Origin of the sequence: Variovorax boronicumulans NBRC 103145, from assembly GCF_001591345.1 — a bacterium.
GTDB classification, from domain to species: Bacteria; Pseudomonadota; Gammaproteobacteria; order Burkholderiales; family Burkholderiaceae_C; genus Variovorax; species Variovorax boronicumulans.
This window is the reverse complement of record NZ_BCUS01000012.1, coordinates 1-84,321: the sequence shown is the minus strand read 5'-3', so window position 1 is coordinate 84,321 and position 84,321 is coordinate 1. Positions and strand designations below refer to the sequence as shown.

At 67.5% G+C, this 84,321-nt stretch carries 78 protein-coding genes and 1 pseudogene; 65 read left to right on the top strand and 14 right to left on the bottom strand.

Translation table 11 applies throughout. From position 1 onward, the window contains the following. The 3 genes and pseudogenes from VBO01S_RS05910 to xylB form a co-directional block, all read left to right on the top strand. Positions 1–208, top strand: a pseudogene (locus tag VBO01S_RS05910) (carbohydrate kinase family protein); the annotation flags it as partial. A 15-nt stretch (positions 209–223) separates the two neighbouring features. Continuing rightward, positions 224–1,165 (top strand): AraC family transcriptional regulator, encoded by a 942-nt coding sequence (locus tag VBO01S_RS05905; protein WP_062471853.1) that lies wholly within the window; start codon positions 224–226, stop codon positions 1,163–1,165. Positions 1,166–1,217: 52 nt separating this feature from the next. Then, positions 1,218–2,684: a xylulokinase gene (xylB, locus tag VBO01S_RS05900; protein WP_062471850.1), complete on the top strand. Its 1,467-nt coding sequence runs from the start codon at positions 1,218–1,220 to the stop codon at positions 2,682–2,684. Positions 2,685–2,849: 165 nt separating this feature from the next. Here the strand turns inward: xylB and groL are convergent, their stop codons facing one another. Further along, positions 2,850–4,505 (bottom strand): chaperonin GroEL, encoded by a 1,656-nt coding sequence (gene groL, locus VBO01S_RS05895; protein ID WP_042579049.1) that lies wholly within the window; start codon positions 4,503–4,505, stop codon positions 2,850–2,852. Positions 4,506–4,560: 55 nt separating this feature from the next. Then, positions 4,561–4,851, bottom strand: coding sequence for a co-chaperone GroES (locus VBO01S_RS05890; RefSeq protein ID WP_056572926.1), 291 nt, complete (start codon positions 4,849–4,851; stop codon positions 4,561–4,563). Positions 4,852–5,228: 377 nt separating this feature from the next. Here VBO01S_RS05890 and VBO01S_RS05885 point away from each other — a divergent pair, with 377 nt between their 5' ends. Next, on the top strand, positions 5,229–5,720 hold the full coding sequence (locus tag VBO01S_RS05885) for a cupredoxin domain-containing protein (RefSeq protein ID WP_062471848.1): 492 nt from the start codon (positions 5,229–5,231) through the stop codon (positions 5,718–5,720). A 155-nt stretch (positions 5,721–5,875) separates the two neighbouring features. Continuing rightward, positions 5,876–8,098, top strand: a complete 2,223-nt coding sequence (locus tag VBO01S_RS05880) for a copper-transporting P-type ATPase (RefSeq protein WP_062471845.1) — start codon at positions 5,876–5,878, stop codon at positions 8,096–8,098. On the opposite strand, the gene VBO01S_RS05875 is transcribed toward VBO01S_RS05880, so the two are convergent. Further along, positions 8,079–9,014 (bottom strand): LysR substrate-binding domain-containing protein, encoded by a 936-nt coding sequence (locus VBO01S_RS05875; protein ID WP_062471843.1) that lies wholly within the window; start codon positions 9,012–9,014, stop codon positions 8,079–8,081. The genes VBO01S_RS05880 and VBO01S_RS05875 overlap by 20 nt on opposite strands. A gap of 97 nt (positions 9,015–9,111) precedes the next feature. On the opposite strand from VBO01S_RS05875, the gene VBO01S_RS05870 reads away from it, so the two are divergent. The 5 genes from VBO01S_RS05870 to VBO01S_RS05850 are packed head-to-tail and all read left to right on the top strand — an operon-like array spanning position 9,112 to position 13,176. Further along, entirely contained in the window at positions 9,112–9,564 is a 453-nt protein-coding gene (locus tag VBO01S_RS05870; RefSeq protein ID WP_143599057.1) for a hypothetical protein, read from the top strand. Between the two features lie 8 nt (positions 9,565–9,572). Beyond that, positions 9,573–10,745, top strand: a complete 1,173-nt coding sequence (locus VBO01S_RS05865; protein WP_062471838.1) for a trans-sulfuration enzyme family protein — start codon at positions 9,573–9,575, stop codon at positions 10,743–10,745. A gap of 22 nt (positions 10,746–10,767) precedes the next feature. After that, positions 10,768–11,694 carry a transporter substrate-binding domain-containing protein gene (locus VBO01S_RS05860; protein ID WP_082817998.1) on the top strand — a complete coding sequence of 309 codons (927 nt, stop codon included), beginning with the start codon at positions 10,768–10,770 and terminating at the stop codon, positions 11,692–11,694. Positions 11,695–11,749: 55 nt separating this feature from the next. Then, the gene (locus VBO01S_RS05855) at positions 11,750–12,487 is read left to right on the top strand and encodes an amino acid ABC transporter permease (RefSeq protein WP_062471835.1); all 738 of its coding nucleotides are present in this window, start codon (positions 11,750–11,752) and stop codon (positions 12,485–12,487) included. Then, the gene (locus VBO01S_RS05850) at positions 12,487–13,176 is read left to right on the top strand and encodes an amino acid ABC transporter permease (protein WP_062471832.1); all 690 of its coding nucleotides are present in this window, start codon (positions 12,487–12,489) and stop codon (positions 13,174–13,176) included. Before VBO01S_RS05855 ends, VBO01S_RS05850 begins: the two co-directional genes overlap by 1 nt. A gap of 7 nt (positions 13,177–13,183) precedes the next feature. Here the strand turns inward: VBO01S_RS05850 and VBO01S_RS05845 are convergent, their stop codons facing one another. Then, positions 13,184–15,364, bottom strand: coding sequence for a TonB-dependent receptor (locus VBO01S_RS05845; RefSeq protein WP_255221051.1), 2,181 nt, complete (start codon positions 15,362–15,364; stop codon positions 13,184–13,186). 271 nt (positions 15,365–15,635) lie between these two features. Beyond that, the gene (locus VBO01S_RS05840) at positions 15,636–17,228 is read right to left on the bottom strand and encodes a phospholipase D family protein (RefSeq protein WP_062471829.1); all 1,593 of its coding nucleotides are present in this window, start codon (positions 17,226–17,228) and stop codon (positions 15,636–15,638) included. A gap of 174 nt (positions 17,229–17,402) precedes the next feature. Between VBO01S_RS05840 and VBO01S_RS05835 the strand changes: the two genes are divergently transcribed. Genes VBO01S_RS05835 through VBO01S_RS05820 form a run of 4 tightly spaced genes read left to right on the top strand, consistent with a single transcriptional unit; the run spans position 17,403 to position 23,105 of the window. Continuing rightward, positions 17,403–19,499, top strand: a complete 2,097-nt coding sequence (locus VBO01S_RS05835) for a TonB-dependent siderophore receptor (RefSeq protein ID WP_062471826.1) — start codon at positions 17,403–17,405, stop codon at positions 19,497–19,499. 30 nt (positions 19,500–19,529) lie between these two features. Next, positions 19,530–20,732, top strand: a complete 1,203-nt coding sequence (locus VBO01S_RS05830; protein WP_062471822.1) for a PepSY-associated TM helix domain-containing protein — start codon at positions 19,530–19,532, stop codon at positions 20,730–20,732. After that, positions 20,729–20,941 (top strand): hypothetical protein, encoded by a 213-nt coding sequence (locus VBO01S_RS05825; RefSeq protein ID WP_062471819.1) that lies wholly within the window; start codon positions 20,729–20,731, stop codon positions 20,939–20,941. Before VBO01S_RS05830 ends, VBO01S_RS05825 begins: the two co-directional genes overlap by 4 nt. A gap of 37 nt (positions 20,942–20,978) precedes the next feature. Continuing rightward, positions 20,979–23,105 carry a TonB-dependent receptor domain-containing protein gene (locus VBO01S_RS05820; RefSeq protein WP_062471816.1) on the top strand — a complete coding sequence of 709 codons (2,127 nt, stop codon included), beginning with the start codon at positions 20,979–20,981 and terminating at the stop codon, positions 23,103–23,105. 75 nt (positions 23,106–23,180) lie between these two features. On the opposite strand, the gene metK is transcribed toward VBO01S_RS05820, so the two are convergent. Continuing rightward, a complete protein-coding gene (metK, locus tag VBO01S_RS05815) occupies positions 23,181–24,365 on the bottom strand; it encodes a methionine adenosyltransferase (protein WP_062471813.1) in 1,185 nt (394 codons plus the stop codon). 232 nt (positions 24,366–24,597) lie between these two features. On the opposite strand from metK, the gene VBO01S_RS05810 reads away from it, so the two are divergent. Continuing rightward, positions 24,598–25,497, top strand: a complete 900-nt coding sequence (locus VBO01S_RS05810) for a lysophospholipid acyltransferase family protein (RefSeq protein WP_062471810.1) — start codon at positions 24,598–24,600, stop codon at positions 25,495–25,497. Continuing rightward, positions 25,494–26,378: an LpxL/LpxP family acyltransferase gene (locus VBO01S_RS05805; protein WP_062471808.1), complete on the top strand. Its 885-nt coding sequence runs from the start codon at positions 25,494–25,496 to the stop codon at positions 26,376–26,378. The genes VBO01S_RS05810 and VBO01S_RS05805 overlap by 4 nt, the downstream gene beginning before the upstream one ends. Positions 26,379–26,473: 95 nt before the next feature. On the opposite strand, the gene VBO01S_RS05800 is transcribed toward VBO01S_RS05805, so the two are convergent. Continuing rightward, positions 26,474–27,385 (bottom strand): alpha/beta fold hydrolase, encoded by a 912-nt coding sequence (locus VBO01S_RS05800; protein ID WP_062471805.1) that lies wholly within the window; start codon positions 27,383–27,385, stop codon positions 26,474–26,476. 90 nt (positions 27,386–27,475) lie between these two features. Beyond that, entirely contained in the window at positions 27,476–28,213 is a 738-nt protein-coding gene (gene yihA, locus VBO01S_RS05795) for a ribosome biogenesis GTP-binding protein YihA/YsxC (RefSeq protein ID WP_062471802.1), read from the bottom strand. Positions 28,214–28,284: 71 nt separating this feature from the next. Here yihA and VBO01S_RS05790 point away from each other — a divergent pair, with 71 nt between their 5' ends. From VBO01S_RS05790 to msrQ, 5 genes are all read left to right on the top strand, one after another. Continuing rightward, positions 28,285–28,956: a c-type cytochrome gene (locus tag VBO01S_RS05790; RefSeq protein ID WP_062471798.1), complete on the top strand. Its 672-nt coding sequence runs from the start codon at positions 28,285–28,287 to the stop codon at positions 28,954–28,956. A gap of 121 nt (positions 28,957–29,077) precedes the next feature. Next, positions 29,078–31,267 (top strand): cytochrome c biogenesis protein ResB, encoded by a 2,190-nt coding sequence (locus tag VBO01S_RS05785; protein WP_062471794.1) that lies wholly within the window; start codon positions 29,078–29,080, stop codon positions 31,265–31,267. Further along, positions 31,264–32,583, top strand: a complete 1,320-nt coding sequence (ccsB, locus tag VBO01S_RS05780; protein WP_062471791.1) for a c-type cytochrome biogenesis protein CcsB — start codon at positions 31,264–31,266, stop codon at positions 32,581–32,583. The genes VBO01S_RS05785 and ccsB overlap by 4 nt, the downstream gene beginning before the upstream one ends. A 116-nt stretch (positions 32,584–32,699) precedes the next feature. Beyond that, complete coding sequence (gene msrP, locus VBO01S_RS05775) at positions 32,700–33,713, top strand: protein-methionine-sulfoxide reductase catalytic subunit MsrP (protein WP_062471788.1); 1,014 nt, start codon at positions 32,700–32,702, stop codon at positions 33,711–33,713. 31 nt (positions 33,714–33,744) lie between these two features. Beyond that, on the top strand, positions 33,745–34,398 hold the full coding sequence (gene msrQ, locus VBO01S_RS05770; RefSeq protein WP_062471862.1) for a protein-methionine-sulfoxide reductase heme-binding subunit MsrQ: 654 nt from the start codon (positions 33,745–33,747) through the stop codon (positions 34,396–34,398). A 7-nt stretch (positions 34,399–34,405) separates the two neighbouring features. Here msrQ and lysA read toward each other — a convergent pair whose 3' ends face one another. Beyond that, complete coding sequence (gene lysA / locus VBO01S_RS05765) at positions 34,406–35,683, bottom strand: diaminopimelate decarboxylase (protein ID WP_062471785.1); 1,278 nt, start codon at positions 35,681–35,683, stop codon at positions 34,406–34,408. After that, complete coding sequence (gene lptM, locus VBO01S_RS05760; protein ID WP_062471782.1) at positions 35,680–35,931, bottom strand: LPS translocon maturation chaperone LptM; 252 nt, start codon at positions 35,929–35,931, stop codon at positions 35,680–35,682. Before lptM ends, lysA begins: the two co-directional genes overlap by 4 nt. Before the next feature lie 12 nt (positions 35,932–35,943). On the opposite strand from lptM, the gene cyaY reads away from it, so the two are divergent. Beyond that, positions 35,944–36,276: an iron donor protein CyaY gene (gene cyaY, locus VBO01S_RS05755; protein WP_062471779.1), complete on the top strand. Its 333-nt coding sequence runs from the start codon at positions 35,944–35,946 to the stop codon at positions 36,274–36,276. Between the two features lie 24 nt (positions 36,277–36,300). Here cyaY and VBO01S_RS05750 read toward each other — a convergent pair whose 3' ends face one another. Then, positions 36,301–38,712: a penicillin-binding protein 1A gene (locus tag VBO01S_RS05750; protein WP_169805026.1), complete on the bottom strand. Its 2,412-nt coding sequence runs from the start codon at positions 38,710–38,712 to the stop codon at positions 36,301–36,303. 251 nt (positions 38,713–38,963) lie between these two features. Between VBO01S_RS05750 and VBO01S_RS05745 the strand changes: the two genes are divergently transcribed. From VBO01S_RS05745 to VBO01S_RS05650, 20 genes are all read left to right on the top strand, one after another. Continuing rightward, positions 38,964–40,043 (top strand): pilus assembly protein PilM, encoded by a 1,080-nt coding sequence (locus VBO01S_RS05745; protein WP_062471776.1) that lies wholly within the window; start codon positions 38,964–38,966, stop codon positions 40,041–40,043. Next, complete coding sequence (locus VBO01S_RS05740; protein WP_062471773.1) at positions 40,040–40,660, top strand: PilN domain-containing protein; 621 nt, start codon at positions 40,040–40,042, stop codon at positions 40,658–40,660. The genes VBO01S_RS05745 and VBO01S_RS05740 overlap by 4 nt, the downstream gene beginning before the upstream one ends. 6 nt (positions 40,661–40,666) lie before the next feature. Next, a complete protein-coding gene (locus VBO01S_RS05735) occupies positions 40,667–41,347 on the top strand; it encodes a type IV pilus inner membrane component PilO (protein WP_062471770.1) in 681 nt (226 codons plus the stop codon). Next, a complete protein-coding gene (locus tag VBO01S_RS05730) occupies positions 41,344–41,886 on the top strand; it encodes a pilus assembly protein PilP (RefSeq protein WP_062471766.1) in 543 nt (180 codons plus the stop codon). Before VBO01S_RS05735 ends, VBO01S_RS05730 begins: the two co-directional genes overlap by 4 nt. After that, the gene (locus VBO01S_RS05725) at positions 41,883–44,033 is read left to right on the top strand and encodes a type IV pilus secretin PilQ (RefSeq protein ID WP_062471763.1); all 2,151 of its coding nucleotides are present in this window, start codon (positions 41,883–41,885) and stop codon (positions 44,031–44,033) included. The genes VBO01S_RS05730 and VBO01S_RS05725 overlap by 4 nt, the downstream gene beginning before the upstream one ends. Positions 44,034–44,056: 23 nt before the next feature. Next, on the top strand, positions 44,057–44,605 hold the full coding sequence (locus VBO01S_RS33165) for a shikimate kinase (RefSeq protein ID WP_062471759.1): 549 nt from the start codon (positions 44,057–44,059) through the stop codon (positions 44,603–44,605). 33 nt (positions 44,606–44,638) lie between these two features. After that, entirely contained in the window at positions 44,639–45,763 is a 1,125-nt protein-coding gene (aroB, locus tag VBO01S_RS05715; RefSeq protein WP_062471756.1) for a 3-dehydroquinate synthase, read from the top strand. A gap of 28 nt (positions 45,764–45,791) precedes the next feature. Continuing rightward, on the top strand, positions 45,792–46,928 hold the full coding sequence (locus tag VBO01S_RS05710) for a deoxyguanosinetriphosphate triphosphohydrolase (RefSeq protein WP_062471753.1): 1,137 nt from the start codon (positions 45,792–45,794) through the stop codon (positions 46,926–46,928). Beyond that, positions 46,925–48,211, top strand: a complete 1,287-nt coding sequence (locus tag VBO01S_RS05705; protein ID WP_062471750.1) for an MFS transporter — start codon at positions 46,925–46,927, stop codon at positions 48,209–48,211. Before VBO01S_RS05710 ends, VBO01S_RS05705 begins: the two co-directional genes overlap by 4 nt. Further along, complete coding sequence (locus VBO01S_RS05700) at positions 48,208–48,783, top strand: DUF1415 domain-containing protein (RefSeq protein WP_062471748.1); 576 nt, start codon at positions 48,208–48,210, stop codon at positions 48,781–48,783. Before VBO01S_RS05705 ends, VBO01S_RS05700 begins: the two co-directional genes overlap by 4 nt. 14 nt (positions 48,784–48,797) lie before the next feature. After that, positions 48,798–49,679, top strand: coding sequence for a class I SAM-dependent methyltransferase (locus tag VBO01S_RS05695; RefSeq protein ID WP_062471856.1), 882 nt, complete (start codon positions 48,798–48,800; stop codon positions 49,677–49,679). Positions 49,680–49,707: 28 nt separating this feature from the next. Then, positions 49,708–50,409 (top strand): transposase, encoded by a 702-nt coding sequence (locus VBO01S_RS05690; protein ID WP_062471745.1) that lies wholly within the window; start codon positions 49,708–49,710, stop codon positions 50,407–50,409. 178 nt (positions 50,410–50,587) lie between these two features. Then, complete coding sequence (locus tag VBO01S_RS05685; RefSeq protein WP_062471742.1) at positions 50,588–55,333, top strand: glutamate synthase-related protein; 4,746 nt, start codon at positions 50,588–50,590, stop codon at positions 55,331–55,333. A 35-nt stretch (positions 55,334–55,368) separates the two neighbouring features. Further along, a complete protein-coding gene (locus VBO01S_RS05680) occupies positions 55,369–56,847 on the top strand; it encodes a glutamate synthase subunit beta (RefSeq protein WP_062471739.1) in 1,479 nt (492 codons plus the stop codon). 66 nt (positions 56,848–56,913) lie between these two features. Then, a complete protein-coding gene (locus VBO01S_RS05675; protein WP_062471736.1) occupies positions 56,914–57,777 on the top strand; it encodes an ABC transporter ATP-binding protein in 864 nt (287 codons plus the stop codon). Further along, positions 57,774–58,556: a lipid asymmetry maintenance ABC transporter permease subunit MlaE gene (gene mlaE / locus VBO01S_RS05670; RefSeq protein WP_062471733.1), complete on the top strand. Its 783-nt coding sequence runs from the start codon at positions 57,774–57,776 to the stop codon at positions 58,554–58,556. The genes VBO01S_RS05675 and mlaE overlap by 4 nt, the downstream gene beginning before the upstream one ends. Before the next feature lie 41 nt (positions 58,557–58,597). After that, the gene (gene mlaD / locus VBO01S_RS05665) at positions 58,598–59,086 is read left to right on the top strand and encodes an outer membrane lipid asymmetry maintenance protein MlaD (RefSeq protein ID WP_062471729.1); all 489 of its coding nucleotides are present in this window, start codon (positions 58,598–58,600) and stop codon (positions 59,084–59,086) included. Continuing rightward, complete coding sequence (locus VBO01S_RS05660; protein ID WP_062471724.1) at positions 59,083–59,832, top strand: MlaA family lipoprotein; 750 nt, start codon at positions 59,083–59,085, stop codon at positions 59,830–59,832. The genes mlaD and VBO01S_RS05660 overlap by 4 nt, the downstream gene beginning before the upstream one ends. 166 nt (positions 59,833–59,998) lie before the next feature. Then, positions 59,999–60,661 carry an MlaC/ttg2D family ABC transporter substrate-binding protein gene (locus tag VBO01S_RS05655; RefSeq protein ID WP_062471721.1) on the top strand — a complete coding sequence of 221 codons (663 nt, stop codon included), beginning with the start codon at positions 59,999–60,001 and terminating at the stop codon, positions 60,659–60,661. A gap of 12 nt (positions 60,662–60,673) precedes the next feature. Further along, the gene (locus tag VBO01S_RS05650; protein ID WP_062471718.1) at positions 60,674–60,949 is read left to right on the top strand and encodes an STAS domain-containing protein; all 276 of its coding nucleotides are present in this window, start codon (positions 60,674–60,676) and stop codon (positions 60,947–60,949) included. Positions 60,950–60,953: 4 nt separating this feature from the next. Here the strand turns inward: VBO01S_RS05650 and VBO01S_RS05645 are convergent, their stop codons facing one another. Beyond that, complete coding sequence (locus VBO01S_RS05645; protein ID WP_062471715.1) at positions 60,954–62,567, bottom strand: serine hydrolase domain-containing protein; 1,614 nt, start codon at positions 62,565–62,567, stop codon at positions 60,954–60,956. A 152-nt stretch (positions 62,568–62,719) separates the two neighbouring features. On the opposite strand from VBO01S_RS05645, the gene VBO01S_RS05640 reads away from it, so the two are divergent. The 13 genes from VBO01S_RS05640 (at position 62,720) to VBO01S_RS05580 (ending at position 73,645) form a co-directional block, all read left to right on the top strand. Continuing rightward, positions 62,720–63,667: an ABC transporter ATP-binding protein gene (locus VBO01S_RS05640; RefSeq protein WP_062471713.1), complete on the top strand. Its 948-nt coding sequence runs from the start codon at positions 62,720–62,722 to the stop codon at positions 63,665–63,667. Continuing rightward, positions 63,664–64,428: an ABC transporter permease gene (locus VBO01S_RS05635; protein ID WP_062471710.1), complete on the top strand. Its 765-nt coding sequence runs from the start codon at positions 63,664–63,666 to the stop codon at positions 64,426–64,428. Before VBO01S_RS05640 ends, VBO01S_RS05635 begins: the two co-directional genes overlap by 4 nt. 19 nt (positions 64,429–64,447) lie before the next feature. Next, positions 64,448–64,690, top strand: a complete 243-nt coding sequence (locus VBO01S_RS05630; protein ID WP_062471708.1) for a BolA family protein — start codon at positions 64,448–64,450, stop codon at positions 64,688–64,690. 42 nt (positions 64,691–64,732) lie between these two features. Further along, positions 64,733–66,022: a UDP-N-acetylglucosamine 1-carboxyvinyltransferase gene (murA, locus tag VBO01S_RS05625; RefSeq protein ID WP_062471705.1), complete on the top strand. Its 1,290-nt coding sequence runs from the start codon at positions 64,733–64,735 to the stop codon at positions 66,020–66,022. Continuing rightward, on the top strand, positions 66,019–66,660 hold the full coding sequence (gene hisG / locus VBO01S_RS05620; protein WP_062471702.1) for an ATP phosphoribosyltransferase: 642 nt from the start codon (positions 66,019–66,021) through the stop codon (positions 66,658–66,660). Before murA ends, hisG begins: the two co-directional genes overlap by 4 nt. Positions 66,661–66,671: 11 nt before the next feature. After that, positions 66,672–67,994: a histidinol dehydrogenase gene (gene hisD, locus VBO01S_RS05615; protein ID WP_062471699.1), complete on the top strand. Its 1,323-nt coding sequence runs from the start codon at positions 66,672–66,674 to the stop codon at positions 67,992–67,994. Positions 67,995–68,031: 37 nt separating this feature from the next. Further along, entirely contained in the window at positions 68,032–68,859 is an 828-nt protein-coding gene (locus VBO01S_RS05610) for a hypothetical protein (RefSeq protein WP_062471696.1), read from the top strand. Between the two features lie 12 nt (positions 68,860–68,871). Then, positions 68,872–69,252, top strand: a complete 381-nt coding sequence (locus VBO01S_RS05605) for a hypothetical protein (RefSeq protein WP_062471694.1) — start codon at positions 68,872–68,874, stop codon at positions 69,250–69,252. Next, positions 69,249–70,352 carry a histidinol-phosphate transaminase gene (gene hisC, locus VBO01S_RS05600; RefSeq protein WP_062471691.1) on the top strand — a complete coding sequence of 368 codons (1,104 nt, stop codon included), beginning with the start codon at positions 69,249–69,251 and terminating at the stop codon, positions 70,350–70,352. The genes VBO01S_RS05605 and hisC overlap by 4 nt, the downstream gene beginning before the upstream one ends. Continuing rightward, positions 70,349–70,966 (top strand): imidazoleglycerol-phosphate dehydratase HisB, encoded by a 618-nt coding sequence (gene hisB, locus VBO01S_RS05595; RefSeq protein ID WP_062471688.1) that lies wholly within the window; start codon positions 70,349–70,351, stop codon positions 70,964–70,966. Before hisC ends, hisB begins: the two co-directional genes overlap by 4 nt. Positions 70,967–70,985: 19 nt before the next feature. Continuing rightward, positions 70,986–71,645 carry an imidazole glycerol phosphate synthase subunit HisH gene (hisH, locus tag VBO01S_RS05590; protein ID WP_062471685.1) on the top strand — a complete coding sequence of 220 codons (660 nt, stop codon included), beginning with the start codon at positions 70,986–70,988 and terminating at the stop codon, positions 71,643–71,645. A gap of 63 nt (positions 71,646–71,708) precedes the next feature. Next, positions 71,709–72,452 carry a 1-(5-phosphoribosyl)-5-[(5-phosphoribosylamino)methylideneamino]imidazole-4-carboxamide isomerase gene (gene hisA, locus VBO01S_RS05585; protein ID WP_062471681.1) on the top strand — a complete coding sequence of 248 codons (744 nt, stop codon included), beginning with the start codon at positions 71,709–71,711 and terminating at the stop codon, positions 72,450–72,452. A gap of 20 nt (positions 72,453–72,472) precedes the next feature. Next, positions 72,473–73,645 (top strand): AAA family ATPase, encoded by a 1,173-nt coding sequence (locus tag VBO01S_RS05580; RefSeq protein ID WP_062471678.1) that lies wholly within the window; start codon positions 72,473–72,475, stop codon positions 73,643–73,645. Between the two features lie 18 nt (positions 73,646–73,663). Here VBO01S_RS05580 and VBO01S_RS05575 read toward each other — a convergent pair whose 3' ends face one another. Beyond that, positions 73,664–74,578, bottom strand: coding sequence for an amino acid ABC transporter substrate-binding protein (locus VBO01S_RS05575; protein ID WP_062471675.1), 915 nt, complete (start codon positions 74,576–74,578; stop codon positions 73,664–73,666). A gap of 11 nt (positions 74,579–74,589) precedes the next feature. Beyond that, positions 74,590–75,897 carry a dicarboxylate/amino acid:cation symporter gene (locus tag VBO01S_RS05570; RefSeq protein WP_062471672.1) on the bottom strand — a complete coding sequence of 436 codons (1,308 nt, stop codon included), beginning with the start codon at positions 75,895–75,897 and terminating at the stop codon, positions 74,590–74,592. Between the two features lie 132 nt (positions 75,898–76,029). Here VBO01S_RS05570 and VBO01S_RS05565 point away from each other — a divergent pair, with 132 nt between their 5' ends. The 10 genes from VBO01S_RS05565 to VBO01S_RS05520 all read left to right on the top strand — a co-directional run. Continuing rightward, on the top strand, positions 76,030–76,863 hold the full coding sequence (locus VBO01S_RS05565; RefSeq protein WP_062471670.1) for a D-hexose-6-phosphate mutarotase: 834 nt from the start codon (positions 76,030–76,032) through the stop codon (positions 76,861–76,863). Positions 76,864–76,885: 22 nt separating this feature from the next. Continuing rightward, positions 76,886–77,671 (top strand): imidazole glycerol phosphate synthase subunit HisF, encoded by a 786-nt coding sequence (hisF, locus tag VBO01S_RS05560; RefSeq protein ID WP_062471667.1) that lies wholly within the window; start codon positions 76,886–76,888, stop codon positions 77,669–77,671. A 42-nt stretch (positions 77,672–77,713) separates the two neighbouring features. After that, positions 77,714–78,103 carry a phosphoribosyl-AMP cyclohydrolase gene (hisI, locus tag VBO01S_RS05555; protein WP_062471664.1) on the top strand — a complete coding sequence of 130 codons (390 nt, stop codon included), beginning with the start codon at positions 77,714–77,716 and terminating at the stop codon, positions 78,101–78,103. Then, positions 78,100–78,489, top strand: a complete 390-nt coding sequence (locus VBO01S_RS05550; RefSeq protein WP_062471661.1) for a phosphoribosyl-ATP diphosphatase — start codon at positions 78,100–78,102, stop codon at positions 78,487–78,489. Before hisI ends, VBO01S_RS05550 begins: the two co-directional genes overlap by 4 nt. A gap of 25 nt (positions 78,490–78,514) precedes the next feature. Then, positions 78,515–78,904, top strand: coding sequence for a DUF4870 family protein (locus VBO01S_RS05545; protein ID WP_056572726.1), 390 nt, complete (start codon positions 78,515–78,517; stop codon positions 78,902–78,904). Beyond that, positions 78,894–79,253: a histidine triad nucleotide-binding protein gene (locus VBO01S_RS05540; RefSeq protein WP_062471658.1), complete on the top strand. Its 360-nt coding sequence runs from the start codon at positions 78,894–78,896 to the stop codon at positions 79,251–79,253. The genes VBO01S_RS05545 and VBO01S_RS05540 overlap by 11 nt, the downstream gene beginning before the upstream one ends. A gap of 65 nt (positions 79,254–79,318) precedes the next feature. Next, the gene (gene tatA / locus VBO01S_RS05535) at positions 79,319–79,567 is read left to right on the top strand and encodes a Sec-independent protein translocase subunit TatA (protein WP_062471655.1); all 249 of its coding nucleotides are present in this window, start codon (positions 79,319–79,321) and stop codon (positions 79,565–79,567) included. Positions 79,568–79,586: 19 nt separating this feature from the next. Then, on the top strand, positions 79,587–80,048 hold the full coding sequence (gene tatB / locus VBO01S_RS05530) for a Sec-independent protein translocase protein TatB (protein WP_062471652.1): 462 nt from the start codon (positions 79,587–79,589) through the stop codon (positions 80,046–80,048). A gap of 73 nt (positions 80,049–80,121) precedes the next feature. Continuing rightward, positions 80,122–80,940 (top strand): twin-arginine translocase subunit TatC, encoded by an 819-nt coding sequence (gene tatC / locus VBO01S_RS05525; protein WP_062471649.1) that lies wholly within the window; start codon positions 80,122–80,124, stop codon positions 80,938–80,940. A 387-nt stretch (positions 80,941–81,327) separates the two neighbouring features. Continuing rightward, positions 81,328–84,321: VCBS domain-containing protein (locus VBO01S_RS05520; protein ID WP_303621472.1), on the top strand; the 2,994-nt coding region annotated here is incomplete at its 3' end.

Sequence of the window (84,321 nt, the reverse complement as noted above, 5' to 3'; positions counted from 1 at the left end):
GCTGTCGGTGGCGCTGCTGGCGCACGGCGTCGAGCATCCGGCGCAACTGGCTGAGCTCGGCGACGACGCCTGGCGCGCCGTGATGCGCTTCGCCGCCACCGCCGCGGCCCTGAACTGCACCCGCGAGGGCGCCGATCCACCGACGCTGGAAGCCGTTCGCACGGCGCTTTCGCAGGAAGACAACGAGGCCGTCGCTTCCCGGCCCTGATCGATCCGTGCCGCCATGACCACGACCACCCGCAAACGCGCGATCCCTCGTCAACGCCAACCCGAACTGGAGCGCGACTTCGCGCGCTCCCCGTCGCTGGGCTACGAAGCCCCGGAAGAAACCGGCCTGGTGCGCTGCCTCGCGCACGGCTTTCCGAGCCCGCTGGTGCGATGGCACTTCCATGAAGACTACGAGCTGCACCTGATCACCGAGACCTCGGGCAAGGCCTTCATCGGCGACTGGATCGGGCCGTTCCAGCCCGGCCACCTCGTGCTGTGCGGGCCGCGCCTGCCGCACAACTGGATCTCGCTGGACGTGCCCGAAGAAGGCGCGGCCGGGCGCGACCGCGTGATCCAGTTCCGCCACGAGCCCATCGAGCGCGCGGCCGCCGAGATTCCCGAACTGCGCGACGTGATGCCGCTGCTCGACCGCGCGCGCCACGGCATCGAGTTCTTCGGCATGTCGGCGCAGGCGCTGGCGCACTGGGACGCCATCAAGGCCGCGCGCGGCGTGCGCCGCCTGGGCCTGTTCTGCGAGTTCATGGCCGACCTGGCCCAGTGCACCGACTACCGGCTGCTGTCGAGCGTGCAGATGCAGGGCGTGCAGGGCAGCGACGGCGATGCGCAGGTCGACCAGATCAACGACATCGTGAACCGCATCACGAACAACATGACCGACTCGATCTCGATGTCGGACGTCGCCGCCGAGCTGGGCATGAGCGAGAGCCGCTTCAGCCGCTTCTTCCGCCGCTCGACCGGCAACAGCTTCACCGACTTCGTGAACCGCGTGCGCATCAACAGCGCCTGCCACCTGCTGATGCAGACCGACCACTACGTGACCGACATCTGCTACCAGGTGGGCTTCAACAACGTGGCCAACTTCAACCGGCGCTTTCTCGAAATCAAGGGCATGACGCCGAGCGAGTTCAGGCGCCAGGCCGACACGCGCTTCGGCTGACTTCTTTCAAGGCGAACGCGCCCGCTCCGAAGGCGCCATCAGGGAGACCATCTTGTATCTGGGACTCGACCTCGGCACGTCCGAGCTCAAGGCATTGCTGCTCGCGGACGATCACCGCATCGTCGGCGTGGCACGCGCGCCGCTCACGGTCGACCGGCCGCACCTGCTGTGGTCCGAGCAGGCGCCCGCCCAGTGGTGGCAGGCGCTCGAGGCGGTCATGGCCGAGCTGCGCACCACGCATGCGAAGGCGCTGGCGCAGGTGCGCGCCATCGGCTTGTCGGGCCAGATGCACGGCGCCACGCTGCTCGACGCGGCGGGCGAGGTGCTGCGCCCGGCCATCCTCTGGAACGACGGCCGCAGCGGTGCGCAGTGCGAGGCGCTCACGCGCGCCGTGCCGCGCCTGGGCGAGATCGCGGGCAACCTCGCGATGCCCGGCTTCACCGCGCCCAAGCTGCTGTGGGTGCGCGAGCACGAGCCCGAGGTCTTCGCCCGCGTGGCGCGCGTGCTGCTGCCCAAGGACTGGCTGCGCTTCATGCTCAGCGGCGAGGCGGTCAGCGAGATGTCCGACGCGGCCGGCACGCTGTGGCTCGACGTGGGCGCGCGCGACTGGTCCGACGAACTGCTCGCCGCCACGGGGCTCACGCGCGCTCACATGCCGCGGCTGGTCGAGGGCAGTGAAGTCTCCGCGCTGCTCAAGCCGGAACTGGCGGCGCGCTGGGGGCTGTGCGAGGGCGTGAAGATCGCCGGCGGCGCGGGCGACAACGCCGCCAGTGCGGTCGGCATGGGGCTCGTGGAGCCGGGGCAGGGCTTCGTCTCGCTCGGCACGTCGGGCGTGGTGTTCGTCTCGACCGACCGCTTCCTGCCGAACCCCGCGCAGGCAATGCACGCCTTCTGCCACGCGCTGCCCAGGCGCTGGCACCAGATGTCGGTGATGCTCTCGGCCGCCAGCGCGGTGAGCTGGGCAGCGAAGACCTTCAAGTTCGCGGACGAGGCGGCGTTGCTCGAAGCGGCGGCATCGGTCGCGCTGGCGGACCGGGCGCGCTGCCCGCTGTTCCTGCCGTACCTGTCGGGCGAGCGTTCGCCGCACAACAACCCGAATGCGCAAGGGGTGCTGTTCGGCCTCACGCATGCGCATGGCCCCGCGGAGATTGCCTACGCCGTGGTCGAGGGCGTGAGCTTCGGGCTGCGCGATGGCTTCGACACGCTGCGCCTGCCGGCCGACATGCCGCTGCGTGAAGTCGCGCTGGTGGGGGGCGGTGCGCGCAGTGTGTGGTGGGGGCAGTTGCTGGCCGACATCTTCCAGGTGTCGCTCACGCTGTACGCGGGCAGCGAAACGGGCGGTGCGCTTGGTGCGGCGCGGCTGGCGTGGCTGGCCGATGGAGGTGCTGTGGCCGAGGTGTGCACGCTGCCGCCGGTGAAGCAGACGCTGACGCCTTCATCCGAAGGCGCTGGCGCACACAAGACGCGGCACGCGCGTTTTCAGGTGCTGTACATGGCGCTGCGCGACCAGTTCCGCTAGCCGGCACAACAACAAACCGAACGCCCATAAAAAAACCCGTCGCAAGACGGGTTTTTTGTTTCGCGAAACACCGCGGAACCGGCTTTGCCGGGCCGCAGGTGTTGCCCCCGGTAGGGGGTTGGCGTAGCGGACACGAAGTGCCGCGCAGCCTGGGGGCGAGCGAAATTACATGCCCATGCCGCCCATGCCGCCCATTCCGCCCATGTCGGGCATGCCGCCGCCGCCAGCGCCGGACTCGTCCTTGGGTGCGTCAGCAACCATGGCTTCGGTCGTCAGCAGCAGCGAGGACACCGAAGCGGCGTTCTGCAGTGCGGTGCGGGTGACCTTCGTCGGGTCCAGGATGCCCAGCTCGAGCATGTCGCCGTACGTGTCGTTCGCAGCGTTGAAGCCGTAGTTGCCCTTGCCGGCCAACACAGCGTTCACCACCACCGAGGCTTCGCCGCCGGCGTTGTTCACGATTTCGCGCAGGGGGGCTTCGATGGCCTTCAGCACCAGCTTGATGCCGGCTTCCTGGTCAGCGTTGTCGCCCTTGACCGACTCGCCCACGGCTTGCTTGGCACGCAGCAGTGCCACGCCGCCGCCAGCCACAACGCCTTCTTCCACTGCAGCGCGGGTGGCGTGCAGGGCGTCTTCGACGCGAGCCTTCTTTTCCTTCATTTCGACTTCGGTGGCAGCGCCAACCTTGATCACTGCCACGCCGCCGGCCAGCTTGGCCACGCGCTCTTGCAGCTTTTCACGGTCGTAGTCGCTGGTCGCTTCTTCGATCTGAACGCGAACTTGCTTCACGCGGGCTTCGATGTCACCAGCAGCGCCAGCGCCGTCGATGATGATCGTGTTTTCCTTGCCCACTTCGATGCGCTTGGCTTGACCCAGGTCGGCCAGCGTCACCTTTTCGAGCGTCAGGCCCACTTCTTCAGCGATGACCTTGCCGCCCGTCAGGATGGCGATGTCTTCCAGCATGGCCTTGCGGCGGTCGCCGAAGCCAGGAGCCTTCACAGCCACGACCTTCAGGATGCCGCGGATCGTGTTCACGACCAGCGTCGCCAGGGCTTCGCCTTCGACTTCTTCGGCAATGATCAGCAGCGGACGGCCAGCCTTGGCGACTTGCTCCAGCACGGGCAGCAGGTCACGGATGTTGCTGATCTTCTTGTCGAACAGCAGCACGAAGGGGTTGTCGAGCAGCGCCGATTGCTTCTCGGGGTTGTTGATGAAGTAGGGCGACAGGTAGCCGCGGTCGAACTGCATGCCTTCGACGACGTCGAGTTCGCTGTCCAGCGACTTGCCGTCTTCCACGGTGATCACGCCTTCCTTGCCGACCTTGTCCATCGCGTCAGCGATGAGCTTGCCGATGGTTTCGTCGCTGTTGGCCGAGATGGAGCCGACTTGCGCGATTTCCTTGGAGGTGGTGGTGGGCTTGGAAGCCTTCTTCAGCTCGGCGACCAGGGCCGTGACAGCCTTGTCGATGCCGCGCTTCAGGTCCATCGGGTTCATGCCGGCAGCCACCAGCTTGAAACCTTCACGAACGATGGCTTGGGCCAGGACCGTGGCGGTCGTGGTGCCGTCACCAGCGTTGTCGCTGGTCTTGGAGGCCACTTCCTTCACGAGCTGGGCGCCCATGTTCTGCAGCTTGTCCTTGAGTTCGATTTCCTTGGCCACGGACACACCGTCCTTGGTCACGGTGGGGGCGCCGAACGAACGCTCGAGCACCACGTTGCGGCCCTTGGGGCCCAGGGTCACTTTGACTGCGTTGGCCAGGATGTTGACACCCTCGACCATGCGTGCGCGGGCTTCTCCGCCGAAGACTACGTCTTTTGCTGCCATGATGAATTAACTCCGAATGGATTGAATTTGGATGGGATCGAAAGGAAGAGAAGAATTACTTCTCGACGACTGCGAACAGGTCGTCTTCCTTCATCACGAGCAGTTCGTCGCCATCGACCTTGACGGTCTGGCCGCTGTACTTGCCGAACAGGACGCGGTCGCCGACCTTGACGGTCAGTGCGGCCAGTTCGCCCTTGTCGTTGCGCTTGCCCGGGCCCACGGCCAGGACTTCACCCTGATCGGGCTTTTCGGCGGCTGCGTCGGGGATGACGATGCCGGAGGCGGTCTTGGTTTCGCTGTCAACACGCTTGACGATCACGCGATCGGCCAAAGGACGAAGTTTCATTGCATCTCCTGGAAGGGTAAGAAACGGGTTTGTTTGTGGTCGGGCGCCGGAGAAACCGGCGACCTGTCGACTGGATGGGAGGGCTGTTAGCACTCGTCAGCAGCGAGTGCTAATCATAAGGGCATTCGATGACCTTTCAAGGGCGGCGCCCTTGCCGCCGTTTGGCACCGCCGTGCTTTTCCGGGGAAACACCGGATGTCCGGGTGCCACCGGGCGGGACGTCTTGGGATATTTTGCCCGGGCAAAATAAGGCGATTCCCATGTCGCCGACGCACAGAGGTCGAACGTGCAGATTGCTTTTTTGTAATCCGGGTGATCGGCGGTGGACGGGCTTGGCTTCCTAGAGTCGCGGCATTCCGGCAACCTCCAAGGACACCATGACACACACCTTCCGCAACACCGTTTTCGCTGTAGGGGCCGCACTGGCCGCTGCTGGCGCCTTTGCCTCGGGCACCCATGCCGGTGGCCACGGCCACGATGCCGAAGCCGCCGTCGGCAAGCCCGGCGTAGCCGCCAAGGTGACGCGCACGGTCCAGGTCGACATGACGGACTCGATGCGCTTCACGCCGGCGGACATCAAGGTCAGGCAGGGGGAGACGGTGCGCTTCGTCGTAAAGAACTCCGGCGTCCTGAAGCACGAGCTCGTGCTCGGGACCGAGAAGGCGCTGCTGGCGCACTACGAGGCCATGAAGAAGAACCCCGAGATGGAGCATGCCGATCCGAACATGGTCACGCTGGCCGCGGGCAAGACCGGCGAGATCGTCTGGCAGTTCACCCAGGCCGGCAAGGTCGACTTCGGCTGCCTGCAGCCGGGCCACTACGACGCCGGAATGAAGGGCGCGGTGCTGGTGGGCAAGGCCGGCAAGTGAGCGTGATGCGCACGCGTCTTTCACGCGCCGGCCGCCATGCCGGCGCTTTTTCTTCCAGGGTATCGCGCGACAGGGCTTGACCTTCACATCGTGTCAACCTGGACACTGATCGCTTCCCCCTCAAGGGCTTCCCCCTTTCCTGTCGGAGAACGCGAATGAACGACACGTCCACCAGGCACGCAGGACACCCCCACGGTCATCACGGCCACCACGATCACCACGCATCGCACGGGCATGCGCCCGCGGACCCTGCGCAGCCCGCTGCGGAGGGCACGGTCTACACCTGCCCCATGCACCCGGAGATCCGGCAGGACCACCCGGGCAACTGTCCCAAGTGCGGCATGACGCTGGAGTCCGAGATGCCGACCCTCGACGAGGGCGAAGATCCCGAGCTGAAAGACTTCAAGCGGCGCTTCTTCTGGACGCTGCCGCTGAGCGTTGTCGTCACCGTGCTCGCCATGGCCGGCCACCGCCTGCAGTGGTTCGAGATGGGCACGCAAAGCTGGATCGAGCTCGTGCTCAGCGTGCCGATCGTGCTGTGGGCCGGCTGGCCGTTCTTTGTGCGCGCGGTGCAGTCGGTGGCGAACCGCAGCCCGAACATGTGGACCCTGATCGGCCTGGGCACGGCCGCCGCCTTTGTCTACAGCGTCGTGGCCACGGTGGCGCCCGGCGTGTTCCCCGCGTCGTTCGTGTCGATGGGGCGCGTGTCGGTCTACTTCGAAGCGGCGGCGGTGATCATTTCGCTCACCCTGCTGGGCCAGATCCTCGAGCTCAAGGCGCGCTCGCAAACCTCCGCGGCCATCAAGTCGCTGCTGGGGCTCGCGCCCAAGACGGCACGCCGGATCGGCGCCGACGGCACCGAGGAAGACGTGCCCATCGCCCACGTGCATGTGGGCGACAAGCTGCGCGTGCGCCCCGGAGAGAAGGTGCCGGTGGACGGCGTGGTGATCGAAGGCGGCAGCGCGGTCGACGAGTCGATGCTCACCGGCGAGCCGCTGCCCGTGACCAAGCGCGTGGGCGACAAGCTCATCGGCGCGACGCTCAACACCAACGGCGCCCTCGTCATGCAGTCGGAAAAGGTCGGCTCGCAGACCGTGCTCGCGAGCATCGTGCAGATGGTCGCGCAAGCCCAGCGCTCGCGCGCGCCGATGCAGCGGATGGCCGACCAGGTCGCGGGCTACTTCGTGATGACGGTGATCGCCATCGCGGTGCTGACCTTCTTCGCCTGGGGCTTCTTCGGGCCGCAGCCCAGCTGGGTCTACGGCCTTATCAATGCCGTGGCGGTGCTCATCATTGCCTGCCCCTGTGCGCTCGGCCTTGCGACGCCGATGTCGATCATGGTGGCCACCGGCAAGGCGGCCACGCAGGGCGTGCTGTTCCGCGATGCCGCGGCGATCGAGAACTTCCGCAAGGTCGATGCGCTCATCGTCGACAAGACCGGCACCCTGACGGAAGGCCGGCCGCAGTTCGAGCGCGCGGTGCCTGCGCCGGGCTTCACAGCCGACGAGGTGCTGCGCCTCGCAGCCAGCCTGGACCAGGGCAGCGAACACCCGCTGGCCGACGCCATCGTGCGGGCGGCGCGCGAGCGCCAGCTCGCGCTGGACACGCCCGAGGGTTTCGAATCGAGCAGCGGCATCGGCGTGAGCGGCGGCGTTGGCGGCCGGAAGCTGGCGCTCGGTAACACGGCGCTCATGGCACAGCTGCGCGTGCGGGTCGACGCACTCAAGCCGCAGGCCGAGGCGCTGCGGGCCGAGGGCGCGAGTGTCATGTTCCTGGCGGTGGACGGCCAGGCCGCCGGCCTGCTCGCGGTGTCGGACCCGATCAAGCCCACCACGCTGGAGGCGCTGGCCGCGCTCAAGGCCTCGGGGCTGCGCGTCATCATGGCCACGGGCGACGGGCTGACCACGGCTCGGGCCGTCGCCGCGAAGCTGGGCATTGACGAAGTGCACGGCGAAGTGAAGCCGGCCGACAAGCTCGCGCTGGTCGACAGGCTGCAGCGCGAGGGTCGCATCGTCGCGATGGCCGGCGACGGCATCAACGACGCGCCCGCGCTCGCCAAGGCCGACGTCGGCGTGGCGATGGGCACCGGCACCGATGTCGCGATGAACAGCGCCCAGGTGACGCTGGTCAAGGGTGACCTGCGCGGCATTGCGCAGGCGCGCGTGATCTCCGAGCAGACCATCGCCAACATGAAACAGAACCTCGGCTTCGCCTTCCTCTACAACGCGCTGGGCGTGCCGCTGGCCGCGGGCGTGCTGTTCCCGTTCACCGGCTGGCTGCTGTCGCCGATGATCGCGGCGCTGGCGATGAGCCTGAGCTCGGCGTCGGTGATCACCAATGCCTTGCGCCTGCGTGGCGCTACCTGGCGCGAGGCCTGAGAAGGCCCGCCAGGGCCTTCTGGTCTTCGGCCAGCTGCATGCGCATGAGCTGGAGCACGCGCACCGCCAGGCCGGACAGCGGCTGTCCCGGCGGCAGCACCAGCATGCCCGCGAAGGACACCTCCAGCGACAGCGGGCGCACGGCCAGGCCGCGCTGCGCGTACTCCAGCGCGGTGACCGGATTGACGACGCCGATGCCCATGCCGCTCAGGGCCATCTCGCACACGCTGGCCGCGTAAGGGGTTTCGACCAGCACGCTCAACGCGACGTTGCAGTCCGCCAGCGCCCGCTCCAGGCGGCGCCGGGACGCATCTTCCGGGTTGAGCGCGAGGAAGGGCTCTTCGGCGAGTTGATGCGGCTGGATGGTCCTGGCGCGGGCCAGCCGGTGTTTGGCATGCATCACCACCACGCCCGGAAAGCGCGCGAATTCGGAGTGCTCCAGGCCGGTCGTCGGCATCTCGTCGGCCATCAGCCCGAAGTCGACCTGGCGCCCCAGCACGGCCTCGTGCACCTCCCGCGAACTGAGCACCTGCAGCGAAATCTGCGGACGGGCGTCGGCGTCGCCGCGCTCGGCCACCAGCCGCGACAGCACCCGCGGCACGAAGCTCAGGCCGAAGGCCGGGTACACCGCCATGCGCAGCGTGTTGACGCCGAAGCGCTTGAGGCTGCGCATGCGGTGCTCGATGCTGCTCAAGCCCACGAAGACGCGCTCGACCTCGGCCAGCAGCGCCTGCGCTTCGGGCGTGGGGTGCAGGCGGCCGCGCAGCCGGCGGAACAGGGGAAAGCCCGCGGCTTCCTCCAGCCTGCGCAGCGACTGGCTGATGGCCGGCTGCGTCACGCCCAGCAGCGCCGCCGCCTTGCTCGCGGAGCCCACGGACATCACGGAACGGAACACCTCGATCTCTCGGAGCAACATATAACAACCGCTTATGGAGAAAGAATTTCGGGCGCGATCCGGATTATCTCCAGCGTCCTAGAGTTGGTGTCTTCAGCCACTTCCCGAAAGACGCGAGATGAACCTTCGAACAGCGCTTGCAGTGACGGTCCTGGCGTGTGCGGCGCCCGCATGGGCGCACGACTTTTCCAGCGACGTCGCCAGGTTCCAGACCCTCGCGGCCACCCGCAAGCCCGACAGCCCGCAGGCGGTGGCCGCCAAGCTGGCGCTGGAGCGGGCGCAGGGCGAGATGGAGCAGTCGGACGTGAAGATGCTGCTGCGCATCCGTTCGATGACCAACGCCGGCCTGCGTGCCCTCGGCGAGCAGCCGGCTTTGCTCACCAGCGAGTACAAGCGCCTGGAGGCGGCACTGGCCAACCCGAAGACGCAGGACCCGGCCCGGATCGCCACCGCCCGCGAAACCTTCACCCGCCTGGGCGTGGAGATGAAGGTCTACACCGACCTCGAAACCATGGCCGTCGAGCAGATGAAGCACGCGCTGCAGCTCATCGAATCGGCCCCCGCGAACTGACTTCCATCGTGAACCCATCCATTTCCCATCCCGGCACGTCCCCTGCGGACGCCGCCTTCGCCAGCCTGGCGCCGCCGGTGTGGCGCGCCTCCACAGTCGTCTTCGATTCGCTCGACGATTTCGTGCATCGCCGCACCCGCCTGCCGGACGGCTTCAGCTACGGCACGACGGGCACGCCGACGCAGCGCGCCCTCGAGGCGCGCATCGCCGAGTTGGACGGCGCCGCGCACGGCATCGTCTTTCCTTCCGGACAGGCGGCCATCTGCGGCGTGCTGCTCGCGCTGCTCCAGAAGGGCGACCACCTCTTGATGACCGATGCCGCCTACGGCCTGGCCAAGTCCTTCGCCGTCGAACGGCTGCAGGCGCTGGGCGTCGAGGTCGAGTTCTATGCGCCGCGCATCGGCGCGGGCATCGAGCGCCTCGTGCGCCCGAACACGCGGCTCATCTGGCTGGAGTCGCCCGGCACGGTGACGATGGAAGTCGAGGACGTGCCGGCGATCACCGCCGTGGCGCGCGCCCGTGGCGTGCTGACCGCCATCGACAACACCTGGGCCAGTCCGCTGGGCTTTGCCGCGCTGGCGCACGGCGTCGACCTGTGCGTTCACGCATGCACCAAGTACATGGGCGGCCATTCGGACGTGCTGATGGGCAGCGTCACCACCCAGGACGAAGGCCTGTACCGGTCCTTGCGCGGCCTGCAGTCGCTGATGGGTCTGGCCGTGAGCCCGGAGGACTGCTTCCTGGTGGCCCGGGGCCTGGACACGATGCAGGTGCGCATGGAGCGCCAGGCCGCCAGCGCGCGCCTGATCGCCGGGCAACTCGCCGCGCACCGCCTCGTGCGCCGCATGCTCTTTCCGGCGCTGCCCGGCGCGCCGGACCATGCGCTGTGGGCACGCGATTTCGCTCAGCCCGGCTGCGTGATGTCGCTGCAGCTCGTGGACTGCCCCTACGACGCCTACCGGGCGCTGTTCGCCGGCCTGAAGCGCTTTGCCATCGGCGCCAGCTGGGGCGGCGTGCGCAGCATCGCGGCCTTCTACCCGGCGGAGGAACTCGCCAGGCGCAATTTCTGCGACGTCGAAGGGCCGGTCATCCGCCTGTCGATCGGCCTGGACGACCCGCAGGCCCTGCGCGACGAGCTGCTGGGCGCGCTGGACGCCTGCGCCACGCGTTTCGATCTCTGATCCCCGACACCTGGAGCCCGCGATGACTTTCAAGCCGACCCTTCACGCCGCGTTGACCCGTTTCTTCCTCGCCATGGCCGGCTTCGCGCTGTGCGCAAGCGTTGCCGCGCAGACCGCGCCGCCGCTGGACGGCACGCTCAAGAAGATCAAGGACACCGGGGCGATCACCGTGGCCACGCGCGGCGCCTCGATCCCGTTCAACTACCTGGACGACCACAACAAGCAGGCCGGCTTCGCCTGGGAAATTTCGCAGCGCGTGGTCGCCCAGGTGAAGAAGGACCTGCAGCTCGCCCGGCTGGAGGTCAAGACCCTGGAAGTCACGCCGCAGACGCGCATTCCGCTGGTGGCCAACCAGACGGTCGACCTGGAGTGCAGCTCGACCACCAACAACGCCGAGCGGCAGAACCAGGTGTCGTTCTCGACGACCTTTTTCGTCGTGGGCGCGCGGCTGCTGGTGCGCAAGAACTCCGGCATCAAGCACTGGGCCGACCTCGTGGGCAAGAACGTCGTGGTCAGCGCGGGCACCACGGCGGAGCGCATGCTGCGGCAGCTCAACGAGAAGAACAAGTGGGGCATCCAGATCATCCTGGCCAAGGACATCAACGAGAACTTCCTGACCGTGGAAACGGGGCGCGCGGTGGCCGCGACGCAGGACGACATCATTCTCTTCAGCAACATCGCCCGCGCCAGGAACCCGGCGGACTGGGAGGTGGTCGGCGTGCCGCAGCAGAAGGAAGCCTATGGCTGCATGCTGCGCAAGGGCGACGCGGCGTTCAAGAAGCTTGTCGACGGCGTGATCACCGGGATGATGCGATCGGGCGAGTTCACCGCGTTGTACGAGAAGTACTTCCTCAAGCCCATCGCGGTGAAGGGCAGCGTGACGGTCAACTTCCCGATGTCGCCCGACATGCAGGAGCTCGTGCGCCATCCGAGCGACCAGCCGCTGTAAGGCACGGACGCGGCCACCCCTTCACGAACCGAACCGCCTCCCGGCACCCTTCGCGATGCACTACACCTGGGATTGGTTGATCTTCTTCAAACCCTCGGTCACGGGGGAGGGCCTGTACGGCCTGATGCTGGTGCGCGGGTTGCTGTGGACGGTCGCGCTGTCGCTGCTGGCCTGGACGCTGGCATTGGGCCTGGGCCTCATCGCCGGCGTGGCACGGACGCTGCCCCACCGGACGGCGCGCACGCTGTCGGCGGTGTACATCCACTGCTTTCGCAACACGCCGCTGCTGGTGCAGCTGTTTCTCTGGTACTTCGTGGTGCCGGAGCTGTTGCCGACCGCCTGGGGCCATGCGATCAAGCAGATGAACCCGACCGCGAACCAGTTCCTCACCGTGCTGGTGGGCCTCACGCTCTACACGGCGGCGAAGGCGGCCGAGCAGGTGCGCGCGGGCATCGAGTCGGTGCCGCGCAGCCAGAAGCAGGCGGCCATGGCGATGGGCCTGGGAACCGTGGCGGCCTACCGCTACGTGATCCTGCCGCAGGCCCTGCGCATCGTCATCCCGCCGCTGACCTCGGACTTCCTGAACGTGTTCAAGAACTCGGCCGTCGCGCTGACGATCGGGCTCATGGAACTCACCGGGCAGACGCGCCAGCTCAGCGAGTTCAGCGCCCATCCCTTCGAGGCCTTCATCGTGGCGACGCTCATCTACATGGCGATCACCTACGGCGTGATCGTGCTGATGCGCCGCATCGAACATCGGGTGCGCGTGCCCGGGCTGCTGGGCGCCGCGTGATGGGCTACGACTTCGATTGGGTCGCCCTGCAGCGCGCCTGGCCCTACCTGCTGCAGGGCCTGCAGATGACCGCCTTGCTGGTGGCGGCCTCCATGGCCGCCGGCATCGGCCTGGGGACCCTGCTGGCGATCACGCGGATCTTCGCGCCGCGGCCGGTGGCGGCGCTCGTGGCGGGGTACGTGAACCTGTTCCGCTCGATCCCGCTGATCCTCACGATCCTGTGGATCTACTTCCTGATGCCGGTGGTGCTGCGCGCCGTGACCGGCGACCCGAACCTCGGCGTCGGGCCGATCTACGCCGCGCTCGTGGCGTTCGTGCTCGCGGAGTCCGCCTACTACTGCGAGATCATCCGCGCCGGCATCGGCAGCGTGCGCGCCGGCCAGATGCAGGCGGCGCAGTCGCTGGGGATGTCGCCGGGGCAGGCCCTGCGGCACGTGATCCTGCCGCAGGCGTTTCGCAACATGACGCCCTCGCTCATCAACCAGACCATCGCGCTGCTCAAGGACACCTCGCTGGTCTACGTGATCAGCCTGAACGACTTTCTCGGCGCCGCCAGCAAGGTGGGACAACGCGACGGGCGCGTGGTCGAGGTCTACATCCTGGTCGCCGTCGTCTACCTGGTGCTGTGCACGGCGGGTGCCTGGTGGGTCACGTGGCTGCAACGGCGCAAGGTGGCGGCGGCGACCTGAGGCCTTCTCAGAACTTGGCGCGCAGCGTCAGCTGCACCTCGCGCCCCGGTCCCGGCAGGATCAGGTTGTCCACGCTGCCGTGGGCCGAGACGTAGTACTTGCGGTTCGCGATGTTCTTCAGGTTCAGCGCGATCTCGTAGCGCTCGGTCTTGTAGTTGGCCGCGAGGTCGGCGGTCAGGTACGAGGGCAGCGTGACGAGGTTGCTCAGCGAGGCATAACGCGCGCTGACGTAGTTCAGGCCGCCGCCGGCGCTGAAGCCGTGGCCGAGATCCTTCATGGCCCACACGAAGGCCGAGTGGCGCGGCGTGAGCGCGGCGGTCTTGCCCTGCACCGGGATCGCGGCGCCCACGGGCAGCTGCAGCGAACTCACGGTGGCGAGCGACTTGGTCATCTTCGCGTCGAGGTAGGCATAGCCCGCGCTCACGTCCCAGCGGCCCGGCAGGCGGCCGTTGAGCGCAAGCTCCAGGCCGTTGGTGCGCTGCGTGCCGACGTTGATCTGGCGGCGCGGGTTGTTCGGGTCGGTGTTCTTGATGCCCGAGCGCTCCAGGTTGAACAGCGCGGTCGTGAGGTTCAGGCCGCCGTCGAGCAGGTCGAACTTGGCGCCGATTTCCTTGTTGACGGTGATCTCGGGCGCGTTGTCGATGTTGCCGGTGGACAGCGCGAAGTTCTCGCCCGAAGGCTGGAACGAGCGGCTGTACGACACGTAGTACGACTGCACCGTGTCGGGCTGCCACACCACGCCGGCGCGCGGGCTGAACTTGCGGTCGGTGCGCTCCAGCGGCGCGAGCTTGCGCTCGAAGCTGGTGTCCTGCTTGAACACGTCGTAGCGTCCGCCGATCAGCGCCTTCCAGTGCGGCGCCAGCGTGATCTGGTCCTGGACGTACACGGCCGCGGTCTTGAACTCGCTGTTGCTCGGGATCGCGCCGTCGGCGAGGTAGGTGGCCAGCGGGATCGGCAGCGGGTCCGCCACCGGGCTGAACAGGTTCACGCGCTGCGCTCCTGTGGCGGAAGACACGCTGAACAGCCGCTTGCGCTGCACGCCGAACTCGGCACCGACCAGCCACTCCTGCTTGAAGCCGCCGAGGTCGTTGCGCCAGGTCAGGTCGGTCTGGTTGAACCAGCCGCTCTCGTCGCGGTCGACGATGCCGCGCGTGCGGCCCACCGTCAGGCGCACCGGGTCGGTGGTGCCGCTGGGCAGCGTGTTGTTGCGGTCCAGGTGGTAGCTCGAATAGCGCGTGGTGTTGCGCAGGCTCAGCGCGTCGCTGAAGCGGTGGTTCAGCGTGGCGGTGAAGGTCTGCACCTTGCTGGTCACGGTGTCGTCGCGCTTGCCGTGCGCCGAGCCGTAGTAGGCGCCGATGGGCACGTCGACCGGGCGGCCGTTGAGCGCCGGGATGCCGAAGTCGGTGAGGCGCTGGTCGCGCAGGTTGGTGTACTGCAGCAGCAGGTCGGTCTGCGGGCTGAACTTGATCGCCAGCGAGGGCGCGATGTTGTGGCGGTCGGTGAACTGCTGGTCGCGGTAGCTGTCCGACTGCTCGCCCGCCACGTTCAGGCGGAAGGCCATGTTCTCGCCGATGGGCGTGTTCAGGTCGATCGTGCTGCGCGTGTAGTGGTGGCTGCCCAGGCCCAGCGAGACCTCGCCGAAGCGGCGCTCGAACACGGGCTTCTTGGTCACGCGGTTGATCAAGCCGCCCGAGGAACCGCGGCCGTAGAGCACGGCGGCCGGGCCCTTGAGCACCTCGATGCGCTCGGTGTCCGAGAGGTCGCGAAAGTACAGCGCGTCGTCGCGCACGCCATCGACGAACCAGTCGGAGATGCCGCTGAAGCCGCGGATCACGACCTGGTCGCGCTGGCCGTCGCCGTGGTTGAAGCTCACGCCCGGCACGTTGCGCAGGGCGTCCTGCATCGACACGGCGCCCTGGTCGCGCAGCAGCTGCTCGGGCAGCACGTTGACGGCCTGCGGCACGTCGCGCAGCGGCGCGCTGCCCTTGGTGGCGGTGCTGGCGGCGGCGGGGGCGTAGCCCTTGTCGTCCTCGGCGCTGACGGTGACTTCCTTCAGGGTCGAGGCGGCGGTTTGTGCCAGCGCAATGCCCGACAGCGACGCGAGGGCGGCGCCGGCCAGCAGCGAAAGGGGCCACAGCGGGCGCGAGGGGGTGGCGGTGCGGGTGGCTGTGCGAGAGGAGGGCTTCATGTTGTCCGGTTGTGCTTGTTCTTGGAGGGCGGCGCCGCGCAGGGGCAGCCGTACGCGACAACGCCCTTCGTCGCGAGAGACGAAGGGCGTTGTCGTGCCCTGCCTTGAACTGGAAATGTCTGGGTGAGGCAATGGCGCAGCGCGGACGGAAGAAGCTCCGTGGCTGCACGCCATGACGGCCGCTGGACGCGGCGGGCCGAATTCTAAAGAGCTAAATGCGAGGCGTTTGCATTTGTGGCGAGGATGCGACGCGGGGCCGCCCGCTCGCCGCTCACAGCTGGTCGGTCGGCACGAACCACGAGAACAGCAGCAGCTGCAGGCGCGTGAGCATGCTGGAGTCGGGTTCGCTGTCGAGCACCTCGTTGTGCACGTCGCCGGTGCCGATCCATTGCACGTTCTGGCCGTCGGGCTTGAGCACGACGCGGTACACGCCTTCCATGTCGTCCAGCTGGTAGGCGAAGAGCAGCGCCTGCGTGAGCTCGAAGCTGCGCACGCGCACGCCGAACTCGGTGTTCAGCAGGGCCGAGCGCGGGTCGAGGTTCATCGAGCCCAGCAGCACCCACTGGCGGTCGACCAGCGCCAGCTTGGCGTGCAGGCGACCGCGCGCCTTCTTGAGCAGGCTGCGGAACTGGCCGCTGCGCTTGAGCTGCTGCGTGCTCACCTCGTACAGGTTCACGCCCAGCTTGAGCATGTCGACGCGGTAGCGGTTGTAGTTGATGTTCACCAGCGGCTCGTCGCTGTCGGCCAGCGAGTTGGTGACCACCGTGATGCTCAGGCCGTGGTCGCGGCCCATGCGGATGCGCTCCATGCCCTCGTCGCCGGGGATGAAGTAGGGCGAGATCACCACCACGTTCGACTTCGCGGCGCCCAGCATCTCGTGGAAGCGCTGCGCCAGCGACTCCTGCGGGCGCGCCATCGTGCCCAGGGCCTTGTTCGGGCTGTCGGCGGTGGCGGCGGCCTCGGCGCGGATCCAGCGCGTCTCGCCGATGTTGTCCAGCTGCGCGCCCAGCGGCAGGTCGCCCAGCAGGTCGGTGGCGGCCAGCGGATCGGGCAGCGGCGCGAAGGCGGGCGAGGTCGCGGCCTCGAAGGCGGCCTTCAGCTCGTCGGGCGAGAGCGTGGTGCCGGCCATGCGCTGCAGCGGGTAGACCACGTCGCTGTTCCAGTAGGTGTCGAAGATCCCGGCCGACTGCGGCACCACCGGGCCGGCCAGCAACAGCTCGAAGTCGATGAAGTTGGCGCTCTCGCTGCGCAGGAAGTACTCGTCCGCGAGGTTGCGCCCGCCGGCGATGGCCATGGCCCCGTCGGCGATGAACAGCTTGTTGTGCATGCGGTGGTTGAGCCGCCGGAAATCGCCGAAGAACTCGAGCCAGCGCAGCGACGAATGGTCGCGCGCGTTCACGAAGGGGTTGAACAGCCGCACCTGCGCGTTCGGCTCGGCGGCCAGCCCGAGCAGCAGGCGGTCCATGCCGGCGGTGTAGAAGTCGTCGAGCAGCAGCCGCACGCGCACGCCGCGCCGGGCGGCGTCGCGCAGTTCGCGCAGCAGCAGGCGGCCGGTCTTGTCGTTGCCGAGCTGGTAGGTCTGCACATCGAGCGAGGCCCGCGCGCGGCGGATGAGCTCCAGCCGCGCATCGAGCGCGAACGAGGCCTCGATCAGCGGCCGCATGCTCGACAGCCCGTCGGGCGGTGAATCGAGGCTGGCGGCGGCGTGGCCGAGCGGGGTGGCGGCCGAAGCCGGAATGGCGATCGAGGGCGGCCCATCGGGCAGGCGCGGCGGCAGGCCGGCGCAGCCGGTGAGCACCAGCACGGCCAGCACCAGCGCCGGGCCGCGCAGCGCAGGAAACAACGAGGCGAGGAGCTTGAGCATGGGGCCTGTCAGCGCACGCAACGGCGTGCGGGCGGCATCGTAGCCCGGCTCGCGGCGGCGACCGCGGCGGTTTTGCAACGCTTCGCCCCTGTGTGCTGGAAAACCCGTGGACCGCGACTTTCTTGACAATAGAATGCGAATTGTTATCAATAGTGTTCAATGAACCATAAAAACATGGCAAGAATGAGGGCGCGGCGCAGGGCCGCTTCGGTGCTGGCGGGCTGTCTGGCGATCTACGCGCAGCAGCACGTCCTGGCGCAAACGGGCGGCACGGGGTCGCTGCCTGAAGTGCGCGTCGACGCGAACGCCGAAGCCGAGACCGCCACCTCGCCCGTGATCGGCTACCGCGCGAAGAACGCCGTCACCGCCACCAAGACCGACACGCCGCTGTCGGAAACGCCGCAGTCCGTCACCGTGATCACGCGCGACCAGATGGTCGACCAGGGCGCCAACAACCTGCAGGATGCCCTCAACTACGCGGCAGGCGTGCGCTCCGACGCCTACGGTGTCGATTCGCGCACCGACTCGATCCGCGTGCGCGGCGCCTACCCCGACATCTACCTGGATGGCCTGCGCCAGGCCTACGGCTACTACACCAGCACCACGCGCACCGAGCCCTACACGCTGGAGCGCCTCGAAGTGCTGCGCGGCCCCTCGGGCATGCTGTTCGGCGCGGGCACCGCGGCGGGCGTGGTCAACATGGTCAGCAAGCGGCCGCTGCAGGAGGCCCAGCGCGAGGTGGGCGTGCAGTTCGGCAGCTTCGGCCGCAAGCAGGTGCAGGCCGACCTGACCGGTCCGCTGAACGCCGACGGCTCGCTGTCGTACCGGTTGATCGCGCTGCAGCGCAAGTCCGATTCGCAGGTGGACCACGTGCCCGACGACCGCAGCGTGATCGCGCCCTCGCTCACCTGGCGGCCCAACGCGGCGACCTCGCTCACGTTGCAGGGGCTGTGGCAAAAAGACAAGAGCGGCAGCAGCTCGCAGTTCCTGCCGTGGGAAGGCACCTTGCTGCCGAACCCGAACGGCCGCGTGCCCGCCAGCCGCTTCATCGGCGAGGCCGGCGACTACTACAACAGCGAGCGCCAGACCTTCGGCTGGCAGTTCGAGCACAAATTCAACGACAGCTGGACCGTGCGCCAGAACTTCCGCTATGCGAAGAACGAAAACGACAACCGCTACCACTACGGCGGTGCGTTCAGCGGCTTCGACAGCTGGTCGACCGACCCGATCTTCAAGCGCGTGTTCCCCCGCTACTTCGACAGCCAGCTGACGCGCAACCGCACGCAGACGCTGGACAACCACGTCGAAGGCCACTTCCAGACCGGCGCGCTCCAGCACACGCTGCTCGTGGGCGCGGACTTCGCGCGCCAGCGCGAGAACGTCTGGGGCGGCACCACCGCGGACACCATCGACCTCTATGCGCCGGTGTACGGCCACGTGGACGAACCCGAGCGCGTGGCGCGTCCGCGCACCCGCCAGCGCCAGACCGGCCTGTACCTGCAGGACCAGATCAAGCTCGACAACTGGATCTTCGTGGCCGGCCTGCGCCATGACCGCGCCGTGTCCAGCGCCGCCGGCAGCGACGAGCAAAAGAGCAGCGCCACCACCAAGCGCCTGGGCGTGATGTACGCCCATCCCTCGGGCTGGTCGCCGTACCTGAGCTACAGCGAGTCGTTCACGCCGCAGTCGCCGCGCGAAGGCCGCATCTTCTCGCCGCTGCGCGGCGAGCAGTGGGAAGCGGGCGTCAAGTACGAGCCGAAGAACCGCGCCATGGCCTTCAGCGCCGCCGTGTACGACCTGCGCGAGAAGAACCAGATCGTCGAAGAGCAGCCGAAGGTGTTCTCGCAGCGCGGCCTGACCAAGACCCGGGGCGTGGAGCTGGAAGCCAAGGGCTCGGTGGGCGCCAACCTCGACCTGATCGCCCACTACAACTACACCGACGCCGACGCGCAGATCGAAGGCCTGCCCAAGCATCAGGCCAGCTTCTGGGCCAAGTACAGGTTCTCGGTGGCCGGCATGAGCGGCTTCTCGGCCGGCGCGGGCGTGCGCGTGATGAGCTCGTTCCGCGACACCCAGTTCGGCACCGGCCCGCGCATCCCCGGCGTGGCGCTGGCCGACCTGGTGTTTGCTTACGATACGGCCCAGTGGCGCTATGCGCTCAACATCAACAACGTGACGGACAAGGTGTACTTCAGCACCTGCCTGTCGCGCGGCGACTGCTGGTACGGTGCGCGACGCAACATCGTGGCGAGCGCCACCTACCGCTTCTAGCCTTTTCCCCACCCAACGACGCACGACGACATGGACAGCCGAAAGATCAAGACCTGGGCCTGGGTGCACAAGTGGAGCAGCCTTGTCTGCACGGTGTTCATGCTGTTGCTGTGCATCACCGGCCTGCCGCTGATCTTCCACCACGAGATCGGCCACCTGCTGGGCACCGAGGTCGAGGCGCCGAAGATGCCGGCCAACACGCCGCGCATCAGCCTGGACAAGGTGGTCGAGATCGGCCGCGCCAAGCACCCCGACCGCGTGGTGCAGTTCGTCTCGCAGCCCGAGGACGACGACGGCCTGTGGTTCGTCACGCTCACGCCCACGCCCGAGCCCACCGAAGACTTCAAGTCGGTGGCGGTCGATGCGCGCACCGGCGTCGTGCTGGCGCAGCCGGAGTTCAGCCAGGGCTTCATGTACATCATGTTCAAGCTGCACGTTGACCTGTTCGCCGGGCTGCCGGGCAAGCTGTTCCTGGGCTTCATGGGGCTGCTGCTGCTGGTGGCCATCGTCTCGGGCGTGGTGCTGTATTCGCCGTTCATGCGCAAGCTCGACTTCGGGACCGTCCGGCGCGAGAAGCGCCCGCGCCTGAAGTGGCTCGACCTGCACAACCTGCTGGGCATCGTCACGCTGGTGTGGCTGTTCGTGGTGGGCTCCACCGGCATGATCAACACCTGGGCCGACCTGATCATCAAGTACTGGCAGTACGACCAGCTCAGCACGCTGCTCGCGCCCTACAAGAACGAGCCGGTGGTGCCGGTGGCCGAGCGCGGCTCGCTGCAGCGCTCGATGGAAGGTGCGATGCAGAAGGCGCCGGGCATGAAGCTGTCGTTCATCGCGTTCCCGGGCACCTCGTTCTCGAGCCCGCACCACACGACCTTCTTCCTGCGCGGCAACGAGCCCTTCACCTCGAAGCTGCTGCAGCCGGTGCTGGTCGATGCCAAGACCGCAGAGGTGACGGCGGCGCCGAAGATGCCGTGGTACCTCACGGGCCTGCTGGTGTCGCAGCCGCTGCACTTCGGCGACTACGGCGGCATGCCGATGCAGATCCTGTGGGCGCTGCTGGACATCGCGACCATCATCGTGCTGGGCAGCGGGCTGTACCTGTGGCTCAAGCGCGGCAACACCGTGCCGGCCCGGGCGACCCCGACCGCGGCGCCCGCCACGGAGCGTGCGCCGCCCCCGGCTTCGGGCCCGCAGCCCGACCCGGCACCGGCCATGAAGGTGCAGGCATGACGACGCACCACAAGGCACCGCACCAGTCCTTCTGGCGCATGTGGGGCTGGCCGATCGCGCTCGGCGTGATGACCATCGTCGGCCTCATCACCGCGCTGTTCAGCGACGGCGGCCTCGGCGACATGGTGGCCTGGGTGGGCCTGGGCATTCCGGTGCTCGTGTGCGCCTGGTACGGCTGGCGCCGCTCGCCGCGCACGGGTTCCCGCTAGGCGGAAGGGTCAGGGCACCGACGCAGAATCGGTGCCGATGAATGCCGCACTCTCCTACCCGCTTCGCCTGCTGATCCTGAGCGTTCCGCTGGCCGTGCACGGCCAGCAGCCCGCCACGTCGCCGGCTGGCACGCTGCGCGATGCCACCGTTTCCACGCCGCGCGGCACGCTGTCTCCGTTTCTCGTGCCCGGCTCGGTCGACCGCGTCGAAGGCGACGAGATGCGCGACAGCCGGATGCAGGTCAACCTGTCCGAAAGCCTGGGCGCCGTGCCCGGCCTGCAGGTGCAGAACCGCATGAACTACGCGCAGGACCTGCAGCTGTCGGTGCGCGGCTTCGGCGCGCGCTCGACCTTCGGCGTGCGCGGCGTGCGCCTGTATGTCGACGGCATTCCGGCCACCTTGCCCGACGGCCAGGGGCAGACCTCGAACATCGACATCGGCTCGGTCGACCGCGTCGAGGTGCTGCGCGGGCCGTTCTCGGCGCTGTACGGCAATTCGTCGGGCGGCGTGGTGCAGGCGTTCACGGCTTCGGGGGAGGGCGCGCCGCGCCTGTCGTATGCGCTGGCGGGCGGCAGCTTCGGCAGCTGGCGCCAGTCGCTGCAGCTCAGCGGCTCGCAGGGCGCGGTCGACTACCTGCTCGGCGCGAGCCACTTTCGCACCGACGGCTGGCGCGAGCAGAGTGCCGCGCGGCGCAACATCGCGAACGGCAAGCTGGGCGTCGCACTCGACAACGGAGACAAGCTCACGCTGGTGTTCAACAGCGTGCGCATCGAGGCGCAAGACCCGCTGGGCCTGACGGCAGAGCAGGTCGCGCAGGCACCGCGCAAGGCGCCGCTGGCGCTGCAGTACGACACGCGCAAGACGGTCGAACAGACGCAGGTCGGCCTGCGCTACGAGCGGCGTATCAACACAGAGCAGGCGCTGCAGTTCATGGTCTATGGCGGCGAGCGCAAGACCGTGCAGTTCCAGTCGATCCCGCCGTCGGCGCAGCAGAGTCCGCTGCATGCGGGCGGCGTGATCGACCTCACGCGCCAGTACGGCGGCGTCGACCTGCGCTGGACCGCCGCGCTGCAGCTGGCCGACCGGCCCTTCGACCTCGTGGCGGGCCTGGGCTACGACAGCCTGCGCGAGCGCCGCCGCGGCTACGAGAACTACCTGGGCCCGGTGGCCGCGCCCCTGCTGGGCGTGCAGGGGCGGTTGCGCCGCAACGAGCGCAACGAGGTCTGGAACCTCGATCCGTATGCGCAGGCGGCGTGGCGTTTTTCCGAGCGCTGGACGCTCGAGGCCGGCGTGCGCCGCAGCCGTGTGCACTTCGATTCGCACGACCTGTACATAGCCGGCGCCAACCGCGACGACAGCGGCAGCGCGAGCTACAGCAAGACCTTGCCTGTGGCCTCGCTGCGCTACCAGGCCACGCCCGATCTCGCGGTGTACGGCTCGGTGGGCCGGGGCTTCGAGACGCCGACGCTCAACGAGCTGTCGTACCGACCGGGCGGCGCGAGCGGGCTCAACTTCGGGCTGCGGCCTTCGGTGAACGACAGCCTCGAAGTGGGCGCGAAGGCGCGGCTGGCCGGCGGCCTGCTGACGGCGGCGCTGTTCCACACCCGCACGCGCGACGAGATCGTCACCGCCACCAACAGCGGCGGCCGCGCCACCTTCCAGAACGCGGGGCGCACGCGGCGCAACGGTTTCGAGCTGGGCTGGCAGCACGAGACGGCCGACCACTGGCGCACGCAGGTCGCCTACACGTGGCTGGACGCGACGTACCGCGATGCGTTCTGCTCGCCGTCGCCTTGCGCGGGTAGCAATGCGGTGAACGCGGGCAACCGCATCCCGGGCATCGCGCGCCAGTCACTGTTCGCCTCGCTCGGCTGGGTGCCGCCCGAGGGCTGGCGCGCGGGTGTCGAGATGCGCGCGCTGAGCCGCATCCAGGCCAACGACCTGAACACCGCGAGCGCGCACGGCTACGCCGTGGCGGCGCTGTACGCCGGCTACCTGAAGAAGTGGGAGCGCTGGGACTTCAACGCCTTCGCGCGCGTCGACAACCTGTTCGACCGGCGCTACATGGGCTCGGTCATCGTCAACGAAGGCAATGCGCGCTTCTACGAGCCCGCGCCCGGTCGCAACTGGACGGTGGGCCTGAGCGGCGCGTATCGCTTCTGACTGAAGGCGCCATGAAAGGAAAAGGCCCGCCGCCCCGAGGGGACGGCGGGCCTTGAGACCCGGTAGTCGCAGTGCTTACTTGAGGCCGGCTGCGGCGCGCAGTGCGGCCGCTTGCGTCGTGGCTTCCCAGGTGAACTCGGGCTCTTCGCGGCCGAAGTGGCCGTAGGCGGCGGTCTTCTGGTAGATCGGGCGCAGCAGGTCGAGCATCTGGATGATGCCCTTCGGGCGCAGGTCGAAATGCTCGCGCACGAGTTCGGCGATCTTCTCGTCGGGGATCACGCCGGTGCCTTCGGTGTAGACCGTGATGTTCATCGGCTGGGCCACGCCGATGGCGTACGCCACCTGGATCTGGCACTGGCGCGCCAGGCCGGCGGCCACGATGTTCTTGGCCACGTAGCGCGCGGCGTAGGCGGCCGAGCGGTCGACCTTGGACGGGTCCTTGCCGGAGAACGCGCCGCCGCCGTGCGGGCAGGCGCCGCCGTAGGTGTCGACGATGATCTTGCGGCCGGTGAGGCCGCAGTCGCCCTGCGGGCCGCCGATGACGAAGCGGCCGGTCGGGTTGATCAGGTAGCGCGTGTTCTGCAGCCATTCCTTGGGCAGCACGGGCTTGATGATCTCTTCGATGATGGCTTCGTTGAACGAGGCCTTCATCTTGGTCGGCGTCTCGCTCTGGTCGGGGCTGTGCTGCGTGGAGAGCACCACGGTGTCGATGCTGTGGGGCTTGCCGTCCACGTAGCGCATCGTGACCTGGCTCTTGGCGTCGGGGCGCAGGAAGGGCAGGCGGCCGTCCTTGCGCAGCTGGGCCTGGCGCTCCACGAGGCGGTGCGCGTAGTAGATCGGCGCGGGCATCAGCTCGGGCGTTTCGTCGCAGGCGTAGCCGAACATCAGGCCCTGGTCGCCGGCGCCGGTGTTCAGGTGGTCGTCGGAGGCGTGGTCCACGCCCTGGGCGATGTCGTTGGACTGCTTGTCGTAGCAGACCATCACCGCGCAACCCTTGTAGTCGATGCCGTACTCGGTGTTGTCGTAGCCGATGCGCTTGATGGTGTCGCGCGCGACCTGGATGTAGTCGACGTGCGCGTTGGTCGTGATCTCGCCGGCAAGCACCACGAGGCCGGTGTTGGTCAGCGTTTCGGCGGCGACGCGGCTGCGGGGGTCTTGTTCGAAGATCGCGTCGAGGATCGCGTCCGAGATCTGGTCCGCGACCTTGTCGGGATGGCCTTCGGAAACCGATTCGGAAGTAAAGAGAAAGTCGTTCGCCACTGTGGTCACTCCTTGAAGTTCAATTGGCGCGTTGCCAACTCTGCGGAGCCCTGGCGAACGCTTTAGCAGATGTCGATGAATCGACGGGACACAATCGCATTCGCGCTTGTGGGTGTCGCCCTGCAAGTTGTTCCGTAACTCGGCGACAATTTGCATTCTATTCGAGCCGCGCAATACCATGCGCGCGCGTCCGCCTTTTGACGCTCCCTGACTCTCTCCCCCTCCCCGTTCAATGATCACCCTGTTCCGCCTGCTTGCCCGCGTGCCGATGCCGTTGATGCATCGGCTCGGCGCCTTGCTGGGATGGCTGGTCTGGTGGTGCGCGCCGGACTACCGCCGCCGCTTCAAGGCCAACGCCGAGAGCGCCGGCTTCTCGCCCGCGCAGTACCGTCCCGCCATCGCCGCCGCCGGTCACATGGCCTCCGAGCTGCCCTGGCTGTGGCTGCGCCCGCAGGGCGAGAGCGTGCTGACGCGCGTGGTGCGCTGGGAAGGCGTGGAGGCCTTCGAGGCCGCGATGCGCGCGAAAAAGGGCGTGATCCTCGTGGCGCCGCACCTGGGCAGCTGGGAGATGTGCGGGCAGGCCATCGGCGAGCGCTTTCTCGCGGACTTCGGGCCGATCACCGCGCTGTTCCGTCCGGCGCGCAAGAAATGGATGGCCGACCTGATCGCCGCGGGCTCGCGCGACCGACCCGGCCTGCAGACCCTGCCGACCAACAACACCGGCGTGCGCGGCCTGATCCGCACGCTGCGCAGCGGCGGCTACACCGGCATCCTGCCCGACCAGGTGCCGCCGCTGGGGCAGGGCGTGTGGGCGCCTTTCCTCGGCCGCCCCGCCTACACCATGACCCTGCTTCCCCGTTTGGCCCAACAGACCGGCGCCGCCTGCTTCCTCAGCGTGTGCGAGCGCCTGCCGCGCGGCGCGGGCTACGTGATCCGCTTCGAGCCGATCGTCGGCACCGCGCTCACCGACCCCGACGCCTCCATCGAGGACGCCGCCGCCGCCATGAACGACGGCATCGGCCGCCTGATCCACAGCCTGCCCGGCCAGTACGTCTGGGACTACGCGCGCTACAAGGAGCCGCGCGGCGAACCCGCCGTGGTGGCCAACGCCGCCGGAGGGGCCGCGCCATGAGCCTGAGCTCCCGACTCGGTATCGGCTTCATGCGGGTGCTGGCACCGCTGCCCCTGCCGCTGGTGCGCGGCTTCAGCAGGGTCCTCGGCCGCCTGCTGCACACCATCGCCGTGCCGCGGCGGCGCGTGGTCGACCGGAACCTGGCCCTGTGCTTCCCCGAAAAATCGGAGGCCGAGCGCCGGGCCATCGCACGCGAGACCTTCGTCTTCGTCGCGCAGTCGTGGCTGGACCGCAGCTGGCTGTGGCATGCGCCCGAGAAGGTGGTGAAGAGCCGGCTCACGATCGTGGGCGCGGCGCCGGAAATCCGTGAGATCGCCGAAGGCGAGGCGCCGATGATCCTGTTCGCGCCGCACTTCTACGGGCTCGATGCCGCGGCCACCGCGCTCACCATGCACACGGCGCGCCCCTCGGCCACGATCTACACGACCCAGCGCGACCCGATGGTCGACGCCTGGATCCGCGAAGGCCGCACCCGCTTCGGCGACGTGGCGGCGCTCAACCGGGTGGACGGCATCAAGCCCATCCTCGCGGGGCTGCGCAAGGGCGGTTTGCTGTACCTGCTGCCCGACATGGACTTCGGGCGCGACCAGACCATCTTCGTGCCCTTCTACGGCGTGCAGGCGGCCACCGTGCCGTCGCTCTCGCGCTTCGCGCGGCTGGGCAAGGCCAAGGTGGTGCCGGTGGTGGCCAAGCTCACGCCGGGCGGCTACGAGATCCAGGTGCTGCCGGCGTGGCAGAACTTCCCCACCGACGACGTCGAGGCCGACACGGCGCTCATGAACGAGCGCCTGCAGGGCTACATCGACACGATGCCGTCCCAGTACTACTGGGTGCATCGCCGGTTCAAAACCCGCCCCGAGGGCGAGCCGCCGATCTATTGAAAGCCCCCCGGCTTTTCACTTCGCTTCGCTGCGTGTAACTCCACCCCCCGAGGGGGAGGCGCGGCCCGCCTTGGGGCGGCCCGGCGGCGGCCGCCTCAATTGCGGGCCAGGAAGCCCTCGATCTCGCGCGCGACCAGCTGCGGCTGCTCGTGCACGATCCAGTGGGTGGCGTTCGGCACCTTCTTGACCTCGAGCTTCGGCACATAGTCTTCCAGCCCTTCGAGCAGGCCCGGCAGCAGCGCCGCGTCGTCGAGCGCCCAGAACACGAAGGTCGGCATGGTCACCGTGAGGCGTTCGCGCGGCAGCACCGGAATGCTGTCGACGGACTGGCCCGGCAGCGGCGGCTTCATCGGCGTCACGCGGTACAGGTTGCAGGCGCCCGTGAGGCCCGCGCTCCAGACCTCGCGGTACTGTTGCTTCACCTCTTCGGTGAGCCAGCCGAAGCCGTCCGGGCCGGCCTTCATCAGCAGGAAGAAGGGCCACATGCGCTTGAAGTCGTCGGCCGCGAGCAGGGCTTCGGCGTCGGGGCGCGCCAGGAAGTGCATGTAGGCGCTGGCCTGCTGCTGCGCTGGGTTGTTGCGCAGCTCGCGCGTGAAGGTGCCCGGGTGCGGCGAATTGATGATGACCAGCTTGCCGACCTGCTGCGGGAAGGCATTGGCGTAGCCCCAGGCGAAGGCGCCGCCCCAGTCGTGGGCCACGAGCGCGGCCATGGTGCCGTCGGCGCTCTCGGTGGCCACGAGCTGCTGGATGTCCTGGATCAGCAGGTGGGCCTTGTAGTCGGCCACTTCCGTGGGCGCGCTGGACTTCTCGAAGCCGCGCAGGTTGGGCGCCACGCAGCGGTAGCCGCCGTGGGCCGGGTCCGAGAAGTAGGCGAGCAGTTCGTCCCAGATGAACGCGGCCTCGGGAAAGCCGTGCAGGAACACCATCAGCGGCTGGCCCGGCTTGCCGGCGGCACGGCAACTCAGGGTGGTGCCGTTGGGCAGGCTGCGTTGGAAGGTCTCGATCATGCTTCGTGTCTCCTTGGGTTGACTGTTGCTATTGTTTTGATAGTGAACTTCGCAGGCGAGGCGCTCGATGCAGCCGGTTCCTCTAGCGCATCAGGCGTCGTCGGCCGGTGGCGGCGCGGGCGTTGGCGCGGCGTCGTCGGGGTGTACCCAGCGCCACAGCAGCTCGGCCGCTTCGCCGACCCCTTGCTTCTTCAGGGCCGAGAACAGTTTGACCTCGCCGCCGCCGGCGTTCAGTCGCGTAATCGACAGCACCTTGGCGGCTTCGGTGCGCGTGAGCTTGTCGGACTTGGTCAGCAGCACGAGGAATTTGAGGCCTTGCTCGACGCGCGGGCGGATCACGTCGAGCAGGATCTCGTCGAGCTCGGTCATGCCGTGGCGCGGATCGCACATCAGGACAACCCCGCGCAGACTTTCGCGCGTCATGAGGTAATTGCCCATCACGCGCTGCCAGCGCAGCTTGGCTTCCTTCGGCACGGCGGCGTAGCCGTAGCCGGGCAGGTCGGCCAGCACGGCGTCGTCGACCTTCTGCTTGCCGATGCCGAACAGGTTGATGTGCTGCGTGCGGCCCGGCGTCTTCGAGGCGAAGGCCAGGCGCGTCTGCTGCGTCAGGGTGTTGATGGCGGTCGATTTGCCGGCGTTGGAACGGCCGACAAAAGCGATCTCGGGCAGGTCGACCGGGGGCAGGTGCTCGAGCTGCGGAGCGCTGGTCAGGAAGTGGGCGGTGTGCAGCCAACCGAGGGCCACGCGCTCGCGTTCAGCGACCTGCGGGTCCACGGCAGGGGCCGCGCGGGGAGGATAAGCGGCGGACTTGGCGCGCGGGGAGGTCATCAATGGGCTTTCGGAACGGGGCGCCATTGTAGAATCGCGGGGTTTTGCGCCATAAATTCGAAGCCCCCGATATGAAGTTGTTTGCCAATATTCTGCTTGCAGCCCTCATGGGCGTCGCAGCCAGCGCGAGTTTTGCAGCCGATGAGCATGCAGCTGCCCCCGCAGCGGCAGCCGCCAAGCCGGCCAAGCCCGATCCCGCCAAGGGCGACACGCTGTTCAATGCGACGCCGGCCAACAGCCAAAGCTGTGCTTCGTGCCACAACGCGGACGGCAACTCGGCCATCGCAGCCAACCCCAAGCTGGCGCAACAACACCCCGAATACATCCTCAAGCAGCTGCAGGACTTCAAGTCCGGCAAGCGCAAGAGCGCGATCATGAAGCCGCTGGCCTCGGCGCTGTCCGAAGAAGACATGCGCAACATCGCCTGGTTCGTCGGCTCCAAGAAGATCAAGCCGGGCTTCTCGAAGGAGAAGGACACGGTCGCCCTCGGCGAGAAGATCTACCGCGGCGGCATCGGCGATCGCCAGATTCCCGCCTGCGCCGGCTGCCACAGCCCGAACGGCGCCGGCCTCCCGGCCCAGTACCCGCGCCTGGGTGGCCAGCACGCCGACTACACCGTGACCCAGCTCGTGGCCTTCCGCGACAACGTCCGCCTGAACAGCTCGCCCATGAACGGCGTGGCCGCCAAGCTCAACGACCGCGAAATCAAGGCTGTCGCCGACTACATCGCCGGCCTGCGCTGATTTCCGCCGTCGCGCTGTCCAGCGTGAACTAACCGCCGATAAAAATCCCAAACAAAGGGCGGGCCGATCCAGGAGGATGGCCCGCCCTTTTGTTTTTTTCCTCTTTCCTGGTTCCCTCCCGATGACCGTTTCCACCCATGGCCTTCGCGTGCATCGCGGCCCGCAGCTGCTTCGCGCCGCGGTGGAACTGCTGTCGTCGATGCGCTTCGCGATCGCGCTGCTCACGGTCATCTGCATCGCCTCGATCATCGGCACCGTGCTCAAGCAGCACGAGCCGATCAACAACTACATCAACCAGTTCGGGCCTTTCTGGGCCGAGCTGTTCCGCACGGCCCGGCTCGACTCGGTCTACAGCGCCTGGTGGTTCCTGCTGATCCTGCTGTTCCTGGTGATCAGCACGTTGCTGTGCGTCGCGCGCAACACGCCGCGCATCCTGATCGACCTGCGCACCTTCAAGGAAGACATCCGCGCGCAGAGCCTCAAGGCCTTCGGCCAGCGCGCCGAGAACCGGCTGGCGGAAACGCCCGACATGGCGGCCAACCGCATCGGCCAGCTGCTCGTGAGCGGCGGCTGGAAGGTCAAGCTGCAGCAGCGCAACGCCAGCGCCGACGGCAAGGCCGCGGCGGGCTGGATGGTGGCTGCGCGCGCCGGCGGCGCGCACAAGCTGGGCTACATCGCCGCCCACAGCGCCATCGTGCTGGTGTGCATCGGCGGCCTGCTCGACGGCGACCTGGTGGTGCGCGCCCAGACCTGGTTCAACGGCAAGAGCGTGTTCACGGGCGGCGGCATGATTGCCGACGTGGCGCCCGAGCACCGTCTGTCGACCGCCAACCCGACCTTCCGCGGCAACATCCTCGTGCCCGAGGGCGGGCGGGGCAACGTGGCCATCCTGAACCAGGCCGACGGCGTGCTGCTGCAGGAGCTGCCGTTCACCATCGAGCTGAAGAAGTTCATCGTCGACTACTACTCGACCGGCATGCCCAAGCTGTTCGCCAGCGAGGTGGTGCTGCACGACCGCGAGAGCGGCGAGCAGGTGCCCGCGCGCATCGAGGTGAACCACCCGGCCAGCTACAAGGGCGTGGAGATCTACCAGTCGAGCTTCGACGACGGCGGCTCCACGGTGAAGCTCAAGGCGGTGCCGATGGCGGCCGCGGCCAAGCCCTTCGAGGTCGAGGGCATCATCGGCGGCCCGAGCACCGAGATCACCAACGGCAAGGACAAGCTCACGCTCGAGTACGCCGCGCTGCGCGTCATCAACGTCGAGAACTTCGCCGACGGTGGCGCGATGGGCAGCGGCGCCGACGTGCGCAAGGTCGACCTGCGCCACGGCCTCGAGTCGCGTCTGGGCGCCGCCAACAAGACCAACAAGCCCAAGGTGCTGCGCAACATCGGCCCCAGCATCGGCTACAAGCTGCGTGACGCGGCCGGCCAGGCGCGGGAGTACCAGAACTACATGGTGCCGGTCGACGCCGGCGACGGCCAGCCGGTGTTCCTGCTGGGCATGCGCGAGAAGCCCGAGGAGCCGTTCCGCTACCTGCGCGTGCCGGCCGACGAGCAGGGCTCGATGGACGGCTTCGTGCGCATGCGCACCGCGCTGGGCGACGCCGCCACGCGCGAGCGCGCCATCCAGCGCTACATCGCCAAGGCGACCGACCCCAAGCGCCCCGAAATGGCCGAGCAGCTGCGCGTGTCGGCCGCCCGCGCGCTGGCGCTGTTCTCGGGCGCCGAGCGCGCCAAGGCCGACGCCGCGTCGCAGGGCGGCTGGCAGGCGATTGCCGAATTCATGGAAGCCAACGTGCCCGAGGCCGAGCGCGAGCGCGCCGGCACGGTGCTGGTGCGCATCCTCAACGACGTGCTGTTCGAAGTGCTCAACCTGAGCCGCGAAGGCGCCGGCCTGGCCGCGCTGCCGAACGACGAGAAGTCGCAGGGCTACCTGACGCAGGCCGTGCTGGCCCTGAGCGACGCGCACTTCTATCCGGCGCCCGTCGCGATGATGATGACCGACTTCACCCAGGTGCAGGCCAGCGTGTTCCAGGTGGCGCGCGCCCCTGGCAAGAACATCGTCTATCTGGGGTGTCTGTTGCTGATCGTCGGTATTTTTGCCATGCTGTACGTGCGCGAGCGCCGCCTGTGGGTGTGGCTGACACCCGGCGGCGGCGCCTCTGGAGACAACGACGGCCGCGACACCAGCGCAACCGTCGCCACGATGGCGTTCTCGGTCAACCGCAAGACCCTGGACAGCGATCGCGAATTCGAGCACCTGAAGCACAGGTTGCTCGCCCTGAAGAAAGAAGAACCGGCGTCACCATGAACACCACGACCCTCACGCTCCACGAAAGCTGGCTCTCCCGCCGCAACCTGTTCGACTGGGTGTTCGCGGCGCTGGTGCTGGCCGGCGGCGCGTTCGCCTTCATGCGCCACGCCGGCTCGATGGACAGCTACGAAAAGCCGATCCTCGTGGCGGCGCTGGTCTCGGTCATCGGCATCTGCTGGTTCTGGCGCCCGCTGCGGGTGCTGACGCTGGTGGTGGCCGCGGCCTCGCTGCTGGCCATCAGCTCCTACCAGGGCGATCTGGCGCGCGCCGACTCGGTGTTCTGGCTCAAGTACTTCCTGTCGAGCCAGTCGGCCATCCTCTGGATGAGCGTGCTGTTCTTCATGAGCACGCTGTTCTACTGGATCGGCTTCGCCGCCGGCAAGCAGCAGGCCGACACCTTCGACCTGATCGGCTCCCGGCTGGCCTGGGCGGCCGTGACGATGGCGCTGATCGGCACCATGGTGCGCTGGTACGAAAGCCACCAGCTCGGCCCGGACATCGGCCACATCCCGGTGAGCAACCTGTACGAAGTGTTCGTGCTGTTCTGCTGGCTGACGGCGGCGTTCTACCTGTACTTCGAAGAGCGCTACAACACGCGCGCGCTGGGTGCCTTCGTGATGCTGGTGGTGAGCGCGGCGGTGGGCTTTTTGCTCTGGTACACGATCGTGCGCGAGGCGCATGAAATCCAGCCGCTGGTGCCTGCGCTGCAGAGCTGGTGGATGAAGCTGCACGTGCCCGCCAACTTCATCGGCTACGGCACCTTCGCGCTCGCGGCCATGGTGGCCTTCGCCTACCTCATCAAGGAGCAGGCGAGCGAGACCCGCTGGTACAAGCTCACGCCGATCTGGCTCTTGGGCGTGGCGCTGTGCTTCGTGCCCGTGGCCTTCCGCCAGCGCGTGCAGGAAGCCGGCGGCAGCTACTGGGTGATCTACGCGGGCATCTCGGCGCTGATCGCGGCGGGCATCCTGCTGGGCCGCAAGCGCATCGCGGCGCGCCTGCCGGCCAACGAGGTGCTCGACGACGTCATGTACAAGTCGATCACCGTCGGTTTTGCCTTCTTCACCATCGCGACCGTGCTCGGCGCCCTGTGGGCGGCCGATGCCTGGGGCGGCTACTGGAGCTGGGACCCGAAGGAAACCTGGGCGCTGATCGTCTGGCTCAACTACGCGGCTTGGCTGCACATGCGCCTCGTGAAGGGTCTGCGCGGCACCGTGGCGGCCTGGTGGGCGCTGGCCGGCCTGGCCGTGACCACCTTCGCCTTCCTTGGCGTGAACATGTTCCTGAGCGGGCTGCACAGCTACGGCACGCTGTAAGCGCAGGCTTTGCGCCTTTTGCGAAGAATTGAAACCACGCGCCGCCATGGCGCGTAACCAAACCGGGGCATGTCACGAACTACCCTGAGCACAACGATTCACGCGAAAGGCCTGCCATGTCGTTCCCTTCCCGTTCGCACCGTCGCGACACCCACGGTTTCAACCATCCGCTGTCGAGCGAGATCACGCCGCGCGCCGCCTACGAAGGCCGGCGCGACCTGCTCAAGCTGATGGCCGGCGGTGCCGCGGGTGCGGCGCTCGCCACCTTCGCCGGGCGCGAGGCCTTCGCCCAGGCGACCGGCCCGCACAAGCTGGCCCTGCTGCCGGGCGCCAAGTCGGCCGTGCCGGGCGCGCAGACGATGGAAAAGCTCACCGACTACAAGGACGCGAGCAGCTACAACAACTACTACGAGTTCGGCGTCGACAAGGGCGATCCGGTGAAGAACGCCGGCACGCTCAAGACGCGGCCGTGGACCGTGGAGGTCGAGGGGCTGGTCAAGAAGCCGGGCAAGTACGGCATCGAGGACCTGCTCAAGCTCAGCGCGCAGGAAGAGCGCATCTACCGCCTGCGCTGCGTCGAGGGCTGGTCGATGGTGATCCCGTGGGTGGGCTATTCGCTGGCCGAGCTCATCAAGAAGGTCGAGCCGCAGGGCAACGCCAAGTTCGTCGAGTTCGTGACGCTGGCTGACCCGAAGACCATGCCCTTCGTCGGCTCGCGCGTGCTCGACTGGCCCTACACCGAGGGCCTGCGCATGGACGAGGCGATGCACCCGCTCACGCTGCTGGCCTTCGGCATGTACGGCGAGGTGCTGCCCAACCAGAACGGCGCGCCGGTGCGGCTCGTGGTGCCATGGAAGTACGGTTTCAAGTCGGCCAAGTCGATCGTCAAGATCCGCTTCGTCGAGAAGGAGCCGAGCACGGCCTGGAACAAGGCGGCGGCGCAGGAGTACGGCTTCTATTCGAACGTGAACCCGAACGTCGACCACCCGCGCTGGAGCCAGGCGACCGAGCGCCGCATCGGCGACGGCGGCGGCCTGTTCGCGAAGCGGCGCAAGACCGAGATGTTCAACGGCTACGAGGCACAGGTCGGCCAGCTCTACGCCGGCATGGACCTGAAGAAGAACTACTGAGCGGGCGCGCCCGACCGGTCGTTGCGCCATGCTGAACAAGCTGCTCATGCACCCGGCGACCAAGCCGGTCGTCTTCCTGCTGTGCCTGCTGCCGTTCGCGCGGCTGGCCTTCGGTGCCTTCACCGACGGGCTGGGCGCGAACCCGGCCGAGTTCCTGATACGCGCGACGGGCGATTGGACCTTGCGCTTCATCTGCATCGTGCTGGCGGTGACGCCGCTGCGCGTGATTGCCAAGCTCAACGCGCTGGCGCGGCTGCGCCGCATGCTGGGCCTGTTCGCGTACTTCTACGTGGTGCTGCACCTGCTGTGCTACAGCTGGTTCGACATGGGCTTCGAGTGGGGCGAGATCGCCAAGGACATCGCCAAGCGGCCGTTCATCCTGGTGGGCTTCTCGGCCTTCGTGCTGCTGACGCCGCTGGCGGCCACGTCGTTCAATCGCGCGATCAAGGCGATGGGCGCCAAGCGCTGGCAGCTGCTGCACAAGCTGGTCTACGTGATCGCGGGGCTCGGGCTGCTGCACTTCTTCTGGATGCGCGCGGGCAAGAACAACTTCGCCGAAGTGTTCGTCTACGCCGCGATCGTCGGGGTGCTGCTGGCGTGGCGCGTCTGGAATTTCGCGCGCAAGCGCCAGGCCAGGCCCGCAGTGGCCGTGCGCGGCAGCGAGAAGCCGCTGCGCACCGGCTGAGACCGGATCAGCCGTCGATCTCGGCGCGCAGCTGGTCTTCCATCGTCTCGCGGCGGCGGATCAGCTTGGCGCTGGCGCCGCTCACCAGGACCTCGGCCGCACGGCCGCGCGTGTTGTAGTTGCTGGCCATGCTCATGCAGTACGCACCGGCCGACAGCACGGCCAGCAGGTCGCCGGCCACCACGTTGAGCGCACGGTCGCGGCCGATCCAGTCGCCGCTTTCGCAGACCGGGCCCACCACGTCGTAGGTCGGCGCGTCGCCGGCGCGCTCGCGCAGCGGCACGATCTTCTGGAAGGCCTGGTACATCGCGGGGCGCGGCAGGTCGTTCATGGCCGCGTCGACGATGCAGAAGTTCTTGTCCTCGCCGGGCTTCGTGTAAAGCACCTCGGTCACGCACACGCCGGCATTGCCGACCAGCGAGCGGCCGGGTTCGATCACCAGCTTGCGCTGGCCGAAGCCGCGCGCGTCGAGCTTGGCGAGCAGCTGCTGCCACAGCGCATCGGCCTTGGGCGGCACTTCGCCGTTGTAGTCGATGCCCAGGCCGCCGCCGAAGTCCAGGTGATGGATCGGCACGCCGGCCGTCTCGATGGCCTCCACCAGGTCGAGCACGCGGTCGCAGGCGTCCAGGTAGGGCGAGGCTTCGGTGATCTGCGAGCCGATGTGGCAGTCGATGCCGACCACCTCGAGGCCCGGCAGCCGGGCGGCGTGCTGGTAGGCCTGCACCGCGCGGTCGTGCGCGATGCCGAACTTGTTGCCCTTGAGGCCCGTGGAAATGTAGGGGTGTGTCTTCGGGTCGACGTTCGGATTGATGCGGATGCTGATCGGTGCGCGCACCTTCTCGGCCAGCGCTACCTCGTTGAGCACGTCGAGCTCGGCCTCGCTCTCGACGTTGAAGCAGGCGATGCCGGCCGCCAGGGCCTGGCGCATCTCGGCGCGCGTCTTGCCGACGCCCGAGAAGATGATCTTCTTCGGATCGGCGCCCACGGCCAGCACGCGCGACAGCTCACCGCCCGAGACGATGTCGAAACCGCAGCCGGCCTCGGCGAACACGCGCAGCACGCCGAGCGACGAATTGGCCTTCATTGCATAGCAGATCAGTGCCTCGCGGCCCTCGAAGCCGCGCTGGTAGGCGGCCAGGGCGTCGAGCATCCACTGCTTCGAATAGACGAACAGCGGCGTGCCGTGCGTGCGCGCCAGCGCGTCGAGCGCGACGCCCTCGACGTGCAGCGCGCCGTCGCGGTGGGCGATGTGGGGGTGGCCGGGCAGGGGGGTGTTCGTCGTCATTTCTGGGGGGAGGCGGGGGCGCTGCTGGCTGCGGCGGGCTTGGGGGCCGCTTCGTTGTCGGAGGCTTTGGAGCCGCCGGGGGTGAGCAATTGGGGCAAGGTGGCGCGCTGGGCGGCCGCCGGATCGGTCGGCAGATAGAGCGCGCCGCGCTGTCCGCACGCCGCAAGGCCGGCCGCGCTGGCGGCAAGGCAGACCATGAGCGCGGTGCGGGCGCGAGCGCTCACTAGAATTTGGCGAACATTCAACATGCTGAAATTGTAATGACCGACACCGAGTACATGGACCGCGCCGAGGCGGCGCTTGCTGCCATCGAGCAGGGCTGCGACCGCATCAACGACGCGACCGACGCCGACATCGACAACCAGCGGGTCGGCGGGATGATCACGATGTCGTTTCGCAACGGCAGCCAGCTGATCGTGAACCTGCAGAAGCCGCTGCAGGAAATCTGGCTGGCGGCACGCTCCGGCGGCTACCACTACCGGCACGACGGCCGGGTGTGGGTGGACACCAAGACCGGGGAAGAGTTCTTCGGCAACCTGTCGCGCGAGGCGACCCTGCAGGCGGGGCAGCCGCTGGTGTTCGCGGCAGCCTGAGCCGCCGCGCTCTGTCTTTCTCGATCAGTTCCTGAACAGGTCGAGGATGCGGTTGCGCTCCTCGGGCGGCGCAGGCGCGCTGATCGCCGGGCCGCTCAGGGCTTCGGCGGGGGCCACCGGCGCGGAGGATTCCACGCCCAGGCTCGACACGCCGCGGCCCGGCGCGTAGTCGTCGTAGTACCACTCGCCGCCGACGCTCACGATGCCCGAAGGCGGCGTGGTCGACAGGTCGGTCACGGGCACGCCCTTGAGGGCGGTTTCCATGTAGTTGATCCAGATCGGCAGGCTCAGGCCACCGCCGGTTTCGCGGTCGCCCAGGTTGCGCGGCGTGTCGTAGCCGATCCACGAGATCGCCGTCATGGTGGGCTGGAAGCCCGCGAACCAGGCGTCGAGCGAGTCGTTGGTGGTACCGGTCTTGCCGTAGAGGTCGGGGCGCTTGAGCATCGCCTGCGCTTTCGCAGCCGTGCCGGCGCGCGTGATGGACTGCAGCAGCGTGTCCATGATGAAGGCGTTGCGCTGCGGGATGGCGCGCGAGGCTTCATTAAGCAATGGCGGCTGGACGTCGACCAGCACGCGGTCCTTGTGGTCGGTGACGCGGGTCACGAGGTACGGATTCACGCGGTAGCCGCCGTTGGCGAACACCGAATAGCCCACCGCCATCTGCATCGGCGTGACGGCACCGGCACCGAGCGCCATCGGCAGGTAGGCGGGGTGCTTGTCCTTGTCGAAGCCGAAATTGGTGATCCAGTCTTGCGCGTAGCGCGTGCCGATGGATTGCAGGATGCGGATCGACACGAGGTTGCGCGACTTCATCAGCGCGGTGCGCATTGACATCGGGCCGTCGAAGCCGCCGCCGTAGTTCTTGGGCTCCCACGGCTGGCCGCCGGTGGTGCCGGCATCGAAGAACAGCGGGCCGTCGTTGATGACCGTGGCGGGGGTGAAGCCCTTTTCGAGCGCCGCCGAGTAGATGAAGGGCTTGAAGCTCGAGCCCGGCTGGCGCCACGCCTGCGTGACGTGGTTGAACTTGTTCTTGCCGAAGTCGAACCCGCCGACCAGCGCCTTGATGGCGCCGTCGCGCGGGTCCATGGCCACGAACGCGCCTTCCACCTCGGGCAGCTGGGTGATTTCCCAGGTGTTCTTGGGCGTCTTGGCGACGCGGATCACGGCGCCACGGCGGATCTTGATGTTGGGCGGTGCCTTGTCCGACAGGCCGGACTGCGCGGGCTTGAGGCCGTCGCCTGTGATCTGCACGGCGTCGCCGTTGGCGCGGATGGCCTGGATCTCCTTGGGCGTGGCCTTGAGCACCACGGCCGCCATGACATCGCCGTTGTCGGGGTGGTCGTTCAGCACGTCGTCCACCGCCTCGTCGAGCTCCTTGGGGTCGTTCGGCAGGTCGATGAACTTCTCGGGGCCGCGGTACACCTGACGGCGCTCGTAATCCATGATGCCCTTGCGCAGGGCCTTGTAGGCCGCGGCCTGGTCGGCGGCGACCAGCGAGGTGTAGACCTTGAGGCCGCGCGTGTAGGTGCTGTCGCCGTACTGGGCGTACATCAGCTGGCGCACGGTTTCGGCCACGTACTCGGCGTGCAGGCGGTTCGGGTCGGCGGCGTCGCGCAGGTGCAGCTCTTCCTTCTTGGCCTCGGCTGCCTGCTCGGCGGTGATGAAGCCGGCTTCCTGCATGCGATCGATCACATAGAACTGGCGTCCGCGTGCGCGCTGCGGGTTGTTGACCGGGTTGTTGGCGCCGGGCGCCTTCGGCAGGCCGGCCAGCATGGCGGCCTGGGCAATCGTCATCTCGGACAGCGGCTTGCCGAAGTACGCCTCGGAAGCGGCGGCGAAGCCGTAGGCGCGGTTGCCCAGGTAGATCTGGTTCAGGTAGATCTCGAAGATCTGGTCCTTCGTGAGCAGGTGCTCCAGCTTGAAGGTCAGCAACACCTCGTAGATCTTGCGGGTCAGCGTCTTCTCGGAGCTCAGGTAGACGTTGCGGGCCACCTGCATCGTGATGGTGGAGGCGCCCTGGCTCTTCACGCGGTTCAGGTTGGCGAGGCCGGCGCGCACCAGCCCCTTGTAGTCGACGCCGCCGTGGTCATAGAAGCGGGCGTCTTCGGCGGCCAGGACGGCGTCCTTCACGACCTTGGGGATCGCGGCGATGGGGGTGAGGTTGCGTCGCTCCTCCCCGAACTCGCCGATCTGCGTGCCTTCGGCGGAGAACACGCGCAGCGGCAGCTTGGGTCGGTAGTCGGAGAGTTCCGAGATGTCCGGCAGGTTGGGATAGGCCACTGCCAGGGCCACGGCCACCACGCACAGGATGGAAAGCAGGCCCGCCGCAGCGATGCCCGCCCCCCAGAACACGAAACGCAACAGCCATTTCAGCCAGAAGGGGCGTTCGGGTGGAGGAGTCTTGGCGCGCCCTTTCGGGCTGGAAGTTTCTTGCATGGGGGCCCGGAGAGTCACCGGACATTATAAAAAGCCGCCCCCTCGGCGCCTCCGGATCTTTGTTACCTCGCGCATTCCCTCTCCAGGGGCTAAGCAGAAAGTTACAGAATGCGGCTTTGACGTCACGTTTTGACAACGGTTGTCGGTTCCGGGCTTTCTGCACGCTTGGTGGGCGCTGTGCCTGCTGCTAGCATGCAACCGAACGCATATTTTTCCATTGGTTACAAATAACAGGGGGAGAGGGACCTAACTTGGCTGCTCTTGGATCATTGTTTCGTCGTCAGAACGCCCCCCTGCTGGGACTGGACGTCAGTTCGTCCAGCGTGAAGCTGGTGGAGCTCGGCCGTGAGGCCAGCGGCAAGCTGGTTCTGGAGCGCTGCGCCATCGAACCGCTCGAACGCGGCTGGATCACCGACGGCAACGTCGAAAAATTCGACGAAGTCGCCGAAGCCGTGCGCCGCGTCGTGCGCAAGAGCGGCACCAAGACCCGCAACGTGGCACTGGCGCTGCCGCCCTCGGCGGTCATCACCAAGAAGATCATTCTCCCGGGCGGCATGAGCGAGCAGGAGCTCGAGATCCAGGTCGAATCCGAAGCCAACCAGTACATCCCGTTCTCGCTCGATGAAGTGAGCCTCGACTTCTGCGTGACAGGACCGAGCACGACCTCCGTCGGCGACGTGGAAGTGCTGATCGCCGCCTCCCGCAAGGAGAAGGTGCAGGACCGCGAAGGCCTAGCGGAAGCCGCGGGCCTGAAGGCCATGATTCTCGACGTCGAGTCGTATGCCTCGCGCCTCGCAACCGCACGCCTGATCGAGCAACTGCCGGGCAAGGGCGTGGACGCCATCGTGGCGCTGTTCGAAGTCGGTGCCTTCACGACCAGCATGCAGGTGCTGCGCAACCAGGAAGTGCTGTACGACCGCGACCAGGCCTTCGGCGGCGCTCAATTGAGCCAGCTGATCGTGCGCCAGTACGGTTTTTCCGCTGAGGAAGCCGAAGCCAAGAAGCGCAGCGGCGACTTGCCCGACGACTACGGTTCGGGCGTGCTCAAGCCCTTCGTCGAAAGCATCGCGCAGGAAATCGCGCGGGCGCTGCAGTTCTTCTTCACCAGCACGCCGCACAACCGCGTCGATTACGTGCTGCTGGCCGGCGGCTCGTCGTCGCTGCCGGGGCTGACCAATGCCGTGACCCGCCAGACCTCTTTTGCCTGCTCGCTCGTGAATCCGTTCGACGGCATGGACTTCGGCCCCAGCATTCGCGAGAAGAAGGTCCGCCGTGAAGCGCCTTCCTATCTGACCTCCTGCGGTCTGGCCATGCGGAGGTTCCTGCAGTGATCCTGATCAATCTGCTTCCGCACCGCGAAGTCGCGCGCAAGCGCCGCCGCGAGGCTTTCTACGGTACCCTGGGTGGTGCCGCGCTGCTGGGCGCCCTGATCGCCGGCCTCGGTTACCTGTGGTTCGAGGCCCAGATTTCGGCTCAGCAATCGAAGAACGGTTTCCTTCAGGCCGAGATCAAGAAGCTCGAAGTCGAGATCAAGGAAATCTCGACACTGCAGGAGGAAATCGCAGCCTTGCGCGCGCGCCAGCTGGCCGTGGAAGACCTGCAAGGCGACCGCAATCTGCCCGTGCACCTGCTCAACGAACTCGTCCGGCAACTGCCCGACGGCGTCTACCTCACCAGCATGAAGCAGGAGAACCAGACCGTGACCCTGCAAGGCATGGCGCAGTCGAACGAGCGCGTGTCGGAACTGCTGCGCAACCTCGGCAACAACAGCCCCTGGCTGGTGAAGCCCGAGCTGGTCGAAATCACCTCGGCCAACGTGAACCTGAGCCAGCGCGACCAGCGCCGCGTGGCGAACTTCACGATGCGCATCGGCCTCAAGCGGCCCACCGACGCCCAGAAGGCGGAGGCCGAGAAGGCCCTGGCCGCCAAGGCGCAGGCGAAGGGGTAATCGATCATGGCCATCAGCAACCGATCCCTCCCCAAAGTCGACGTCGCCACCGCACTGCGCAACTTCGGCGACCAGTTCCGCGGACTGAATCCGAACGATCCTTCCATGTGGCCGGCGGTGCCGCGCTACGCCCTGTGCCTGGCCCTGGCTGCCCTGGTGCTGGTCGGCCTGTGGTTCGTCTGGCTGACCAATTCCAACGACGAACTCGAAGCCGAGCGCGCCAAGGAAGTCACGCTCCGGACCGACTACCAGAAGAAAGTGGCGCAAGCCGCCAACCTTGACCTGCTGAAGAAGCAGCGCGAGCAGGTGCAGCAGTACGTGATCCTTCTCGAGAAGCAACTGCCCAGCAAGGCGGAAATGGACGCGCTGCTCTCGGACATCAACCAGGCCGGCCTCGGCCGCAGCCTGCAGTTCGAACTGTTCCGTCCGGGCCAGGTGTCGGTCAAGGACTACTACGCAGAGCTGCCGATCGCCGTGCGCGTCACGGGCCGCTACCACGACATGGGCGCTTTCGCGGCCGACGTGGCCAGCCTGTCGCGCATCGTGACGCTCAACAACGTGACCGTCACACCGCAGAAGGACAAGGACGTGCTGACGATGGACGCCACCGCGCGCACCTACCGCTACCTCGACGAAGACGAGCGGGCCGCCCAGAAACGCGCTACGGCGCCGAAGGCGAAGAAATGAAGCCGGTCGCCAAAGTCCTGTGGCTGGCACTGGCCACGTTGGGCCTGAGCGCCTGCGGCGATTCCGACCAGGAAGACCTGCAGCGCTGGATGGTCGAGCAGCGCGCGCAGGTGAAGCCCTCGGTGCCGCCGATCTCCGAACCCAAGAAGTTCACGCCGCAGGCCTACACCGAGGCGTCGTCGTTCGAGCCCTTCAACATGCTGAAGCTGACCCAGGCGCTGCGCCGGGAGTCGAACCAGCCGAGCACCTCCGAGCTGATCGCGCCGGAGCTGGCGCGCCGCAAGGAAGCGCTCGAGGCGTTCCCGCTCGACACGATGGCGATGGTCGGCAGCATGAACCGCAACGGCCAGCCGGTGGCGCTCGTGCGTGTGGACAAGCTGCTCTACAAGGTGCGCGTCGGCGAATACCTGGGGCTCAACTACGGGCGCATCACCCGTATCAACGAAACCGAAGTCGCCCTGCGCGAGATCGTGCAGGACGCCGCGGGCGAATGGATCGAACGCGTAGCCACGCTGCAGTTGCAAGAGAGTGCGAAATGAACCAAAAAAAATCAACGATGGCACAGTGGCTGCGCGCCGCCGGCCTGGGTCTGCTGGCTTTCGGTGCCCTGGCCGTCGCCCATGCGCAAAACGCGATCGAGTCGGTGACGAGCTCGACCCAGTCGGGTGCGGAAGTGATCCGCATCGACCTGGCCCAGCCGCTCACCGCGGTGCCCGCCGGGTTCTCCGTGCAGACGCCGGCGCGCATCGCGCTGGACTTCCCGGGCGTGACCAACGCCATCGGGCGTTCGGCCATCGAGGTGAACCAGGGCAACCTGCGCTCGGTCAACGTGGTGCAGGCTGGTGATCGCAGCCGCGTGGTGCTGAACCTGAAGCAGGCCACGGCGTACAAGGCCGAGATCCAGGGCAAGTCGCTGCTGGTGGTGCTCGAGCCGGTGGCTGGCACGGCGCTCGCCGCTTCCGCGGCGACCACTTTCGCCGAGAACCGCAACCGCGACACGCTGCCGCTGCGCGATGTCGATTTCCGCCTGGGCGCTGATAACACCGGTCGCGTGCTGGTCGACCTGCCGAACAACCAGGTCGGCGTCGATGTGAAGCAGCAAGGCAAGAGCCTGGTGGTGGAGTTCACCAAGTCGACGCTGCCCGAAGGCCTGCGCCGCCGCCTCGACGTGGCCGATTTCGGCACGCCCGTGCAGTTGATCACCTCGCAGCAATCGGGTGACCGCGTGCGCATGACGATCGATGCCAAGGGCGATTGGGAACACAGCGCCTACCAGAGCGAAAACCAGTTCGTGGTGGAAGTCCGCGCCCGCAAGGTCGATCCGAGCAAACTCACGCAGGGTGTCGGCTACAACGGTGAGAAGCTGTCGCTCAACTTCCAGAACATCGAGATCCGCTCGCTGCTGCAGGTGATCGCCGACTTCACGAACTTCAACATCGTGACCTCGGATTCGGTCAGCGGCGCATTGACGCTGCGTCTGAAGGACGTGCCCTGGGACCAGGCGCTCGACATCATCATGCAGGCGAAGAACCTGGGCATGCGCAAGAACGGCAGCGTCCTGTGGATCGCGCCCAAGGACGAGATCAACGCCAAGGAGAAGCTCGAGTTCGAAGCCAAGGCGGCGATCGAGAACCTGGAGCCGCTGCGCACGCAGTCGTTCCAGCTGAACTACACGAAGGCCATTGCGATTGCACAGGGCCTGACGGGGACCGGTGCATCGGCGGGTGGCGGCGGTGGTGGTGGCGGCGGCGCGACCTCGCGCATCCTGAGCCCCCGCGGCAGCGTGATCGCCGAATCGCGGACCAACCAGCTGTTCGTGTCCGACATTCCCTCGCGCCTGGCGCAGGTCACCGACCTGATCCAGAAGTTGGACATTCCCGTCCGCCAGGTGCTGATCGAAGCGCGGATCGTGGAAGCCTCGGACACCTTCGGCAAGTCGCTCGGCGTGCGGATGGGCGGTGGCATCTCCCGCGAACGCGTCGCGTCGGCCAATGGCAATCCGGCCTACGGCACCTTCGGCGTCATGCCTGCCACCACCAACGCCGGCGGCGTCGGCGGCGCAGCAGCCACCTGGACCAACTCCAACTTCATCAACCTGCCCGCCGGCGACGCTGGCGGCACCGGCAACGCCGCAGGCACCTTCGCGATCTCGCTGTTCAACTCGAGCTTGTCGCGCATGCTGAACCTCGAAATCTCGGCCCTCGAAGCCGATGGCAAGGGCAAGCTGGTCTCCAGCCCCCGCGTCATCACGGCCGACCAGACCAAGGCGCTGATCGAGCAGGGCGAGGAAATCCCCTACCAGCAGGCCACCTCCAGCGGCGCGACCTCGATCTCGTTCCGCAAGGCGGTGCTCAAGCTTGAAGTCACGCCGCAGATCACGCCCGAGGGCAACATCATCCTCACGCTGGACGTGAGCAAGGACGCCCGCGGCGTCAACACCTCGGCAGGCCCGGCCATCAACACCAAGCACGTGCAGACCGAGGTGCTGGTCGAGAACGGCGGCACGGTCGTCATCGGTGGTATCTTCGAGCTCACCGAAACCAATGACGAATCGCGCGTGCCGGTGCTGGGTGAAATCCCCTACATGGGGGCATTGTTCCGCAAGCGCGAACGCGTTGCTAACAAGACCGAAATGCTCGTCTTTATCACCCCGAAGATGATTACCGACCGCAACGCCGCGCGCTGACGCGCGGGCGTAGCAGCCACCGCGTGGCGGTCGCACTTGTCGGGTTGCCCGGCGCCGGAAAGTCCGCAGTGGGCCGGCGGCTGGGCGCTCGGCTGAACACTCCCTTCATCGACACCGATCACGTGATCGAGCAGCGCATCGGCTGCACGATCCGTGATTTCTTCGATCGCGAGGGCGAAGCCGCCTTCCGCGACATCGAGCAGGCGGTCATCGCCGACCTGGCCGCCCATCCCCACGGCGTGCTGGCGACCGGCGGTGGCGCCGTGCTGCGCGAGGCCAACCGCCAGCAGCTGCGCGACCATTTCCACGTCATCTACCTGCGCTCCTCGCCCGAAGACCTGTTCCGGCGCCTGCGCCACGACGTCAAGCGCCCGCTGTTGCAGGTGGCCGATCCGCTGGGCCGGCTGCGCGAACTGCACGATGCGCGCGACCCGTTCTACCGGGAAACCGCCCACGACGTGGTCGACACCGGCCGGCCGTCGATCGCGGTGCTGGTCAACCTCATCGTGATGCAGCTCGAACTGGCGGGCGTGGTCGAACCCGGCGCCCATCCGGAAGAGCCCTCGGACTGACCCCGGCAGGCCCGAGCGCCTAAACTCGCGGCCATGTCCCTGTCTGTTTCGCCTGCACTTTCCGCCCTGCCAAAGCCCGAACGCGTCGAGATCCAGCTCGGCGAGCGCAGCTACCCGATCCTGATCGGCGGTGGCCTGCTGGAAGACCCCGCCAGCTTCGGTGTCGTTCCCGCGGCCGCCAGCGCGCTGATCGTCAGCAACACCACCGTGGCGCCGCTCTACGCTCGGGCCCTGCAAACCGTGCTGGCCGGCCGCTTCCGCACGGTCCATCTGCTTGAACTGCCCGACGGCGAGGCGTACAAGAACCTCGAAACCCTCAACCTCATCTTCGACGCCCTGCTGGGCCACGGCAGCGACCGCAAGACGGTGCTGTTCGCGCTCGGTGGCGGGGTGGTGGGCGACATGACCGGCTTCGCGGCCGCCAGCTACATGCGCGGCGTGCCCTTCGTGCAGGTGCCGACCACGCTGCTGGCGCAGGTCGATTCCTCGGTGGGCGGCAAGACGGCCATCAACCATCCGTTGGGCAAGAACATGATCGGCGCGTTCTACCAGCCGCAGCTCGTGCTGTGCGACCTGGACACGCTGCAGACGCTGCCGCCGCGCGAACTGAGCGCCGGCCTGGCCGAAGTCATCAAGTACGGCCCGATCTACGACATGGCTTTCTTCGACTGGATCGAGTCGAACATCGAGGCGCTGGTGGCGCGCGACCCGGCCGCGCTGGCCCATGCCGTGAAGCGCAGCTGCGAGATCAAGGCGCTGGTGGTCGGCCAGGACGAGCGCGAGACCGGCCTGCGCGCCATCCTCAACTTCGGCCACACCTTCGGCCATGCCATCGAGTCGGGCCTGGGCTACGGCGAGTGGCTGCACGGCGAGGCCGTCGGCTGCGGCATGGTCATGGCGGCGCAGCTGTCGCAGCGGCTCGGCGGTGTCGACGCGGCCTTCGTCGCGCGGCTCACCCGCCTGATCGAGCGCGCCGGCCTGCCCACCGTGGGACCGGCGCTGGGCGCCGAGCGCTACCTGGAGCTGATGCGCGTCGACAAGAAATCGGAGGCCGGCGAGATCCGCTTCGTGGTGATCGACCGGCCCGGCTCCGCCGTCGTGCGCAGCGCGCCCGACGCGATGGTGCGCGACGTGCTCGCGCAGTGCTGCGTGGCATGAGCGCGGCGCGACACGCGGAGATCCGGCCGTGAGCCTCGCGGCGTACGCCTGCCACCCCGCGCGCTCGCGCGGACGGCGCCACGCGGAGCCGCCCGCGCCCACGCGCGACGCCTTCCAGCGCGATCGTGACCGCATCGTCCATTCCACCGCCTTCCGCCGGCTGGTCTACAAGACCCAGGTGTTCCTGAACCACGAAGGCGACCTGTTCCGTACGCGGCTCACGCATTCGCTCGAAGTCGCGCAGTTGGGCCGCTCCATCGCGCGCGCGCTGCGGCTCAACGAAGACCTGGTCGAGGCGATCGCGCTGGCCCATGACCTGGGCCACACGCCCTTCGGCCACGCGGGCCAGGACGCGCTCAACGCCTGCATGGCCGAGCACGGCGGCTTCGAACACAACCTGCAGAGCCTGCGCGTGGTCGATGCGCTGGAGCACCGCTACCCGCAGTACGACGGCCTGAACCTCAGCTTCGAGACCCGCGAAGGCATCCTCAAGCATTGCTCGCGCGCCAACGCCGAACGCATCGAGGCCGCCGAGCCGCTGGGCGTGGCCCGCCGCTTTCTCGACCGCACGCAGCCGGGGCTGGAGGCGCAGCTGTGCAACCTGGCCGACGCCATCGCCTACAACGCGCACGACATCGACGACGGCGTGCGCTCGGGCCTCATCAGCGTCGAGCAGCTGGCCGACGTCGAACTGTTCGAACGCTACCGCCGCGAGGCGCTGGCCGAGCATCCGCACCTGCAGGGCCAAGGCCGGCGCGTGCTCTATGAAACCATCCGCCGCATGCTCAGCGCGCAGGTCTACGACGTGATCGACACGACGCGCGCGGCCATCGAGGCGCTGGCGCCCGCCGATGCCGACGCCGTGCGCCAGGCGCCGCCGCTGGTGGCCTTCAGCGGCGTCATGCAGGCGCAGTCGGAGGCGCTCAAGCAGTTCCTGTTCCGCAATCTCTATCGCCATCCGCAGGTCACGCAGACCACCGACCAGGCGAGCGAGGTCGTGCGCGGGCTGTTCGACGCCTACCTGGCGCGCGGCACCGAGATGCCTGCGTCGTACGCCGAGCGCCGCGATCGGCACCGCGCCGTGGCCGACTACATCGCCGGCATGACCGACCGCTTCGCCATGCGCGAGCACGAACGGCTGACCGGTCGCCGGGGCATCGCATGACGGCGGCCGTGCGCTCGAACAGCGCGTCGGCCCGCGTGCCGGCCGCGGCCTTCGCCGTCGTGCTGGGCGGCGTCAGCGCCGCGCTGCACCTGGGCAAGCTGCCGCCCGCCGTGCCGGCGCTGCAGGCGTCGCTGGGCATTGACCTGGTCGAGGCCGGCTTCCTCCTCTCGCTGGTCCAGGTCGCGAGCATGACGCTCGGCCTGCTGGCCGGGCTCGCGGCCGATTCCATCGGTCTGCGGCGCAGCATGCTCGTCGGGCTGGCGGTGCTGACGGCGGCCAGCCTGCTCGGAGGCGCCGTCGGTGCCGGTCTGCTGGGCGGGTCGCATGCGGTGCTGTGGTTGTTCGTGCTCCGTGCGGCCGAAGGCATCGGCTTCCTGATGGCGGTGATGCCCGGCCCGGGTCTCATCCGCGCACTGACGCCGGCGGGCGCCGACAAGGCCGCGCTGGGCCTGTGGGGCGCCTACATGCCGCTGGGCGTGGCGCTGGCGCTGCTCATCGGTCCGGCCTTGATCGGCTGGGGCGGATGGGCTGATTGGTGGTGGATGCTGTCGCTGGTGTCGGCGGGTGCGGCACTCTGGGTGTGGCTGGCGGTGCCGCGCGACCGGCCCCGCGTGGCCGGCGCAAGCCCGCAGCCCGCATCGTCCGGCTGGGCGTCGCGGCTGCGCGAGACGGTCGGCGCGCGTGCGCCGTGGCTGGTCGCGTTGACCTTCGCCGTGTACTCGTCGCAGTGGATGGCCGTGATCGGTTTCCTGCCCGCCATCTATGCCGACGCCAAGGTGCCGGCCGCCTGGAGCGCGGTGCTGACCGCGCTGGCCGCGGCGATGAACATCGTCGGCAACCTCATGGGCGGTCGTTGGCTGCAGCGCGGTGTGGCGCCCGAGCGCTTGCTGCAATGGGGTTTTCTGACCATGGCGCTGGGCGGCGTCGCCGCCTTCGCGCAGGTGGGGCAGGGCGCCGGCGCCGAAGCGCTGGGCCTGCCGCCCGCGCTGCGCTATGCCGCGATCTGCGCTTTTTCGCTCGGCGGCGGCATGGTGCCGGCCACGCTGTTCCTGCTGGGCGTGCGGCTGGCGCCGGGGCCGAGCACCGTCTCGACCACCGTCGGCCTGATGCAGCAGGCGTCGTCGCTCGGCCAGTTCCTGGCGCCGCCGGCGGTGGCCTGGCTCGCGCACCGCGTCGGTGGCTGGCACTGGACCTGGACGGCGACGCTGGTCTGCTCGCTCGCCGGCATGGCGGTCGCTGCGCGCCTCGGGCGCATCCGCCGACTGACGGAGGCCACGGCATGAGCGACCCGACGGTCATCGACGCCGCGCAGGCCGAAGCCGACACCCGCCGCTGGCTCGAACGCGCCGTGATCGGCCTCAACCTGTGCCCCTTCGCCAAGGCGGTGCATGTGAAGGGCCAGATCCACTACCTCACCTACCTCGACACCCACGAAGGCCGCCTCATCGACATGCTGCTGGCCGAAGCCCGCGCGCTCGTGGCGCTCGATGCCGAGGTGCGCGACACCACCTTGTTGATCGTCCCCCACGCGTTGGCGGACTTTCTCGACTTCAACGATTTCACCGAGCGCGCCGAGCGCAAGCTCGCCCGCGCGGGCTTCGACGGCGTGCTGCAGCTCGCCAGCTTCCATCCGCATTTCCAGTTCGCCGGCACCGAGGCCGACGACATCACCAACGCCACCAACCGCGCGCCGTACCCCACGCTGCACCTGCTGCGCGAAGACAGCGTGGACCGCGCGGTCGAGGCCTTTCCCGAGGCCGAGACGATCTTCGAGCGCAACATCGAGACGCTCGAAGCCCTGGGCCCCGACGGCTGGACCGCGCTCGATGTCGGCCCGGGAAGCGCCACGCCATGAACAACAAGAACACCATGCCCCGTCCCGCGAAAGCCCACCCCACCAACAAGGCTGCGAAGGCCGAAGCCGAGCTGGCCGAAGTCCTGCGGCCGGGCCAGTCCGTCGAGCTGCTCAAGGAGCTGCACATCCTCACGCGCGAAGGCCGGCTCAACCAGGATTCGCGGCGCAAGCTCAAGCAGGTCTACCACCTGTTCCAGTTCATCGAGCAGCTGCTGCGCGAGCTGCCGGGCGAGGGCGCCGAGGCCACGCTGGCCGACCACGGGGCGGGCAAGTCGTACCTCGGCTTCATCATCTACGACCTGTTCTTTCGCGCGCGGCAGGGCGGGCATGTCTACGGCATCGAGACGCGCAGCGAGCTGGTCGAGCGCTCTCGCGCGCTGGCGCGGCAACTGGGCTTCGGGCGCATGTCGTTCCTGAACCTCACCGTGGCCGAGTCGGCGCAGGCGAGCGAGCTGCCGGCGCAGATCGACGTGGTCACCGCGCTGCACGCCTGCGACACCGCCACCGACGACGCCATCGCCTTCGGCCTCGCCAAGAAGGCGCGCTGCATGGTGCTCGTGCCCTGCTGCCAGGCCGAAGTGGCGGCCTGCCTGCGCGAGACCAAGGCGCTGGCCCTGTCGCGCACGCCGCTGGCTGAGCTGTGGCGTCATCCGCTGCACACGCGCGAGATCGGCAGCCAGCTCACCAACGTGCTGCGCTGCCTGTACCTGGAAGCCAACGGCTACAGCGTGACGGTCACCGAGCTGGTCGGCTGGGAGCACAGCATGAAGAACGAGCTGATCCTGGCGCGCTACACCGGCCAGCGCAAGGCGAGTGCGGCGACGCGGCTGCGCGAGCTGCTGGCGCAGTTCGGGCTCGACACGCTGGGCGATACGCGCTTCCGCCTCGCGGACTGAGTATTCGGACGGCGTCGTCCACGTCCCCATGGCCCGTCTCCCCCGTCTCACGCTGGCCGGCATGCCGCACCACGTGATCCAGCGCGGCAACAACCGCCAGCCGATCTTCGTGGACCGTGCCGACCACGAGAAGCTGCTCGGCCTGCTGGCCGAGAACGCCGTGCGCTTCGGCATCGCGCTGCACGCCTACGTGCTGATGGACAACCACTTCCACCTGCTGGCCACGCCTGACAGTGCCACGGGCCTGCCGCAGTTCATGCAGTCGGTCGGGCGCAGCTACGTGCGCTACTTCAACGACCGCCACGGCCGTAGCGGCACCTTGTGGGAAGGACGCTACAGATCGACCCTGATCCAGACCGAGCGCTACCTGCTGACCTGCATGGCCTACATCGACCTGAATCCGGTGCGCGCCGGCATGGTCGCCGAGGCGCGCGACTTCCCCTGGTCCAGTCACGGCCACTACGCAGGCCTGCGGCAAGACAGGCTGTTGACCCCGCATCCGCTGTACTGGGAGCTCGGCAACACGCCCTTTGCGCGGGAGGCGGCGTATGCCGAACTGGTGCGTGGCGGGGTCCGCGCGGCCGATCAGCAGGCCCTGACCGAGGCCACCTTGCGCGGCTGGGCGGCCGGCGACGACGGTTTTCTGGACAGCCTGCAGAAGGCCACCGAGCGCCGCGTGATCAAGGCCAAGGCCGGTCGGCCGCCCGCGCCCGCCAAAGATCCGGACTGAAAGCGGCCGAAAGCCGTGCCATTGTTGGGAGTCATGCTTCTGTTTTTAATATGTCCCTAATTTAATTCTGACAAGAAAACTCAAGATTTAATAGGAATCTGACCCCCATTAAAGTGTTTGGCATTCTTTGTGCATCGCAATATGCTCCCTTTCCCTGCGAAAACTGAAGGAGCGCGCCATGACGACGGCTGCCGAGATTCAACACCTCCAAGAACACGGTCTGTATTCCGGTGCCGATGAGCACGACGCCTGCGGCGTCGGCTTCGTCGCCCACATCAAGGGCGAGAAGAGCCACGCCATCGTGCTGCAGGGCCTGAAGATCCTCGAGAACCTCGACCACCGCGGCGCCGTCGGCGCCGACAAGCTGATGGGCGACGGCGCGGGCATCCTGATCCAGCTGCCCGACCTGCTGTACCGCGAAGAAATGGCCAAGCAGGGCGTCACGCTGCCCCCGCCGGGCGAATACGGCGTCGGCATGATCTTCCTGCCGAAGGAACACGCCTCCCGCGAAGCCTGCGAACAAGAGATGGAACGCGCCATCAAGGCCGAAGGCCAGGTGCTGCTGGGCTGGCGCGACGTGCCGGTCAACCGCGACATGCCCATGTCGCCCACCGTGCGCGAAAAGGAACCGCTGCTGCGCCAGATCTTCATCGGCCGCGGCAACGACGTGATCGTGCAGGACGCGCTGGAGCGCAAGCTGTACGTGATCCGCAAGACCGCCAGCGCCAACATCCAGCGCCTGAAGCTCAAGCACAGCAAGGAATACTACGTTCCGAGCATGTCCAGCCGCACCGTGGTCTACAAGGGCCTGCTGCTGGCCGACCAGGTCGGTACCTACTACCTCGACCTGCAGGACAAGCGTTGCGTCTCGGCCCTCGGCCTCGTGCACCAGCGCTTCTCGACCAACACCTTCCCCGAGTGGCCGCTGGCCCACCCGTACCGTTATGTCGCCCACAACGGCGAAATCAACACGGTCAAGGGCAACTACAACTGGATGAAGGCACGCGAAGGCGTGATGTCGTCGCCCGTGCTCGGCGCCGACCTGCAAAAGCTCTACCCGATCAGCTTCGCCGGCCAGTCCGACACCGCCACCTTCGACAACTGCCTCGAGCTCTTGACGATGGCCGGCTACCCCATCAGCCAGGCCGTGATGATGATGATTCCCGAACCCTGGGAACAGCACGCCACCATGGACACGCGCCGCCGCGCGTTCTACGAATACCACGCCGCCATGCTCGAGCCGTGGGACGGCCCGGCCTCCATCGTGTTCACCGACGGTCGCCAGATCGGCGCCACGCTCGACCGCAACGGCCTGCGCCCCTCGCGCTACTGCGTGACCGACGACGACCTGGTCATCATGGCCTCCGAGTCGGGCGTGCTGCCCGTGCCCGAGCAGAAGATCGTGCGCAAGTGGCGCCTGCAGCCCGGCAAGATGTTCCTCATCGACCTGGAGCAGGGCCGCATGATCGACGACGAGGAGGTCAAGGCCACCCTCGCCAACAGCAAGCCCTACAAGCAGTGGATCGAGAACCTGCGCATCAAGCTCGACAGCGTCAAGGCCGAACCGGCCGCGATCCCGGTGAGCCAGGTGGCGCTGCTCGACCGCCAGCAGGCCTTCGGCTACACCCAGGAAGACATCAAGTTCCTGATGAGCCCGATGGCGCAGGCCGGCGAAGAAGGCATCGGCTCCATGGGCAACGACAGCCCGCTGGCCGTGCTCTCCAGCAAGAACAAGCCGCTGTACAACTACTTCAAGCAGCTGTTCGCGCAGGTCACGAACCCGCCGATCGACCCGATCCGCGAAGCGATCGTGATGTCGCTGGTGTCCTTCATCGGCCCCAAGCCGAACCTGCTGGACATCAACCAAGTCAATCCGCCAATGCGGCTCGAAGTGAGCCAGCCCATTCTCGACTTCGCCGACATGGCGAAGCTGCGCGACATCGGCACCTACACGCAGGGCAAGTTCAAGAGCTACGTGCTCGACATCACCTACCCGCTGGGCTGGGGTGATGAAGGCGTCGAAGCCAAGCTGGCTTCGCTGTGTGCCGAAGCGGTCGACGCCATCAAGGGCGGCCACAACATCCTGATCGTGAGCGACCGCGGCGTGGGCCCGACGCAAGTCGCGATCCCTGCGGTGCTGGCCCTCTCGGCCGTGCACCAGTACCTCGTGCGCGAAGGTTTGCGCACCACCGCCGGCCTCGTGGTCGAGACCGGTTCGGCGCGCGAAGTGCATCACTTCGGCGTGCTCGCCGGCTACGGCGCCGAAGCCGTGCACCCGTACCTCGCGATGGAAACGCTGGCGGCCATGCACGCCGACCTGCCGGGCGACCTGAGCGCCGACAAGGCGGTCTACAACTACGTCAAGGCCATCGGCAAGGGCCTGTCGAAGATCATGTCGAAGATGGGTGTCAGCACCTACATGAGCTACTGCGGCGCCCAGCTGTTCGAAGCCATCGGCCTGAACACCGAGACGGTGAACAAGTACTTCACCGGCACCGCCAGCCGCGTGGAAGGCATCGGCGTCTTCGAGATCGCCGAAGAAGCCATCCGCATGCACAAGGCCGCCTTCGGCGACGACCCCGTGCTCGCCCACATGCTGGACGCCGGCGGCGAATACGCCTGGCGCACCCGCGGCGAAGAGCACATGTGGACGCCCGACGCCATCGCCAAGCTGCAGCACAGCACGCGCTCCAACAACTGGAACACGTACAAGGAATACGCGCAGCTCATCAACGACCAGAACCGCCGCCACCTCACGCTGCGCGGCCTGTTCGAGTTCAAGATCGATCCGGCCAAGGCCATTCCGGTCGACGAAGTCGAGGCGGCTGCCGAAATCGTCAAGCGTTTCGCCACCGGCGCGATGTCGCTCGGCTCGATCAGCACCGAGGCGCACGCCACGCTCGCCATTGCCATGAACCGCATCGGCGGCAAGAGCAACACGGGCGAAGGCGGCGAAGACCCGGCGCGCTACCGCAATGAGCTGAAGGGCATCCCGATCAAGCAGGGCGACACGCTCAAGAGCGTGATCGGCGCGGCCAACGTCGAGGTCGACCTGCCGCTGAACGATGGCGACTCGCTGCGTTCGCGCATCAAGCAGGTCGCGTCGGGCCGCTTCGGTGTCACCGCCGAGTACCTGCACTCGGCCGACCAGATCCAGATCAAGATGGCGCAAGGTGCCAAGCCGGGCGAGGGCGGTCAGCTGCCCGGCGGCAAGGTCACCGAGTACATCGGCAAGCAGCGCTATGCCGTGCCGGGTGTGGGCCTCATCTCGCCGCCGCCGCACCACGACATCTACTCGATCGAAGACCTCGCACAGCTCATCCACGACCTGAAGAACACCGCGCCGCACGCGAGCATCAGCGTGAAGCTGGTGAGCGAAATCGGCGTCGGCACCATCGCCGCGGGCGTGGCCAAGTGCAAGAGCGACCACGTCGTGATCGCCGGCCATGACGGCGGCACGGGCGCCTCGCCCTGGTCGTCGATCAAGCATGCGGGCAGCCCGTGGGAAATCGGCCTGGCCGAGACGCAGCAGACGCTGGTGCTCAACCGCCTGCGCAGCCGCATCCGCGTGCAGGCCGACGGCCAGATGAAGACCGGCCGCGACGTCGCCATCGGCGCGCTGCTGGGCGCGGACGAGTTCGGCTTCGCCACCGCGCCGCTGGTGGTCGAGGGCTGCATCATGATGCGCAAGTGCCACCTGAACACCTGCCCGGTGGGCGTGGCCACGCAAGACCCGGTGCTGCGCAAGAAGTTCTCGGGCAAGCCTGAGCACGTCGTCAACTACTTCTTCTTCGTCGCGGAAGAAGTGCGCCAGATCATGGCCCAGCTGGGCATCCGCAAGTTCGACGACCTGATCGGCCGCGCCGACCTGCTCGACATGCGCAAGGGCATCGAACACTGGAAGGCTTCGGGCCTGGATTTCAGCCGCCTGTTCGCGCTGCCGATCGTGCCGGCCGACGTGCCGCGCTTCCATGTCGAGAACCAGGACCACGGCCTCGAGCGCGCGCTGGACGTGAAGCTCATCGAGAAGTCGCGTCCCGCCATCGACAAGGGCGAGAAGGTGCAGTTCATCGAGGTGGCGCGCAACGTCAACCGTTCGGTGGGCGCGATGCTCTCGGGCGCGCTGACCAAGGTGCACCCGCAGGGCCTGCCTGACGACTCGATCCGCATCCAGCTCGAAGGCACGGGCGGCCAGTCGTTCGGCGCCTTCCTGGCACGCGGCATCACGCTGTACCTGATCGGCGACGCCAACGACTACACCGGCAAGGGCCTCTCGGGCGGCCGCGTGGTGGTGCGCCCCAGCCTGGACTTCCGCGGTGAAGCCGCGCGCAACACCATCGTCGGCAACACCGCGCTGTACGGCGCGACCACCGGCGAGGCCTACCTGTGCGGCGTGGCCGGCGAGCGCTTCGCGGTGCGCCTGTCGGGCGCCACGGCGGTCATCGAAGGCACCGGCGACCACGGTTGCGAATACATGACCGGCGGCACGGTGGCCGTGCTCGGCAAGACGGGCCGCAACTTCGCGGCCGGCATGAGCGGCGGCGTCGCGTTCGTCTACGACGAAGACGGCCAGTTCGCCTCGCGCTGCAACCTCTCGATGGTGTCGCTCGACAAGGTGCTCACCTCGGCCGAGCAGACCGCCAGCGTGCATCGCAAGATCTGGCATGGCGGCGAGACCGACGAAGCGCAGCTCAAGAAGCTGCTCGAAGAGCACCACCGCTGGACGGGCAGCAAGCGCGCGCGCGAGCTGCTCGACAACTGGGCCGAGTCGCGCACCAAGTTCGTCAAGGTGTTCCCGAACGAGTACAAGCGCGCCCTGGCCGAATTGCATGACCGCCAGGTCGAGCTGGCCAGCAGCGGCAACAACGCCCATGTGGGGCTCGAGCCGCACGCACTGGCCGCGCCTGCCACGGCCGCCGTCTGAGCGCGCCATAGATACGAAGAACAGAGGAAAGCACGATGGGAAAGATCACCGGCTTCATGGAGCATGAGCGCATCGAAGAGGGCTACAAGCCTGTCGAAGAGCGCGTCAAGCACTACAAGGAATTCGTCGTCGGCCTGAACACCGACCAGGCCAAGGTGCAGGGCGCACGTTGCATGGACTGCGGCACGCCGTTCTGCAACAGCGGCTGCCCGGTCAACAACATCATTCCGGACTTCAACGACCTCGTGTACCGCGACGATTGGCAGAACGCCTTCGCGGTGCTCGACTCGACCAACAACTTCCCCGAGTTCACCGGCCGCATCTGCCCGGCGCCCTGCGAGGCGGCCTGCGTGCTCAACGTGAACGACGACGCGGTCGGCATCAAGTCGCTGGAACACGCGATCATCGACCGCGCCTGGGACGAAGGCTGGGTGGCGCCGCGCGTCGCCAAGCACAAGACCGGCAAGAAGGTCGCCGTGGTGGGCTCCGGCCCGGCCGGCATGGCCGCCGCGCAGCAACTGGCGCGCGCCGGCCACGACGTCACGCTGTTCGAGAAGAACGACCGTGTCGGCGGCCTGCTGCGCTACGGCATTCCCGACTTCAAGATGGAGAAGTCGCACATCGACCGCCGCGTCGAGCAGATGAAGGCCGAGGGCGTGACCTTCCGCACCGGCGTGATGGTCGGCGCCGCGAAAGACCCGCTGGGCAAGGGCTCCAAGGTCACCAACCTGGCCAAGGAAACCGTCACGCCCGAGCAGCTGCAGAAAGACTTCGACGCCGTGGTGCTCACCGGTGGTGCCGAGCAGTCGCGCGACCTGCCTGTGCCGGGCCGTGACCTCGACGGCATCCACTTCGCGATGGAGTTCCTGCCGCAGCAGAACCGCGTCAACGCCGGCGACAAGGTCAAGGGCCAGCTGCGCGCCGACGGCAAGCACGTCATCGTGATCGGCGGCGGCGACACCGGCTCCGACTGCGTGGGCACCAGCAACCGCCACGGCGCCGTGAGCGTCACGCAGTTCGAACTGATGCCGCAGCCGCCGGAAGAAGAGAACCGTCCGCTGACCTGGCCCTACTGGCCGATCAAGCTGCGCACCAGCTCCAGCCACGAGGAAGGCTGCGAGCGCGAGTTCGCCATCTCGACCAAGGAATTCATCGGCGAGAAGGGCAAGGTCACCGGCCTGAAGACCGTTCGCGTCGAGTGGAAAGACGGCAAGATGCAGGAAGTGCCCGGCAGCGAGCAGATCCTCAAGGCCGACCTGGTGCTGCTGGCGATGGGCTTCATCAGCCCCGTGGCCACCGTGCTCGACGCCTTCGGTGTCGAGAAGGACGCCCGCGGCAACGCGCGCGCCACGGTCGACTTCATCGGCGGCTATGCCACCAATGTGCCCAAGGTGTTCGCCGCAGGTGACATTCGCCGCGGCCAATCGCTGGTGGTGTGGGCAATTCGCGAGGGCCGTCAAGCGGCGCGTTCGGTCGACGAATTTTTGATGGGATTCAGCGACTTACCGCGCTGATTTTTGTTTCATTTGAAGCGGCGCCGTTCGCGGCCCCGTTATCATCCGCGGAAACCGCATGCCGGGATGCCTGAGAAGGCGCCCGGCTTTTTTATTGAGATGGACCCAGCCACACCCACGTCTTCCTCCTTCGTCGAATTCCGCGATGTCACGTTCGGCTACGGCGCGCGCGCGATCCTCGACGGCGTGTCGTTTTCCGTGCCGCGCGGCAAGGTGACGGCGTTGATGGGGGCATCGGGTGGCGGCAAGACCACCGTGCTGCGCCTGATCGGCGGCCAGCAACGCGCCCAACGCGGCGAAGTGCTGTTCGACGGGAAGGATGTCGGCCACTTCGATGTCGCGACGCTGTATGCGGCGCGGCGCCGCATGGGCATGCTGTTCCAGTTCGGTGCGCTGTTCACCGACATCAGTGTGTTCGACAACGTGGCCTTTCCGTTGCGCGAGCACACGCAGCTGTCGGAAGCGCTGGTGCGCGACATCGTGCTCATGAAGCTGGATGCCGTCGGCCTGCGCGGCGCGCGCGACCTGATGCCCAGCGAGGTGTCGGGCGGCATGGCGCGGCGCGTGGCGCTGGCGCGCGCGATCGCACTCGACCCCGACCTCGTGATGTACGACGAACCCTTCGCGGGGCTCGACCCGATCTCGCTGGGCACGGCCGCGCGGCTGATCCGCCAGCTCAACGATGCGCTCGGCCTCACCAGCATCATCGTGTCGCACGACCTCGAGGAAACCTTCCGCATCGCGGACCACGTGATCATCCTGGCCAATGGCGGCATCGCCGCGCAGGGGCGGCCCGACGAGGTGCGCGAAAGCGCCGATCCGCTGGTGCATCAGTTCGTCAATGCACTGCCTGACGGGCCGGTGCACTTCCACTATCCGGGCGTCAGTATCGAAGACGATTTCGGGAACCGGGAAGGGGGGCGCTCATGACCTGGTGGAAGCCCGCCGACGTCGGCTTTGCCGTGCGCAGCCAACTGGCCGACATGGGCCATGCGGCCAAGCTGTTCCTGCGCCTGCTCGGCCCGGGCGCGCAGATCATGCGCCGCTTCGGGCTGGTGCGCGACCAGATCCATTTCCTGGGCAACTACTCGCTCGCCATCATTGGCGTGTCGGGCCTGTTCGTGGGCTTCGTGCTCGGGCTGCAGATGTATTACGCGCTGCAGCGCTACGGCTCGTCCGAAGCGCTCGGCCTGCTGGTGGCGCTGAGCCTCGTGCGCGAACTCGGTCCCGTGGTGGCGGCCCTGCTGTTCACCGGCCGGGCCGGCACCTCGCTGACGGCCGAGATCGGCCTCATGAAAGCCAACGAGCAGTTGAGCGCCATGGAAATGATGGCGGTCGACCCGGTGCAGCGCATCCTCGCGCCGCGCTTCTGGGCCGGCGTCATCACCATGCCGCTGCTGGCGGCCGTGTTCAGCGCGGTCGGCATCATGGGCGGCTATGTCGTGGGCGTGCTCATGCTGGGCGTCGACCCGGGCGCGTTCTGGGGCCAGATGCAAGGCGGCGTCGATGTCTGGCGCGACGTCGGCAACGGCGTCATCAAGAGCATCGTGTTCGGTTTCACCGTGACCTTCGTCGCGTTGCTGCAGGGCTTCGAGGCCCAGCCGACGCCCGAGGGCGTGTCGCGCGCCACCACGCGCACCGTTGTGATGGCGTCGCTGGCGGTCTTGGGGCTCGATTTCTTGCTCACCGCCATGATGTTCAGTATCTAAAGGGGCCTCGGCTCCATCGTTCTAGACAGAGAGTGCAAACCATGCAACGTTCCACCAACGACATCTGGGTCGGCCTGTTCGTGCTGATCGGCGGCGCCGCATTGCTGTTCCTGGCGCTGCAGTCGGCCAACCTGCTGAGCCTGAACTTCCAGAAGACCTACACGGTCACCGCGCGTTTCGACAACATCGGCGGGCTCAAGCCCCAGACCGCGGTCAAGAGCGCTGGTGTGGTGGTCGGTCGTGTGGAATCCATCGCGTTCAACGACAAGGCCTTTCAGGCCGATGTGACGCTGGCGCTGCAAAACCGTTACAGTTTTCCCAAGGACAGCTCGCTCAAGATCCTGACCAGTGGCCTGCTCGGCGAGCAGTACATCGGCATCGAGGCGGGCGCCGAGGAAAAGAACCTGCAAGCCGGCGACACCATCACCGCGACCCAATCGGCCGTGGTGCTGGAGAACCTGATCAGCCAGTTCCTGTACAGCAAGGCAGCCGAGGGGAATACGGCGCCGGGAACAGCCAACAAGAAATGACCACACGACTTTTTTCGTCGACTGCTATTAAAAGTGTAGCTAGCTCCGCCCGTTGGGCCATCGCCACCGTCGGTTTCGCCCTCGTGGCCGGATGCGCCACCGGATCCGGCGCAAGCCCGACCGACCCCTTCGAGCCGTACAACCGCGGCATGACGCGCTTCAACGACACCGTCGATGAGGCCGTGCTGGAGCCCGTGGCCACTGCCTACCAGAACGTGGTGCCCTCGCTGGTGCGCCAGGGCGTGACCAACTTCTTCAGCAACCTCGGTGACATCTGGAGCCTGGCCAACAACGTGGCCCAGCTCAAGCTGCAGAACAGCGCCGAGACCTTCATGCGGCTGAACGTCAACACCTTCTTCGGCCTGGGCGGCCTGCTCGACGTTGCCTCCGAGGCGCGCCTGCCGCGCCACGAGGAAGACTTCGGCCAGACGCTGGGCTACTGGGGCGTGGGCGCCGGTCCGTACGTCGTGCTGCCGTTGCTCGGCCCCTCGACGCTGCGCGACACGATCGCCCGGCCGCTCGACATGTACGGCGACGCGCAGGGCCATATCCACGACATCGCCTGGCGCAATTCGCTGGCAGGCCTGCGTGTCGTGGACACCCGCTCGCGCTACCTGGGTGCCACCCGCCTGCTCGACGAAGCCGCGCTCGACAAGTATTCGTTCACGCGCGATGCGTTCCTGCAGCGCCGCCGCAACCAGGTCTACGACGGCAACCCGCCGGACGACGACAACGCCGGCAAGTGACGGCAAAAGAGGGCGGACGGGGTGGTCCTGCTTGCATCCGGTTGCAAGGCTTCACCTCCGCTTCAGGAACCCGGTCGGCCTGATGCCTGTCGAAACCGTTCCTGTCTCAGCACGGGGCCATTGGCTGCACCGTGCAGGGAAGACAATTCAACCTGAGGGACTCACCATGAACAACAAGATCTTGCTGCAACGACGCGACCTGGGCCGCCTGGCATTGGCCGGCGCGCTGCTGTTCGGCGCCGCCACCGCTTTCGTGCATCAGAGCGCATTCGCGGCCGATGAAGCCCCCGACGCGCTCGTCAAGCGCCTGTCGACCGACGTGCTCGAGACCATCAAGGCCGATTCGTCGATCAAGGCCGGTGACATCAACAAGATCATGCTGCTGGTCGACAGCAAGATCATGCCCAACGTCAACTTCCAGCGCATGACCGCCTCGGCCGTCGGCCCGGCTTGGCGCCAGGCCACGCCCGAGCAGCAAAAGCGCCTGCAGGACGAGTTCAAGACCCTGCTCGTGCGCACCTACGCCGGCGCGCTCGACCAGGTGAGCGACCAGACCGTCACCATCCGCCCGTTCCGCGGCGCCCCCACCGACACCGACGTGCTCGTGCGCACCGAGGTCAAGGGCCGCGGCGACCCGGTGCAGCTGGACTACCGCCTCGAAAAGACCCCGGGACAGGGCGCCGGCTGGAAGGTCTACAACCTGAATGTGCTTGGCGTGTGGCTGGTCGATACCTACCGCACCCAGTTCGCGCAGGAAATCAACAAGAGCGGCATCGATGGCCTGATTGCCGCGCTGGCCGCGCGCAACAAGGGCAACGGCAAGGGCTGACGGGCACACGCCATGCTGGTCCTCCCCTCCCGACTCACCCACGACGAGGCTCCTGCCTGCATGCGCATGCTGCAGCAAGGGCTCAAGGGCCAGACCGATTCGTCGTCCACCGTGGTCGACGCCACGGCGCTGGCCCAGTTCGATTCCTCCGCGCTGGCGGTGCTGCTCGAGTGCCGGCGCGAATCCAGCGCGCTGGGCCGGGGGTTCTCGGTCAAGGGCCTGTCGCCGCGCCTGCGCGAGCTGGCCGCGCTGTACGGCATCGCGGGCCTTCTGCCCGCCGCGCCCTGACGCCCTAGCGCGTGCGTGGCACCGCTGCGGTCAGCAGCGAGAGCGCCTTGTTCAGGGTCGAGGTCGCGAATCGCTCTCCCTTGGAGTGGCCGATGCGCACGACCACAAGATCGTGCGACGGAATCACGAGCACGAACTGGCCCCCTGCGCCGAGCATGTAATAGGCCGTCGTCGGCGCCGCCAGTGCCCCCGTTCCATTGATCCAGAAGAATCCCCCGTAGATGGGGCGCTGGTCTGCGGCCCAGGCTGGTGCGGCCGTGCTCACGAAATTGACGAATCCCTCGGGAAGAATGCGCTCCCCGTTCCACACCCCGTCCTGCAGGTAGAGATTGGCCAGCCGGGCCCAATCGCGGGCCGACATGAAGTCGTAGCCTTGCGTGAGGAAGTTGCCGTAGGGATCGGTCTCGATCACCATGGAGCGGATGCCGATCTTGTCGAAGATGGCGCGTTGCGGGAACGAGAGGTACTCCTCGCCGCGCTTCTCGACTCCAAGGCGGACCAGGTAGTTGGCAAGCACCGGATCGGTGTTGCGGTAGCGGCCGACCGTGTTGGGCGGCCATTGCTGCGGGCGGGTCGCGGCGTAGTTGAATGCGTTGATCCGGCCCGTGTAGTAGTAGATGTGATCGGGGTAGGTGCCGTTGGGGTCGAAGTCCGGATCGTCCGGGGCCTTGATGCGCAGCCCGCTGGACATGCGCAGGATGTCGGCAATGCGGATCTGCTGGCGGCCGTCGCCGGCACCTTGCCATTCGGGAATCGGCGCGGGCTGGTCGAGCTTGTACACGCCCTGCTTGATCAGCACGCCCATCATCGTGGCCACGACGCTTTTGCCCATCGACCATGATTCGAGCGGCGTTGTCGCGCTGATGCCGCTCATGTAGCGCTCGCCGATGAGTCGCCCCTTGTGCGTGACCACGAAGGCGGCGGTGTAGGCCTCCGTGGTTTCGAAGGCGGCGCCGAGGGCCTGGTTCACCTTGGCCATGTCGACGTCGGCGGGCGGCGGGTCGTTCGGCAGCACATCCCCCATGGGCCAGGGCACGGTCGTGGGGTCGGCCAGCGCGCTCTTGACATTGACGGGTGTGAAGAGAACGTCGTCCTTGCCGGGCGGCAGCGTGATGCAGCCCTGCGAACCGAAGTGACGGGCCACCAGCGTCGGGCCGCCGTTGGGCATCGTGATCCGGACCTCCTTCTTGGTGCGGTCGACCACCGGCGCGCCCACTTTCTTGCGCTGTTCGTACGGCCCCGTGAAGTACCCGATGGTTTCGGCGGCGACCGCAGGATCGAGTCCGGTGATGAAGACCGCCGAGCACATGGCCTTGGCATAGCCGGACGTGTTGTGCTCCAGCACATCGCCGGGTGGTGGCACGTAGGGCGTGTCCAGCTCCAGGCACTTGGCGCGTGCAATGAGTGCATCGCGGGCTGGCAGCTGGGCCGAACCGGCAGATGAAGTGCAAGGTTGGGCGGTGCCGCCCCCTGCGCCAGCGCCTGCGCCGCCGCCGACAAGGGCGATGCCGCCACCTCCGCCGCCACCACCTCCACCTCCTCCCCCACAAGCGGTCAGCACCATCGCCAGGAGCAGGGCGGCAACGGTTGGGAAGGGGCTGCGGGTCAAACACTTCATTGGCGTTCCTCGCGATGGGCGGTTGTGGTGCGCAGAATCGGCACCGGCGGGATTGTGGGTGAACTCCGGGCCGATGCCTAGCGCGGCCGGCTCCCCGCGTTCACCCCTGAGCAGCGCCGAAAAACCCATCGCCCGTAAAATCGCGGGCTCCCATGCCCGCGATCTCATTCCAGTCGGTCTCCAAGACCTACCCTCCCTCCCGTCAGCAACGCGCCCAAGGCAAGCAGGGGCTGCGTGCGGTCGACGAGGTTTCCTTCCAGATCGAGCCGGGCGAGTTCTTCGGCCTGCTCGGCCCCAACGGCGCGGGCAAGACCACCCTCATCAGCATGCTGGCGGGCCTGTCGCGGCCCACGGCGGGGGCGATCAGCGTGCACGGCTTCGACGTGCAGCGCGACTACGCCGAGGCCCGGCGCCAGCTCGGCATCGTGCCGCAGGAGCTGGTGTTCGACCCCTTCTTCAACGTGCGCGAGTCGCTGCGCATCCAGTCGGGCTACTTCGGCATCAAGAACAACGAAGCCTGGATCGACGAGCTGCTGCAGAGCCTAGGCCTGGCCGACAAGGCCACGTCCAACATGCGCCAGCTCTCGGGCGGCATGAAGCGCCGCGTGCTGGTGGCACAGGCGCTGGTGCACAAGCCACCGGTCATCGTGCTCGACGAGCCTACGGCCGGTGTCGACGTCGAATTGCGCCAGACGCTCTGGCAGTTCGTCGCCAAGCTCAACAAGCAGGGCAGCACCGTGCTGCTGACCACCCATTACCTCGAGGAGGCCGAGGCACTGTGCAGCCGCATCGCGATGCTCAAGCTCGGCAAGGTGATCGCCCTGGACCGCACCAGCGAGCTGCTGAAGTCGGCCGCAAGCAACGTGCTGCGCTTCAAGACCGATGCCATGCTGCCCTGGGCCATCGCCCAGCACGCGCGCATCACCGGGCGCATCGTGCAGCTGCCGGCGCAGAACGCGCATGAAGTCGAACAACTGCTGGCCGCGATCCGCGAAGCCGGCGTCGCGGTGGAAGACGTGGAAATGCGCAAGGCCGACCTGGAAGACGTGTTCATCGACCTGATGGCGGGCGAGCAGACGCCGCTGGAGGTGTCGCGATGATGGCCGTCACGGGCTGGCGCGCGCTTCTGTACAAGGAAACGCTGCGCTTCTGGAAGGTCGGCTTCCAGACCGTCGGCGCGCCGGTGCTCACCGCGCTGCTGTACCTCATGGTGTTCGGCCACGTGCTCGAAGGCCGCGTGACGGTCTACGGCTCCGTGGGCTACACCGCCTTCCTGATCCCCGGCCTCGTGATGATGAGCGTGCTGCAGAACGCGTTCGCGAACAGCTCGTCCTCGATCATCCAGAGCAAGATCATGGGCAACCTCGTGTTCGTGCTGCTCACGCCGCTGTCGCACTGGGGCTGGTTCTTCGCCTACGTGGGCTCCTCGGTGATCCGCGGGCTGGCGGTGGGCGTGGGCGTGTTCGCCGTGACCCTCTTCTTCGCCGTGCCGAGCTTCGTGGCGCCGGTGTGGATCCTGGTGTTCGCGCTGCTGGGCTCGGCCATGCTGGGCACGCTGGGCCTCATCGCCGGGCTCTGGGCCGAGAAGTTCGACCAGATGGCCGTGTTCCAGAACTTCCTGATCATGCCCATGACCTTCCTGTCGGGCGTGTTCTATTCGATCGGCTCGCTGCCGCCGTTCTGGCAGAGCGTGAGCCACCTGAACCCCTTCTTCTACATGATCGACGGCTTCCGCTACGGCTTCTTCGGGGTGAGCGACGCTTCGCCCTGGCTGAGCTTCGGCATCGTCGGTTCCGCCTGGCTGGTGGTGAGCGCGATTGCCGTTCACCTCCTGCGCATCGGCTACAAAATCCGCGGCTGAACCCGCCTTGCAAGACCCCATGACCGCTGACGAACTCCAAGCCATCATCGCTGCCCATCTGCCGTGCGAGCACATCACGCTCGAGGGCGACGGCCGACATTGGTACGCGACCATCGTCTCGGCCGAATTCGAGGGCAAGCGCGCCATCCAGCGCCACCAGCGGGTCTACGCCACCCTCGGTGCGAAAATGCACACCGACGAGGTGCATGCGCTCTCGATGAAGACCTACACGCCGGCCGAATGGGCCGCCGTGGACAAATGACTTTCCGGCCCCTGCGGGCCTCCTGATTTCGCTGGATCCTTCATGGACAAACTTCTGATTCGCGGCGGGCGTGAGCTTCGCGGCGAAGTGCTCATTTCCGGCGCCAAGAACGCCGCGCTGCCCGAGCTGTGCGCAGCGCTGCTGACCGACCAGCCCGTGGTGCTGCACAACGTGCCGCGCCTGCAGGACGTGTCGACCATGCTCAAGCTGGTGCGCAACATGGGCGTGACGGCCGAGGCCGACGACAACGGCACCGTTCGCCTGAACGCCGGCGAGCTCGGCAACCCCGAGGCCCCCTACGAACTGGTGAAGACCATGCGCGCCTCGGTGCTGGCACTGGGCCCGCTGCTGGCGCGCTTCGGCCACGCCAAGGTGTCGCTGCCGGGCGGCTGCGCCATCGGCTCGCGGCCGGTCGACCAGCACATCAAGGGCCTGCAGGCGATGGGCGCCGAGATCGTGGTCGAGCACGGCTACATGGTCGCGCGCCTGCCCGAAGGGCGCACGCGGCTGAAGGGCGCGCGCATCCTGACCGACATGGTCACCGTCACCGGCACCGAGAACTTCCTCATGGCCGCCGCGCTGGCCGAGGGCGAGACGCTGCTCGAGAACGCCGCGCAGGAGCCCGAGATCGTCGACTTGGCCGAGATGCTGATCCGCATGGGCGCGAAGATCGAAGGCCACGGCACCAGCCACATCCGCATCCAGGGCGTCGAGAAGCTGCACGGCTGCGAGCACGCCGTGGTGGCCGACCGCATCGAGGCCGGCACCTTCCTGTGCGCCGTGGCGGCCACGGGCGGCGAGGCCTTCCTGCGCCATGCGCGCGGCGACCACCTCGACGCCGTGATCGACAAGCTGCGCGACGCCGGCTGCACCGTCGTGACCGAGCCCGACGGCATCCGCATCGGCTCGCAGGGCCCCGCGTACGACCACCTGAAGGCGCAGAGCTTCAGCACCACCGAATATCCCGGCTTCCCCACCGACATGCAGGCCCAGTTCATGGCCCTGAACGTGATCGCGCGCGGCGCCTCCATGGTCACCGAGACCATCTTCGAGAACCGCTTCATGCACGTGAACGAGATGGTGCGCCTGGGCGCGCGCATCCACGTCGAAGGCAAGGTCGCGATGGTCGAGGGCGTGCAACAGCTCTCGGGTGCCACCGTGATGGCCACCGACCTGCGCGCCTCCGCCAGCCTCGTCATCGCCGGCCTCGTGGCCGAGGGCGAGACGCTGGTCGACCGCATTTACCACCTCGACCGGGGCTATGACCGCATGGAATCGAAACTGCGCGGCCTGGGCGCCGACATTGAACGCGTGACCGGAGCCGCCGCATGATCACCCTGGCTCTTTCCAAAGGCCGCATCTTCGAAGAGACGATGCCCCTGCTGGCCGCCGCCGGCATCGAGGTCACCGAAGACCCCGAGAAATCGCGCAAGCTCATCCTCGACACCACCCGCCCCGACGTGCGCGTGGTGCTGGTGCGTGCTTCCGACGTGCCCACTTACGTGCAGTACGGCGGCGCCGACCTGGGCGTGACCGGCCTGGACGTGCTGCTCGAGCACGGCAACCAGGGCCTGTACCAGCCGCTGGACCTGCGCATTGCCGCCTGCCGCCTCAGCGTGGCCGTGCGCGCCGACTACGACTACGCCTCGGCCGTGAAGCAGGGCTCGCGCCTGCGCGTGGCCACCAAGTACGTGGGCCTGGCGCGCGACTTCTTCGCCAGCAAGGGCGTGCACGTCGACCTGATCAAGCTCTACGGCAGCATGGAGCTGGCGCCGCTCACGGGCCTGGCCGACGCCATCGTCGACCTGGTCTCGACCGGCAACACACTCAAGGCCAACCACCTCGTCGAGGTGGAGCGCATCATGGACATCAGCGCCCGGCTGGTCGTCAACCAGGCCGCGCTCAAGCTCAAGCGCGAACCCATCCGCCGCATCATCGACGCCTTCGCGTCCGCCATTCCCTCCGCCTGAACCTCAAACCCATGACTCTGCAAGCAGCCCCCGCCCGACTGTCCACGAACTCAGCCAGCTTCGACGCTGAATTCAAGGCGCGGCTGCATTGGTCCGCGGACGCGGACGCGGCGATCGAGAAGGTGGTGGCCGACATCCTGGCCGACGTGCAAAAGCGCGGCGACGAGGCGGTGCTGGAATACACGAACCGCTTCGACAAGCTCGATGCGAAGACGCTGCCCGAGCTGGAGCTGACGCAGGCTGAACTGAAGGCCGCCTTCGAGGCGCTGCCCGCCGCGCAGCGCGACGCGCTCGAAGCCGCCGCGCGCCGCGTGCGCTGCTACCACGAGGCGCAGAAGAAGGCCTCGGGCGAAAGCTGGAGCTACCGCGACGCCGACGGCACGCTGCTCGGACAGAAGGTCACGCCGCTGGACCGCGTCGGCATCTACGTGCCGGGCGGCAAGGCTGCGTACCCGTCGAGCGTGCTGATGAACGCCATTCCCGCGCACGTCGCGGGCGTGGGCGAGATCATCATGGTCGTGCCCACGCCGAAGGGCGAGAAGAACCAGCTCGTGCTCGCCGCCGCCTACGTGGCCGGCGTGACGCGCGGCTTCACCGTCGGCGGTGCGCAGGCCGTGGCCGCGCTGGCCTACGGCACGGCCACCATCCCGGCCTGCGACAAGATCACCGGCCCCGGCAACGCCTACGTGGCCGCCGCCAAGCGCCGCGTGTTCGGCACCGTGGGCATCGACATGATCGCGGGCCCGAGCGAGATCCTGGTGCTGGCCGACGGCTCCACGCCGCCCGACTGGGTGGCCATGGACCTGTTCAGCCAGGCCGAGCACGACGAGTTGGCCCAGAGCATCCTGCTGTGCCCCGACGCCGCCTACATCGATCGCGTGCAGGCCGAGATCGACCGCCTGCTGCCGACCATGCCGCGCGCCGAGATCATCGCCGCCTCGCTCAACGGCCGCGGCGCGCTGATCCACACGAAGAGCATGGAAGAGGCTTGCGAGATCAGCAACCGCATCGCCCCCGAACACCTCGAGGTGAGCAGCAGCGAACCGCACCGCTGGGAGCCGCTGCTGCGCCACGCCGGTGCGATCTTCCTGGGCAACTTCACCAGCGAGAGCCTGGGCGACTACTGCGCCGGCCCGAACCACGTGCTGCCGACCAGCGGCACCGCGCGCTTCTCGAGCCCGCTGGGCGTGTACGACTTCCAGAAGCGCTCCAGCCTCATCGAGGTGAGCGAGGCCGGCGCGCAGGTGCTGGGCCCGATCGCGGTCACGCTGGCCGAAGGCGAGGGCCTGCAGGCGCACGCCGAAGCCGCGCGCATGCGCCTGCGTAAGATCTGAGGCTCCAACAACCCCGCTTCAGGGAGGAGCACGCCAGATGATTCAACGCCTCTATCGCTCGCGATTTTTCCGCTTCGCCACCGGCCTCGTTGCCGGTGCCGCCTTGCTGGCCGCCTGCACCCAGATGCCGCAAAACCGCGCCGAGACGACGGCGATGGCGGCCACGTCCAGTGCTGCAAAGCCTGCACCCGCGCCGGCCCAGCTCGGCACGCAATGGGGCGAGGGCATCGAGTCGAAGACCCGCACGGTGGCCGCCAAGCGCCTGTCCGACCAGCCCGACGACGTGGCCTCGATCGGCTACAACGACGCGGCCAGCGTGCGCCGCGATGCGGGCAGCAACCCCGAGCGCCGGCTGAACCTGCAGCTGGCCCAGGGCGACATCGAATGGTCGGTGCTCGACGAGAACGACCGCCCGCTGCCGCTGCAGCGCGCGCGTCGAAGCGGCAATGACATGTTCCGCCTCGCCGGCGTCGAAGGTGCGCGCTACACGCTGCGCTTTCGCAACCTCAGCGATCGCAGCTACGAGGTGATCGCCACCGTCGACGGCCTGGACGTGCTCAACGGCAAGCCCGGCAGCCTGCGCAACGGCGGCTACGTGCTGCGCCCGCAGCAGACGCTCAACATCGAGGGCTTCCGCAAGAGCCAGAGCGAAGTGGCCGCCTTCCGTTTTGCCACGCCGGGCCGCGCCTACGCTGCGAACACCGAGGCCGGCGACGTGCGCAACATCGGCGTGATCGGCGCCGCGCTGTTCGAGCTCGAAGAGCCGAGCGCCCCGCGCCGCACCCGCCGCGACGCCTCGCCGTCGCAGCCCAGCGCCTTCCCGGCCGACGGCGCGTACGCGCCGCCGCCGCGCTACCGCAAGTAAGCCAGCGAGGCCATGCAACGCGCCGCCGTCCTGCTGTTGCCGCGCCTGCCGGCGCTGCTGCTCGCCCTGGCGGCCGGTGCGATCGGCGCCGGCGCGCAGGCCATGAGCATCCGCGAGCTGCGTACGCTCGAAGCCAGCGAGAAGGACGGCAAGGCCTACGCCAGCTACTACCTCGTCGGCGTGCTCGAAGGCCTGCGCGAGGGCGTCGAGTCGTCGCAGCGCAACGGCCAGGTGCCGCCGTTCTGCATCGAGGGCCGCCGCCTCGAACCCTCGATGGCCCGTTCGCTCTACCAGACCGAGCTGAGCCGCAACGCCGACAGCTACGAAGCCGACATGCCCGTGCAACTGGTCATGGCCGGCGCCCTCCGCAACAGCTACCGCTGCACCCGATGACCGTTTCCGATTCTTCCGCCTCCGACAACCGCCTGCCGCTCGACCGCATCCGCGCCGATGTGCGCGCCATGCACGCCTACGCGGTGCAGGACGCGCGCGGCTTCCTCAAGCTCGACGCGATGGAGAACCCCTACGGCCTGCCGCCCGCGCTGCAGGCCGAACTGGGCGCGCGCCTGGGCGCGCTGGCGCTCAACCGCTACCCCGGCGACCGCGGCGCCGACCTGCAGCGCGCGCTGGCCGTCCATGCGGGCCTGCCCGAAGGCTTCGGGCTGATGCTGGGCAACGGCTCGGACGAACTGATCTCACTGCTGGGCATCGCCTGCGACCAGCCCGGCGCCGCCGTGCTCGCGCCCGTGCCCGGTTTCGTCATGTACGCGATGAGCGCCCAGCTGCAGGGCCTGCGCTTCGTCGGCGTGCCGCTCACGGCCGATTTCGAGCTCGACGAGGCCGCCATGCTGGCCGCCATCGCGCGCGAGAAGCCCGCCATCGTCTACCTCGCTTACCCGAACAACCCGACCGCCAACCTCTGGGACGACGCCGTCATCGAGAAGATCGTGCAGGCCCAGGGCGCGCAGGGCGGCCTGGTGGTGATCGACGAGGCCTACCAGCCCTTCGCCGCGCGCAGCTACATCGACCGGCTCGCGAACCACCGCCACGTGCTGCTGATGCGCACCCTGAGCAAGTTCGGCCTGGCCGGCATCCGCCTGGGCTACCTCATGGGCCCCGCCGCGCTGGTCGCCGAGATCGACAAGGTGCGCCCGCCCTACAACATCAGCGTGCTCAACTGCGAGGCCGCGCTGTTCGCGCTGGAGCACGCCGCCGTGTTCGAGGCCCAGGCGCGCCAGATCCGCGAAGGGCGCGACCAGCTCATGGCCGCGCTGGCCCGGCTGCCGGGTGTGAAGACCTGGCCCAGCGACGCCAACATGATCCTGCTGCGCGTGCCCGATGCCACCCGTACCTTCGAGGGCATGAAGGCCCGCGGGGTGCTGGTGAAGAACGTTTCTAAAATGCATGAACTGCTCGCCAACTGCCTGCGCCTCACCGTCGGAACGGCCGACGAGAACACGCAGATGCTGGCGGCGCTCGAAGCCTCACTATGACCACCCCCACGACCCCGGGCAGCACCGATCGCATCGCGACGGTCACCCGCCACACCGCCGAAACGAAGATCACGGTCAGCGTCAACCTCGACGGCACCGGCAAGGCCAAGCTCTCCACGGGCATCGGCTTTTTCGATCACATGCTCGACCAGATCGCCCGCCACGGGCTGATCGACCTGGACATCGACTGCGAGGGCGACCTGCACATCGACGGCCACCACACCGTGGAAGACGTGGGCATCACGCTCGGCCAGGCCGTGGCCAAGGCCATCGGCGACAAGAAGGGCATCCGTCGCTACGGCCATGCCTATGTGCCGCTGGACGAGGCGCTGAGCCGCGTCGTCATCGACTTCTCGGGCCGCCCGGGCCTCGTGATGCATGTGCCCTTCACCAGCGGCATGATCGGCACCTTCGACAGCCAGCTCACCTACGAGTTCTTCCAGGGCTTCGTGAACCACGCCTTCGTCACGCTGCACATCGACAACCTGAAGGGCGTGAACGCGCACCACCAGTGCGAAACGGTGTTCAAGGCCTTCGCGCGCGCCATGCGCGGCGCGCTGGAGCTCGATCCGCGCTCCGTCGGCGTCATTCCCTCGACCAAAGGTTCGCTCTGAAACTCCCCGGCGAACAGCTATGAAATCTGTAGCAAAAAATTCCGTCGCGGTCGTCGACTACGGCATGGGCAACCTGCACTCCGTGTCGCAGGCCGTGCGCCATGCGGCCGACCAGGTGGGCGTGGAGGTGTTCGTCACCTCCGACCCGGACGTGGTGCGCCAGGCCACCCGCGTGGTGCTGCCGGGGCAGGGCGCCATGCCCGACTGCATGCGCGAGCTGCGCGACTCGGGCCTGCTCGAGTCGGTGCTCGAAGCCGCGGCCAGCAAGCCGCTCTTCGGCGTGTGCGTGGGCATGCAGATGCTGCTGTCGCGCAGCGACGAAGGCCCGACCGACGGCCTGGGGCTCATTCCCGGCGAGGTCGTCAAGTTCGACCTGGCCGGCCGCCTGCAGCCCGACGGCAGCCGTTTCAAGGTGCCGCAGATGGGCTGGAACCAGGTGCGCCAGGCCCAGCCGCACGCGGTGTGGGCGGGCATTCCCGACCAGAGCTACTTCTATTTCGTGCACAGCTTCTACGCGTGTCCGGCGGATGCCCGACACAGCGTGGGCGAGGCCGATTACGGGGCATGCTTTACCGCGGCCATCGCACGCGATAACATTTTTGCCACCCAGTTCCACCCGGAGAAGAGTGCGGACCATGGGCTGCAGCTGTATCGCAACTTCCTCCACTGGAATCCCTGACCTTATATTCCCGCCCGGGCCGCACCGTTGGCAGCCCGGCTTTCGCACACTCGCGTCACTTCCATGCTCCTCATTCCCGCCATTGATCTCAAAGACGGCCACTGCGTTCGCCTCAAGCAGGGCGACATGGACCAGTCCACCATCTTCAGCGAAGACCCCGCCGCCATGGCCCGCAAATGGGTCGAGGCCGGCGCCCGTCGGCTGCACCTGGTCGATCTGAATGGCGCCTTCGCCGGCAAGCCGCAGAACCACGCGGCGATCAAGGCGATCCTGAAGGAGGTCGGCGACGACATCCCGGTGCAGCTGGGCGGCGGCATCCGCGACCTGGACACCATCGAGCGCTACATCGACGACGGCCTGCGCTACGTGATCATCGGCACCGCCGCGGTCAAGAACCCCGGCTTCCTGAAGGACGCCTGCAGCGCCTTCGGCGGCCACATCATCGTGGGCCTGGACGCCAAGGACGGCAAGGTCGCCACCGACGGCTGGAGCAAGCTCACGGGCCACGAGGTGGCCGACCTGGGCAAGAAGTTCGAGGACTACGGCGTCGAATCGATCATCTACACCGACATCGGCCGCGACGGCATGCTCTCGGGCATCAACATCGACGCCACCGTCAAGCTCGCGCAGGCGCTGACCATCCCCGTGATCGCCTCGGGCGGCCTGTCGAACATGGCCGACATCGACCAGCTCTGCGCGGTCGAGTCCGAAGGCGTCGAGGGCGTGATCTGCGGCCGCGCCATCTACTCGGGCGACCTCGACTTCGCCGCCGCCCAGGCGCGCGCGGACGAGCTGGCCGGCGCCTGACGCCTTTGCCGTAGCGGCGCGTGCTCTCCGCGCTCGCCATCGCCAATTACCGCTCGCTGCGCCAGCTGACGGTGCCGCTGGGCCGCCTCACGGTGGTGACGGGCGCCAACGGCAGCGGCAAGTCGAGCGTGTACCGCGCGATGCGCCTGCTGGCCGACATCGCCAACGGCGGGGTGATCCGCTCGCTGGTGCGCGAGGGCGGGCTGTCTTCCACGCTGTGGGCCGGGCCCGAGCGCTTTTCGGCGGCCATGCTGCGCGGCGAACAGCCGGTGCAGGGCACCACGCGCAGCGAGCCGGTGGCGCTGAAGCTGGGCTTCGCCGGCGCCGAGGCCGACGATTTCGGCTACGCCATCGACATCGGCCTGCCGCCGCCGATCCCGTCCTCGGCCTTCTCGCACGACCCGCAGATCAAGCACGAAGCGATCTGGAGCGGCCCGCTGCTGCGCCCTTCCACGCACCTGGTCGATCGCAAGGGCGCCGCGCTGCGCCTGCGCGACGGCAAGGGCTGGCAGGCCGTCGGCCGGCCGATCCCGGCCTTCGCCAGCATGATGACCGAGCACGCCGACCCGCGCGACGCGCCCGAGATGCTCACGCTGCGCGAGCAGATGCGCTCCTGGCGCTTCTACGACCACTTCCGCTCGGACGCCGACGCCCCGGCGCGTCAGCCGCAACTGGGCACCTACACGCCTGTGCTGGCGAACGATGGGGCCGATCTGGCCGCGGCCCTGCAGACCGTCCGCGAGATCGGCGACGGCGAGGCGCTCGACGGCGCCGTGGACGATGCCTTCCCGGGCGCCCGCATCGAGGTGCAGGCGAACGGCGACCGTTTCGAGACGCTGATGCACCAGCACGGCCTGCTGCGGCCCCTGACGGCCGCCGAACTGTCGGATGGCACCCTGCGCTACCTGCTGTGGATCGCGGCGCTGCTGACGCCCCGTCCGCCCGCGCTGCTGGTGCTCAACGAGCCCGAGACCAGCCTGCACCCCGACCTGCTGCCCGCGCTGGGCCGCCTCATCGCGCAGGCCGCGCGGTCGTCGCAGGTGATCGTGGTGTCGCATGCGGCGCGCCTGATCGCCGCCCTGGACGACAGCGACGGCCTGCAGCCGGTGGTGCTCGAAAAGCGCTTCGGCGAGACCCGCATCGCGAACCTCGACATGAGCGAGATGCCGCGCTGGGAGTGGCCCGCGCGGTAAAGAAGGGCAGGCGCCGGCCTACTCGGCCTTCACCGCCATCGTCTGGATGATCGTTTCCAGCTGCGCGCTCATCGGCAAATTGAGGCTTTCCCCCGAGGGCAGCTTGCGCATGAACCAGCGCTTGTACTGCCGGTGGATCTCGCCGTCTTCCGCCAGCACCTGGAAGGTGTCGATCACCACCTTGTTCAGCTGCGGGTCGCCCTTGCGGTACATGACCGCGTAGGGGTCGTAGGAGAGGAAGTCGCCCACCACCTCGTACTGCGCCTTGGCGGCGTCGCGGGCGATCAGGCCGTAGAGCAGCACGTCGTCGGTGGCGAAGGCGTCGGCCTGGCCGTCCTTCACGAGCGCGAACGACTCGGCATGGTCGCGCGCCACCTTCAGCTCGATGTTGAGCTTGAACTTCTGCGACAGGTCGCGCAGCGTCTTCTCGTTGGTGGTGCCCGCCGTCACCGCCACCTTCTTGCCGGCCAGGTCGCGGAACGACTGGATCGGCGCGCCCTTCTTCACCAGCACCTTGGTGCCCGAGACGAACATCGTCGGCGAGAAGGCCACGCGCTTTTGGCGCTCCAGGTTGCTGGTGGTGGAGCCGCACTCGAGGTCGACCTGGCCGCTGACGACCGCGTCGATGCGCGAGTCGGAGGTGACGGGCACCCACTTGATCGTGAGGCTCTTGTTGACCGTGTCCTCGATGGCCGTGACGAGTGCGCGGCACAGCTCGATGGAGTAGCCGATCGGCTCCTTGCGCGCATTGAGGTACGAAAAGGGCACCGAGGCCTCGCGGTGGCCGATGGCGATGGTGCCGCTCTCGCGCACCTTGGCCAGCGTGCCGGTGAGGAGCTCCTGCGCCTGTGCCGGGCCGGCCGGCAAGGCGAGGACCACGCCCGCCAGCAGCCATGCGGCGACGGCGGAGGGCAGCGTGGCGATGCGCGTCATGGCGTGGCGCCTCACGCGTGCGCCGGGTGGGCGAGGGTGGCGGCAGCTTCCTCGTCGAGCACCTTGGCATTGGCCTCGGCATCGCTCTCGGACAGCAGCTCGCCCTCCCACTTGGCGACCACGGCCGTGGCGATGGAATTGCCCACCGCGTTGGTGGCCGAGCGGCCCATGTCCAGGAAGGTGTCCACGCCCAGGATCAGCAGCAGGCCGGCCTCGGGAATGTCGAAGTGGTTCAGCGTGGCGGCGATCACCACCAGCGAGGCGCGCGGCACGCCGGCCATGCCCTTGGAGGTGAGCATCAGGATCAGCAGCATGGTGATCTGCGTGCTGATCGGCATGTGGATGTCGTAGGCCTGCGCGATGAACAGCACGGCGAAGGTGCAGTACATCATCGAGCCGTCGAGGTTGAACGAGTAGCCCATCGGCATCACGAAGCTGGAGATCTTGCGCTTCACGCCGAAACGGTCGAGCGCCTGCAGGATCTTCGGGTACGCGGCTTCGGAGCTCGCGGTGGCGAACGACAACAGGAACGCCTCCTTGATGAGCACCAGCAGCTTGAACACGCGCGGCCCCAGGAACAGCAGGCCGGCCATGATGAGCACGCCCCACAGCACGAACAGGCCCAGGTAGAAGTCGCGCATGAACACGGCGAACTTGATCAGGATGCCGAGGCCATTCACGGCCACGGTGGCGGCCATGGCGGCCAGCACCGCCAGCGGCGCGAGCTTCATGACGTAGCCCGTGATCTTGAGCATGGCGTGCGACAGCTCCTCGATGGCGGCCACCAGCGTCTTGGCCTTGTCGCCGAGCGAGGCCAGGGCCACGCCGAAGAACATCGAGAACACCACGATCTGCAGGATCTCGTTGTTGGCCATCGCCTCCACGAACGACTTGGGCACCGTGTGGCTCACGAAGTCCTTGAAGGTGAACTTGTTGGTCGCCAGGTTGGCCGAGGCGCCGATGTCGGGCAGCGGCAGGCCCAGGTTCTCGCCGGGCTTGAGCAGGTTGGCCATGACCAGGCCGATCACCAGCGAGATCAGCGAGGCCGTGAGGAACCAGCCGATGGCCTTGCCGAACACGCGGCCCACCGACTTGGCGTCGCCCATGTGCGCGATGCCCACCACCAGCGTGGAGAACACCAGCGGGCCGATCAGCATCTTGATCAGGCGCAAGAAGACGTCGGAGACGATGGAGACGTAGTCCGCGATCTCCTTGGCGGCCTTCTTGTCGGGAAAGCTGGTGAAGATCATGTAACCGACGATGATGCCGAGCACCATGGCGATCAGGATCCAGGCGGCCATGGGCAGCTTTTTCTTCATGCGTATCCCCTTTGTCGTGTGAGAGTGGTTCTTTTCGAGTGCACGGGACCGACCCGGCACAGGGTATCCAAGAAAGGCGGCTGCACGCAATGGCCTGCTGCCAGGATGCGGCGGCTGCCTACAATTCCTCACATGGATATCCGCTCGATCGAGTTTCGAGGCCAGCCGGCGTTGCACGCCGTGGCGGCCGATGGCAGCACGCTGACGGTGGCGCTGCATGGCGCCCAGGTGCTTTCCTGGGCCCCGGCCCGCGGTGGGGAGCGACTGTATCTGAGTCCGAAGGCCGTTTTTGACGGCCAAACCGCCATCCGCGGCGGCATTCCCCTGTGCTGCCCCCAGTTCAACCAGCGCGGCATGCTCCCCAAGCATGGCTTCATGCGCAATCTGCCTTGGATTCGCGAGGATTCGGGCGCGCCCGACACGCTGCGGCTGGTGCTGCGCGACAACGACGCCACCCGCCGGCTCTGGCCGCATGCCTTCGAGGCCCGGATGGACGCCACGCTCGCCGCCGGCCGGCTGCGCACCGCGCTCACCCTGGCCAACACCGGCGACGCGCCCTGGCCGTTCTCGGCCGCGCTGCACACCTACCTGCGCGTGGACGACATCGCCGCGGTGCGCCTCGAAGGCCTGCAGGGCGCCGCCCGCTGGGACGCGGTGCGCGACATGCGCCAGACCGAAACCGCCGCCGCGCTGCAGTTCGACGCCGAGTTCGACAGCGTCTACACCGCCCCGGCGCAGCCGCTGCGGCTGGTGCAGCCCGGCGGCACGCTCGAAATCACCCAGAGCGAAACCTGCACCGAAACCGTGGTCTGGAACCCCGGCGCCGCGCTCGGTGCGACACTCGCGGACATGCCCCCAGAGGGCTTCCGCCACATGCTGTGCGTCGAGGCGGCCCGCATCGACGAACCCGTCGTGCTGGCGCCCGGCGCCCAATGGCAGGGCTGGCAACAGCTTTGCGTTCTCTGATTTCTCCCTGGTTCACCACCCCATGCTTGCCAAACGCATCATTCCCTGCCTCGACGTCACCGGCGGCCGCGTCGTCAAGGGCGTCAACTTCCTCGAGCTGCGCGATGCCGGTGACCCGGTCGAGATCGCGGCGCGCTACAACGCGCAGGGCGCCGACGAACTCACCTTCCTGGACATCACCGCCACCAGCGACGGCCGCGACCTGATCCTGCCGATCATCGAGGCGGTGGCCTCGCAGGTCTTCATTCCGCTGACCGTGGGCGGCGGCGTGCGCACCGTGGCCGACGTGCGCCGGCTGCTCAACGCGGGCGCCGACAAGACCAGCTTCAACTCGGCCGCCATCGCCGACCCGCAGGTGATCAGCGACGCGGCCAAGAAATACGGCTCGCAGTGCATCGTGGTCGCCATCGACGCCAAGCGCCGCAGCCCCGAAGACGCCGCCACGCGCGGCGCGGGCTGGGACGTCTACAGCCACGGCGGGCGCAAGAACACCGGCCTGGACGTGGTGCAGTGGGCGACCGAGATGGCGCGCCGCGGCGCGGGCGAGATCCTGCTCACCAGCATGGACCGCGACGGCACCAAGAGCGGCTTCGACCTGGCCCTGACGCGCGCCGTGAGCGACGCGGTCAACGTGCCGGTGATCGCCTCGGGCGGCGTCGGCAGCCTCGACGACCTGGCCGACGGCATCCAGAAGGGCGGCGCCGACGCGGTGCTGGCCGCGAGCATCTTCCACTACGGCGAGCACACCGTGGGCGAGGCGAAGGCGCGCATGGCCGAGCGCGGGATTCCCGTGCGCATCGACGCCTGAGCGGGACCGGAAGGGTCTTTTCCTATCCTCGACAATATCACCATGAATTGGCTCGATGAAGTGAAGTGGGACGCGAACGGGTTGGTGCCCGTGATCGCCCAGGAACAAGGCACGAACGACGTGCTCATGTTCGCGTGGATGAACCGCGAGGCGCTCGAGAAGACCGCCGAGTTGGGCCGCGCGGTGTATTTCAGTCGCTCGCGCAGCAAGCTGTGGTTCAAGGGCGAGGAGTCGGGCCACGTGCAGACCGTGCACGAGATCCGCCTGGACTGCGACAACGACGTCGTCCTGCTCAAGGTGACCCAGCTTGGCCACGAGCCCGGCATCGCCTGCCACACCGGCCGCCACAGCTGCTTCTTCAGCAAGTACGAGAAGGGCCAGTGGGCCGTGGTCGAACCGGTCTTGAAAGACCCGGAGTCGATCTACAAATGAGCGCCACAGTGAACGATTCGAATATGTCCGACGCGCTCGCCCGCCTGGCCGCGGTGCTCGAGAGCCGCCTGCCCGCGAACGGCGGCGACCCCGAGAAGAGCTACGTCGCCCGGCTGCTGCACAAGGGCCCCGACGCCTTCCTCAAGAAGATCGGCGAGGAAGCCACCGAGGTCGTGATGGCCGCCAAGGACGCCGATCACGGCGGCGACCGCTCGAAAATAGTGAACGAAGTGGCCGACCTGTGGTTCCACACCATGGTGGCGCTGGCCCACTACGGTTTCTCGCCGGCCGACGTCGTCGCGGAGCTCGAGCGCCGCGAGGGCACCAGCGGCATCGAGGAAAAAGCCCTGCGCAAGGTGCAGGCCCGCGAAGCTTCCAACGACTGAATGATCGATTGAAAGGGCATCGACCATGGCCAATGACATCGTGAACGTGGAACCCGACGACTCCCTCAAGACCTGGGGCTGGGTCAGCTACGTGCTGCACCTGATCGTGGCCATCGGCGCGGTCGTGCCGGGCGCGCAGGCCTCCGTGCTGCTGCTGCTCATCGCCCTGCTGATCGATTTCGTGAAGCGCGACGACGCGGCCGGCACCTGGCAGGCCTCGCACTTCAGCTGGCGCATCCGCTCGGTGCTGTGGGCCGGCCTGCTGTACATCGTCACCTCGTGGCTCTGGCTGCTGCTGTTCGTGCCGGGCTGGATCGCCTGGAGCCTGATTTCGCTGTGGTTCCTCTACCGGATCGTGAAGGGCATGATCCGGATGAACGACGGCCGTCCCATGGAACCCAAAGATGTCATCTGATCCGAACTGCGTCTTCTGCAAAATCATCGAAGGCAAGATCCCCTCGCGCAAGGTCTACGAAGACGACGACCTGTTCGGTTTCCACGACATCGCCCCCTGGGCGCCCGTGCATTTCATGCTGGTGCCCAAGAAGCACATCGCCTCGATGGCCCAGCTCACGCCCGAGGATTCGGCGCTCATGGGCAAGATCATGACGCTGGCCCCCCAGCTGGCGCTGGAGCAGGGCTGCCGGCCCTATCCGGACGGCGGCTACCGGGTCGTCGTGAACACCGGCGCCGAAGGCGGGCAGGAGGTTCACCATCTCCATGTGCACGTCATGGGCGGCCCCCGCCCCTGGCTTCGCGGCTGAGCAGGGTTAAGCCAAACTGTCACATTCCCCCCGACTAAAATCGGACACATTCTTAGGAGTTCTCCATGGGTTCTTTTTCCATCTGGCACTGGCTGATCGTGCTGCTCGTCGTGGTCATGATCTTCGGCACCAAGAAGCTGCGGAACATGGGTTCGGATCTCGGTGGCGCCGTCAAGGGCTTCAAGGACGGCATGAAGGACGGCTCGGCCTCCCCCGATGCCTCCACCACGTCGGCCCCCACGCAACAAGTGACCGGCCAGCCGGCCAACAGCGACAAGTCGACGATCGACGTCGAAGCGCGCCAGAAGTCCTGAGCACCGCAGGCACACATCCGTGATCGACCTCGGCATTGAGAAGCTGGCGCTCATCGGCGTCGTGGCGCTGATCGTGATCGGGCCGGAGAAGCTGCCGCGCGTTGCACGCACGGTGGGCGCCCTGCTCGGCAAGGCGCAGCGCTATGTGAACGACGTCAAGGCCGAAGTCAACCGTTCGATGGAGCTCGACGAGCTCCGCAAGATGAAGACCACGGTCGAGGACGCGGCGCGCGACGTGGAGCACAGCATCCACACTGGCGCCAGCGAGTTCGAGAAGCAGTTTTCCGGCGCGTCCGGCGACACCCTGTCGGCACTGGCCGAGCCCGAGCAGGCGGTGCCCGAATACAGGCACCCCCGCAAGAACTGGCGCCTGAAGCAGGGCGCCACGCCGAATTGGTACAAGGCGCGCAACGGCGTGCGCACCAAGGCGCTGTCGGGCGCGGCGCGGGTCGCCCGCTTCCGCCCCCACAAGATCAACTGACGCACGCGCACGCCCCGCGGCGTTCCCGGGCGCCCAGTGCGCCTGTGTCTTCTCCCACGCTTTCTCCCCTCCCATGGCCGATTCCGACAACAAGAACAAAGAAGAAGACGAGCTGGCGGGCACCGAGCAGCCGTTCGTGCAGCACCTGGTCGAGCTTCGGGACCGGCTGCTGTACTGCGTCTACGGCCTGGTGGTCGCGGGCGTGCTGCTGGCGATCTGGCCCGGTCCGAGCGGGCTCATGGACATCATCGCCATGCCGATCCGCGCGCACATGCCGCCGGACGCCAAGCTGATCGCCATCGGCGTGTTCTCGCCGTTCTTCGTGCCGCTCAAGGTGCTGATGATGGCGGCCGTGCTGCTGGCGCTGCCCTGGCTCATGTACCAGGCCTGGATGTTCGTCGCGCCGGGCCTGTACAGCCACGAGAAGCGCTTTGCCCTGCCGCTGATCTTCTTCGGCAGCGTGCTGGCCTACGGCGGCATCGCCTTCGTGCAGCTGTTCGTGCTGGACAAGATGTTCGGCTTCATCCAGAAGTTCACGCCCGCGGCGGTGGCGGCCACGCCCGACATCTCGTCGTACGTCGAGGCCATCCTGTCGCTGTACATCGCCTTCGGCGTGGCCTTCCAGGTGCCGATCGTGGTGATGCTGCTGGTGCGCTTCGAGATGGTCACCATCGAGAAGCTGCGCTCGTTCCGCGGCTACTTCATCGTGATCGCCTTCGTGGTGGCCGCGGTGCTCACGCCGCCCGACGTGGTGTCGCAGCTGGCGCTGGCGGTGCCGATGTGCCTGCTGTACGAGGTGGGGATCATCGGGGCGCGCTACTTCGCAGGAACGGGCAAGGCGCCCGAGGGTGAGGAAGAGAGCGCGGGTTCGGGGTCTTCCGGCAGTTCCTGATCCCCCCGGATCGGTCGGCCTCGCACCAGCGGCGGGCCCAAAACGAAAGCGGCCCTCGGGCCGCTTTTTTGTTGCTGTCGGACCTGTCTGGCTGATGCACAGGACATTCCTCAATCAACGCAATCATTGAGCTCGCTTCGGCGAGCTCTTTTTTATCCGGCTGACGAAATAGGGGCCATGCCCGCGCGTGCGGAGGCTCAGGCAGGACAGAAGTACCAGGCTTTTTCAGATCGTCCCGGTACTTATCGCCCAGGAAGGAAAGGGCATTTCTTCCATGTGCCCGCGTCGCTGGCGCGATCTAATTTGCAAACAAAAACAAAAAAAAGAACACGAACTGCAGCGTGGGACAGGCATGCGCCGGCCTTTCGGCGCTCACCAAGGACGCACATGACCGCGATCACCGGCTCCAACGGCAACGACCTTCTCACCGGCACGGCCGGCAGCGACACCATCAACAGCGGCAACGGGGACGACAGCGTCTACGGCGGAGCCGGGAACGATTCATTGAATGGTGGCGCGGGAGACGACACGCTCGATGGCGGCAGCGGCAGCGACCAGCTCAACGGGGGATCGGGGAACGACACCCTGATCTACAACGTCAGCGAAAACATCGCGGCGGGCACCAAAGACGTGTACACGGGCGGGGCGGGTGTCGATACGCTCCAGCTCCTGTTCACGAGGGCGCAGTGGCTGGAGTCTTCCACCCAGACGCAGATCGCCGCCTACCTGGCCCATCTTGCGGCAGTGACCAATGCCAGGACCGGTGAGGTGTCCAACGGCTCGGCCAGCGATTTCGTTTTCAGCTTCGGGTCGTCCACGCTGACCGTCCAGATGACCGAAACCTTGAGAGTCCTCGTGGACGGGGTCGAGGTGAATCCGGCCAACGAGGCGGTCAAGGCGCTGGGCGATGCGGTCGCGACGACCGAAGACGGCCCGGGGATCCAGATCCATGTGCTGCAGAACGACCTGGTCCCCGACCTGGTCAAGAGCCTGGCGCTGGCCTCGGGGCCGGCCCACGGGACGGCGACGCTCGTTCAGCCGGCGATGGGCGATCCGTCGACCTGGTATTTCCAGTACCAGCCTCATGCAGCCGCTTTCCAGTACCTGGCAGCGGGCGAGAGCGCCACCGACACCTTCAGCTACGAGGTGAAGGACGCCGATGGCGGGACGGGACTGGCCACGGTGACCATCACCATCACCGGCAGCAACGATGGTCCGGTGATCACAGCCCAGGACCTGGTGGGCGCGGTGAGCGAGCAGGCCGCGCCGGTGGGCACGCTGAGCGACAGCGGCGTCATCGGCTTCAGCGACCTGGACCTGAGCGACGTGCACCTGGTGAGTGCCACCGGCACGCCGGTCGGCAGCGTGCTGGGCAGCCTGACGGCGGTCAAGAACGCCGACACCACGGGGACCGGCACGGGCGGCCAGCTCACCTGGACCTACACCGTGAACGCCACGGCCGTCGAATACCTGGCCGCGGGCCAGACCCGGGTCGAGAGCTTCACCATCACCGTGAACGACCAGCACGGCGGCGTCGTCACCCGGCAGATCGACGTGAGCATCACCGGCACCAACGACGCGCCGACGATCGGCGCGGCCGATGCCGCCGCGGCGGTGACCGAGGATGCGGCGACGCCGACCCTGAGCGACAGCGGCACGATCACCTTCGACGACGTGGACCTCAGCGATGCGCACGGCATCAGCGTGGCGGCCGGTTCAGGCAACACCCTGGGCGGGGTGTTGACGGCGGGTGTCAGCGATGCGGCCACGGGCGCGGGCGACGGCACGGTGAGCTGGAACTACAGCGTCGCCAACGCGGCCACGCAGCATCTGGCCCAGGGCCAGACGGCGACGGAGACCTTCACCGTCAGCATCGACGACGGCCACGGCGGCACGGTCAATCAGCAGATCACTGTGACGGTGACCGGGACCAACGATGTGCCGGTGATCGGTGGTGTGGCCAGCGGCGCGGTGAGCGAGGATGCCTCGGCGCCGAACCTGAGCACCAGTGGTGCGCTGACGATCGCTGATGTGGATGCGGGCCAGTCGAACTTCGCGCCTCAAGCCAGCACTGCTGGCAGCAATGGCCACGGCAGCTTCACGCTGGCGGCCAATGGCAACTGGAGCTACACGGCCAGCAATGGCCAGACGGCGATCCAACAGCTGGGCGCGGGTCAGTCGATCAGCGATAGCTTCACCGCTGTGTCTTCCGACGGGACAGCCAGCCAGGTGGTGACCGTGACGATTACCGGGACCAACGACGTGCCGGTGATTGGTGGCGTGGCCAGTGGTGCGGTGAGTGAGGATGCCTCGACGCCGAATTTGAGCACCAGTGGTGCGCTGACGATCGCCGATGTCGATGCGGGCCAGTCGAACTTCGCGCCTCAAGCGAGCACCGCCGGCAGCAACGGCCACGGAAACTTCACGCTGGCAGCCGACGGCAGCTGGGCCTACACAGCCAACAATGGCCAGGCGGCGATCCAACAGCTGGGCGCTGGTCAGTCGATCAGCGACAGCTTCACTGCGGTCTCGTCCGACGGGACCGCCAGTCAGTTGGTGACCGTGACCATCACCGGGACCAACGACGTGCCGGTGATCGGCGGGGTGGCCAGCGGCACGGTCAGCGAGGATGCCTCGACGCCGAACCTGAGCACCGGCGGTGCGTTGACGATTGCTGATGTCGACCAGGGTCAGTCGAACTTCGCGCCCCAAGCGAGCACGGCCGGTAGCAGTGGCTACGGTAGCTTCACGCTGGCGCCTGATGGCAGCTGGACCTATACGGCCAACAACAGCCAGGCGGCGATTCAACAGCTGGGCGTGGGTCAGTCGCTCAGTGACAGCTTCACTGCAGTCTCGTCCGACGGGACGGCCAGCCAGGTGGTGACCGTGACCATCACCGGGACTAACGATGTGCCGGTGATTGGTGGCGTCGCCACCGGCGCGGTGAGCGAGGATGCCTCGACGCCGAACCTGAGCACCAGCGGCGCGCTGACGATCGCCGATGTCGACGCAGGCCAGTCCAGCTTCACAGCCCAGGTCGGCTCCGCCGGCAGCAACGGCTACGGCAGCTTCACGCTGGCGGCCGGCGGTAACTGGACCTACACGGCCAACAACGGCCAGGCAGCGATTCAGCAGCTGGCCGCTGGTCAATCGATCAGCGACAGCTTCACTGCTGTGTCTTCCGACGGGACCGCCAGCCAGGTGGTGACCGTGACCATTACCGGCACCAACGACGTTCCGGTGATCGGCGGCGTCGTCACCGGCACGGTGAACGAGGACGCCTCGACGCCGAACCTGAGCACCGGCGGTGCATTGACGATTGCTGATGTCGACCAGGGTCAGTCGAACTTCGCGCCACAGGCGAGCACTGCCGGCAGCAAC

Excerpts from the sequence above, each read along its gene's own strand:
- VBO01S_RS05905 (WP_062471853.1), top strand. The coding sequence starts at position 224 with ATGACCACGACCACCCGCAAACGCGCGATCCCTCGTCAACGCCAACCC.
- groL (WP_042579049.1), bottom strand. The coding sequence starts at position 4,505 with ATGGCAGCAAAAGACGTAGTCTTCGGCGGAGAAGCCCGCGCACGCATG.
- VBO01S_RS05890 (WP_056572926.1), bottom strand. The coding sequence starts at position 4,851 with ATGAAACTTCGTCCTTTGGCCGATCGCGTGATCGTCAAGCGTGTTGAC.
- VBO01S_RS05885 (WP_062471848.1), top strand. The coding sequence starts at position 5,229 with ATGACACACACCTTCCGCAACACCGTTTTCGCTGTAGGGGCCGCACTG.
- VBO01S_RS05880 (WP_062471845.1), top strand. The coding sequence starts at position 5,876 with ATGAACGACACGTCCACCAGGCACGCAGGACACCCCCACGGTCATCAC.
- VBO01S_RS05875 (WP_062471843.1), bottom strand. The coding sequence starts at position 9,014 with ATGTTGCTCCGAGAGATCGAGGTGTTCCGTTCCGTGATGTCCGTGGGC.
- VBO01S_RS05870 (WP_143599057.1), top strand. The coding sequence starts at position 9,112 with ATGAACCTTCGAACAGCGCTTGCAGTGACGGTCCTGGCGTGTGCGGCG.
- VBO01S_RS05860 (WP_082817998.1), top strand. The coding sequence starts at position 10,768 with ATGACTTTCAAGCCGACCCTTCACGCCGCGTTGACCCGTTTCTTCCTC.
- VBO01S_RS05855 (WP_062471835.1), top strand. The coding sequence starts at position 11,750 with ATGCACTACACCTGGGATTGGTTGATCTTCTTCAAACCCTCGGTCACG.
- VBO01S_RS05850 (WP_062471832.1), top strand. The coding sequence starts at position 12,487 with ATGGGCTACGACTTCGATTGGGTCGCCCTGCAGCGCGCCTGGCCCTAC.
- VBO01S_RS05845 (WP_255221051.1), bottom strand. The coding sequence starts at position 15,364 with ATGAAGCCCTCCTCTCGCACAGCCACCCGCACCGCCACCCCCTCGCGC.
- VBO01S_RS05840 (WP_062471829.1), bottom strand. The coding sequence starts at position 17,228 with ATGCTCAAGCTCCTCGCCTCGTTGTTTCCTGCGCTGCGCGGCCCGGCG.
- VBO01S_RS05835 (WP_062471826.1), top strand. The coding sequence starts at position 17,403 with ATGGCAAGAATGAGGGCGCGGCGCAGGGCCGCTTCGGTGCTGGCGGGC.
- VBO01S_RS05830 (WP_062471822.1), top strand. The coding sequence starts at position 19,530 with ATGGACAGCCGAAAGATCAAGACCTGGGCCTGGGTGCACAAGTGGAGC.
- VBO01S_RS05825 (WP_062471819.1), top strand. The coding sequence starts at position 20,729 with ATGACGACGCACCACAAGGCACCGCACCAGTCCTTCTGGCGCATGTGG.
- VBO01S_RS05820 (WP_062471816.1), top strand. The coding sequence starts at position 20,979 with ATGAATGCCGCACTCTCCTACCCGCTTCGCCTGCTGATCCTGAGCGTT.
- VBO01S_RS05810 (WP_062471810.1), top strand. The coding sequence starts at position 24,598 with ATGATCACCCTGTTCCGCCTGCTTGCCCGCGTGCCGATGCCGTTGATG.
- VBO01S_RS05805 (WP_062471808.1), top strand. The coding sequence starts at position 25,494 with ATGAGCCTGAGCTCCCGACTCGGTATCGGCTTCATGCGGGTGCTGGCA.
- VBO01S_RS05800 (WP_062471805.1), bottom strand. The coding sequence starts at position 27,385 with ATGATCGAGACCTTCCAACGCAGCCTGCCCAACGGCACCACCCTGAGT.
- yihA (WP_062471802.1), bottom strand. The coding sequence starts at position 28,213 with ATGACCTCCCCGCGCGCCAAGTCCGCCGCTTATCCTCCCCGCGCGGCC.
- VBO01S_RS05790 (WP_062471798.1), top strand. The coding sequence starts at position 28,285 with ATGAAGTTGTTTGCCAATATTCTGCTTGCAGCCCTCATGGGCGTCGCA.
- VBO01S_RS05785 (WP_062471794.1), top strand. The coding sequence starts at position 29,078 with ATGACCGTTTCCACCCATGGCCTTCGCGTGCATCGCGGCCCGCAGCTG.
- ccsB (WP_062471791.1), top strand. The coding sequence starts at position 31,264 with ATGAACACCACGACCCTCACGCTCCACGAAAGCTGGCTCTCCCGCCGC.
- msrP (WP_062471788.1), top strand. The coding sequence starts at position 32,700 with ATGTCGTTCCCTTCCCGTTCGCACCGTCGCGACACCCACGGTTTCAAC.
- lysA (WP_062471785.1), bottom strand. The coding sequence starts at position 35,683 with ATGACGACGAACACCCCCCTGCCCGGCCACCCCCACATCGCCCACCGC.
- lptM (WP_062471782.1), bottom strand. The coding sequence starts at position 35,931 with ATGTTGAATGTTCGCCAAATTCTAGTGAGCGCTCGCGCCCGCACCGCG.
- cyaY (WP_062471779.1), top strand. The coding sequence starts at position 35,944 with ATGACCGACACCGAGTACATGGACCGCGCCGAGGCGGCGCTTGCTGCC.
- VBO01S_RS05750 (WP_169805026.1), bottom strand. The coding sequence starts at position 38,712 with ATGCAAGAAACTTCCAGCCCGAAAGGGCGCGCCAAGACTCCTCCACCC.
- VBO01S_RS05735 (WP_062471770.1), top strand. The coding sequence starts at position 40,667 with ATGGCCATCAGCAACCGATCCCTCCCCAAAGTCGACGTCGCCACCGCA.
- VBO01S_RS05730 (WP_062471766.1), top strand. The coding sequence starts at position 41,344 with ATGAAGCCGGTCGCCAAAGTCCTGTGGCTGGCACTGGCCACGTTGGGC.
- VBO01S_RS05725 (WP_062471763.1), top strand. The coding sequence starts at position 41,883 with ATGAACCAAAAAAAATCAACGATGGCACAGTGGCTGCGCGCCGCCGGC.
- aroB (WP_062471756.1), top strand. The coding sequence starts at position 44,639 with ATGTCCCTGTCTGTTTCGCCTGCACTTTCCGCCCTGCCAAAGCCCGAA.
- VBO01S_RS05705 (WP_062471750.1), top strand. The coding sequence starts at position 46,925 with ATGACGGCGGCCGTGCGCTCGAACAGCGCGTCGGCCCGCGTGCCGGCC.
- VBO01S_RS05700 (WP_062471748.1), top strand. The coding sequence starts at position 48,208 with ATGAGCGACCCGACGGTCATCGACGCCGCGCAGGCCGAAGCCGACACC.
- VBO01S_RS05695 (WP_062471856.1), top strand. The coding sequence starts at position 48,798 with ATGCCCCGTCCCGCGAAAGCCCACCCCACCAACAAGGCTGCGAAGGCC.
- VBO01S_RS05690 (WP_062471745.1), top strand. The coding sequence starts at position 49,708 with ATGGCCCGTCTCCCCCGTCTCACGCTGGCCGGCATGCCGCACCACGTG.
- VBO01S_RS05685 (WP_062471742.1), top strand. The coding sequence starts at position 50,588 with ATGACGACGGCTGCCGAGATTCAACACCTCCAAGAACACGGTCTGTAT.
- VBO01S_RS05680 (WP_062471739.1), top strand. The coding sequence starts at position 55,369 with ATGGGAAAGATCACCGGCTTCATGGAGCATGAGCGCATCGAAGAGGGC.
- VBO01S_RS05675 (WP_062471736.1), top strand. The coding sequence starts at position 56,914 with ATGCCTGAGAAGGCGCCCGGCTTTTTTATTGAGATGGACCCAGCCACA.
- mlaE (WP_062471733.1), top strand. The coding sequence starts at position 57,774 with ATGACCTGGTGGAAGCCCGCCGACGTCGGCTTTGCCGTGCGCAGCCAA.
- mlaD (WP_062471729.1), top strand. The coding sequence starts at position 58,598 with ATGCAACGTTCCACCAACGACATCTGGGTCGGCCTGTTCGTGCTGATC.
- VBO01S_RS05660 (WP_062471724.1), top strand. The coding sequence starts at position 59,083 with ATGACCACACGACTTTTTTCGTCGACTGCTATTAAAAGTGTAGCTAGC.
- VBO01S_RS05655 (WP_062471721.1), top strand. The coding sequence starts at position 59,999 with ATGAACAACAAGATCTTGCTGCAACGACGCGACCTGGGCCGCCTGGCA.
- VBO01S_RS05650 (WP_062471718.1), top strand. The coding sequence starts at position 60,674 with ATGCTGGTCCTCCCCTCCCGACTCACCCACGACGAGGCTCCTGCCTGC.
- VBO01S_RS05645 (WP_062471715.1), bottom strand. The coding sequence starts at position 62,567 with ATGAAGTGTTTGACCCGCAGCCCCTTCCCAACCGTTGCCGCCCTGCTC.
- VBO01S_RS05640 (WP_062471713.1), top strand. The coding sequence starts at position 62,720 with ATGCCCGCGATCTCATTCCAGTCGGTCTCCAAGACCTACCCTCCCTCC.
- VBO01S_RS05635 (WP_062471710.1), top strand. The coding sequence starts at position 63,664 with ATGATGGCCGTCACGGGCTGGCGCGCGCTTCTGTACAAGGAAACGCTG.
- VBO01S_RS05630 (WP_062471708.1), top strand. The coding sequence starts at position 64,448 with ATGACCGCTGACGAACTCCAAGCCATCATCGCTGCCCATCTGCCGTGC.
- murA (WP_062471705.1), top strand. The coding sequence starts at position 64,733 with ATGGACAAACTTCTGATTCGCGGCGGGCGTGAGCTTCGCGGCGAAGTG.
- hisG (WP_062471702.1), top strand. The coding sequence starts at position 66,019 with ATGATCACCCTGGCTCTTTCCAAAGGCCGCATCTTCGAAGAGACGATG.
- hisD (WP_062471699.1), top strand. The coding sequence starts at position 66,672 with ATGACTCTGCAAGCAGCCCCCGCCCGACTGTCCACGAACTCAGCCAGC.
- VBO01S_RS05610 (WP_062471696.1), top strand. The coding sequence starts at position 68,032 with ATGATTCAACGCCTCTATCGCTCGCGATTTTTCCGCTTCGCCACCGGC.
- VBO01S_RS05605 (WP_062471694.1), top strand. The coding sequence starts at position 68,872 with ATGCAACGCGCCGCCGTCCTGCTGTTGCCGCGCCTGCCGGCGCTGCTG.
- hisC (WP_062471691.1), top strand. The coding sequence starts at position 69,249 with ATGACCGTTTCCGATTCTTCCGCCTCCGACAACCGCCTGCCGCTCGAC.
- hisB (WP_062471688.1), top strand. The coding sequence starts at position 70,349 with ATGACCACCCCCACGACCCCGGGCAGCACCGATCGCATCGCGACGGTC.
- hisH (WP_062471685.1), top strand. The coding sequence starts at position 70,986 with ATGAAATCTGTAGCAAAAAATTCCGTCGCGGTCGTCGACTACGGCATG.
- hisA (WP_062471681.1), top strand. The coding sequence starts at position 71,709 with ATGCTCCTCATTCCCGCCATTGATCTCAAAGACGGCCACTGCGTTCGC.
- VBO01S_RS05575 (WP_062471675.1), bottom strand. The coding sequence starts at position 74,578 with ATGACGCGCATCGCCACGCTGCCCTCCGCCGTCGCCGCATGGCTGCTG.
- VBO01S_RS05570 (WP_062471672.1), bottom strand. The coding sequence starts at position 75,897 with ATGAAGAAAAAGCTGCCCATGGCCGCCTGGATCCTGATCGCCATGGTG.
- VBO01S_RS05565 (WP_062471670.1), top strand. The coding sequence starts at position 76,030 with ATGGATATCCGCTCGATCGAGTTTCGAGGCCAGCCGGCGTTGCACGCC.
- hisF (WP_062471667.1), top strand. The coding sequence starts at position 76,886 with ATGCTTGCCAAACGCATCATTCCCTGCCTCGACGTCACCGGCGGCCGC.
- hisI (WP_062471664.1), top strand. The coding sequence starts at position 77,714 with ATGAATTGGCTCGATGAAGTGAAGTGGGACGCGAACGGGTTGGTGCCC.
- VBO01S_RS05550 (WP_062471661.1), top strand. The coding sequence starts at position 78,100 with ATGAGCGCCACAGTGAACGATTCGAATATGTCCGACGCGCTCGCCCGC.
- VBO01S_RS05545 (WP_056572726.1), top strand. The coding sequence starts at position 78,515 with ATGGCCAATGACATCGTGAACGTGGAACCCGACGACTCCCTCAAGACC.
- VBO01S_RS05540 (WP_062471658.1), top strand. The coding sequence starts at position 78,894 with ATGTCATCTGATCCGAACTGCGTCTTCTGCAAAATCATCGAAGGCAAG.
- tatA (WP_062471655.1), top strand. The coding sequence starts at position 79,319 with ATGGGTTCTTTTTCCATCTGGCACTGGCTGATCGTGCTGCTCGTCGTG.
- tatC (WP_062471649.1), top strand. The coding sequence starts at position 80,122 with ATGGCCGATTCCGACAACAAGAACAAAGAAGAAGACGAGCTGGCGGGC.